This window comes from Fictibacillus sp. 5RED26 (assembly GCF_015903895.1).
In the GTDB taxonomy this organism is placed as follows: domain Bacteria; phylum Bacillota; class Bacilli; order Bacillales; family Fictibacillaceae; genus Fictibacillus; species Fictibacillus phosphorivorans.
The window spans coordinates 1-115,343 of the sequence record NZ_JACZDU010000004.1; the positions used below are offsets into that span (position 1 = coordinate 1).

The following is a 115,343-nucleotide window of genomic DNA, read 5'->3' on the forward strand; positions in this document are numbered from 1 at the left end:
CATAAATCTCTGGAATCGCTCATAAATCTCTGGAATCGCTCATAAATCTCTGGAATCGCTCATGCAGCGAGCATAGATATGCCGCTGCATGAGCACCTTATTTCAATAACGCAAAAAAACTGGCGATACTAGTTCGTTTCCTGTCCTAGTAAGCCAGTTTTTCCACATTTTTTATAGATAAGTGATCGCTTCGTCGTTTTTATAGACTGTATCGATCGTTGCTCCGCCTAGACAAACCTCTCCGTCGTAAAACACGACAGCTTGTCCAGGTGTGATCGCACGTTGCGCTTCATCAAAGACTACATGCAGCGTTTCGTCTTCCATCACATGAACGGTTACACCCATGTCAGGCTGGCGGTACCTGAACTTCGCCGTACACTTAAAAGTAGCAGGTAGCGGCTTGTCAGAAACAAATCCTGCTTTTACAGCTTTTAAGCTGTCAGAGTAAAGTTTTTCATTATGAAAACCTTGTTCAACATACAATATATTGTCTTTTAAATTCTTACCGACAACGAACCAAGGATCTCCGCTACCACCGATTCCAAGGCCATGACGCTGACCGATCGTATGGTACATGAGTCCATCGTGTTTGCCCTTCACTTCACCTTCGAACGTTTGCATATCACCAGGCTTTGCAGGCAGATACTGACTTAAGAATTCTTTGAAGTCTCTTTCGCCAATGAAGCAAATACCCGTAGAGTCCTTTTTCTTTGCGGTAGCAAGTCCAGCTGCCTCCGCAATTTTACGGATTTCAGGCTTCTTCAACTCACCAATCGGAAACAATACCTTACTTAATTGTTCCTGAGAAAGCTGGTTAAGAAAATAAGTTTGGTCCTTATTCTCATCAACGCCTCGAAGCATTTTTACTTCTCCATCTATTTCAGCCACACGTGCGTAATGGCCAGTTGCTACATAATCAGCACCTAAGTTCATGGCATGCTCAAGAAATGCTTTGAATTTGATCTCCTTGTTGCACATCACATCTGGATTAGGTGTTCGTCCAGCTTTATATTCTTCCAAAAAGTACGTGAATACTTTGTCCCAGTATTCTTTTTCAAAATTCACCGCGTAATATGGAATGCCGATCTGGTTGCAGACCGCAATCACATCGTTGTAATCTTCTGTTGCTGTGCATACGCCATTCTCATCGGTATCATCCCAGTTCTTCATAAAGATCCCGATCACATCATAGCCTTGCTCTTTCAGTAAAAGTGCGGCAACGGAAGAATCCACACCGCCGCTCATCCCAATAACTACTCGTGTATCTTGAGGTGCCTTTTTGTTTGATTCTGTTTGCATCGTGTCCACCTCATTTCATTCATATGACAAACATTGTAACTTATTTTGCTAAACGTTTCACGATTTTTGCTGTCTCAAGGGCAGCATATTCAATATCTTCCAATTTATTACCTAGACCGAAGCTAAAACGAACAGATGATTTTGTGCGTTCATCATCTCCAAACATCGCTTTTAGAACGTGTGAAGGTTCGTGTGAGCCAGCCGTACAAGCTGATCCGCTAGAAGCTGCGATGCCAGCAAGATCTAGATTGACTAAAAGCACTTCGGTCTTCACACCTGGAAAACTTACATTTAGAATGTGAGGCAGAAAATGATCAAGACTTCCGTTTTCTATGAAAGATATCTCTTCTTCTGTCCATATTCTTTTCATCGTATCTCTAAACGTCGTGTATTGACTAAAGCGTTCTTCTCTTTCTTTTTCAGCGATCGAAGCCGCTTTTCGTAAGGCAGCGATTCCTGCTACATTCTCCGTTCCAGCACGGCGCTTTCGCTCTTGTTCACCACCGAAGCCTTGTGGGAGAAAAGGAACTCCTTCTTTTACATATAAAAACCCAGATCCTTTTGGACTGTTGATCTTATGTCCAGAAGCACTTAACAGATCGATGTTCAGTTCATTTACATCGATTGATATTAAGCCATAGGCTTGCACTGCATCAGTATGAAACAAGATCTCTTTTTCCTTCAATAGACTTCCGATTTCTTTAATGTCTTGTGTTGTCCCTGTTTCATTGTTACAAAACATGATCGAAACGAGGACCGTATCTTCTCTAAGGGATTTCCTAAGTTCTTCTAGAGAAATTCTTCCGTTATCATCAACAGACAAATATGTGACGTCAAAACCTCTTTTTTCAAGCTCCTGACAAGTATGAAGTACAGCATGATGCTCTACTTCTGTCGTAATAACATGCTTCCCTTTTTTCTCTAGAGCAGAGACTGTACCAAGAATAGCAAGGTTATCACTTTCTGTACCGCCGCTTGTGAAAATGATCTCATTACGTGAAGCACCTATAGAAGTTGCAATCATGGTCCTCGCATCATCAAGAGCTTTACGAGTCTTTCTTCCGTATTGATGGATGCTAGAAGGATTCCCAAAATGTTCGGTTAAAAACGGAATCATCTCTTCTATAACTTCAGGATGAACAGGAGAGGTTGCAGCGTGATCTAAATAAACGTTTTTCATTGCTCATTTCCTTCCTATATATAAAACATGTAAGCGTCCTGTGCGCCCTCATCTTCATAGTTAGCCAAATCTTCAAGTGTTGTAGAATCTAATACATCTTTTACAGCATCTCGGATTTTGATCCAAAGATTTCTTTTTGCGGGCTCTTCATCATCCAATACTTCAACGGGAGAGATAGGTCCTTCAAGTACACGAATGATGTCTCCAGCAGTAATCGTGGATGCTTCTTTTGCCAACATATACCCACCATATGCACCGCGGATACTCTTAACAAGTCCTGCATTTCTAAGCGGAGCAATAAGCTGCTCTAAATAATGTTCAGATAGACTGTATTCTTTTGCGATTAACTTCAATGCAATCGGACCTTCACCTGATCTCTTTGCTAATGCCATCATGATGGTTAATCCGTACCGACCTTTTGTTGATATCTTCATATTGTTCACTCCGTTCTAAAACAAACTTCACTAATTTTTGGCAATATGGAAGGGTCCTACCCACGATTGCTCCTATCGTTACACAAAAAAGGATCGTTCCAAACGAAACGGGTCCTTTTAACATCCAACCAAAAAACAGAACAACAAATTCCATTAGAAGTCGGATATTTGAAACTTTCATTCCTGATTTTTCTGTAAGAGCGAGCATCAGACTATCTCTTGGTCCTGCACCGCAGTCTGATGAAATATATAGCCCGATACCAAAACCTAAGATTAAGATTCCGATGATTAAGAACATCCATTTCCCAAAATCAGTTACAGGATCATGAAAAAAAGGAAGCCATAAATAAAAGTCAATAAACAAACCAACAGACACCATATTTAAAAAGGCACCTGATTGAGGTTTCTTTTTTGTTAATAAGGATGTAGCTAAGATGACGAAGAATCCCATAATGATCGACCATGTTCCGATCGATAGTCCGAACTGTGCAAACAGTCCGATATGAAGAACGTCCCACGGAGCACTTCCGAGGTCTGCCTTAATCATAAGGGCGATTCCAAAGGCCATAATAAATAATCCAATAAAAAATACAGACCACTGAAACAAAAACTTGTTCCATCTTGAATGCTTTTGGTCTTTCACTATGCAAAATCCTTCCCCTATTAAGTTGTCTCATTTCGTTTGATTCCATAAATCTAAAGCTTATTATAGCATGAAATCATTTCAACTTGCATGATGTACTATTGTATAGTATTGTCATATGACGATTAGAACAAGTGTACGGAAGGATGATTGTAATGGACTTGTTTTCTTATAAAGATGAAAGCTCCCATTCTTTAAAAAGACCTCTTGCTAACCGCATGCGCCCAAGAAAAATAACGGAATTTATCGGTCAGGAGCATATCGCTGGAGAAGGTAAGCTATTAAGACGAGCGATCGAAGCCGATCAGCTGACACCGATGATCTTTTTTGGACCTCCAGGAACGGGTAAAACGACTTTAGCAAAAATCATAGCGAATTCTACATCTGCATGGTTCGAACAACTCAATGCTGTTACATCTGGAGTGGCTGATCTTAAAGTCATCATGGGAGCTGCGAGAGAACGTCTATTATTAGAAGAAAAAAAGACGGTGCTCTTTATCGACGAAATCCACCGTTTTAACAAAAGTCAGCAAGACGCCCTCCTTCCATACGTGGAAGACGGATCGGTTATCTTGATTGGCGCAACAACAGAGAGCCCAATGTTTGAGATCAACCCCGCTCTCTTATCAAGGTCTCGGTTGTTTCGCTTTGAACCACTAACAGATGAACATATAGCGAAAGTGATCCGACAAGCTCTTTCTGATAAAGAGAGAGGATATGGCAAGCATCCAATCACCATGGAAAAAGATGCAGTCGATCATATCGTATCTATTTCAAACGGAGATGCAAGAACAGCACTTAATGCGGTGGAACTTGCTGTGTTAACAACCAAACCAGATAAAGACGGCAACATTGTGATCACACTAGAAATTGCTGAAGAATCTATTCAACAAAGAGTCCTTCAATATGATAAAAAAGGAGACAACCATTATGATACAGTCTCCGCTTTCATTAAAAGCATACGCGGATCAGATCCTGACGCAGCTCTGTATTGGCTTGCGAAAATGATTTATGCTGGCGAGGATCCTCGCTTTATTGCTCGAAGACTGCTCGTTCATGCTGCAGAAGACGTCGGTCTTGCTGATCCGAACGCGTTATTAGTTGCCCATGCTGCTAGTTATGCAGCTGATTTTATCGGCATGCCTGAAGCTCGTATTCCACTTGCAGAAGCCACATTATACCTAGCAACTGCTCCTAAAAGTAATAAAGTGATAACAGGAATCGATAAAGCGCTTGATGCAGTGAAAAAAGAAAAAACAGGACTCGTTCCCATCCATCTTCGTGATGCTCATTATAAAGGAGCAAAACAGCTTCAACATGGTGCGGACTATAAATATCCACATAATTTCGAAGACGGATACGTACCTCAAGAATATTTACCGAAACATCTGCAAGGTAAGACTTTCTATGAGCCCACTGAACGTGGTTTTGAAAAGAATATAAAGAAACGTCTCGACTATTTTAATGATCGTAAGAAAAAAGGAAAGTAAATCTATGAGACTTTATAACTTAGCAAACTAGCAAAAGTTCTTCAGAAGTGTGTATAGGATTCTCTCTGATTGGTAAACATGAAAATATCAAATGAATATTTTTGTAGCTAAGGAGAGGATTACCGTGTCAAAAATCAGACAGGACGCCTGGTCAGAAGAAGACGATCTATTGCTTGCCGAAACGGTCTTACGCCATGTCCGTGAAGGAAGCACACAGTTGCATGCTTTTGAAGAGGTTGGAGATAAATTAGAGCGTACGAGTGCAGCAGTTGGTTTCAGATGGAATGCAATCGTAAGAAAAAAATACGAACAAGCATTAAAGATCGCTAAAAAACAAAGAAAAGAACGTCAGCGTGCACTAGCAAGGTCTCAGCAGCAACAGTCGAAACCTGCAGCTAAGCCAGTACAATCGAATAATGCTCCACAGATGCATGATGATGAAACCTATCATCCTGAAGAGTTCTTCAAAACACCTTTTACGTATGAAAGAAACACAACAGCACCAGCTCCAGTAGCTTTGACACCTGCAGTTTCAGAACAACAGAGTTTTGTTCAGCAACCAGAATCAGAGGCAATAGAAGTTACAAGCTTACAAGGGTCACAACAACATTCATCACCGATCGCTTATCGTCAGCCACAAGCTAGTAATGAAAGTAGTCTTACACTTGATGAAGTCATAGATTTCTTAAGTGGGTTAAAGCGAAACGGTACTTCGAGTGGCAAGCTCGTTCAAGAAAACATGGAACTTCGTCTTCAGATGAACGAGTTGATGCAACAGAACAAAGTGATGAAAGATCAGCTTTCTGTTCTTGAGAAAGAGCACCAAACGGTTCAGGAAGATTATCAAGCATTGATTCAGATCATGGATCGCGCAAGGAAAATGGTATTGTTCCAAGACGAAGATACGAATCCGAACGTTACCTTCCGCATGGACAAGAACGGAAATCTAGAAAAACTAGCAAAATAATAATAGATGACTCATAGGGTTAAGCTTTAATCCCTGTGAGTCATTTTTTTGTGTGGATTTTTGCTTTAAAATCGGATAAATTATTTTATCTGCGGAATTATTTTGTTTATACCTGGATATATTTCAAATTACCCTGGAATTATTCGAGATTACCTCGTAATAATTCGTAGTGTTCATTTAAGAAGAACATTTTCTTCGTAACGTCCTACTCAAAAGCACAATTCCTCTCACCCACATTTATAAGTAATAATAAATTTATGAATAGACGAAAAAAAGCCCTGACTTTAGATCAGTCAGGACTCTTCTTCAATAAAATTTATCGGACTCTTTCAATCTTAATATTGTTATCTTCAATGATTTTGTTGATCACGTAACCTGCCATATAAAGTCCTGAAACAGATGGAACAAATGCGTTTGAAGATGGAGGCATCTTCGCTTTTCGAATGCCAGGAGCATTCTCTGGTACAATCTCTTTACGAATTTCTTCGCGGATCTGGATTGGTTTTTCATCTGAGAATACGACCGGAATTCCTTTTGTGATTCCTTCTTTTCTTAGACGCTGGCGAATAACCTTAGCGATCGGGTCATAGCTCGTCTTAGAGATATCAACGATCTGAAGGCGCGTTGGATCTAGTTTGTTCGCAACTCCCATGCTCGAGATGATCGGAATTTTGCGGTTCAAACATTCTTTCATGAGGTGGATCTTATAGGAGATCGTATCAGAAGCATCAACTACAAAATCAAGTCCATATTCAAAGATTTGTTCATACGTTTCTTCCGTATAGAACATCTTAAGAGCAATTACTTCACACTCTGGATTAATAAGCGCGATTCTTTCTTTCATAAGATCCACTTTTGGCTGTCCAACGGTATTTACAAGTGCATGTATTTGACGATTCACGTTCGTGATATCGACATCATCTTTATCGATAAGGATCAAACGTCCAACTCCTGAGCGAGCTAGTGCTTCAGCTGAAAAGGAACCTACTCCCCCGATTCCAAGCACCGCAACAGTTGAGTTTTTTAAGACCTCTATTCCATCTTTTCCAATGGCAAGTTCATTTCTTGAGAACTGATAAAGCATATTTAGCGAAATCTCCTTTCAGACGTGCACATAAAATAAAGAAAATGCATCTTTATCAGCATATCCACTTTTGAAAACAAAATCAATATGCTTACTTGGTTTTTTTCGCACAAAAAAATGAGCCCCAAAAATGCCGTATACCCTTAGTTTTGAACCTGCTCTCGCAGGTGGGTGCCCTGTTTCGCATTTTGTCCGTCCCCTAGCTTTCAGGGCATGGACGCTGTGTGAAAACACAAACTCCCTAATACTTAATGTTGGCTCAAAACTTTCGGGTTGTTAACGGTCACCATAGGACCCATCGCTTAAATTCATACTATCATACGAGTAATTCAAATACAAGACAAAATGTGTCTCTTTTTAAGACGATTCGTATTTTTCTAAATATTCACTTACTTGGTTTCTTGTTTCACTTTAACTGACAGGTGTAGTTCATCAAGCTGTTTTTCATTTACAGCAGATGGTGCATTCGTAAGTAAACATGATGCAGAAGCTGTTTTAGGGAAAGCAATCGTGTCTCTTAAGTTACTTCTACCAGCTAATAACATCACTATACGATCAAGCCCTAGCGCTATTCCACCATGTGGAGGCGTTCCATATTCAAAAGCCTCTAAAAGGAATCCAAACTCCTCACGCGCTGCCTCCTCGGTGAATCCTAATGTTTTAAACATTTTTTCTTGAACATCACGTTGGTAGATACGCTGAGACCCGCCACCTAGCTCATAACCGTTAAGAACTAAGTCGTACGCTTGCGCTCTTACATCAGCAGGATTGGAATCCATTAAGTGAAGATCTTCTATCTTCGGCATCGTGAATGGATGGTGCAGCGCCACAAAACGATCTGCATCCTCATCGTATTCCACAAGAGGGAAATCAACGACCCATAAGAAATTGTGTTTTGATTGATCGATCAGATCTAAATCTTTTGCTAACTTTTGTCTTAACGCTCCTAGGCTGTCTGCTACAACGGACGGCTTATCTGCTACAAACAACAACAGATCTCCCTCTTCTGCTTGTAGTGCGTTCGTTAAGTTAGCTGCATCTTCTTCGTTAAAGAACTTTGAAATAGGTCCTTTTAACCCTTCTGCTTCGACTTTCATCCAAGCAAGGCCTTTCGCTCCATATCGAGCAGTGAATTCAGTCAAACCATCAATATCTTTTCTAGAATAATTTGCTGCCTTGCCTTTAACGTTGATCGCTTTAACTTGACCGCCGTTTTCAACCGCTGCTGCAAATACTTTAAATCCAGAATCCTTAACGATTTCTGATACGTTGATAAGCTCTAGGCCGAAACGAGTATCCGGTTTATCTGAACCATAACGATCCATTGCTTCTTTATAAGTCATTCTTGGGAATGGCTTTGGAATCTCTACACCTTTTACTTTTTTAACGAGCCCTGTCATCATCTCTTCCATCATAGCTAAAAGAGGTTCTTGACCCATGAAAGAAGTTTCGATATCGACTTGTGTAAATTCTGGCTGACGGTCTGCGCGCAGATCTTCGTCTCTGAAACAGCGAACGATCTGATAGTATTTTTCAAAACCTGAAACCATCAAAAGCTGTTTAAATAATTGTGGAGATTGCGGCAATGCATAGAATTCACCAGGGTGCACACGGCTTGGTACTAGATAGTCACGCGCTCCTTCAGGTGTGCTCTTCGTAAGCATCGGCGTTTCCATCTCCATAAATTCATCGTTCTCTAGGAAGTTACGGATATAACGAGTTACTTCATGTCTCATCTTCAACGTTTCCTGCATGATCGGACGGCGAAGATCTAGATAGCGATACTTCAATCGAATGTCTTCTGTAATTTCCATATCTTCGCTGATAGAAAAAGGTGGTGTTTTTGCACTGTTTAAAATCTTAACTTCTTCTCCAGAGATTTCAATCTTACCCGTATTCATAGCTAGGTTTACCGTGCTTGGATCACGCTCAAGTACTTTTCCTGTGATCGTTAAAACATATTCACTTCTTACTTTTTCAGCCGTTTCTAATGCTTCAGATGAAACTTCTGGTGAGAATACGATCTGAACAACTCCAGAACGGTCACGCAGGTCAATAAAGATCAGTCCACCTAAGTCACGTCTTTTTTGTACCCATCCTGTTATTGTTACTTTTTCACCGATATATTGTTCTGTAATCTTTCCGCATTGATGTGTGCGATATTCCATGAGATGTGTCCTCCTTATTTGCCTTGCTTCAAAAATGTGCTCAACTTCTCGATCGCTACTTCTGATTGTTCTCCAGAATCCATATTCTTAACGTTGATGATTCCTTTTGAAAGTTCTTCTTCACCTAAAATAGCTACAAACTTCGCCTTTAATCGGTCAGCTGCTTTAAATTGTGCTTTCATCTTTTTATCTAAATAATCTTTGTCACTCTTTATCCCTGCTTGACGAAGCTGACTTAAGATCGCTACTGATTTTTGTTTCGCTTCATCACCAAGTGCAACAACGTAACAATCTAATTCTTCTTCTGTTTCAAGTGTGACACCTTCTGCTTCAAGTGCTAATAACAAGCGTTCTAAGCTCATCGCAAATCCTATGCTTGGCGTAGCTGGTCCTCCAAGGTCCTCAACAAGACCATTGTATCTGCCGCCCCCACTAAGTGTAGTGATGGCTCCAAACCCTTCAGCCTCACTCATGATCTCGAAAGCAGTATGGTTATAATAATCAAGTCCACGTACGAGTGTTGGATCGATCACATACTCGATGTTCATCGCATCTAAGCTCGTTTTCACTTCTTCAAAATACGTTTTTGATTCTTCGTTTAAGTGTTCAAGAATTGAAGGAGCACTCTTCATGAGCTCATGATCTCGATCTTTTTTACAATCTAAAATTCTTAAAGGATTCTTCAATAAACGATTTTGGCAATCGGAACAGAATTCCTCGATTCTAGGTTCAAAGTGTGCGATCAAAGCTTCTTTATGAGATTTACGGCTCTCAGCATCACCTAACGTATTCAACACAAGTCGGAGCTTATTCAAGCCGAGCTCTTTGTATACCGTCATCGCAAGTGAAATCACCTCTGCATCGATGGCAGGATCGGCGGAACCCATCGCCTCAATACCAAACTGTACAAATTGACGATATCGACCTGCTTGAGGTCTTTCGTATCGAAACATAGGTTGAATGTAAAAGAGTTTTACAGGCTGACCTGGTAATCCAAACAATTTATTTTCAACATAAGAGCGAGTTACAGGCGCTGTTCCTTCTGGTCGAAGAGTTAAGCTGCGGTCACCTCGATCATTGAACGTATACATCTCTTTTTGAACGATATCTGTTGAGTCTCCTACACCGCGTTGAAACAGATCAGTGTGCTCAAAGATCGGCGTTCGAATCTCTTTATAATTGAATCGAGCTGATACTTCTTTTGCTTTTTGTTCGATCAGCTGCCATTTTTCTACTTCTCCTGGGAGTATATCTTTCGTTCCCCTTGGAATGTTAATACTCATTTTCTTTCATCCTCCCGTTTTTTGGTTGTTCGTTAAAGATAAAAGGCTGTTCTCTTCTCAATGTTGCTCTTGTAAGTGTTGATTTCCATTACAGGTGCTCGCTTTCCGCGGGGCAGGCGGTGAGCCACATTCGTAAGTTTCACTTTTAAGTGTCTCACCTGCCCACCTGTCCCGCAGGAGTCTCGCACCTTTCACTACAATCAACGAAGTCAGCGAAGATTAAAATAGAAACAACCCTTTAGAAGATAGCCTTTTATAAAAAAACCAATAAAAAAAATCCCGTCCCTTATGAAATCAGTCATTTCATAAGGGACGGGATTTTCCCGCGGTGCCACCCTGCTTCGAAGCTAAAGAAGCTTCCTCATTATGCAAGTAACGATTGCCCACGTGTAACTCTACTGAGGTCAAAACTTAACCGTTCGAATTAAAACCTATGAAGTGTCTTTCACTTTATCATCAGGGAGAAATACTTTCAGCCATGGTATCTCATCTCTAACCCTGTGGGGTAAAGCTACTTTTCTTCGTCATCAGTTTTCATTTTGGAATTGTAGATTATCATACTTTTAGATGGGGTGTGATGTCAATAGTTTTCGCGTTTTATTTTTTTCTTTAACTGATTGACTTGATATAGATTCATTCCAAATTCTTCAGCGAGCTCCATATCGTTTGCTGATTTTTCGAGAGAAAGAAAATCATGAAAGCTCAGCTGCTTCCATTGAGGGATCCCTTCTATGCCTTTCCGGTTCTGCCTCATAAAAAAACCTCCACCTTTTTTTGATTTAGTCTTTCCATCAAGGCGGAGGTTTCATTCATGTTCAATTTATATTTTAGAGTCCAAGATTAAGGTTACTGGTCCATCATTCGTAAACGAAACATCCATCATCGCACCGAATACACCTGTCTCCACATGTACTCCTAAGCTTTTAAGCTTGTCGTTAAAATAGTCATACATAGTAGTGGCGTGATCAGGTTTAGCGGCGTCCATGAAATTTGGACGTCTTCCCTTTTTTGTATCTCCATATAACGTGAACTGTGAAATAGAAAGGATGCTTCCTTCTGTATCTTTTAATGAAAGATTCATCTTCTCATTTTCATCTTCAAATATACGAAGGTTTACGATCTTTTCGGCTAAATAATCGGCATCTTTCTCTGTATCTTCATGTGTAACACCAACTAAGAGGACAAGCCCTTTGTCAATTCTGCCCTTAACATCAGAATCGACTAAGACCTTCGCCTCTTTAGCACGCTGTAATACTACTTTCATTGCAGAATCACTTCCTTAAATCCTATTGCATCAATCTTCTAACCGCATATATGTCAGGAATTCTTTTAATTCGTTCGACCACTTTTTGAAGATGACTTACGTTGTGGATCGAGATTGACATACTGATGGTTGCCATCTTGTTGCGATCTGACTTGCCGCTTACTGCTGTAATATTCGTTTTCGTTTCTGCAACTGCATGCAGAACCTCATTTAGAAGGCCACGACGATCAAATCCGTTGATCTCAATGTCCACATTATAATTTTTCGGTTGCTCTAGATTCCCTTCCCATTCAACAGGTAAGAGACGTACTTGGGCATCTTCATTGTGTACGTTGACACAATCCTCACGGTGAACAGATACACCACGACCTTTTGTGATATAACCCACAATGTCATCTCCTGGAACTGGATTACAGCATTTAGATAAACGAATCAGCATATTATCGATGCCTTTAACTACGATACCAGAATCTGTTCTTCGTTTTGGTTCAGGTTTTTCAGCAGAATCTCTTATCGCATCAAGCAGTTCTGAATTATCCGGGTCTTGCTCTTTTTTGCGTCGGACTTTATCCGTTAATCGAGTAGCGATCTGTGCTGCCGTAATACCGTTATACCCTACAGCAGCGTACATATCTTCTTCCCCAGCAAAATTATACTTTTGAGCGACATATTGAATGTTATCATTCGTAAAGATGTCTTTCAGATCGTACCCGCGATTCTTTATTTCTTTTTCAACAAGCTCTTTGCCTTTTGCGACATTCTCTTCTCTTCTCTCGCGCTTAAACCATTGACGGATCTTGTTTTTCGCATGAGAACTCTGTGTGATCTTCAGCCAATCCTGACTCGGTCCGTAGGAATGTTTGCTCGTTAAGATCTCGATAATATCTCCCGTTTTCAAACGGTAATCTAACGTGACCATCTTGCCGTTTACTTTTGCACCAATGCATCTGTTACCAATCTCGGTATGAATGCGGTATGCAAAATCAATAGGAACCGATCCTGACGGCAGCTCATAAACATCTCCCTTTGGAGTGAACACGAACACCATATCAGAGAAAAGGTCGACCTTAAGAGATTCCATAAATTCTTCAGCATCCACAACATCGTTTTGCCATTCTAGAATTTCACGGAACCAAGTTAATTTATTTTCAAATGAGCTAACAGGCGCTTTCGTTGCTCCTTCTTTGTATGCCCAGTGTGCTGCAATCCCGTATTCAGCAACGCGATGCATATCAGACGTTCTGATCTGGACCTCGAGCGGATCGCCTTTTGGTCCGATTACCGTCGTATGAAGGGACTGGTACATATTTGCCTTTGGCATGGCGATATAATCTTTAAAACGGCCAGGCATCGGCTTATAGGCTGTATGAATAATACCAAGAGCCGCATAACAGTCTTTAATATTCTGAACGATGATTCGAACAGCTAAAAGGTCATAGATCTCATTGAACTGCTTTCCTTGTTTAGCCATTTTTCGATAGATGCTATAGATATGTTTCGGTCTTCCAGAGATATCTACCTGAATGTTAACTTCTTTAAGCTTACTCTTCATCTCATCCATCACTTGATGAACATACTCTTCCCGTTCAGCACGCTTTTGCTGCATCAAGTTAACGATTCTGTAGTATTGCTGTGGATTTAGGTATCTTAAAGAAACATCTTCAAGCTCCCACTTTATTGTTGAAATCCCAAGGCGATGGGCAAGCGGAGCGAAGATTTCAAGTGTCTCATTCGCTTTTTGTATCTGTTTTTCTTTTGGCATATGCTTTAATGTGCGCATATTGTGAAGACGGTCTGCCAGCTTGATCAAGATACAACGAATATCTTGTGCCATAGCGACGAACATCTTCCGGTGGTTCTCAGCCTGCTGTTCTTCTTTAGACTTGAATTTGATCTTCTTAAGCTTCGTTACACCATCAACAAGCATTGCCACTTCTTCATTGAACTGAGTGGAAATATCTTTGAGTGTTATCGGTGTATCTTCAACTACATCATGAAGAAACCCTGCTGCTACAGTTACAGGATCCATCTGGAGATTCACCAGAATTGCTGCTACTTCAACAGGATGATGAATATAGGGCTCTCCCGATTTACGGAACTGTCCCTCGTGTGCATTTCTTGCGTATTCATAAGCCTTCGTGATGAAGCTTAAGTCGTCTTTTGAAAGATAGCTCTCCGCTTTTTGCAATACTTCCTCAATCGTCATGGAATCACCTTACGTTGTCATTGTATATTGCTTCTATTATCGTTAAATTGAACCTTCATGTAAAGCAAAAAACGAAATTTGTCGAATGATTGAGCAGATTTTGTGACAGGATTGTAAAAAAAACAATTTTTTAGAGGGTAGTTGATTTCCGCTCCAGGTGCTTCGCTTTCCGCGGGGCAGGCGGTGAGCCCCTTGCCGCTTTGCGCCTTTAAGGGTCTCACCTGACCGCTTGTCCCGCAGGAGTCTTGCACCTTCCGCTCCAATCAAAATTTACAATGAAGAAAAGAATTTATAGCAATCCTTCTTTTAGAAAAATCACTAAAAAGAGAGCCCCTTCAAAAGGAACTCTCTCATCATTTTAGTATTGAGTTAAAGTGAAGATATCATAACCTGAAAGTTTTTTACGGCCATCTAGGTAAGTAAGTTCGATCATGAATGCGATTCCTACAACTACTCCGCCAAGCTCTTCTACAAGCTTGATCGTTGCTTCGATCGTTCCACCTGTTGCGAGTAGGTCGTCTGTGATCAAGACTCTTTGTCCTGGTTTGATCGCGTCTTTATGCATCGTTAAAACATCTTTACCATACTCAAGACCGTAATCAACTTTAATTACTTCACGAGGAAGTTTACCTTCTTTACGGACAGGGACGAATCCTAATCCTAACGTGTAAGCGACCGGGCAACCTACGATAAACCCACGTGCTTCAGGTCCGACGATCACGTCTACCTGTTTTTCTTTTGCGTATACAGCAATATCATCCATTGCTTGTTTATATACTGCACCATCAGACATAAGTGAAGTAATATCTTTAAAACGAATGCCTTCGATTGGGAAATTCTCTACTACTGAAATAAACGGCTTATAATCCATGAATCTTTGCCTCCTGAAAATTACAAACTGGCTTTTGGCCGTGTTTGTTCTGTAAACCAGCTTTTTAAAGAATGATAAGAAGAGTAAACGAGCTGATTTTCAATGTCTGCTTGTTCAAACTTTTTCTGATACGTTTCAGAACTTTCTAATTCTCTTTTGCTAGGTTCTTTGTTAATGAAAATAACACCATCGTCTATTGTAACAAAATCCAGCTCAAAAAACACCTTTGACATGAAATCTATTGTTTCTTTCGACCAGCCTTTCCATTTGGCTAGTTCTGCACCATCCCTTTTGACATTAAAGGTTTTTCTTTTGGCAAGAAACCCATAAAACCATTTGAAGTGTTCTCTGGTCGGTAAAGTCGTGAAAAAGTGTTCTGTACTCTGATGGAACACTGCGTAGATTCTTGAAGGTTCACCGATAGTTTCCAGCCATTCTGAAAAGCGCGTGAGAGAAGGAGGAACATCTAAGAAAACTAAATTCTTTTCTTTAAAATAATCCTCCGGTAGAATCAATAACTCGTCTTCACCAATCACTTGGTCAGATAGCGCTTCAAAATCTTTATGCTTTACTGTTTCTTCTTCAAACGCGATAAAACATGTTTTCGAGTACGGCAGTCCGATCAACCGTTTTGCAGCATCTTTCAGACCACGATAATCAAACAGCTGAAAATGATTTACAGAAAGATCTTCAAGAAGAAGCTGAGGTTTTCTATAGCCGTTCCATTCGTTCAGTTGGATCTGACCCACGATTGAAATCAATGAATATGGCGTCATCTCTTCTAACAAGCTACCTTTTTGAAAACCGATGCAATCTAAAACCGAAAGCTCACCATTGCCCACTTGCAGTTTGAGGTGGTTTGATTGACTCCCAATCTTTTTCATCTCACGGATTGGAACTTCTTCAACCATTACGCGAGGCGATGGATTTCCAACACCGAAAGGAGCTAATGTACTTAGAAGCTCAACCGTTTCTAGTGAGATCTCATTTAATCTAGCTGTAAGATCAACCGTTGTAACCGGCAGATAATCTTCTGGTTTTAAACAATCCTTAGCTTGCCGGTTTAGCCTACTTCGTAATTCATCGACATCATGCATAGAAAGGGTCATTCCTGCTGCCATTGGATGTCCACCGAAATGAGGTAGAATGTCTCTAGATCCTGAAAGATTCTCAAACATATCAAACCCTTTGATGCTACGCGCTGATCCTTTTGCTGTTTCCTTTTCAGGGTCTAAACATAGAACGATCGTAGGACGATAAAATTTTTCAACCAATCGTGAAGCAACAATCCCAATAACCCCAGGATTCCAGCCCTCTTTGGCAAGAACTAGCACTTCATTCTCATCAGGAGGATAACTTTCTTCGACCATTGCGATCGCTTCTTTTGTAATCTCGTTTACGATTCCTTGACGTTCCTTGTTTACGGAATCGATCTCTTGTGACAACATGGCTGATTCGTCTCGATCAGTTGAAGTAAACAACTCCACCACCGGCATCGCTGAACCAAGTCTTCCTGCTGCATTCACTCGCGGTCCGATCGCGAATCCTACATCTTCAGCTGTAAGTTCTTTTTCATAAAGACCCGCTACTTTTAGCAGTTCTTGCAATCCGATCTTATCCGTTTTCGAGAGTGCTTCTATCCCAAGTTTTGCGATTACCCTATTTTCATCAACAAGCGGAACAAGGTCCGCTATTGTTCCAATGCATGCATAATCAAGCAAATGTAGCGGTGGCTTACCATGAAGGGCATGTGCTACTTTAAATGCTACACCTACACCTGCGAGTCCAGAAAATGGATAAGTGCAACCTGGTTTCTTAGGATTGATAATGCTATAAGCATCCGGCAATACAGGGGGTGCTTCGTGGTGGTCCGTGATGATAAAGTCTAACCCGATCTCTTTTGCGATATTCGCTTCGTGTACAGCTGAGATTCCCGTATCAACGGTTACAACGAGAGAATAACCATCCTCTTTCGCTTTTCTTAATGCAGGCTCATTCGGACCATAGCCTTCTGTAAAACGGTTCGGAATGTAATAGTCAAACTGTGCACCGAGTTCTTTCAGTGCATAGTACATTACCGTCGTACTACTTACACCATCAGCATCATAATCGCCAAAAATTAAAATCTTTTCATTAGATTCTATAGCTCTATGTATCCGCTCAACGCTCTCTGTCATCCCATCCATCAAGAAAGGATCATGAAATTGATCAGTATCTATTTTTAAAAATGCTTCTGCTTTTTCTATCGTTTCAATTCCTCTGACAACCAATAGATTCGCGATCAGAAGAGGGATATCTAATTCTTGTGACAACCATTTTGCCTTGTCTTCGGATGGTTCTTGAATCTCCCACCTAGTTCTAGGCTCCAACATAAAAATCACCTCTTAACCTATTCATTATACAAAACAGGATAAGAGGTGACAATTTATGAATGATATTTACTTTAAATTTCTGGCTCCGCTTCAACTGGTCGTGTCTTTTTTGATTTCATCTGTCTTGATTTCATAACGTACCACAACTGAGAAGCGATAAAGATGGAAGAATATGCACCGAAAGTAAGACCGATCAACAAGGCGATCGAGAAGTTTCTGATTGAATCAGCTCCAAAGATCAATAGCGCTACTGCTGCGATAATAACCGTTAGAACGGTATTGATCGAACGACCCAACGTTTCAAAAATACTTCTGTTTACGATTTCTGCCAGTTTTTCTTGTGTTCTTACTTTTTCAAGTCTCATGTTCTCTCGAATCCGGTCAAACGTAACGATCGTGTCGTTAATCGAATAACCAACAATCGTTAGAACTGCTGCAATGAATGGAAGGTCTACTTCTATCCTTAAGATACTGAATATTGCAATGATCATAAAAGCATCATGTAATAAAGCAACTACGGATGCAACAGCCATGCTCCATTCAAAACGGAACGCTACATAGATGATGATACCGACTGAAGCGATCAGCACGGCATAAAAAGCGTTCTGTGCTAATTCACGGCCAACCGTTGGCGTAACAGTACTTATACTTGGTGGTTCACCGTATTTTTCTTCAAAGTGAGTGTTGATCTTCAATACTTCCTCTTTTGACAAAGCACCTTTAAAGGAAACATTTGCTTGATCATTATCAGCGCCTGCAAGAACTACTGTAGCATCTTCAAAACCTAGTTCTTCAAACTCTGCTTGAACTTGTTCATTGGTTAAAGTCTCGTTCGCTTGTATATTAACACGTGATCCACGATCAAATTCAATACCAAGCTTCAATCCAGCTGTAAGCAAGAATACAATTCCTATAACCGTAAGGAGAGTCGAGATGATGAAGTAAAGGTTTCTGTTTTTTACAAAGTCGTATTTAAAGCTCACGGATGTCACTCTCCTTTACACCAAACAAACCTGGCTTCTTATCCATTACACGTGACTGTACCCATAAGCCTAGGAAAAGCCTTGAGCCAAACACGGCTGTGATGAAACTTGCCAGTACTGAAATAATTAAAACCAACGCGAATCCTTTTACTGAGCTTGTTCCATATGCGAACAAAACAGCGGCTGCAAGGATTGTCGTAATATTTGCATCAAAAATCGTAGTAAATGAACGACGATTTCCGGCTTTAAACGCACTTAATACAGATTTCCCGCTTCTTAGTTCCTCTTTGATTCGTTCATACGTGATGATGTTAGCGTCAACCGCCATACCCACTCCAAGAATAAGAGCTGCGATACCTGGCAGCGTTAATACCCCGTTCATCAGATAGAAAATAGCTAATATCAACCAAATATAAATGGATAGTGTGATGACAGCAATTATTCCTGGCACACGATAGAAAATCAGCATGAATAAAAAGATTACGGCAATTCCAATAAAGCCAGCAAATACCGTTTCATTTAATGCTTTCTCTCCGAACTTCGCACCAACTGATGTCGAGTACACTTCATCAAGTTTAACGGGTAGAGCACCGGCGTTTAATATTTTCGCTAAACTCTGTGCTTCTTCAACAGAGAACTGACCTGTGATGGTTACATCTTTTTGAGTAAGTTTTTCTCTTACATAAGGTGCAGAAATATACTTTGGCTGTTTTCCAGCAAGTTCTTTCTTCTGTTCTTCTTTAAATGAGTCACCTTTTTCATAATCTAACCAAATAACCATGATGTTTTCACCTTGCGGCTGACGCTGAAGAACTTCTTCTGTAATTTTTGCAAACTTATTAGCGTCTTTTAATTTCAATGAAACAATCGGCTTATTGTTTTGAGACTCAAACGTTTGTTTTGCACCATTTCCTTCTAGATCTGATCCATCTAAAAGCACCTTATCGTCCACATCTCGGAATGTTAACTCAGCTTGTGTAGATAATAGTTCACGTGCTTTGTTCTGATCGGTTACTCCAGCAAGCTGAACACGAATTCTGTTGTCTCCTTCGATTTGAATATCCGGCTCAGAGACACCTAATACGTTGATACGGCTGTTTAATGCTTCAACCGTACTCTTCAATGTTTCCTGTGTAATTTTTTGACCTTTTTTCACAGGTTTTACATCGTAAAGTACTTCAAATCCTCCTTGGAGATCTAGTCCAAGCTTTGTACCTTTTACAATCTTTTCTGTTGTAAGCCCAATGAGTGCTGCGAACATGATAAGCACAACAAAAAAGATGACGATTTTACTCCTTTTTACCACTTCAAGAAACCTCCTTCATGCTGTATCAAAAGACAACACTATGTATAAGTACGAATACTAACCCTTCCCATTATAGCGATTGTTGTTTTTTTCTGTCAATTTGTCCTGTGAATGTTCATAAATAAAACATAATAAACTTAAGTTGTTTTTCGTATCCATTTTTCTTCTGAAAGAAGTTGATTTCGGCTCCATGTTGCACATTTACCATGGAGCGTGCGGTGAGCCTCCGCGAGTACAGCACCTTACAACTTCAAAGCTGCTATTTTAAACAACGATCTTTCAGAAAAACTCCCAAGATAAAACAAGCCTAGGATTAACAAAAAGAACAAGGCTGCCCAAAAGTAAGTTCTACTCTTGGGTCAGCCCCTCTTCTTTATATGAGCGTATCGTTAGCCACGTCATAAAATCATTTAGTGAAAGAGCTAAAATTGTGTCAACCAACGCGTAGAGACGAGGCTCAACTTTCTTTTTCTTTATTTTTGATTGCACACATTCCCATATTTCCTCTTCTGTTACACTTTCATACCCCAAGTAATGAAATTCTTCTTTTTTACTCTGTACCGCTGGCTTCACTTCTCTTTTCCATTCCGAAAAATGTGTATTCTCCATCTATCTCTCTCTCCTTTCGAGATGAAACAAGCTGTCATGACTGTTCAATGTACTTGCATATAGTGATATATAAGATTGTCCAAGAAAGGACAGGTAAAGATGACAAAACAAACACTCGTGCAAGGAACGATCCTGCTCATATTAGCAGGACTTGTAACCAAAATACTCGGTTTCGTTAATCGTATCGTCATGGCTCGTGTCATGGGTCACGAAGGTGTTGGCCTTTATATGATGGCAGTCCCTACCTTCTTATTAGCTGTAACTTTAACAAGACTTGGTCTGCCGATCGCCATATCAAAACTTGTTGCAGAAGCAGACGCAACTGGAGATCGTTCTAAAGTAAGAAAAATATTGATCGTATCTTTAGCCATCACTGGAATTTTGAGCATTGTGATCACAATCGCTTTGTTTATCGCAGCTCCGTTATTAGCTGAATACTTCTTTACAGATGATCGTACGATTTGGCCGTTGCTCGCCATCGCACCCGTAGTTCCTGTCATAGCAGTCTCCTCGGTCTTGAGAGGGTATTTTCAAGGTCTGCAGAACATGAGACCGTCTGCTTATTCACAGGTCATCGAACAAGTGGTCAGAATTGCTCTTGTCGCATTATTGACAGGTTTGTTCCTGCCATATGGTGTAGAATACGCGGCAGCTGGCGCGATGATCTCTGTTATTATCGGTGAGCTAGCTTCACTTCTTTATATGTTTTCCATGTTTAAAGTGAAAAAGAAGATGCGCATCCGAAAAGGTTTTTTCAAGCAGTTGAAGCAAGGTCATGAAACGATGAAAGATCTCCTGAACATTGCACTACCAACTACTGGAAGTCAATTGATCGGTTCTGTTTCCTACTTTTTTGAACCCATTGTTGTGGCAAATAGTTTAGCGATTGCTGGTATCACTACAGCTGTGGCCACCGCACAATATGGAGAACTCGCAGGCTATGTTATCCCACTATTGTTTCTGCCAACGTTCATTACGTATTCGCTTTCTATATCTTTAGTACCTGCCATCAGTGAAGCGAACGCACAAAAAAAATACCATTTGATTGAGCATCGCTTGAATCAAGCACTCAGACTCTCGATGTTATCAGGTGGTATTGCGGCTGTAATTATGTATGTATATGCGGTCCCGATCATGGACTTGATGTATGATTCACCAGCTTCCGCATCATATGTGAAAATCATGACACCTTTTTTCTTTTTCCTTTATTTCCAAGGTCCATTACAAGCTGTGCTTCAAGCGTTAAATCTTGCACGCTCAGCCATGATCAACAGCCTTATTGGTGCTCTTGTAAAATTAACAGCCATATTCGCTCTAGCTACACGCCCTGAGTTCGGAATCATGGGAGCAGCACTCGGAATCGTAATTAGTATAGTAGTGGTTACCTTGCTGCATTTCGCTACAGTAATCAAAGCGATCAGTTATACGATCGTAGTAAAAGATTTTGTCTTATGCTTGCTTTCCATTTTCATTACAGGAGGAGGGGCGGTTTATCTGTATAAGTACATGATGCCTCAATTTTCTCCATTACAAGGTCTGACCATATGTGTATCTTCAACATGCGGAATCTATTTGTTTGTTCTCATATTCTTTAAGCTCCTAGGAAAGGAAGACCTTAAACACATACCGATCATAAAAAGATGGATGTAAAACAGCCTGATCGGCTGTTTTATTTTTTGCTATTTAATTCGTCGACATACAGTGTTCCATCCTCATTAAGTGTACAGAACGAAATATTTTTTATTTCTTTAAACCCTACTTTTTTTAACTCTTGCCTTAACCAAAACGTTGTCTTGTCCAACTTTTCAAGATTATCTTCTAAAATTTTCCCGTCCAAAATAAGAGGCAGAACCATTTGAATCGGTATATTTTCAGAATCAGCCTCTTTTTTAATAATTGAGAGCTTGCCTGTTGTTTCTAAAATTCCAAATTCAACTTCATTCAAGCTTCTAATATTTTTCTCGCGCAATTGTGTTAAAAGGTCATCAAAGTTATATCTCTGTTTCTTCATCTCATGTTCATCCACTTGTCCTTCTTTAATGATTAAAGAAGGTTTACCGTCTACGATTTCTCTCATCCTCCTGCTCTTCAGTGAAACGAGTGCTAATATGAGCTGGATGCTAAGCAATACAAAAATGGATACGAGGGAATTCAGCATGGGAATCGTAGGGTCTTCGATTGAGATAACAGCTAACTCTGCGATCATGATCGAAACAACAAAGTCAATGATCGATAATTGTCCCATCTCGCGCTTACCCATCAGTCTGAAGATCACCATGATTAAAAAATAGATAAAAAGCGTTCTGAAAATAATCGTATACAGTTCCACGATTCCCCTCCTTCCATAATACGTTCTCTGATCATTCCATTAGTTAGTGTGGCACAGATATGAAAAAACATGTTACGCAGGTTTTGCCAAATATAAATCAATGGAAACGAAAGGGAAAATGCTTGCTTGTACTTCTATTTTTTTCGGTGTCTGAATAAAGTATATAGAAAGCTTCTAGGGATAAGGAGGATCAAGGATGGGGATTAAACATATGGCTTCTTCTATGGGACGGGGTTTGATTGCAGTTCTACTAATGATCATGCTCTGCAGTTTAGTACTCTCACTATTGTTGCGGTTTACAGGATTGACTGAAGCGTCGTTGAAATGGGTAACAGTGGGTCTTTCTTTTTTATCATTGTTTATAGGTGGAATGATATCTGGAAAGAAAGGACAGAGTAAAGGTTGGTTGTTAGGTGGCGGTACAAGTCTTTTGTTTTCTTTTATTGTTTTTCTTGTTCAATACTTAGGCTACCAAAGTACGTTCAACTCATCTCAGTATATGTATCATGCTCTTTTTCTTTTATTAGCGATCATCGGTGGAATTATGGGAGTGAACTTAAGCAGTCATAAACAAACATATAAATAAGACCCGTATGAACGGGTCTTTTTGTTATAGTGCTGCTTCTTCTTTTACTTCACGGATCGCATTACGATCGAAAGTTAACTTTGCTCCATCGTTCGAACGGATAACAGCGATGTCATCATCGATACTATCAAGTGTTCCGTGTAATCCACCGATCGTTACAACTTTGTCGCCTTTTTTAAGGTTAGACTGCATCTCACGAACCGCTTTTTGTCTCTTTTGCTGCGGTCTGATCAATAGAAAATAAAAAATCGCAAACATCAAGATAATCGGTAATATTCCTCCAAGGTTTCCCATACTAATTCACCCCTTTCTATAAGTTAAAAATGGATTGTACATTTTAGAAATTCCGCGCGTTCGGTTTATTGAATCCATACATTTCAAAGAATTCATTTCTAAAGTCAAGAAGTCTGTCTTCCATGATCGCTTGTCTTACTTGCTTCATTAAGTTTACCAAAAAATAAAGGTTATGGTAACTTGTTAATCGGAAACCAAATGTTTCGTTCGCTTTTACAAGGTGACGAATATAAGCTCTAGAGTATGTTCGGCATACGTGACAGTCACATTTTTCGTCGATCGGACGGAAATCGCGTGCATACTTCGCATTACGAACCACTAGCCTTCCTTCACTCGTCATACATGTTCCATTTCTAGCGATACGAGTCGGCAATACACAGTCAAACATGTCGATCCCGCGAATCGCCCCATCGATTAGCGAATCAGGAGAGCCTACGCCCATCAGATAACGTGGTTTGTTTTCTGGAAGATGTGGAGTTGTGAAATCTAAGACACGGTTCATCACATCTTTTGGTTCACCTACTGATAGGCCTCCAACTGCATAACCCGGGAAATCGAGCGATACAAGATCTTGCGCACTCTGTTTTCGAAGCTCTTCGTATTCTCCACCTTGCACGATACCAAAAAGGGCTTGATCTAGAGGTCTAGCATGTCCTTTTAAGCATCGTTCAGCCCAACGACTTGTACGTTCTACAGACGCTTTCATGTAATCAAATTCTGCAGGATATGGCGGACACTCATCGAACGCCATCATAATATCAGAACCTAAAGCGTTTTGAATCTCCATTGCTCCTTCAGGGCTTAAGAAAAGCTTTTCACCGCTAAGGTGGTTTCTGAAGTGAACACCCTCTTCTTTAATCTCTCTCAGATCACTTAAAGAAAAGACTTGAAAGCCTCCTGAATCTGTAAGTATCGGACGATCCCAATTCATAAATTTATGAAGTCCACCAGCTTCTTTTACGATATCATGTCCAGGTCGCAACCATAGGTGATACGTATTGCTCAGAATGATCTCTGCTCCAAGTTCTTTTAGTTCTTCTGGACTCATTGTTTTTACTGTTGCTAATGTTCCTACCGGCATGAAGATAGGTGTTTCAAATGTTCCGTGCGGAGTATGAACTTTCCCTAATCTTGCACCTGATTGTTTACACGTTTTTATTAATTCATACGTTACTGCTGGTTTCATCTTAAAATATATCCCCCTTAAAGTATAAGCATCGCGTCACCGAAACTGAAAAAGCGATACTTTTCTTCGACGGCTTCATGATATGCTCTTAAAACGAAATCTTTTGAGGCTAATGCGCTCACCAACATGATTAATGTTGATTTTGGAAGATGGAAATTGGTGATCAATCCATCGATCGCTTTAAACGTATAACCAGGATAGATAAAGATATCTGTCCAACCTGAATCTTCTTTAAACTTGCCGTCAAATTTGTTAGCTACCGTTTCAAGTGTTCGTGTACTCGTCGTTCCAACGGTAATAATTCTTCCACCGGCCTCTTTAACCCCATTTAAAAGTTCAGCTGTTCCTTTTGTTACTTGATAAAATTCTGCATGCATGTCATGTTCTAGAACATTTTCTACACTAACAGGGCGAAACGTACCTAAACCGACGTGAAGAGTAATAAACGTAACATGTACACCCATAGATTTGATCTCTTCGATTAATTCTGTCGTAAAATGCAATCCCGCCGTTGGAGCCGCTGCAGAGCCTTGATGTACAGCGTAGACAGTTTGGTAACGGTCCTTCTCCTCTAACTGTTCCTTAATATAGGGCGGAAGTGGCATCTGACCTAGATCATCTAGAAGTTCGTAAAAAATGCCATCATAGATAAACTTCAGCTGTCTGCCACCATGGTCACTCTCACCCGTACAAACTGCTTTTAATCGGCCATCTCCAAATGAAATTTCCGTTCCAGGTTTTATTCTTTTTGCTGGCTTAACTAGTGTTTCCCAAGTATCGTTGCCTTCTTCTTTTAATAGAAGCACTTCAACTTTTCCTCCTGTTTCCGACTTTTGCCCAAAAAGCCTTGCCGGAAGAACACGCGTGTCATTTAAAACAAGACAGTCTCCTGCTTTCAAATAATTTTTTAAGTCATAAAAATGCTTATGTTCAAGTGTTTCTTGTGATCTATCTAAGACCATCAGTCGTGAGGAAGTGCGGTTCTCAAGCGGCGTTTGCGCAATTAGTTCCTCAGGCAGATGGAAATCAAAATCATTTACGTTCATGTCATGTATTCCTGCTTTCTATTTAGCACTTTTCTAAGTAACCTTTGCTCCATTCTTCATGACAAGTTGATTGGATAGCGAGCAACCGGGAGTGGAAATCAACCACTTCAAGAACAGAGTTGCATAACTTTCTATTTAAATCGACCTATGATCATGAAGATCAAGGAAAGTACAATACTAACGATAATGGACGTCACGATTGGAAAATAGACAGTTGTGTTTCCTTTTTTCCATACCATATCTCCAGGAAGTTTACCTATATACGTCCCTACTAATCCTATAATAATGAGAACGATTCCTGCAACGATTAACAGTTTGTTCAATCTGCGGAAGCCTCCAGTCCAAAATAATGGTAGGCCTGTTCTGTTACCATTCGTCCGCGTGGAGTACGTTGTAAAAAGCCAATCTGAAGAAGATATGGCTCATATACATCTTCAATCGTCATGGATTCTTCACCTATTGTAGCCGAAATGGTTTCTAGACCTACAGGACCGCCTTTATACGTGTGAATGATCCCTAGTAATAATTTATGGTCAATATGGTCTAAACCTAAACGGTCTACTTGCAGAAGCTCCAAGGCTTTTTGGCAGATCGGCAAAGAAATCGTATCCTTGCCTTCAACCTGCACAAAATCCCTCACTCGACGTAACAATCGGTTTGCGATCCTCGGTGTACCTCTTGATCTTCTCGCGATCTCTTCAGCTGATAGATCATCTACTCTTACCCCAAAGACATCACCTGTACGCCTAACGATCTCACCTAACTCATCAGGCTTATAATATTCTAGCCTTGCGAGCACGCCGAAACGATCTCGGAGAGGAGCCGATAAAGAACCCGCTCTTGTAGTCGCACCGATCAATGTGAAAGGAGGCAAGTCTAGTCTCACAGACCTTGCAACCTCTCCTTTCCCGATTACGATATCTAAGCAAAAGTCCTCCATTGCCGAATATAAAATCTCTTCTATGGCACGGGACAATCGATGAATTTCATCGATAAATAATACATCACCTGGTTCTAACGAAGTTAGGATTGCTGCCAAGTCCCCAGGCCGTTCAATAGCTGGTCCGCTTGTTGTCCTCAAGTTAACTTCCATCTCGTTTGCAATGATCGCTCCCAACGTTGTCTTCCCTAAACCAGGAGGTCCGTACAACAGGACATGATCAAGAGGTTCGTTGCGAAGTTTTGCAGCTTTAATAAATATCCGCAAATTGTCCTTTACGGAGACTTGTCCAATATACTCGTCTAATAGTTCAGGGCGCAGGCTTAACTCGATATTTGCTTCATCTTGACGTTCCTCTGAAGAAACAACTCTCTCTTCCATACATCCTCACGTCCTTATGAATTCATTAACTTCTTTAATGCCGCTTTAACATATTCGTTTGCTGACATCTTTTCTTTTTTCAGATCCGGAAGAATTTTTTGGATTTCTTTTCTGCCATATCCTAAGACTGCAAGAGCCTCAAGTGCTTCGTCAAGTTCATCACTCTCTGGTTCCACATCTGCGAATAGTCCATCCGTGAACTCTACATCTGCAAAGATTGAGATCTTACCTTTCAGATCCAAGATCATCTGACGTGCGGTCTTCTTTCCTACACCAGGAAATTTCGTAAGGAACTTTTCATCTTCCTGTTCGATCGCATTGACGACTTGCTCAGGTTGACCGAAGGCAACGATCGCTAACGCTCCCTTTGGACCGATTCCAGACACGTTCAATAGTTTTAAGAACAAGTCGCGTTCTTTTCTATTCTTAAAACCATAAAGTGCCAGTATATCCTCACGAACATATTGATACGTATATACCGTTTTTTGATCGTTCAATTTATAAATAAAAGGATTTGGACATAAAATCTTATATCCGATTCCATTATTGTTGATAACAATATATTCTGCCGTTATGTAATCTACATTTCCAGAAATGCTTTCAATCAAATTCTTCTCTCCCTAACGCTAAACACGAGCGTATGTTTCTATTGCTTATTGTATCATAGGCTCCCCCTTAATTCCTTATAAAAAGTGAATTTGATTTCTTTAAAAGCATCATATGACATACCTTATTTAAAGGCTGTTTACGAAATTCGATGTTGCTTTTTAAATTTCCAAAGTTACCCGCTTTCTACGGTGGACCACTATACATACGCTCCACTTAAGTAATTAAATTCACAGTAAAAAAGAACTGTTCAAAAGTTGATTCAACTTCTGACAGTTCTTTCATACTAGCGGTTGTTTTCGAAAGGACGTTTTATCGCATTTCCAAGGTCACTGCCGGCATTTACGATATCGTTGCTGATTCCGCGAACATCTGATTCAACTTCCGTGTAAGCACGGCCATCTCGCAGATCGTTATCAACGTTCTCAATGCGGTTAACCATATTTTGATCAGCTACAATTTTCACATCACGATTTGGTGCCAATTTAGAAGTGATCTCTCTAACTTTGTTAGTTAGTTCGGCCTTCTTCTTTTTATCCGTGTCTATTCCTACAATGACGTTGTTATCCTCAAGAATAACGTGAGCATCGTCTACACCCCGGATGTCGTTGACATTTTTCGCAATTCGTTCAGCAAGTTTACCATCATAATCTTCATGGTAAGTGGCAGTATGATCATTTACATCTCGATCAGCCATATCAGAAATGAATCCCTTACCACGGTCAAGATCACCACGATTATCTCCCTCATTGGAGTAGTATCCAATCGGTCGAACGTCGTTGTCATTCTTATCCTGAGATTCATTTACACCATTACAGCCTACAAGACCTACAGCTAGGATTGTTACAGTAAGTGATTTCCCTAAAAAGTTCAATGGAAAAACCTCCTTTCACCATTAGCTTGGCAGAAGAAGGCTCTAAATAATCTGTTAAATGTAGGATGATCGTTAACTCATCCTCTTCATTATTTTTTCAACAAATTTTTTCCTGTGGGAAAAATCACGCAATGTAAATCTTGTAACGGCATCAATCATTTCCTTGTCCCCCGTTTTAAGGGCCCTATTCCATTCTCGATAGAGATCCGTGGGAAATACCAGACTTATTACAAACCATCGTTTAGTAAACCATTTTAAGAAATCTTCATTCCCTATCTCTTCCATCTTTTCATACGACCAATGCCAGAACGGTAAGATACGATTGGCGTACTGTAACCAGTCAAATGCTTGAGGAACTGCTGCAAAAAGATCAAAATCAATCAGATACGTATCTTTTTCTTTATGTTTCACAAAATTATGCGGAGCAACATCCCCATGTGTGATCTCTTTTTTCTTGTACGCTTTATTCTCTAGCTTTTCAACAGCTTCATGATCAAAGTGGTTTAAACTCCATTCTCCCCACATGATTATTTCTGAAATTAAAGGACGCATCTGATGATTCCAATTTGCTGATCTTGCATGAAATTTAAAAGCATCAAGTCTGTCACTCCACTTTTTAAATAATGAGTACGAAGTCAGCTTTTCATATAAGGGATCTGGTATATGCTTTGAAAAAGAATGAAAACGACTGATTGCATCTATCCCCGCTTTAACGTCGTCTTTTTTACCAAAATGAAGACCTTCTCCTTTATAGAATGGCATGATCGCCCAAATATATTTCCCGAATTGAACTGTTTTTTTCTGATTTGGAAATACCGTATAAGTACCCATAATTCTTGGCTTTTGTCCATGATACAGTTTTGAAAGCTTTAATTGCTTGTTACAGGTTTCTGATCTGTTAAAACCTTTTAAAACATATTTACCTTGTTTAGTCTTAATCCAGATAACGTTCTCTCGAAAAAAGCCAAAATCGATCACTTCAAGCCCCAGTTCATTCATCTTTTTCAAAAAAAGACGATCCCCTTGGAAATCGTCCCTTACGTCCCTATTCATCTTCTTCCGTTTCTTCCGTAACATTCTCATCTATTTCACGAGATTGTGCTTGTGAATATGGGTTTGGCATACCTTGTTGCATCTGTTGAGGCATCCCAGGCATTCCTGGCATTCCTCCACCCTGCGGCATCATGCCCATCTGACCCATTCCCGGCATTCCGCCGCCTTGTGGCATCATACCCATCTGGCCCATCTGACCCATTCCCGGCATTCCGCCGCCTTGTGGCATCATACCCATCTGACCCATTCCCGGCATTCCTCCGCCTTGTGGCATCATACCCATCTGACCCATTCCCGGCATTCCTCCGCCTTGTGGCATCATACCCATCTGACCCATTCCCGGCATTCCTCCGCCTTGTGGCATCATACCCATCTGACCCATTTGTGGCATTCCTCCGCCTTGTGGCATCATACCCATCTGACCCATTCCCGGCATTCCGCCGCCTTGAGGCATCATACCCATTCCCATTTGACCCATCTGCGGCATTCCGCTAAATCCTTGCGGCATACCCATAGGCATCATGCTCATTGAACCTGGCTGCTGCATACCCATTTGCATATCCTGCATACCTTGTTGTTGCCCACCAGGTGTGTATTCTCCTGAAGGCATCTGGTCCATATCAGAATCAGGATATTCACCAAAAGGCATAGATCCTCCTTGCTGCATGCCACCTCCACCTTGTTGCCCGCTTTGTGGATATCCGCCACCATAGAGTTGAGGCATTCCGCTGAACCCTTGTGGAGGCATCATTCCATATCCCTGTGGCATTTGAGAATAGGTTTGTGGTTTTGGAAACATTGGCGGCATAGAACCATACATGTTCTGCATCATTCCAGATGATTCTTCCATCAAAAATGGATGTTTATTTGGCGCATAGCCATCTTTTCCTGCATAGATCCCATGCTTGCTCGCCACGTTCGGCTGGTTTGCCATATTCGGCATGTTTGCCATGTTTGGTTGATTCGCCATATTTGGCATGTTCGCTATGTTTGGTTGATTTGCCATATTTGGCATGTTCGCTATGTTTGGTTGTTGATTTGGGTACCCCATTGGCACATAATGTCCAAGATTTGACGACTCCACCATCCCTGCAAAGTCCTTGTCATGAATAGGGGCCATGGGCTGCTTCATCGGTGCTTTCATCGGTTGATCTTTTAACATAGGTACATCTTTTTTCATTGGCATATCTTTTTTCATTGGAACATCTTTTTTCATTGGTGCGTCTTTCTTCATTGGTGCATCTTTCTTTTCCATCTTGGTTGGTGCAGGTTTTAATGGCGCCGGCTTCATTGGAGCTGGTTTCTTTTCTTGTTTTATTGGAGCTGGTTTCTTTGGAGCAGGCTTAACCGGTGCCGGCTTCGGAGCCTCTTGTACAGGTGCAACCGGTTTTTCTTTAACCGGTACAATAGGCTGTTCTTTCTTCATACCAGGCATCTTGATCGGGATTTTAATCTTTTCCCCCCGTTCAATTACATCTGTTTTGGAGAAACCCGGATTTGCTTTTCTTAATTCATTCACTGGTACATCGTATTTTTCAGCAATTTTGTCGAGTGTGTCCCCTTTTTGCACAATGTGTATTCTCACGCTGCAAAACTCCCTCCTGCCAAATTTCCTTACAGTATATGAACATTTGGGCATATTGCTACATCGTATTAGAAGTGACATTATTCCTTTATCAATTTATGCCTCATAAATGAAGGTTATGACAGGGGGAGAAACACTACATCATTCGGTTCAATGCTGTGATTGCATATTTTTTTGTTTCTTCATCTACCTTAATTACGTTTTCAAGGTTTCCATCAATAATATTTTCTAGCGACCACAGCAGATGTGGCAGATCAATTCGGTTCATCGTAAGGCAAGGGCATAGATGAGGGTTTAATGAGACGATTTTCTTGTCACTGAACTGTTGAGCTAACCGGTTTACAAGATTCATTTCAGTTCCTACAGCCCAGCTTGTTCCTGGTTCTGCATGTTTGATCGTCTCAATAATAAAATGTGTAGATCCGTTCAAATCACTAGCTCTTACAACTTCATGCGTACATTCTGGATGAACAATAATTTGGAACTCCGAATGGTTCTCTCTGAAGTCGGCAATCTGTTCTACTGTAAACTTTTCATGGACTGAACAATGCCCCTTCCAAAGAATCACTTTGATTTGGTCGATGTTCGTTCCATCATAGATTAATTTGTTTGAAATCGGATCCCAGATCGCCATATCTTCAAGTGGTATCCCTAGATCAAAAGCGGTGTTTCTCCCAAGATGCTGATCAGGGAGAAAAAGTAATCTCTCTTTTTGATCAAAAGCCCAGCTTACCATCTCTTTAGCATTTGAAGAAGTAACTGTAGCACCACCATTTTTTCCACAAAATGCTTTTATCTCCGCTGTTGAGTTCACATAAGTCAATGGCAGAATCGTATCACCAAAGAGCTTTTGAAGTTCGATCCAAGCTCTTTCTGTTTGATGAATATTCGCCATATCCGCCATAGAACAACCAGCTTTCAAATCTGGAAGAATTACAGTTTGGTTGTCAGTGCTCAACATGTCAGCTGTTTCGGCCATAAAATGAACACCACAGAATACGATAAAATCAGCATCTTTGTTCTCTGCTGAAATTTTGGCAAGCTGAAGAGAATCACCTGTAACATCTGCGAATTGAACGATTTCATCTTTTTGATAATGATGGGCTGGGAGGAATAAACGCGTACCTAAACTGCTTTTAATCTCGTGAACCCTAGCTTCCATCTCTTCAACTGACATAGAGCTATATCGATCTGGTAATGTATTTGTTTTAGAAAAAGTTTTTAGTAAACTCATGTTTTACAACTCCTTTAACATTCATGCTAATATCCAGTGCTTTATAAGAGTGAGTTAAGTAACCGAGAGAAATATAATCAACACCTGCTCGACTATATTCCTTGATCTCATCGGGAGCAATTCCACCAGAAGCTTCGGTTATAATACTCGAAGGTACATGCGTAAGTCTTTGTTTGATCTCTTCAGGACTGCAGTTATCAAACATGATTATGTCTGCTCCAGCTAAGACCGCTTCGATCACTTGTTCTTCCGTCTCTGTTTCAACTTCTATCTTCACGGTGTGTCCACACTTTTTACGCGCCGTTTCAACCGCTTCCTTAATAGAAGGAAATCCTGCTAAATGGTTATCCTTTAACATTACCGTATCGTACAGCCCGAACCTGTGGTTGTATCCTCCTCCACATCGAACTGCATACTTCTCAAACATCCTAAGACCCGGTGTCGTTTTTCGTGTATCACAAATACGAGTTCCACCTTCACAATAAGAAACTGCTTTAGCTGTTATCGTCGCTATACCTGAGAGCCGCTGCAAAAGATTCAGGATTACTCTTTCACCAGATAAAACACTTTGTCTTCTACCTGTTATCTCAGCTAACACTGCTCCTGCCTCAAACTGTTCTCCTTCGTTTACGAAAATGCTCGTTTGCACGGTTCTATCTATCAACTCATACCCTATAGACAAGATTTGTCCACCTGCAAATACACCATTTTCTTTGGCTATAATGGTGGCGGTCACTTCTGTATGATCTTCAAAGAGAGACGCTGACAAGTCTCCAGATCCAATATCTTCAATTAAAAATTCCTGCAGCTGTTTTTTCAGCAATAATGGATTCATCATGCCACAAACTCCTTATAATTTTTTTTGAGTCCCACTCTTTTTTCTGGGATGGAAAATCTTTTCGATAATGGCTGCCTCTGCTTTCTTCACGCTTAAGACAACTTGTTACCGTCAACCATGCGATTGTTTGCATATTGAACCTCTTGATAACAGGTAGTGGTTCTTTGATCAGATCAGGTCTCCATGAAGGTAGGTTTAGGGTTTTTGCGGCACTCATCAATTCTTTTTTACTCCTGACGATTCCCGCGTATTTATCCATAAGAAGATGAATCTCGCTTTCTTGCAAGAGACCGTCAATCTGTATTGATTTATGTTCAAGATTTTTCTTTCTCTTAAAAGTCGCAGGCTTCATATCCGTTATCTCTGATGAAAGAATACTGTTTGCCACCTTTTTTGCAAATACAGCTCCTTCAAGGAGAGAATTACTCGCTAATCGATTTGCACCATGTACACCTGTATTCGCACACTCTCCAACCGCATAAAGCCCTCTCAACGAGGTCTTACCGCTTTGATCTGTAACGATTCCACCCATCGTAAAATGAGCACCAGGAGATACTGGAATCAGCCCTTTATCTAAATCGATACCAGCATTCTCGCAAAGCATTGTTACTCCAGGAAATTTACTTCTAAAATCTTTAATCGAAGATATATCTAAGAACACCTTCTCACCGTGTTCATGAATCTCTTGAAACAGTCTCCTCGATACGATATCTCTTGGTGCAAGGTCTTTTAACGGATGCACATCCTTCATAAAAGGAACTCCACTTGAATTGATCAATATTCCACCTTGTCCTCGCACCGCTTCAGTAATCAATCCTGCTGGCACTCTATCTGATAGTAGGGTTGGGTGGAATTGAACAAACTCTAAGTCCGAGAGTTCAACACCTGCCCGGTACGCCATGCATAGAACGCTCCCATCCGATCCGAATGCATTAGAAGTCGTTCCATATATCCCTGCATATCCACCACCTGCCAATATGGTATTTTTCGCTTGAAAGATAGTGGTTTGATTTTCATCATCTTTACAAGATACACCGATACATTTATGATCTTGAATAATTAAGTCCACTGCATATTGGTGAGTGACGATCTTAACGTTTTTACTTACTCTTCGTATTAAGGCTTCAATCACTTTCTTACCTGTCTGATCTCCTCCAGCATGAACGATGCGATTCCGATTATGTCCGCCTTCTTTACCTAAGATAAAAGAACCGTTCTCGTGTCTGTCAAAGTTCACTCCCCACTCTGTAAGAGTACGAACGACACTTTCGCCTTCTTTCACAAGTTGTTTGACCGCCTCTTGATCATTATGATGGCGCCCAGCCTTTAGCGTATCTAAAAAGTGCTCTGCCCAAGAGTCCTCTTCATCTATTGCTGCAGAAATTCCACCTTGAGCTAAAAACGAATTTGATTTTTCTGCAGAAAACTTTGTGATAACTATCACATTCTTATGCGAACTTAAATATTCAGCAGCCATCAAACCAGCGATTCCTCCGCCGATAATTAGAACATCTGCCTCTTTATGTTTCATATACACAAAACACCTCAACTTTACACGTGTCTTGACACCTATATTTACATAGATTTAAACTAGATACAACTATTTTATTAAAACTGAGGTGGAAACCTTGATATATCTTGATTATGCAGCAACTACACCCCTGTCAGAATCGGCAGTGAATGCTTTTGTTCAAACTTCAAAAATGTATTTTCAAAACACAGAAAGTCTTCACGAGGGAGGCCAAGCAGCTCGTGATCTATTAGAACATGCTCGGTGTTCTTTAGCTGAGTTGTTAAATAAAGAAAGTGAAGGGATCTATTTTACAGGCGGGGGTTCTGATGGCAATTTTCTAGCTATTACTTCATTAGCGAATGGAGCAAACTATAAAGGAAAACACATTATCTCTTCAAATGTAGAACACCCCTCTATTGATTATGTGCTTAGATTTTTAGAGGAAAGTGGTTATGAGATAACAAGAATACCCATACAAAAAAATGGGAAGATCTCGATCCATACACTGCTGTCCTCAATTCGTCCAGATACTATTCTCGTCACCATTCAGCATGTGAACAGTGAAACGGGAATCGTTCAGGATATCAAAGAAATCGGTGAACATTTAAAAAATCGAGGTGTTTTGTTTCACAGTGATTGTGTTCAATCCTTCGGAAAATGGGAAAAAAATTTTTTTCATTCTTTGAACATAGATGCTTTTACAATGTCTGCTCACAAGATAAACGGACCAAAGGGAACGGGTGCTGTATATGTATCACCATCTATTCATATAGCTCCTCTTCTTTCAGAAGTCACACATGAACGTGGATTCCGTGCTGGTACTGTTGATCTCCCATCAATCGTCGCATTCGTAACAGCAGCAGAAGAGGCATTCCATTTACAGCAAGATCGCTATCTGCATGCCATTGACATGCGAAAACAACTAAAATCGTCTATACTTAAAGATAGGAATATAATCTTTGAAGACAATGACGACAGCTCTCCATTTATCATTCCAATCCGCGCAAAAGGAATGGAAGGTCAAATCGTGATGCAAGAGCTGGATCGATTAAAAATCGCTGTTTCAACAGGGTCAGCATGCAAGAACGGACAACAAGCACCTTCTAAAACTTTACTGGCCATTGGAAGAACAGAAAGTGAAGCTCATGAATTGGTTAGAATCTCGACCAGTCATCAAACGACTTCTGAAGAAATTGCTTTACTTGGAAAAGCACTTATTGAAATAACAAATACATTCAGATCTGTTAGTGAGGTAATAACAAGATGAGCAACGATAAATTAAAAGGTGAAGACAGACGTTCGCAGCTCATAGCCTGGCTGATGAAAGCTGATAAGCCGCTTAGTGGTTCGATTCTCGCCACTAAAACAAATGTTAGCAGACAGGTTATCGTACAAGACATGTCACTTTTAAAAGCAAGCGGTGAGCCGATCATGGCAACAGCTCAAGGCTATATTTACTTAAAGAACGACTCAAAAAAACAATTCTCTCGTGTGATTGCAGCAAATCATTCTCCAGAAGAAACAACGAGTGAACTAATAACAATTGTGGATTATGGCGTTACAGTTGAAGATGTTACCGTTGAACACCCTGTTTATGGTGATATTAAGGCTTCACTTAAACTCTCCACGCGAAAAGATGTTGAAGATCTGATCCAACGGCTTAAAGATACGAATGCTAGCCTTCTAAGTGAATTAACAGAAGGTATTCACATGCACACTCTATCATCAGACTCAGAGGAGAAGCTCGATAAAGTTTGCGGTGCTTTAAAGGAAAAAGGATTCTTATTATAAGCCAAAAAAATCCCTAGCTGTAACAGCCAGGGATTTCTTTATGCGCCGGTTCCTACTACTTCCACTCGTTCTACCGTTTCCATACGGTTCAATGTGCTTAACAAGTCCTTCATATCTCCTTGAAGCATGTTGGTTTCAATCGTCAATGTAATATGTGCACGTCCTTGTAAGGGAATCGTCTGATTAATCGTTAATACGTTGCATCCTTGGGAAGCAACAACTGTTAACAGACTCGACAGTGCACCCGATCTGTCTTCAAGGTGAATGGATAGTGTTATAATTTTCTCTTTAACCATCGTATGAAACGGAAAGATCCCATCACGGTATTTATAAAATGCACTTCTGCTCAATCCAACTTTTTCTGCAGCTTCTGCGACTGTTTTAACTTTTCCTCGATCTAAGAGAGACTTTGCTTCCAATGCTTTTTGCATAGATTCGGACAACACATCTTCTCTTACCATGTAGTATTGCTGATCATTTTTCATTTAGCTTCCTCCGGTGACTTTCTTACCTTTATTATAATAGGATTTACCTTTCGTGTCTATCTCACACGGACATTTGTATAAAATAAAGACAACCTACAGAATAGGCTGCCTTCTTTTAATCGATAAATTCGAACTCATATTTTAGGATTCTAACAACATCACCATGCTCTGCTCCACGATCACGCAATGCTTGGTCTACACCAAGAGTACGCATTTGTCTTGCAAAACGCTTTGTTGCTTCTTCTCGAGAAAAGTCTGTCATCTTGAACAACTTTTCAATCTTCGGACCATTGATAACAAAAACACCTGCAGGGTCACGAGTAATATAGAAGCCAGCATCTTCTTTTTCGTGCTTATATAGAACCCTTTGTTGTTCTCCACCATCATCATGAATAAGAGGGAACTCAGGTGTTACTTCAAGAGTATCTGCTGTTGTGAAAAGCACTTCTCTAATACCTTGACGAGAAATCGCAGAAATTGGGAATACTTTTACGTCTTCTCCCACTTTTTCTTTGAACGTTTCAAGGTTTTCTTCAGCACCTGGAATGTCCATTTTGTTAGCTAGTACAATTTGAGGACGTTCCATTAAACGCATGTTGTACTGATTAAGCTCATCGTTTATTTTCACGAAATCATCATAAGGATCTCGGCCTTCCATTCCAGACATGTCGATAACATGTAGGATAACACGTGTTCGTTCGATATGTCTTAAGAATTGATGACCGAGTCCAATTCCTTCGTGAGCACCTTCGATCAAACCTGGAAGGTCAGCCATTACAAAGCTTCTTCCATCCTCTACCGCAACAACTCCTAAGTTAGGAGTGATTGTTGTAAAATGGTACTCAGCAATTTTTGGCTTAGCTGCTGAAACGATCGATAAGAAGGTTGATTTCCCTACACTCGGAAATCCTACTAATCCTACGTCAGCTAAGACTTTCAATTCTAATGTTACTTCTCGTTCTTCACCTGGTTCTCCATTCTCAGCAATTTCTGGAGCCGGGTTTGCAGGAGTAGCAAAACGAGTGTTTCCACGGCCGCCTCGACCGCCTTTAGCGATGATCGCTTGCTGCTGATGATGTACGAGGTCAGCAATTGTCTCTCCTGTATTAGCATCTGTCACGACAGTACCTGGGGGAACTTTAACAATCATATCGTTCGCTTTTTTTCCATGCATGCCCTTAGACATACCATGTTCACCTCGAGGGGCTTTAAAATGACGATTGTAACGGAAGTCCATAAGCGTTCGTAAACCTTCTTCAACTTCAAAGATCACGTTTGCTCCTTTTCCTCCGTCACCACCAGCAGGACCACCGTCTGGAACGTATTTTTCACGGCGAAATGCAACCATTCCGTTTCCGCCGTCACCTGCTTTTAAATAAATCTTGACCTGATCGACAAACATTTCATTCTCCTCCTTCCATTAGGAAGTTAACTGAATATCAAAATAACACTTATTTTCCTGATTATAGCTTTCGATGAGTAACATGCTTTTATGTGTTGAAAAAATATTTCTCAATACTTCATACGTATCCTTCTCATCTGTTAGCATCCCTTGAAAGGTATAATAAACTCGAAGAGCTGCAGGATCAAATGTAACAGTAAGTGAGTATTCATCATAACCCGAAATGGAATTATTCAACACATCACATACTTCTTTCGTCGTATGTAACAATTCCTCTTCAAATAAGCTGAAATCCCCGCTTTCACCATTTACTTTTCCATACAATTTCACCGGATGCTTCAACCAGTTATATGTTAATAAGTACTCCGATAAATTCGGGGTTTTCAGGTTAGAGATTCTTGATTCTTCCCGTGATAGTTCAATAACTTCATTCATAATCTCTTTTGCCCGCTCTGTGCGGCCAAGTGATAGGTTTGCTTTAATAAGCTGTAGCTGGTTTAGCCAGTCATGCCTGGCGTGGCGCAAAAGATCGACAGTTGTCCATTTGTTTGACATCATCGCACTCCTAGCCTTTCCTTTTAATAGGGCTATACCTTACACCAACAAATTTAGCGCAGTACTTAATACTCTCACAAAGCAAAGAAAAAACTCTAACCAATCTGGTTAGAGTTTTCATCTCCCTCTTACGCTTCTTGCGCGATTGGGTAAACACTTACCTTTTTGCGGTCACGGCCATAACGTTCGAAACGTACAACTCCGTCTACCTTAGCAAATAGTGTGTCATCTCCGCCTTTACCTACGTTTGTACCAGGATAGATCTTAGTACCACGTTGACGGTAAAGAATTGAACCACCAGAAACGAATTGTCCATCAGCACGCTTAGCGCCTAGACGCTTAGACTGTGAGTCACGACCATTCTTTGTGCTACCTACCCCTTTTTTAGAGGCAAAGTATTGAAGGTTTAATTTAAGCATTCGTTGCACCTCCTTCATGTTCAGTCAATTTTATATACTCGCTGTATCCTTCTTCAATGGAAGCAAGGGATACAACCATGCCTTCCAAAAGCCACTGTGTTTTTTGATGTATAGAATCATTAAGATTACCCGGTACGGTTAACGTTAGAAAACCACCATCTTCATGAGTAGTTACTTCTGGCTCATAGCCGCAAAGCTTTTCTATCGCATTGATCGTACCGAATGACACCGCTGTTGCTGCTGCACAAACCAAATCTTGGCCATGTGGAGCAAAATCAGCATGTCCTTCCATCGTAAACGAAAGTATGTCTTGATCGTTGTTCCTGTATATAGAAACTAGAATCATGAGAATTACCCGTTAATTTTTTCAATCACAACTTTTGTGTATGGTTGACGGTGTCCTTGCTTACGACGATAGTTCTTCTTCGCCTTAAACTTGTAGACAACCACTTTTTCGCCACGGCCATGTTTTTCAACTGTTGCCGTAACTGTAGCACCTTCAACTAAAGGAGCTCCTACTTTCAAGCTATCTCCACCTACCATCAATACATCCTCAAATGTTACTGACGCTCCAGCTTCAACATCTAGTTTTTCAACATAGATTGCTTGACCTACTTCAACTCGAACTTGCTTACCACCAGTTTGAATAATTGCGTACATCAACGTGCACCTCCTCTTATACTCAGACTCGCCATCCCAGGTGTATATAAAATACTTAAAACCTGGTCTGTGCGGTTGGAGCGGGTGCTCCAAACACTAACGAAAAAAGGATACCATGTTTGGCACCCTTATGTCAATGTGAATCTTTTAACATCCTGTTTCTTATTTCATCTATTTTTCCTGATTGTCTGACTGCCATTTCTCTGTTTGACGAACCGATAGATACAAACACTTTAATATCATGCTGTTTCTCTAAATGTTTCAGCTTGTCAGGATTCTTTTTCAGCCATTCAGAAAAGTGTTGTGGCACTTCCATCCATAAAGCCTCGTCATCTTCGTATGCGTATTCTTTCATTATACGATCCATCTCATAATACAACGTTTCCTGGCGCAGGATATACCCATCCATCATATGGCGATCGAACCTTGTAGCAAGAGTCTCAAGTAATGAAGGCCTTTCTTTTTTTCTAGTCATTTCAAACAAGCCCATTTTCGTAAAACCATGCAAAATCATGGTAGCAGAATCATTCTTTAATGCTTCTCGCATAACCTTGTTGATTTGTTCTTTGTCTTCGTTTGACTGCATCGTAATAAAGTCAATGACGATCATGCCGGCAATATTACGCAAACGAAGCTGTTTCATTATTTCTTGTGCAGCTATCTTATTTGTCTCAACAACAGTCTTAGACCGATCTTTTTTTCCAGTGAATTTACCCGTATTCACATCGATCGCCGTTAACGCTTCTGTCACATTAAAATAAAGCGAAGACCCATTCTTTAACCATACTAACGGAGAAAGTGCTTTTTCAATGTCTGTGTCAATTCCTAATTTGCGAAAAAGAGGCTCTTTTTCATTGTACAGTTTAACAGAAAATGGATTTTGAAAGGAAGCCGCATACTCTTTGACATGCTGATACGTTTCATAATCATCAACTATAATTTCTTCTACGTTATGATTTATCCATCTCTCTAAGAGTGGATAAAAAAATGGAGGTTGCACGATTAGATCGGGTGCTTTTTTACCATCTGAGCATTTTTGCACTTCGTTCAATTGTCTTCTAAGACTTTCAAGCTCTTGATTCATTTCGCGCTTAGGAAAATCTTCGCAACCTGTCCGAATGATCAGACCTTCTTGATTATTTATAACAGAATCTCCCCAGTCTTGTAGCATTGCGCGTTGAGATTCTTTTATCTTTTTGGATATTCCAACGTGAGGAGTGAATGGAAAATAAACGAGCAGATGGCCTGTAAACGAAATAAGGGCTGTTAATTTGGCACCTTTATCTCCAGACTCTTCTTTAACGACTTGAACAAGTATCGATTCTCCTTCTTTAATAAGGCTTGAGATGGATACTTTCTTTTGTGCCTCACCAGAAAGTTGTTGATAAGCAGGCAAATCGTCTTTATGAAGAAAGCCGTTCTTGCTCGTTCCAATATCTACAAACACAGCTTGCATACCAGGCAAAACCTTTTGAACTTTTCCTTTATAGATATTTCCTGTTAACGGACTTTTAGTCGGTCTATGGACCGCACATTCTATAAGTTTTTCATTCTCCATTAACGCTGTACGTTTTTCCATTCCTACTGCATTGATTACTACGCGCTGCATCGTTCCATTCACATCTCCCTGTTTTTTGCTCTGTATCCTATTCTAACGAAAAACTTTTCCAATTGCACACTCGGGAGAATGATTATGAAAATAAGCTTCTAAGAGTTGCTTTTCATTGATCGTAATAGGATTGAAATTCTTAATAACAATAGAATGGGAAACACCTTTTACCAAGTGATGAGTGACTTTTGAAAGTGACCATGTTGGGGGTACGATAATCGTACGAGTACCTTTTATGCTTGATTGCTGCATTCTGTTCAGCAAGAACCGTATGAACACATAATGTCTGCTGCGCCATTCAAGAATATGAGCTAAGCCTAGGAAAAGACAGATTACCCAAAGGTTCAAATGCGATGGCTGTAAAGAGAGCTGCCATGCACTGCCTATGACCAACAAAGCACCGGATCCTATTAAAAACTTCTGCTGTGCTTCTTTGAATGGAATCCATTTGGATACTAGAGCAAATAAAACTTTCCCACCATCGAGTGGCCATATCGGAAGAAGGTTAAATAAAAATAAGGTAAGGTTCAAAATAAAAAACCAATAAAAATCATTCGCAGAGATGAGGTTAGTCTGACTTAAGATATATGCGACTCCGGTAAGCCAAATGTGTTGTAATGGACCAAGAACAGCTACCCAAACCTCTTCGTGAATCGGACGTGTGCCATGTTCTTCAACTACGGCTGCACCTCCAAAAGGGAGAAGATCTATTCTTGAAACTCTCCAATTAAAAAGACGGGCACCAGCAAAATGACCCATCTCATGAATTAGAACGACGAAAAACCAGACGATAATCTCCCTAAAATGCCCCGTATAGACCGCACCGAAAATGACGACCCAAAAGGAGGGATTAATCTTTATTTTTCGTATGAATTCTATTATTAATTTAATCAATATCAATCACCTTGCTAGGATCAATGAAACTCTTGTCTTTTTTTATCGCAAAATAAAATTTACCGGACTTCCCATCCTTACTTCCCGATACTTTACCTAATCGAGTACCGCTTTCTACATAATTATATAGCTTAATGGACTTATCAATTTCCTTTAGGTCTCCATACCACGATTCTTGTTCGTCCGAGTGTTGAATGATTACGGTATAACCCAAGTCATCCTTTTTTCCAGCATAAACAATGTAACCACTTTTGGACGTTTCAACATCTTCCTCTTTGCCCGTTTCAATAACGATTCCTTTGCCGTTTGTACTGAACGTCTCATACACCTTACCATCAGCAGGAACAGCAAATACTTCACTGACTTCTTCCGTTTTCTTTTCTTTCTGCAACTTATCTTTCGGAAATAAAGCTAATGGTTTTCCGAACTTATCTTCATACCAATCTTTTGCTGCAGCAAACTGAAACTCATCTTGATATACATGTTTGATAAAGTTTTGCGCCTGAACCGTATGATCATTATTATTCTTAAATGCGATTCCTACAATTAAAAATAAGATAATGGAAAACATAATCTGCATTAACATAGCATGACGGTTGAATAGAGGATGAGATTTCTCCGGTTCGTCCCTGGATGTGATAACCGAGCTACTTTCTTTTGAGCTGCCGTTTTTAGAAATATTACCGTACTTCTTTCGGATTTCATCTGCTCTATTTTTCATAACCGTTCCTCCATTTTTCTCATATATGTACATCCTATGACTTGTCCGTTGGAGATATGAGTAAATGGTTTGTTGATTTGTGCAGCTGAAAATAAAGATTTACATAAGCTCTGTTGTATTCGTAAGTGGTTGATTTCCGTTACAGGTGCTCGCTTTCCGCGGGGCGACCGGTGAGCCCCTTGCCGCTTTGCGCCATTAAGGGTCTCACCTGACCGCTCGTCCCGCAGGAGTCTCGCATCCTCCACTCCAATCAACTTGCAAATGTAGCAAAAAGAAAAAATCCAAAAGCTCCAAAGACAAATTGAATAGTGCAACACCTTACAAGCTTCTCACCGAGCAAACGACAATAAAGACTATACGGTAGGTTTACTAGTAAACAAAGGAAGCACAGTTGCTTTTGACTAAGCGTGAAATGATCAAATCTAAAAAACAAGCATCATGAAAGTCAATAACCGACTTCAAGAACGCCTATGAAATAGCTTTGTAAAATACATCTTTGGTTTGTTGATTGGAGTGCAAGGTGCGAGACTCCTGGGGGATCAGCGGGACAGGTGAGACACCTAAGGACACAAAGTGTCGAGGTGGCTCACCGCACGCCCCCCGGAAAGCGAGCATCCTGGAACGGAAATTAACCACTTTCAAAACCTTTAGAGTAAAGAGCTCAAAAAAAAGCATCAGCGCGAAGCCGATGCTTATTTCATACCTAATAATGTTTTGATCTTTCCAAAGAAACCTTTTTCTTCTTCTAGTGACAGAAGCGGAACAGACTCACCTAAAATTCTTCTCGCAATATTCCTGTATGCGATAGAAGCTTTCGAGTCAGGCTGTAAAGCAACTGGTTCACCTTTGTTTGCAGCTTTTATCACGTTCTCATCGTCGATCACGACTCCAAGAAGCTCGATAGAAAGCACGGAAACGATCTCATCAACATCTAACATATCACCGTTCTTAGCCAGATGATTACGAAGACGATTTACAATCAGTTTAGGCGGTTCCATATCCTCTTGTTCTAACAACCCGATAATGCGATCAGCATCACGCATAGAAGCAGTTTCAGGATTGGTTACTACGATTGATTTATCCGCACCTGCAATGGCATTTTTAAAGCCTTGCTCAATGCCTGCAGGACAATCAATAATGACATAATCGTAATCTTGCTTTAATTCCTGAACGATTGTTTTTACTTGTTCAGGGGTAATGGAAGATTTATCTTTTGTTTGAGCTGCTGGGAGCAGGTACAAACACTCAAAACGCTTATCTTTTATCAATGCTTGTTTAAGTTTGCAGCGTTCTTCTGCTACATCAACAAGATCATAGATGATGCGGTTCTCAAGTCCCATCAATACATCCAAGTTTCTCAACCCGATATCCGTATCTACAAGACATACTTTTTTTCCAGAAAGAGCTAGAGCAGTCCCTAAATTGGCAGAAGTCGTCGTTTTACCGACTCCACCTTTCCCAGACGTTATGACTATTGCTTCTCCCATGCTTCATTCCCCTTTCTATAGCAAACTGTTCAGTTTCGGTCTTAATCGATGAACAGCACTGATTCGATCAATACGAATCTGTTTTTCTTCATTGGATATGTAAGCAAACTCCATCTCATTTCCTAGTTCGGGATAAGAGTCTGGTGCTCTATTAATATGGTGAGCAATCCTAAGTTGAGAAGGCTTCATTACGGATGCTGCAATGATCGCTTCTTCGTTACCTTTCGTGCCGCAGTGAGCGATTCCTTTTAGCGAACCGAGAATATAAATATTCCCTGTCGCCATCACAGTTGCTCCAGGATTTACATCGCCGACCAGAAGCAGGTCTCCTTGTATATCAAGAACCTGACCTGATCTGACGACTTTAGATACGGTCACAACTTGAGCATCTTTTCTCATCTCTTCAGCTTCAGCTTTTGTGATAACATCTGACTCAATATGATCTAGGATAAGATTTTCTTTTTGTTTAAGAACTTCTATTAACTTCTCTTCTTGTTCAGCAGTCAAATAACGGTTCCCTGCTTTTACTTTAACGGAAATTACAGGTCCGCTTAACATTTGGCTGCTTCCGGCGGTTAATTTATCATTAAGCTCCTCGACTAATAGATCGAAGGAACACTTATCATCCAACAATAAAACGAGGCCGTCTTTTGTTCCTTTAATTGTTACGTTGTGCTGGAGTTTTTGTACCATTGCCATTGTTCACCTCAACGTACTAACATTCGACAGCTAGGTCTAAATTCCTCTTTGCAAAAGTTAGTTTTCTTTTAGAGTATCCTTTATTTGGTTCAACTGCTTTACAAACGGATAATAAATGAGTATCGCAAAGAAACCGTTTAAGATGAGGGTAGGCAACAATCTTTTATACAGGAATACATCTAACATCTGAGTACTGATTCCTATAAGACTGTTCAAACCGTATACAAAAAACTCTAATATGGAAACCCCTACTACGGACAGAAGTAAAGTCACGATCAAGTTTCCAAATAAATACCTTGAAAAGATTGATGTAATATAGGCAGTAGCTGCCATAGAGAACAAATAAACACCAATGATGTCTGTATAGAGAAGATCAGTGAGCAAACCAAAAGCAAGTCCGTACAAAAGCCCGTATGTGGTGTTTACATACATGGCAACAAATAAAATTAATACCATTGAAAAACGGGGGACTAGCTGCCAATCCATACTATTATCATGAGGCAAGAAAGCTTGTACTAATGAACTCTCACTAATAAAAGCTAGATAGATAAGAAAAGGAAGAAAGACTTTTTTCATCATTCTTCCTCCTTTTCTCTTAAACTTTCATCCACTGCAGGCATTTCTCGTTCAAGTACCATCACATGATCAATATCATAAAGATCTGCTGAAGGTTTTAAATAAGCAGTTTGTGTCAATCCCACTTCATCTGGTTCAATATCAATTACTTCTCCGATGAGCAGGTTAGGAGGAAAGACATCTCCTAGACCAGAGGTGATCACCTTTTGGCCTTTCTTAATCTTTGCATCTACCGGAATCTTCTTAAACACCAAAGCTTGTTTTTTTGCATCATAACCTTCGATCGTTCCAAAGATGTTCTTCTCACCTTGAACAATAGCAGAGAAACGATTCGTACGATCATTGTCACTGATCAACTGAACGGTTGACTGAAACAAGGAAACATTCGTGACTTTACCAATAAATCCTTGTGGTGAAATGACTGCCATCTTCGGTTTGATACCATCTTTCTCCCCTTTGTTGATGTAGATAAATTGATTCCACTGATCAGGGGAGCGTCCGATCACAGTACCTTCTCTCACTTTAAAATCGGTAAGATCTTCTTCTTTGTCTAATTGCGCTTTAAGTGTTGCGTTTGTTTTTTTAACTTCCTCATACTGTACATAAAGTTTTGCGTACTCATCTAACCTAGCTTTTAACATTTGATTCTCTTTGTAGAGCTGCTTCATTTCAGCTAAATTCTCAAAGAAACCCGCTAGTGTATTAGCGGGTTTATAGAAAATCGTTTGTGTTAGTCCTGCAGAATCTTTTAAAAACTGTTCAGGTAAGGTTAGGCTTTCCCTTTTTTTCATCGAAAAACCAATCAGAGCTACTAGAATGATAATGCTGACTAGCAGAATGATAAGGCGTTTGTTCGAAAAAAATTGTGGCATGAAAATACACCTACTTACTTGGATTTAGATCTAGAAGTTATACCAGCCTTGGATTTAAAGAGGTGCAGGTTTTCAAGCGCACGGCCAGTTCCAACTGCTACACAATCCAACGCGTTCTCAGCCACAATAACAGGCATCTTCGTCTCTTCACTGATTACTTTATCCAAGTTTCGTAATAAAGCACCGCCACCAGTTAAAACAATACCACGATCCATAATGTCAGCAGCAAGTTCTGGTGGTGTTTTTTCAAGAGTTACTTTAACGGCATCCATAATGCTATTAACAGTATCACGCAACGCACTGGAAACTTCTTCCGCCGTAATCGTAATCGTTTTTGGAAGACCTGTCAACAAATCTCTACCACGGATATCCATATCTTCAATTCCATCCGGCGCACCAGCTGAACCGACTTCTAGCTTAAGAGTTTCAGCCGTTCTTTCACCGATCATAAGATTATAAGTCTTCTTAATATAAGCAATGATCGCATCGTCCATCTCATCACCAGCAATACGGATTGACTGGCTTGTAACGATACCACCTAAAGAGATGATCGCAACTTCAGTCGTTCCTCCACCGATATCAACGACCATGCTACCTGTTGGTTCCCATACAGGAAGATCAGCACCGATTGCAGCTGCAAAAGGTTCTTCGATCGTGTAAGCTTCACGAGCTCCCGCTTGTTTAGTCGCATCTTCAACCGCACGCTTTTCCACTGCAGTAATTCCTGATGGTACACATACCATGACATAAGGTTTACGTGCAAAAACAGAACGGTTTTTTTGGGCTTGCTGAATAAAGTATTTCATCATTGTAGCTGTTGTTTCAAAATCAGCAATAACTCCATCTTTCATAGGTCGTACGGCAACAATATTACCAGGAGTACGTCCAATCATATTCTTAGCAGCATTACCTACCGCTTCAATTGAACCTGTGTCAGTACGCAAAGCAACAACGGAAGGTTCACGCACAACAACACCCTTGCCCTTCACGTAAACAAGTGTGTTTGCAGTTCCTAAATCAATTCCTAAATCTCTTGAAAATCCACCAAACATTTATGTAGACTCCTTTCATCAAGCAAAACTCATAAGTTTGATTATACGCTAAAAAAGAAACAAAAGACAATGTTAAACATATCCTTTTTCTTTTAAACTTACGTATCTTTGATCACCTATTATGATGTGATCCAAAACTTCAATTCCTAACATTTTTCCGCATTCTACTAATCTTTTTGTCACTTCAATATCTTCCCTGCTCGGAGCAGGGTCACCACTCGGATGATTATGAAAACAGATGATTGAAGCACTTGAGCGTTTGAAGCCTTCTTTAAATACTTCTCGCGGATGTACGATAGACGTATTTAGACTTCCGATAAAAACCGTTTTTTTATAAAGCACTTGATTTTTTGTATTTAAATATAAACAAACGAAGTGTTCTTGCTGTAAAAAACGCAGCTCGTCCATCAGATACCTAGCTCCATCTTCAGGTGAACGTATCGTGTACCTTTCTTCAAACTGAAGACGGCTGATCCGTTTTCCGATTTCTATGGCAGCCATCAGTTCCACTGCTTTTGCTGATCCTATACCATTGATCTCTTTCAGTTCACCAATTGTTGCTTCTTTAAGATGCCTTAATCCTTCAAATTGCTGAATGATATGATGGGCAAGCTGGATAGCTGACATTTGCTTCGTACCCGTTCTTAAAAGAATAGCTAACAATTCATAGTTAGAGAGCGCTTCAGGACCATCATTTAAAAGTCTTTCTCGCGGCCTCTCCTGTAATGGGTAATCTTTTATCATAAGCGGCTTCGTTACCACTTACGTCCCCCCTATTATTCAGTCTTCGTGACTGACTCGGTGAAAGAAAACCCGAAATCTTTTAGTGATCGAACCACCTTAGAGATCGGTAATCCTACAACATTGAAGTAATCGCCTTCGATTTTCTCAACTAATAGCGATCCTGATCCTTGGATTCCATAACTGCCAGCTTTATCAAAAGGTTCACCAGTGTTTAAGTACCAATCAATTGTATTTTCATCTAAAGTGTAGAAAGTAACACTTGTCTTAACAGAGAAAATCACTTTTTTTGTTTGATCTATTAAACAGACCCCCGTGTAAACTTCATGTGTTTGACCTGAGAGCATCCTTAACATTTCGGCAGCTTCAATTCGATTCTTAGGTTTGCCAAGACGATTATTTTGATAAGATACGATTGTATCTGCACCTAAGATCACACACTCTGGTTTTTGAGTAAAAATGTCTGCAGCTTTCTGTTCAGCAAGTGATTCTACCAATCGACTTGGAGTAAGGGAGTGATCCATTTTTTCTTCAAGTGTACTTGGATACGTTTCAAATGGAAGAAGCGTTAATGACAGAAGTTCATATCTTCGAGGTGAAGCAGAGGCTAATATGAGGCGTTTCATGTAATCACCTTTCATCTAATTCTTTGATGTATAGTTTCGTATAGATTTACAATAGCAAACTTGTAAAAATTAGACAAATCACGCCGAAAAACATACTTCTATTAGTTTTTCGGTTCTTTACTGCATTTTATGAGGGCAAATGATTAAATTCATTGACGAATTCCGACAAAATTCTTAAAAACCTATCAATCAAGATTTTGTTTTACGCTTTCACAATCAATCTTTTTGGAAACTAAAAGAGTATGACTCAACAATCGAGCCATACCTTAAATTCCTTTAGTTTCTTCATTTCTAAGAATGTTACTTTTCTTTTAATGCAAGTTGATCAGAGTGGAGGGTTGCCGACTCCTATGGGACGAGCGGTCGATCCTAAAAGTAGAAGTGGCTTGTTAAGGCCCGACAAGCAAAAGTTGAATGGGCTATGAAGGAGCACTTTGCTCATCACAGACCGTATAACCTTTGTCCTCGAGGGGCTAGCCACTGCAACTAGACAGGTGAGTCCCTTAATGACGCAAAGCGGCGAGGCGCTCACCTGTCTCCTCATGGAAAGCGATCAACCCGGAGCTTAAATCAACTACTTTCAAAGAGCAATGAATAAGCAAACAGGCTATTTATTTTAATTATTTTAATGTTGCAAGCAGCTTCGTATAAGACTGTAAGCTATCCATTACTTTTTGCTGAAAAGCCCAGTTCAGTTCTCCTTTTTTCGAATCCTTTAACGCTAGAAAGGCACCTTCAAGCTGCTTTTCAAAATCTGAAGCTGCTTTCGTTGTACTTTCACTCCACTTGCCCTTCTGCCCTTTTCCATACTCTTTCCACTTGTTAAAATCGTTCAGTGTCCGATCAAGACCTGATCCACTTATGTCTGGCATCTGAGAAAGGGTAAGCGTATTTTGAAGTAGAATCTGACCATTCGTAAAATAGGTTTCATCTAGCTTTGATGGTGTTTTTAATTGATCAAAAGAAAAAGAGAGCGATTTAAAAAGTGGCTTATCCATTTCTTTTTGATAAGCTTCATTAAATTTATCTAATTGATGCTTCTCATTTCCAATGCCTACGATAACAGAATACTTTTCTTCTTCAGCTTTAAAAACAACTGCTGAAAAGCCTTTATCTTCTATGGTTTTAACAGCTCCTTCAGCTCGATCTTTTGATGAGAAGACACCCGCTTGAAGTGCTGAAAAATCTAATTTGATTGGCCTGATTGTTACGGATTTACCAGAGTCAGCTACTTTTTCTGTAGCAACTGTTGATGCTTCTGTCACTTTATCTCCAGCTTCCGTGATATCGGAGGAGAATACCGTTAAGACTAATACTCCTAAAATTGTTCCTGTAACGATAGCTCCTATAATCGCTGCAACAATTTGCTTAGGAAAGCCTTTCCCATTATTCGGAACAAGGAAGCTTGTCCTCTTGTTCAACACATGTCCGTTCTTTCTTTTAAAGAAGTTTTCACGTTTCTTAAGAGAAGTTGCCAGAATCGTATATCCGCCTCTGTTCACTTCCTCGATGGCAGCAGCAACCTCATTATGAGCGGGCTGCTCTTTAACAGATGTTTGATCTTCACTATAGTTCTTTTCTTTACCATTGATCAAGATGGATATCTCTTGTTTCATATCATCCGCTCCTCTCTATCATCTACTAAAACATATGCTATTTTTGTTTTAATAGAACAAGAAAAAGATAGGAACACAAAAAAAATCCAGGCGTGAAACTGCCTAGATTTTTATCCGATATAAGCGGCGACTTTATTTCTTCCTTGTTGTTTTGCACCTGTATACATGGCACGATCTGCGTTTCGTACTAATGTAAGTGCATCTTCTCCTTGATGAGGAGCAGTTGCAACCCCGATACTTGCAGTTATGTAGATCGTATGTCTGCATTGGTCGGTGAGGTCATTATGTATATCAAATCCTTGATCAGAAATTACAGAACGAAGCTGTTCAGCTAATTGGATACCCGCTCTATCCCCTGATTCAGGTAGCAAGATAATAAACTCCTCTCCACCATACCTGGCAACTGTTCCTCGATCACCAATAAACTCTTCTAGTCTTCTAGCTAAGAGGATCAATACTTCATTTCCACTTTGATGACCGTATGTATCATTTACTTTTTTGAAGTGATCAATATCTAATAAGATGATTGAGAACTGCTTCCTAAAATACTCATAATTTTGGTACATTTCGGTAAGAATGCTCTCAAAATATCGATAATTATATAAACCTGTTAAAGGACATTGTTCACTTTTTAACTTTGTGGATTCGTAGTTTCTTGCATTATCGATCGCTACTGCCAAGTAGTTTGCTAAGATTTCAAGGATGATGAGGTGATGCTTCTGAAAAGCGTGTTTTTCTTTAGATGCAAAGGTAATGATACCTACGATTTTTTGATTTCTGATCATAGGCACCGAGAGTACAGACTGTGCTTTTCCTTGAAAGAAAACGTTCGATATCTTACGCCATGGCTTCAATTTGCTATAACGTATACTTTTTCCTGTCGACCATACTCTACCACTAATAGCTTCATGTTTTTTGATAGGTACTGTGGTGAGTATGCCTTCTTCACTTTCATATTGGCGTATGATCTTAAGATTTTCTCCCGCATCCGCATCATATATAAACGCAAAATCAACATTCATAAAACCGATCAGTCTTTCTATAAAAACATCCAATATGTGATTTACCTTTAAATGTTCAGAAAGCTGCTGGCCGATCTCACTCGCTTTTTGAAGAGCATCGTTAATCTGTTGACTAACATGATAGAGATTAATAATGATAGATAATGAAAGAAATGGTAGGCCAACATAAAAGATTCCAGGACGCCCTAGCTGAGAGTATAGAACAAATAGCATGAGGCCAACAGGAATAGCTAGAACCTCCGAAACGAGGTCCCATACAGCATCACGCTCAAAAAAAGCAACGTCTTCTTCGTATAGTACTTTTACGATAAAGTAAAGACCAACATGATTTAAAACCAACCCCGTTAAAACATATGCGACTACAGGAATCAAATTAATAGATTCATCAACTGCAAACGGTCCCACTTCACCTCCAAAGAGATGAAATACCGAGCTCTCACAGATAATTAGCCATGTAAACATAAGGCTGTTCGCCATATATCTATAATACTCTTTTATGACATGAACCTTTAGAGAGATAAACATGGCTAAAACAGATAATAGCGTCATATATAACGCAACAGTCAGCCCATAATAAAGAAATACGGCTAGGTTGATTCCAGACATGAAGGAGATGTTCGTATTCATCACTTTGATCGGGAAACAAGAAACAACGATCGCTAAAAAGCTTATAATACCAAGGTCGATTACATTGATATCAGGCTGGTTACTCGTCATCTGAACAGCCGTCCAAATAGCGAGTGGGAAAAAGAAAATCCATGCCGCTATAAGAATCATACGTTTTTTTCTATTTACCATACGAGTCGCCACCACCTTGTCCCCCTTCCAAATAAGGAATGTTTAAAATACACAACTTTTTTACTAGGACAAATTCATTATCTTTTATTTTATCAAAAGTTCTAAAAATTACAATAAATGTTATTCCAAATTTGTAAATGTTTTTCTAATTTCTGAAATAAAGTAGAGCGATCCAGTAATTATGAGAATATCATCTTCCTCTAATTGGTCTTTTACATGTTGCAATGCCTCTCTCCAAGAAGAGATGCTATATGAATTTTCCAGAGGGCTTTCTGCCAACAATTGTTCCGCAGATGCTGCTCTTGGAAAATCAAAGGATGTAAAACACGCTTCGTACACGACACTTACCAAGTCTTGCATCATCGTTGCATACGCCTTATCTTCCAAAGCCGCAAACAAAAGAAAGATTCGCTTAGATCCATAATGATTGATCAGTGTTTGTTTAAGTGCTGCAACACCTTGTTGGTTATGAGCCCCATCAATTATTATATCGGGTGAATGTGATACTTTTTCAAATCTTCCAGCCCAAATTGCTTCGCGAAGTCCATCCATTAACGTAGAGAGCGAAATATTAAACTTGCCAGACCTTGTTAAATGCTTAACAGCTGCCACTGCTAATCCAGCATTTTTAATTTGGTGCGTTCCCATCATAGAAATCTCAAGTTCTATACCTCTATGAACTTCAGAATCTGTATAGAGAAATCTTTCACCACTATTTGTACTTTCTACGTGTACAACAGAAAAATCACGATCAAGATAATAGTTCTCTGCATTCATTTCCTTCGCTTTACGATCGATCACTTCACGTGCTTCAGATTGATCTGCTGTTGTAATGATAGGTACACCACGCTTGATGATCCCAGCCTTTTGAAAGGCAATCTCTTTTAGCGTTTCACCGAGTATGCCCATATGATCAAAGCCTATGTTTGTAATGAGGCTTAAGATCGGTGTTATTACGTTAGTAGAATCGTAAAGACCCCCAAGCCCTGTTTCATATACAACAATATCAGGCTGTTTATCAGCGAAGTAAAGAAGTGAGATTACGGTGATCACTTCAAACTCGGTAGGACTTCCTAGATTGGTTAAAGAAACTTCTTCAACAAGAGGCTTTACGATTCTTGCATAATGAAGCAGTTCTTCGTCTGCAATAGGTACCCTGTTCAATGATACCCTCTCATTGAAAGAAATGAGATAAGGAGATGTGAACGTACCTACAGAATAACCCGCTTTATTCATGATGCTTCTTATATATTCTACAGTTGACCCCTTACCATTCGTGCCTGCAATATGTATACACGTTATCTTCTTTTCGGGGTTGCCTGTTCGTTCTAAGAGCCATTCCACTCGTTTCATACCGGGTTTTATACCAAATTTCAATAAGCTATGAATCCACTCTAGTGCTTCCTTGTAAGAATTCAAGTTAATTCCGCCTTTCTAACCATAAAGAAGGCGAATCCCTGCTGAAATAAGGATTCGCCTCATATAGATGATGTGTTAGCTTTGAAGTTCTTTAATACGCGCTAATACGTTATCATATTTCTCTTGATAATCCGCTTCTTTTGCACGCTCTTCTTCTATAACCTTTTCAGGTGCTTTCTTCATAAAGCCTTCATTGCTTAATTTTTTCTGTACGCGCTCTACTTCTTTCGCGTATTTCTCAGCTTCTTTTTCAAGTCTCTTAATTTCTTCATCGATATTTAACAACCCTTCAAGTGGAAGGTACATTTCTAAACCTGTTAAAATCGTGCTCATGCTCTTCTCAGGTGCTGAGATCTCATCTGAGATGATAAGTTCGCCTGGGTTACAGAAACGCACTAAATAATGACGATTTGATTCGAGTGCTGAAAGGATCTCTTTATTCTTTGGTTTAATCTGTAGTTCAACTGGCTTACTCGGAGCAACGTTCATTTCAGAACGGATGTTACGAACTGAACGGATCACTTCTGTAATCAGCGCAAATTCTTTTGCTGCTTCAGGGAAATGAAGATCTTCACGCTTTTCTGGCCAAGAAGCAATAGTGATCGATTCACCTTTATGAGGCAAGTGCTGCCAGATTTCTTCTGTAATAAATGGCATGAAAGGATGAAGCAATCTTAGCGTTTGGTCTAACACATGTGCTAGAACAGAACGAGTCGTTTTCTTCGCTTCTTCATCTTCCCCATAGAGTGGAAGTTTTGCCATTTCGATATACCAGTCACAAAGATCATCCCAGATAAAGTTATAAAGCAGGCGTCCCACTTCTCCAAATTCGTATGCATCGATCAAACGTGTGATATCTTCTGCCGTTTCATTCAATCGCGTTAAAATCCATTGATCAGCTAGTGATTTCTTTCCACTTAGATCAATCTCGTCGTATTGCATACCATCCATATTCATCAATGCAAAACGAGATGCGTTCCAGATCTTGTTAGCAAAGTTCCAAGTAGACTCTACTTTTTCCCAATAAAAACGAAGGTCGTTTCCTGGTGAACTTCCTGTTGATAAGAAGAAACGCAAAGCATCAGCGCCATACTTCTCGATCACATCCATCGGGTCAACACCGTTACCGAGTGATTTACTCATCTTTCTTCCTTCGGAGTCACGTACGAGCCCGTGAATCAGCACATCGTTAAACGGCTTTTGTTCCGTAAATTCAATCGATTGGAAGACCATTCTTGAAACCCAGAACGTAATGATATCGTAACCTGTTACGAGTACATTTCCTGGGAAGTAACGCTTGTAATCAGCAGCTTCTTCGTCTGGCCATCCCATCGTTGAGAACGGCCAAAGAGCAGATGAGAACCATGTGTCAAGAACATCTGTATCCTGCTCCCAGTTTTCCGGATCTTTCGGTTCTGTCTTACCTACATAAATTTCCCCTGTTTCTTTATGGAACCATGCAGGGATTCGATGACCCCACCAAAGTTGGCGGGAGATACACCAGTCACGAATGTTTTCTATCCAACGCATATACGTATTCTCGAAGCGATCAGGAACAAAGTTTATTTTATCTTCACCTTTTTGAAGCTTGATCGCTTCGTCTGCTAAAGGCTGCATCTTAACAAACCATTGTGTTGAAAGATATGGTTCAACAACCGCTCCACTTCGCTCAGAGTGTCCAACAGAATGAATATGCTCTTCAATCTTGAACAATACACCTTGCTCTTGAAGATCTTTAACGATCTGCTTTCGACACTCAAATCGGTCGAGTCCTTGGTAAGCACCAGCATTGTCATTCATCTGACCGCCTTCATCCATTACAAGGATACGCTCAAGGTTGTGTCTGTTCCCGATCTCAAAGTCATTTGGATCATGAGCAGGTGTGATTTTTACAGCTCCTGAACCAAATTCCATATCAACATAATCATCTCCAACAATCTCGATCTCACGTCCAACGATTGGGAGGATAGCTTTTTTGCCGATTAGGTGTTGATAACGTTCATCTTTCGGATGAACAGCGATTGCTGTATCACCAAGCATCGTCTCAGGGCGAGTAGTTGCTACTTCGATGTGTCCAGATCCATCAGCTAGTGGATACTTCATATGATAGAACGCACCTTGAACATCTTGGTGGATAACTTCAATATCAGAAAGAGCTGTTTTCGTCTTTGGATCCCAGTTAATGATATATTCACCACGGTAGATCAAGCCTTTTTCATAAAGGGTAACAAAAACTTCTTTAACTGCATCAGACAAACCCTCATCTAATGTAAAGCGTTCACGGGAATAATCTAGGCCGAGCCCTAATTTTGCCCATTGATTACGAATAAACTCTGCATACTCTTCTTTCCATTCCCACGACTTCTCTAAAAACTTTTCACGGCCTAAATCGTATCGAGAAATCCCCTCTTCACGAAGCTTTCCTTCTACTTTTGCTTGGGTTGCAATACCAGCATGATCCATCCCAGGCAGCCATAGAACATCGTATCCTTGCATACGTTTTGTACGTGTTAAGATGTCTTGAAGCGTTGTGTCCCATGCATGCCCGAGGTGTAGTTTCCCTGTAACGTTAGGAGGTGGGATTACGATCGTATACGGCTGTTTACCCTCTTCGCTCTTTGCTTCAAAAAATTTACCTTTCAACCAAAAATCATAACGATTTTCTTCAGTTGCCTTCGGATCATATTTCGTTGGCATCGTCAGTTCTTTCTGTTCGTTCGTCATTCTATTCTCCTCCTTTATTTCTAAAAAAACAAAAAAGCCCTTTCGTCAAAAAGGACGAAAGGACTCCGCGGTACCACCTTTATTTACGGCAAGTCTAAATAAACTTGCTGTACACTCATGAATAACGGATGGACCGTCTTCTCCTACTTCGAGTTTCAGAGAAGATGCTCAAGGGCGACTTCCAACTAACATTCCTTAAGGATTCTTTCAGCAGATGAATCCTCTCTCTAAAAGGTGTTATGTTGTACTATTCCCTGTCTACGCGACAATATAGAATCTGAGTATATTTTATACAACTTATCTGTTTTTAGTCAATAGTATTACCGTAACTTATAAAAGTTATTCTATGCCTTTGATCGCCCTTTGGTGAAAGCCTGTCTTTCACATTAATTATATTGTTGCATAAATTATAAAAAATGGGCGAATGGAGGGCTTCTTTTGTCTAGAAAGTATTTTCGAAAAACACGTTTTCCTGGGTGGTTTGTCACACTCAAACAAACAATCGGACAATTGACTGCGCCACTTATTGTCTTTCAGCTTTTAAGGACGATACTATTTCCATCTGCTGTTGATTTTATCATCCTTTTAACCTTAGTGATCCTCCATGTGTGTTTCGCTTATGATGTACTTTAAAAAAACAAAAAAAGATCACATATAGTCGTTATATGTGATCTCCTTCATCATTTATGTGAATTTTTGTTGGAATAGAATCTGTTTGCTCTAAAGGTGCAGGTGGGGGAGCCATCATAATCGCATCACAGAAATCCCGGATTTTTTTCATGGCTCTTATTCTGCTCTCAAGCCTATGCACCATTTCAATTTGAGAATAATCGTTCCGTTTCATGCAATAAAGATCCACTGCATTAAAAACAGGTTCAGGATAAGATAAATAACTAATTAATAATCCTCTTTCTTCGTTTAGCAAAGGTACGTGTTTTTCATAAAGGTCTAATAATGATTTTCCTTCTTCTGCAGACCATTCCTTTTGATGAGCTGCTCTTCTAAAATAAACGGCTAAGTCTCTGATTGGTGTATCCAGAACGGCCTTTTCAAAATTGAGTAGATGGCCTTCACCTGTTGGGTTAAAGATCAAGTGATTCCTTGAAACCTTACCGTGACAAAGTACGCTCCGGTAGCGTTTTTCTCTTTGACACGTTTCATACCATTCTTTCAATCTTCTTTTCGCTTCTTCTGTCATTCTCATGATCTGATGAAAGTGACTAAGGTATGTTAGTTCAAAGGGAGACATATACGTTTTCTGTTCTGCTTCTTCCGTAAATCTCTCCATTTCATATTGCCGATTTTCCCATCTGTTCATGAGATACTGATACGAATGTTCTACCACTTCATTTGAAAAGTCTTGCTCCTTCAGTGTTAACGCATGAATCTTTCCTAAGTGATCGATAAGAACTTCATCTTTCGCTCTCTCATTTCTTTCATCAGACGCAAACCATGGCATTAAATAATACGTTCTTGATCCTAATTGAACCGTATAATCACCAAACTTTGTAGGATACAGAGGAACGACCTGATGAAAACCTATCTCAGAAAGACGTTGGATCACATGCGTAAACCAGCTTCTTTCATCCTCTGACATCTCTGCTTCTTTCAGTGCAAATGTACCCCTTTTCGTTATGACCTTCTTAACTCTCCCATGCTGCTCTAACTTCTCGGGAAATAGATCATAATGAAAAAGGACGGGCCCGTAATTTAATGTATCTTTTTCCGTTGTCATAGGGCCACCTTCCTTCTTTTTTCATCAAACCATTCGGTTACTGTTTTGACCAATGTTCGATTTTTTTCCCAGCAATCTTCATATCTTTTCAAGCCATCTATCATTCTTTCTAAGGAGCTGTTATCTAATTGATCTAAGCAATCATACAGTTCCCAAGGCATAACGACCTCAGCTAAAAGTAACAACCCATGCTCTTGTTCCAAAGAAAAATGCTTATTCACCTCCGTTAACAGCCGTTTTAAAGAAGAAGGTGAGGTTTGTTCCAGCCACTCTACCATAAACTTACGAAGTGGCAGATACCCCTTTACTGGTAAAGATTCACCACCCTGATAAAATAAGAAGTGAAAGATTTTCTTCCCATTTTTTACGCTTAGCTCTTTATCAAGAACAGGTAATGCATGATTTCTCATTCTATTTTTTATAGCACGAGAAAATTCCAATCTTTGCTTACTCTCTTTTATACTCGTAACCATACATTGAAAGTTAGCTTCTAAATACTTTTGAGCAAGCGTCATACAATGATTCAAATCAAAGACAGGAGGTTCGATTTGTTTCATGAACACCTCTTGATTTTTCACAGACACTGCCGCATTTAGTAATGTGCCGATGAACTGCCCCCAACGTTCAAAATCTTCACATCCATACAATGTTTCTGTATGATCATGAACAGTGAGCCACCTGTTTCCATATTTTATGGCAGGTTCACCCGATTTAGTACGAATCATACGATCTGGCACAGCGCCTGAGCCCTTAGAGGACTCATCGCGCCAACTTATGTGCCATCTCATACTCTCGCTCTCACTCCAATAACGGATACGCTTCTCTCCATAATCAGTCAGGATGATATGAGGTTTCTCTTTCCATCGCATCCCATAAAGTTCATATTCCTTTTCTAAGGCGTTGATCAGCTCCATAATAGCACCTCGACCTAACGTGAACTTACTGGGATATATATGATCTGTCCTTCGGTTACTTCCCCTTGCTGCAGTTGGTTCATACGCATGAGAGTGTTCAATGAAATATCATATCTCTCACAAATGTGTTCTAGTGAATCTCCACGCTGAAGAATGTACATTTTCATTTTAGAAAAACGGTCTTCTTTAGCAGAAAGCATCTTCGTTAAATAAAGAGCGTTCTCGTCTCTAGGCTCTTCACGTTCTTTATGCATTTCCATAGACTCTGCTTCTGACTCATATTCATCGTAACTCGTATCGTAGGATTCATAAGCTGCTTCCTGTTCTTCTGCTCCGTTGTAACTTGCATTCTCGTATTCTTGTTCAGCTTCATAAGATTGTTCACCATACTCGTATGAAGGACGCTGTGAAGCATTCTGCTGATATTGATAATTTCCGTATTGATTGGATTGCTGTTGATAAGCATCATACTGTTGATACGTTTCTTGCTGCTGGTAAGCATCATGTTGTTGATTTGTTTCTTCTTGCTGGTAAGCATCTTCCTGCTGCTGATACCCACCTTGATTTTGGTACGAAGCTTGTTGCTGATATTCTTCCTGCTGCTGATATGGGTTGTATGAATAAGGTCTATTCGCATCTTGTTGGTAAGATTGCTCATATTGAGGATGGTTTGTTTGGGTGCTAGCTTCATCTTCTTGATATGAAGCATCATAGCTCTCATAGTCACCTTCTACGTGATCATAGGCATCTGAGTTATTATTTTCTTCCATCTCCTCTACCTCTCCATAAAGCTGTGAATTCTCTTCATCAGAATCCGCCAGTTCATCCATAGATGCAGCATCATTGTTTCTTGTATCGTTCATCGAGAACGCAATAGCTTTTAACGAATCGAATGTAGCTTCCATCGTCCGATCATCTTGTGCTTCAAAATGCGGTTTAAATTCAAACGGTGTTGTCTTTTCAGCACGAACGTCAGCTTCGTTCTCATCAAACCTAGCTGCAAATTCATTAAGGTGTGAAGATTGTGAAGGTACTCCGCCACTTTGACGTGCTTCAAACTGAAAAGGAGTAAAAATATCTTGTTTTTCTTCTTTTTGTACAGACCTTTCTTCTGCGGCACTCGTTCTAACCGCTTCTTTCGGAAGATCGTATGATTGACTTTCCTGACGCTGTTTCTCATCTTTAATCCCGTAAATACAGATCGATGCCGAAAGTTCAAAGCATGTAGAGTTCGGAAGTTCATATTCAAACGATTCGACTTCCACTTTTACCTCATTAGAATCCTCTACACGATAAGATGGGATGGTAATATCGACTGGAAAACGATGCACAAGATCTGTCATCCCATCTTCTGCAACGTTCAGTTGTGTAAGAGAGCGGTAAGACATACTCTCAGAGAGCGTATTATGATCTGATACTCCCTCAGTCTGTTCTTGTTTCTCTGACCGGTATCTGCCATTTAAAATTAGGGCTCCCTTGATATAAACCTGTCCGGCTTCCTCTGTAATACGAATCTCAGGATCTAGTGACATCGACAAAACTTCAGCTACTTCCTGTCCCTTCTTTAGCCAAACAGACTCCTCAATGGAGAAACGCAGCTTCGATTGACTCATGCCCTTCTCCTCCTTTCAGGTTGCATATAGTTATACAATATAGGTGTATGAGGGAACAGGACGAAATATGATTTTTATTAGGTAACAGCTTTCTTAAAAAACAAAAATAGCGTCCGCTGAAGTTAGCGGACGCTACAAAAAATGACTATTTTAATTGTGAAAAAGCCTTTCTGAACGCTGCAACTGTTTTATCAATATCTTCTTCTGTATGAGCAGTAGATAAGAATAATCCTTCAAATTGTGAAGGAGGCAGCGAGATACCTTCTTGTAGCATCGTTTTGAAGCAAGCGTTAAAGTGATCCAAATTGGATTGCTTAGCAGTGTCGTAGTTAATCACATCTTGATTCGTGAAGAAAAAGCCGATCATGCTGCCTGCACGGTTGATCGTATGTGCCACACCATAATGTTCAGCGGCTTCAGAAATTCCGGAAGCTAGTCGATCTCCTAGTTTTTGGAAATATGTGTAACTTTCTTTCGTAAGTTGAGAAAGGGTAGCATACCCGGCAGCCATCGCAAGAGGATTTCCTGATAACGTTCCTGCTTGATAGATCGGCCCGCTCGGCGCGATTTGTTCCATGATCTCTCGTTTTCCACCATAGGCTCCAACAGGTAGACCCCCACCAATTACTTTACCTAGACATGTTAGGTCTGGTGTTACTCCAAAATAACCTTGTGCACATTCATAATCCACTCGGAAGCCTGTCATTACTTCGTCAAAGATTAATAAAGAGCCGTGTTGTTCAGTTATTTTACGAATGCCTTCTAAAAATCCTTTTTGTGGAGGGACTACACCCATGTTACCTGCGACTGGTTCTACAATCACACAAGCAATATCTTCTCCAAATTGATTAAATGCAACTTGCAAACTCTCAAGGTCATTGTATGGAACAGTGATCGTGTTCTGTGCGATACCTTCTGGAACTCCAGGAGAATCTGGCAGTCCAAGTGTTGCTACACCAGAGCCTGCTTTGATCAATAAGGAGTCACCGTGTCCGTGGTAGCAGCCTTCAAATTTAACGATCTTACTTCGTCCTGTGTATCCTCGCGCTAAACGAAGTGCACTCATCGTAGCTTCTGTACCTGAGTTAACCATACGTACAACTTCGATCGATGGAACACGATCGATTACAAGCTTTGCAAGCTTCGTTTCCATTTCATTCGGAGCACCAAAACTTGTTCCGAGCTCAGCAGTTTGCTTAAGTGCCTCCACTACTTGATCGTCAGCATGTCCAAGAATTAAGGGTCCCCATGACAATACATAATCGATATATTCGTTACCATCGATATCATAAATCTTTGACCCTTTTCCACGTTCCATAAATACAGGATCCATTTTTACAGATTTAAATGCACGTACAGGACTGTTAACGCCTCCAGGCATAACTTTTTTCGCTTCTTGAAAGGCAGCTATCGATTTTTCAAAGCTTCTCATACCAACACCTCTTTCCTTATTTTTCATTCAGCCATCTTGCAGCATCTTTGGCAAAATACGTAATAATTAAGTCTGCTCCTGCTCGTTTCATAGAGATCAGTTTCTCAAGTACGATGCTTTTCTCATCTACCCATCCGTTCATAGCAGCTGCTTTAATCATGGAATATTCTCCACTCACGTTGTAAGCCACTAGTGGAAGAGGGTACCTGTCTTTTAACTCTCTTAGAATATCTAGGTAAGAAAGAGCTGGTTTTACCATTAAGAAGTCAGCGCCTTCAGCGACATCTGATTCTGCCTCTCTGAGAGCTTCAAGTCGGTTCGCCGGATCCATCTGATACGTTTTTCTATCACCGAATTGTGGTGTGCTATGAGCTGCATCACGGAACGGACCATAAAAGGATGATGCATATTTAACTGCGTAAGACATGATCGGTACATCATAGAAACCTGCTTCATCAAGCCCTTGTCTGATCGCAGCAACAAAACCATCCATCATGTTTGAAGGTGCGATGATATCTGCTCCGGCTTTCGCCTGTGAGACAGCTGTTTTTGCAAGAAGCGTCAAGGTTTCATCATTCAATACTTCACCATTCTCAATCACACCGCAGTGTCCATGATCTGTAAATTGGCATAAACATGTGTCTGCTATCACAGTAAGTGATGGGGCAACTTCTTTAATTTGTGAGATTGCTTTCTGTACAATTCCATTATGATCATAAGCTGAGCTTCCGCATTCGTCTTTTTCAGCAGGTACTCCAAAAACGATAATAGACTGAATACCAAGACTTTCAATTTCTTTTACCTCTTCTTGAAGAAGGTCCAATGATAGATGATACACACCTGGCATGGAAGGGACTTCTTTTTTGACGTTCTCTCCTTCAACAAAGAACAATGGATAGATAAAGTCAGAGACATGAAGATGCGTTTCACGCACTAGTGAACGCATGGATGCTGATTTTCTTAAACGGCGATGACGCTGAAAATTCATATTAACTTCCTCCTTGAAAATAAGAGATGGCACAGTTCACCATATCTTCTGCGGTAAATTGTTTGGGCATTAATACTTGATGAAACCCGCATTTTTCTGCAGCACTTTTCGTTGTCGGCCCAACACAGATCACAGGCTTCTTATAGACTTCCTCTGTGTTTAACCCTTTACTTAAGAAGGTTACGGCAGAAGGGCTCATAAAAAACAGGCAATCAGCTTGATACACGAGCGACCAATCTAAATGGTCTTCTGATTCAGTTTTGTAAACAACTAATTCTTCAACAAATGCTGTTTCTTTCAACTCTTCTTTAATAAAAGATGGAGCTAGATTTCCTTTTGGAAATAGAACTCTTTCATGAGCTAAGACGTGGTTTTTTAACGTCTTCACTAAGCTTTCTGCATGATAATGTTCAGGCACAAGAATAGTCGTGATTCCTCTGTCTCTTAATGATTCAGCTGTTTTTTCACCAACTGCTGCAAACTTAACACTATTTAGTGAAACGTTATAATCATGAATCAATTGAAAAAAGTAGTCTACTCCATTTTTGCTCGTAAAAACAATCCATTGAAAAGACGACAGATTTTTCAACGTAGACTGTGAATCATCGTTTCTTACACCATTAATAGATACAATAGGAAAAGAAAGAGGGACGCCAGCGTTCTCTTGAATAAGTGAGATTAATGGCTCTGCCTGCTCTTTCGGCCGTGTAACAAGTATTCGCTTACCTGCTAATGGTCCTATAGAAGTATTCATTACGTATTTAAATCCTTTTTCACTGCATCTAATATTGTTTTCGCACCTAATACCTTTAATTCTTCGGCTAACTCTACACCCACACGGTGCGGGTCCTTGCCTGATTTCATTTCTTTTAACACCGTTTTTCCTTCAGGATCTGCAACAAGACCCGTTAAAGAAACTTCTTGATTCTCATCCATCGTAGCAAATGCCGCGATTGGAACTTGGCAGCCGCCTTCTAACGTGTTCAGGAAAGAGCGTTCTGCTAAAACTGTGTCAAACGTATAAGCATCGTTCAGTGTAGCTAATAATTCTTTTACTTCAAGATCTTCACTTCTGCACTCAATAGCTAATGAGCCTTGTCCTACAGCAGGGAGACACAGGTCAATGTCCAAGTATTCGGTTACAACATCTGTAGACCAACCCATTCTTTCAAGTCCTGCAGCTGCTAGGATGATCGCATCGAACTCACCGGACTTTAATTTGTTAAGACGAGTATCGATATTACCTCGAATAGATTTAATCGTTAGATCTGGACGTCTGTTTAAAACCTGTGCAGCTCTTCTTAGTGAGCTTGTCCCAACTATTGCACCTGCAGGGAGCTCTCTTAACGACGAATACTTTTCAGATATTAGAGCATCTCTCGGATCAACACGTTTAGGAGTACATCCGATCTCGAGCCCCTCAGGAAGTTCAGAAGGCATATCTTTCATGCTGTGAACGGCAATATCAATCTCTTTATCTAACATCGCTTGTTCGATTTCTTTGACGAATAAACCTTTTCCGCCTACTTTTGAGAGCGTAACATCAAGAATGATATCCCCTTTTGTTACGATCTCTTTTACTTCAAATTCAAAAGGCATTCCTGATTTTTTTAATTGATCAATCACCCAATTTGTTTGTGTGATCGCTAATTTACTTCTTCTTGAACCTACTATAATTTTTCTCATGATATGAATCTCCTATTCTTTACTTATACCAAAGGTGAAATTCAGTGAAAGTCGACGCTAAAAAGTAGTTGATCAAAACGACTAGGAAGGCAGCAGCGTTCCAAAGCGCTAACGTTTTACCTTGCACACCTCTTCCAACCTTTTGATAGAGGTAAGTACTGTAAACCAAAAGGACAATAAATGACGAGATGACTTTGGCATCAAGAAGTGTAAAGTCACTTATTTTCCAGAATGCCCATACGACTCCCAATATTAGACTAAGCAAGAGCAGCGGAACTCCGATCGTATTCAATCGAAAAGAAAGTTTCTCTAAGTATGATAGACTCCCAAAACGCTGCAGCCTTTTGCTCCATTTCTTTCGCTTCAACATGCCATGCTGTAGCAGGTACATGAACGAGAATATGAAGGAGAGTGAGAATGCTCCATAAGAGATAAAAGCCATCGTTATATGAATGATTAATAATTCTGAGATCAGCTGCTTCTCAATCACTGCACTAGCCTGTCCTGTTGGGGCAAACAAGTGGATCGAGACGAGCAAGAAACCAAGAATGTTCGTAAAAAACACGAGAAAATCAACACGGAAAAACCTGCTCATGACAACTGAGAACGTCACGAGGATCCATGCATAAAAAAACAGGCCTTCCGAGGGTGTTAATATTGGAAACCGTTGATCTTTCAGCATCCTTAACACAAAAAAGACCGTTTGAAGTACCCAGACAATAGAAAGCAACCAGAAAGCAAATCGGTTCGCTTTCCGGTTGTTTTGAAGAAAATCTATAAAATAGCCTATGATGCTAAGTGCATATAGAACGATAGTAAGATCATATATCCAATTCATTTTTGCTCACACTCCATGAGCTCGAGGGAAACGAGAGCTTAAGTTCTTACTACAGCCGAAGGAACCACTTCATCTGTTAGTGAAGACTTCTCTTCGACGTTTGCAGCAAATGCTGTTTCCAACTGCTTCTGTTTATCCAAATAATCTTCGAGTCCGAAAATTTCGGTAAATAATTGCAACTGTTCTTCAGCTCCTGGTTCACCAGCCATCTCTTTGGCTCTAGTCACAGGATCACGAAGCAATTGATTCACGATACTCTTCGTATGTTTGCTTAAAATTTTTCTTTCCCGATCTGTAAGATCCGGCAGCTTGCGCTCGATGCTTTGCATGGTTTCAGCTTGAATGTTTAATGCCTTTTCTCGTAGTGCAGAAATTAACGGTACTACACCCAGCATTGAAATCCAAGATTGGAAAGCTACAATTTCAGCTTCGATCATAATCTCAATCTTTTCCGCTTCTTTCATTCGTTCAGCCAGATTAGACTCTACGATCCCTTCTAAGTCATCGATATCATACAGAAAAACACTGTCTAAATCATGAAGCTCAGGATCTAGGTCACGAGGTACTGCAATATCTACCATGAACAATGGAAGACCTTTGCGTTTCTTAACTGCTGGTGCAGCCATTTTCTTTGTAATGACAAATTCACTAGCACCCGTGGAAGAAATCACGATATCTGCCTTAATGAGCAAACTTTCAAGATCTTCAAAAGGATGTGCTGTACCATGAAACTTTTTAGCTACCTCTTGTGCCTTTTCAAAAGTTCGGTTAATAACAAGTACTTCATTTCCTCCACTCGCATGCAGATGTTTCGCTGTAAGCTCACCCATCTTACCCGCACCAACGATCAAGATAGTTTTGTTTTGCAAACCACCAAAGATTTTTTTAGCGAGTTCGACAGCTGCATAGCTAACAGATACCGCATTTTCACCGATATCCGTCTCTGAATGACATCTCTTCGCAAATGTGATCGCTTGTTTCATAAGTTTATTAAATATGGTCCCTGTTGCATCAAGTTTTTGCGATTCTAAGAACCCATCCCTTACTTGACCAAGGATTTGTGTTTCACCGATCACCATAGAATCCAAGCCAGCAGCTACACGAAAAAGATGCTCGACAGCTGCTTCTCCGTCTCTGATGCTCAAGAATGGTGAAAGTTCTTCTTTATCAATTGAAAACCAGTCCGCCAAAAAAGATTTGATGTAGTATCTTCCGGTATGAAGCTGATCGGCAACAGCATAGATCTCAGTACGGTTGCACGTTGAAACGATTACACATTCAAGTATACTTTTTTGTTTTCGGAGTGTAGAGATCGCATCCGTTAATTCAGCGGGCTGAAAAGAAACTTTTTCCCGAATTTCTACGGGTGCCGTTTTGTAATTAAGTCCAACCACTAAAATATGCATGCGCTCACCTCCCTTAATTATGTATGTTCTTTACTAATTATAACATGTCCCAAAATACGGAATATCCAATAATGTGAACAGAATTTAAACGTTTATGCTATGATGTATTTATTATCTTTTTGGTGCGTGTATAGCAGTTTTAGGATATCCATAATTACTAAAACTTAGCACCAATATTAAAAATAACAAAAATCGACCAATTTAGCAAAGGTTTACGTTTAAGATGGAGGCATTATGAAACAAAGAAACACATTCAGCGGCATCATTTTACTCGGAATTGGATTATTCTATTTTGCTAATAGAATGAACATTGAACTGCTACAACCGTATCTCACATGGCCAAGTATACTAATCATCATTGGGTTAGCTCTTCTTTTCCAATCTGGATCCGGAAAAGATTCTTCAAGTATGTTCTCAGGTGTATTCTTGACTGGGCTAGGCGTACATTTTCATGCTGCTACAAAAGTTGCGACATGGCCTGAACCACTTCCTGTTATCGTTTTACTAGCAGGTGTATCATTTCTGATTCAGTATCGAAAAACAAAAGAAGGGCTTATCCCCGGGTTATTGTTATCGCTTTTAGCTCTATGGTTGCTCTTCTTTAAGAGTAATACCCCTTCTGTAGAAAATATATTTGTTAAAGCTGAAGATTTTTGGCCGATTATTTTAATGGTCATCGGGGCTTATCTTATGTTCTTTAAAAAGAAATAGAAACACAAAACCCTCTATGTTTAAAAAACATAGAGGGTTTTGTGTTATGGCTGTTTTCGTAACACCGATGCTCGCCTGAAGTAGTTGATTTCCATTCCAGGTTGCTCGCTTTCCGCGGGGCAGGCGGTGAGCCACATTCGTACGCTACACGTTTAAGTGTCTCACCTGCCGGCCTGTCCCGCAGGAGTCTCGCACCTTCCACTCCAATCAACAATCAAAGAAGTAAATAAAAAGATTTAAAAACCTAAAACTATTATCAATTAGCAAAGAGGCGTCATGCTAAAATTTTATAACAGTCATTATTTAGATAAATAAGAATTAAGTACGCCCCACGCTTCATCTTTTCCTTGTCCGGTTTCAGATGAGAAGAGTACGATCTTATCGCTCTTGTCCATGTTTAATGTTTCCTTGACTACTTTTTTATGCTTATCCCATTTCCCTTTTGGGATCTTGTCACTTTTCGTAGCGACTACAATAACAGGAAGCTCATGATATTTTAACCAATCGTACATTAAAACATCATCTTTTGATGGAGCATGTCTAAGGTCAACAAGTTGAACAACTGCTTTTAACTGATCGCGTTCAACGAGATACTGCTCGATCATCTTGCCCCAAGCTTCTCTTTCTGTTTTTGACACTTTAGCAAAACCATAGCCAGGTACATCTACAAAATAAAAACTTTCATTTAGGATATAAAAGTTTAACGTCTGAGTTTTCCCAGGTTTTGAAGACGTACGTGCTAAATTTTTTCTGTGAATCATCTTATTAATAAAAGACGATTTCCCTACATTCGAGCGTCCTGCCAAAGCAATCTCCGGAAGATTGCCTTCCGGATATTGTTTTGGTCCGACTGCCGATATTACGATTTCCGCTGTATTTACTTTCACTTTCTATCACCTGCTAATGCAACTTTTAATACCTCATCTAAATGAGATACGGTTATAAAAGATAATCCCTCTTTAACCGATTGTGGAATATCTTCAATGTCTTTCTCGTTTTCTTTCGGAAGGATGATGGTTTTGATTCCTGCTCGATGCGCACTTAATGATTTTTCTTTCAAACCACCAATAGGCAACACACGTCCTCTGAGCGTAATCTCCCCGGTCATCCCCACATCTTTTCTAACTGGCTTTTTGGTTAGTGCTGATACTAACGCTGTAGCAATGGTTATTCCTGCCGAAGGACCATCCTTTGGTGTTGCTCCTTCAGGAACATGTATATGAATATCTGTTTTTTCATAGAAATCATGGTCGATTCCCAGCTCTTCCACTTTCGTGCGAACGTAGCTTAACGCAGCTTGAGCAGATTCTTTCATAACATCACCTAACTTACCCGTTAAGATCAGTTTGCCCTTACCAGGTGATAGTGCTACCTCGATGGAGAGAGTATCTCCGCCTGCTGTCGTATAAGCTAATCCCGTCGCTGCACCAATTTGGTCTTCAAGTTCTGCTTGACCATATCGGAAACGGGGTTTACCAAGATAATCTTCAAGGTTTTTAGCAGAAAGTACAACCTTTTTCTTTTCAGATGATACAATTTGCTTCGCTGCTTTTCTGCATAATCCTGCAATTTGCCGTTCAAAATTACGCACACCCGCTTCACGTGTATAATTACGAACAAGCTTTAGAATAGAATCATCCTTGAACTGAATCTGGCTTTTCTTTAATCCATGTTCTTTCAACTGTTTTGGAATCAAGTGATTTTTAGAAATATGCAGCTTTTCAACCTCTGTATAACCAGCGATCGAAATAACTTCCATTCTATCTAATAACGGACCTGGAATTGTTGAAAGCGAGTTTGCTGTCGTAACGAACATGACTTTAGATAGATCGTACGGCTCTTCGATATAATGATCGCTGAAGGTACTATTCTGTTCAGGATCCAGCACTTCGAGCATCGCAGAGGAAGGATCTCCTCTAAAATCACTCGACATCTTATCGATCTCATCAAGCAAGAACACAGGATTGATCGTTCCAGCTTTCTTCATACCTTGAATCAATCGGCCTGGCATCGCACCAACATATGTTCTTCGATGCCCTCTAATCTCAGCTTCGTCTCTTACTCCGCCAAGAGAAATCCTTACAAAATTCCTGCCTATTGCACGTGCGATCGACCTTGCTAACGATGTCTTACCAACCCCTGGAGGTCCAACTAAACAAAGGATCGGCCCTTTTAGTGAATTTGTCAGCTTCTGAACAGCAAGATATTCTAAGACTCTATCCTTCACTTTTTCAAGACCATAATGATCTTCATTAAGAACTGTTTCCGCATGTGGAATATCCAGATTATCAATCGTCTCTTGTTTCCAAGGTAGATTAACAAGCCACTCGATATATGTTCTGATAACAGAGCTCTCAGCTGAAGAATTAGGCATCTTTTCATAGCGGTCAAGTTCTTTTTTTGCAAGTTCCATGACCGTCTCAGGCATATCAGAAGATTCGATACGTTCTTTGAGCGTACTCACTTCCCCAACTTTGCCTTCTTTATCACCTAGCTCTTTTTGGATCGCTTTCATCTGTTCACGCAAATAATATTCTTTTTGCGTTTTTTCCATCGCCTTTTTAACGCGTTGACCGATTTTCTTTTCTAGACCTAGCACTTCTTTTTCATTGTTTAAAAGGTCCAGTAAGTGTTCAAGTCTTTCTTTCACATCAAAGATCTCTAGGATTTTTTGCTTTTCTTTGATCTTTAAAGAAAGATGTGAAGAAATAACATCAGCCAAGCGTCCAGGTTCGGTAATATCTTGAACTGAGGCAAGGGTTTCAGGCGTTACTTTTTTCGATAGGTTTATGTATTGTTCGAATTGAGCCAGAACAGCTCTCATAAGAGCTTCCGTTTCGGCTTCTTTCACTTCAATATCATCTGTTAGTTCAACTTCTACTTCTACATGGGTCTTCTCGTCCGTGAACGAAGTAATTTCTCCGCGTTTAATACCTTCGACAAGTACTCTGATCGTGCCATTAGGCAGTTTGAGCATCTGATTTACTTTTGACAACGTTCCTACATGATAAATTTCCTCTTGTGCTGGATCTTCAATAGAAACTTCTTTTTGAGTAGATAGAAAGATCATCTGATCATCAAGCATCACTTTTTCAAGCGCTTGAATAGATTTTTCTCTTCCTACATCTAAATGAAGTACCATTGTTGGATAGACCAACAATCCGCGAAGAGGGAGGAGCGGAAGAACTCGTTTTTCCCCCATTAAAAACACCTCCGAAAACTGCTATGTAATCATTAATTATATGCTTAGTCTTTGTACAATTCTACCGATAATGCTTAACTTTGTCTAATGTAAGCTTCGGATTGTTAGAAAACTCCTATTAAAACGTTCTCCTAGCCTGATAGAAATTTTTTATCATCCTATTTTCCGAACAAAAAGAAACTCCCTACTTCTCCTTATACAGAAGAAGGAGGGGAGTTTAAGGCAGCAGACGCAGGAATAGATTGCTCTTCACCGTCATCTAAAAATGCGTGTTGAAATACTTCTGAAAGTTTTTTTACTGGAATGATCTCTACGTCTTCAATCGTATCGAAAATCTTTTGGTTATTCTCAAACGGGATAAGAACACGTTTTGCACCTGCATCTTTCGCAGCTAGTATCTTTGCCATCACTCCACCGACTGGTTTCACTTTACCATGTATGCTGATCTCACCTGTCATTGCGATTTCGTGATCTATTTTAATGTTGTGAATAGCTGAGTAGATGGAAGATGCAATCGCTATACCTGCTGATGGACCGTCTACCGGGCCACCGCCTGGAAAGTTCACGTGGATATCATACATGGATGCATCTACTCCCATGTAACGAAGTACTGTAATAACGTTCTCCACTGAACCTTTTGCCATACTTTTTCTTCGAATAGACTTCGATTGATTACCGATACTCTCTTCTTCTGCTATTCCTGTTATCGTAATGGAACCTTGTTTCTTTGCAGGAAGTACGGTTGTTTCAATCTCAAGCAACGCTCCGCTTGTTGGACCGTATACAGCAAGACCATTCACTAAGCCAATCTTTGGTTTGACTCCAATTTTCCTTTCTGGTCTTGGAGCCATTCTACTTGAGTGAGTTACCCACTCTACATCGCTCTTTGTAATGTTTTTCCGTTGTTCGGTGATCGCTAACCCTGCTGCAATTTGAATCATATTAACTGCTTCTCGACCGTTTCTAGCATATTGGGCCATGTATGATAATGATTCATCATCAATCCCTAACTGAATCTTATCAGCTGCTCTTTTAGCGATCTGCTCAATTTCAGCTGGCTGCAATTCTCTAAAGAACACTTCTAGACACCTAGAACGAATTGCAGGAGGTATTTCTTCCGGCATACGAGTAGTAGCACCAATCATTCGGAAATCTGCAGGCAGACCATTTTGGAAGATATCATGAATATGATGAGGTATGTTCGCATTCTCTTCCGAATAATAAGCACTTTCTAAAAAAACCTTACGATCCTCTAGAACTTTGAGTAACTTGTTCATTTGTATAGGATGAAGTTCACCGATCTCATCTATAAAAAGAACACCGCCATGCGCATTCGTAACAGCCCCTTGCTTCGGCTGAGGAATTCCCGCCTGTCCCATAGCTCCAGCACCTTGGTAGATCGGATCATGCACAGAGCCAATCAATGGATCCGCAATGCCTCGCTCGTCAAAACGAGCAGTCGTAGCATCCAATTCTACGAAAACTGCTGTAGAACGAAAAGGAGATGACTGATTTCGCTTTGCTTCTTCTAATACTAATCGTGCTGCTGCTGTCTTCCCCACTCCTGGAGGGCCGTAAACGATAACATGCTGAGGATTCGGTCCACATAAAGCAGCTTTCAACGCTTTTATTCCATCTTCTTGTCCGATGATATCTTCAAACTTTCCAGGTCGAACACGTTCAGACAGAGGTTCTGATAGGGAGATCGAACGCATTCTTCTAAGCTGCTCCATCTCTTTTCTTGATTCTTTATCCACACTTACTTTTTGAGAACGCTGGTTACGCAGCAAGTTCCAAAAATATAGCCCAATAACAATCCCAAAGAATAATTGAATAAGTAATGCTATGCCAGTCCAGTTCATTGTTTTTCCTCCCGGTACCTATGTAGTGATAATCATAGTATCTCCGAGGAGGTGGTGAACTAAACGGTCAACCTTTTAAAAAGACAATTTTCACATAGGTCACAATATGTAATGAAGATCTGTTTACATTATTGAACATGACAAATCAGAAATTCTGATTTTAATCCTATTGGATATCACCGCTTCATTTACTTTTATTGCTGTTTGACCCAAAGGGTGTCCATTTTGACCCATAGATCTATGAATTTGACCCATAGATTATGGTTTGACTCATAGACCTCTCTTTTTGACCCATAGAAGTCTTCGTTTGACTCATAGGTGTCTAGTTACGACCCATAGAGATCATACTTTGACTCATAGGGATCGGCTCACTCGCAATCAGGCTATAAAATGAAATAGGGCTTACCCTCCAAAGATCAGGTGAAGTGCTTTTTGGGGTCAGCCCTATCTTTTTAATAACTTAACTTCATCAATACGCTCTTAATCTCTTCATCATTCATAATCAGTTCGGAATTTTTCTCCGTAATTTTAGCCAGTGCGACCACATCATAAAAGAACTCAATAAAAACTTTAATAAATGGCCGCGGTTTCGCCTTCAACGCTTGCCAGCTTTATCTTTCCATCCCTGCAAAGATGACTTCCGTATCATCGACGACCACTAAACGAAAGCGCCTAGCGAGTGATGTTCTTGTGCAGGAATCAACGATGTGCGCATGAGAAAGCGCGGACTCCAATGCATCCACTCCCTGCTTTTCCTTTTCCCGCAGAATCAGTATGATCTCTTAAATATCGTCTTGCCAGCCAGATACGCGAATGGATTTGAATTTATTTAATAACACTACTTTTGTACTTTTTTTAGTCATACTGTTCCCCCCAAAATGATACGAACATTTTACCGAACAACTATCACAGGTCTAGTTTTTAATTTCCCAAACAAAAAAGACCAGCATAAGCTGGTCTCAAAATTAAGCACTCTCTTTTGGAGTCTCTTTTGATTGTTCAATAACCGTACCGTCTTCTAACTCAAGAGTTGGTGGTACTTTATCAGAGATCGTTTCTTTCGTCACGATACACTTAACAACATCTTCACGAGAAGGCAACTCAAACATTACGTCAAGCATAACTCCTTCAATGATCGAACGAAGTCCACGCGCACCTGTTTTACGTTCAATGGCTTGAGCAGAAATTTCTCGAAGAGCTTCATCGGTAAATTCTAGCTCGACACCGTCAATATCCAGTAACTTTTGATATTGTTTTACAAGTGCGTTTTTAGGTTTTGTTAAGATTTCAATCAACGCTTCCTCATCAAGAGGGTTTAAGTTTGAAATAACCGGTAAACGACCGATAAATTCAGGAATTAAACCAAAGCGAAGTAAATCTTCAGGAAGAACTTTAGACAAGTATTCTCCCGCTTTTAAATCAGCTTGTTTCGTTTCAGAACTGAATCCGATCACTTTCTTACCAAGTCGGCGTTTGATGATTTGTTCGATACCATCAAAGGCTCCACCACAAATGAACAGAATGTTTGTAGTGTCAATTTGGATGAACTCTTGGTGAGGATGTTTTCTTCCTCCTTGTGGCGGTACACTAGCTACTGTACCTTCAAGGATTTTAAGAAGAGCCTGCTGAACGCCTTCACCAGAAACATCTCTTGTGATAGAAGGATTTTCAGATTTACGTGCAATCTTATCGATTTCATCAATATAGATGATTCCCTTTTCTGCTTTTTCTACATCGTAGTCAGCAGACTGGATTAATTTGAGTAGAATGTTCTCTACATCCTCACCAACATATCCAGCTTCTGTTAAAGATGTAGCATCGGCAATAGCAAAAGGTACGTTTAAGATACGAGCCAACGTTTGAGCAAGTAGTGTCTTACCACTTCCTGTTGGTCCGATCATTGCGATATTACTTTTCGCCAATTCTACTTCATCTGATTTTTGAGTTGAATTGATACGTTTGTAATGATTGTAAACGGCTACAGAAAGAGATTTCTTAGCCTGACCTTGACCGATTACGTACTCGTCAAGAATTTTACGAATTTCTACTGGTTTTGGTACTTCTTTTAATTCTACATCCTCTTCTGTACCTAATTCTTCTTCTACGATTTCTGTACAGAGTTCGATACATTCATCACAAATATATACACCTGGTCCAGCAACCAGTTTTCTTACTTGATCTTGTGTTTTACCACAGAAAGAACATTTTAATTGCCCTTTTTCATCATTAAACTTAAACAATGATATCACCCCTAAAACGAGAATATGGATGAAACGCTTGACTAAAATTCAGATATGCTCTGAAGGAAAGTCTGATTATCTTTTCTACTACTTAAGCATTCCGTTGATTATAATGGATTGTATCACACTTCCATATTAAAACGGAAATAATAACGCTTAATAAATATGTATGGTAACGCTCTATATAAGTATGAACAATACCGTAAGATTTAAAACCTATTTTTCAAATAGGATGTGTATTTTAATAGAAATTTAATATGTATGGCAAAACAAGGCACGATACATAAGGATCGCGCCTTGCTTAAGTTTTATGAACTTATTTAATTAATGATTAAACAGTCTTGCTGTTTTCCAAAAGGAAATCAATTGCTTTACGTACTTTCAAGTCAGCTGCTACTGCATCATTTCCACCTTGCATAGCAAGCATTTGCTTAATTTGTTCTACTTCCATTTGGTACATTTCAGCCATCTTGCTAAGTTCAGCATCGATTTCTTCTTCAGAAACTTCGATGTTTTCAGCTTCAACGATCGCTTCAAGTACTAGGTTAGTACGAACACGCTTCCCAGCATCTTCTTTCATTTGCTCACGAAGTGCTTCTTCGCTTGTACCAGAGAACTGGTAGTAAAGCTCAAGGTTCATACCCTGCATTTGAAGACGTTGGCCAAATTCTTGAACCATACGGTCAAGCTCTGTGTTTACCATTGCTTCAGGGATATCGATTTCTGCATTCTCAGAAGCTTTTTCGATAACTGTTTCACGAGTTTTGTTTTCAGCTTCTTGCTTTTTGCTCTCTTCAAGCTTTGTGCGAAGTTCTTTTTTAAGATCTTCTAGAGTTTCAGCATCGCCTTCAGCTTCTTTAGCGAACTCGTCATTAAGCTCTGGAAGTTGTTTAGCTTTGATATCGTGGATATTTACTTTGAAAACAGCAGGCTTACCAGCTAGTTCTTCAGCATGGTATTCTTCAGGGAAGTTTACGTTAACTTCTTTTTCAGCACCAGCTTTTTCACCAACTAATTGCTCTTCAAAACCTGGGATGAAAGATCCAGATCCGATTTCAAGAGAATAGTTTTCAGCTTTTCCACCTTCGAAAGCTTCGCCATCAACGAATCCTTCGAAATCGATGTTTACAGTGTCGCCATTCTCAACTGTTCCATCTTCTTTAACAACAAGTTCAGCTTGTTGTTCTTGTAAAGAAGTAAGTTCGTTTTGAACATCCTCATCTGTAACTTCAGTTTCAGTCTTTTCAACTTCAAGACCTTTGTAATCACCAAGTTTAACTTCTGGTTTTACGATTACTTTAGCTGTGAAAACAAGGTTGCTTCCTTGTTCCATTTTTTCGATGTCAACTTCTGGACGATCGACTGGCTCGATACCAGCTTCTTGTACAGCGTCTCCGTATGCTTTTGGCAATAGGATATCTAGAGCGTCTTGGTAAAGAGACTCTACTCCAAAACGTTGTTCAAAAAGTCTACGTGGCATTTTCCCTTTACGGAATCCTGGTACGTTAACTTGCTTTACAACTTTTTTGAACGCTTGATCAAGCGCTGTATCTACTTCAGTTGCCTCAACTTCTACCGTTAAGACACCTTGATTACCTTCTAACTTTTCCCATTTAGCAGTCATTAAATGTTCCCTCCAACATCGGTATTTCCATAACTATCATATAGATTACAACCATTCCATTATAGCATAGACGTTCTGTATTTCAACAAGTTACATCACTTTCTCATTAAGTCTGCATATAAAATCTTTCCAATTCGACGAGAACCTTTACTGCTCTTTGTAATTCTTCATCTTCTTGATCCGTTTCTTCTTCCATCCCACATAGAATATTCGCTGCCATAACAGCAGCCTCAAACCAAAGTACCTTATTCTCTGGAGTTGGTGAGAAAGGATATAATGCGAGTGAATAATCCTTCCAAACGGCAAGCGCGATCTCGAGCAGTGATGGATTCTCTTGTTCGAGTTCGTCTTTAATCAAAGATTTTACTTCCTTATAAAAGAAATGATCATTTAAATCAGTGAGCTTCGCGATGTCAACTTCAGTGAATTGTCCATATTTCTCTATCCTTACGATTTTGTCTACTTGATTTTCTTTAAGATATTGCAGAATTAAGCTTTTAACAGCCGGATGCTTTTTTTCATCTATTAAAAATGACTCAAACATCGGTACGATCATGTCAGGACCAAGCCGCTTCAACTGTTGTACAGCCATCCACTGCGAGTCTGCCTGATCGCTTGCAAGCATCTCTTTCAATACTTGAAAGTCAGGATTAGCTGGAGGTGCTGTTGGAAGTTCAGGATCTTTCTTTACTTCAGGAACACCTTCCTGCTCAATTACTTTACGACTGAACTGTAGAAGCTGATAAAACGTTTCAGCTTTGTCTGCAGGAATCTTCTGCTCTTCAAGAACTGCTTCGATCACTGAAACAACGGTTATGTATTCTGATAACTGAACTAATATGCTTAAGTAGATTTGAAGTACATCATAATATTCGCCGATCCCTTCTTTAAGCATACGATCACATCTCTGTTTTGCTTCATGTAATCGACCTAATTCAACCAAACTTAAAACAAGCCCAAGATTACCTTGTGCATGCATTGGGTCTGCATAAAGCAATTGTTCAAAACAGGATAAAGATTCATCGTATTTTTTACTTTTTAAAGAATCCATTCCTTTTTCTAAAAGACGTCCATTTAAGTTAGGAAACCGAACGATATTGTTTTTGTTGTTCTTTTCGTTAGTCATCACAACTCTCCGCTTCCATTAATATTTGACTAAAGAATAGCAGTTTCGCGAGGTGAACTCAAGATAACTAAGAAGTTACAAACCTGAATTCCACTTTAACACGCAGTGAGAAAATGCTAAACTTCTTCATTAACGGCTTTTATCGTACCCTTTGTTGCTTTTGTAAGTAGTTTGTTAAGCATAACCAAACCAAAAGGCTTACTCAAAAGATATCTCTTCTAAGCAAGCCTCTTTATTAACTAATTCTTTTCAAGTTCACCTTATCGGCCATCCCTTTATATAATGACCATTTAACCGGGTCTACATTACCGCCACTGATGATGAGCCCAACTTTTTGATCGAGAGCAAGACGGCTGTGAAACATAACTGCCGCCAAACTAGCCGCGCCTGCACCCTCTACGACCACCTTTTCACGTTCAAGCATAAACATCATCGCATATGCAATTTGCTCTTCCGTCACGGTGACCATTTCGTCAACATATTTTGAGATCACAGGAACAGTAATATCTCCAGGCTTAACAACCGCGATTCCATCCGCGATCGATGTACAGCGAGTTAACGTTTTTCTAGAAGCGCCTGTGAAGGCTTGATATACCGCACTGGCATTCGCCGATTGCACGCCAACTACTCGCACATCTGGTCTGATTGACTTTACGGCGAGAGCGATTCCAGCCAATAGCCCTCCGCCTCCTACTGGTACAACAATCGTTTTTAGTTCTGGTTTTTGTTGCAGCATCTCTAGAGCTACGGTACTTTGTCCAGCGATCACATCGTAATCATCAAAAGGGTGAACAAAGACTCCTCCGTTGTTCTCTTCTTCCCTTTTTGCTGCTTCATATGCCGCCTGATAATTATCACCTTCTAAAACGATATCTGCTCCATACGATTTTACGGCGTCTATCTTGGAAAGCGGTGCATTTTCAGGCATGAAGATCTTAGAGTTTATTCCACGCAGTGAACAGGAAAGCGCCAATCCTTGTGCATGGTTGCCAGCTGATGCTGCGATCACACCCCTCGCGCAGTCTAGTTCGTTTAGGGTTGAAACTTTGTAATAAGCTCCTCTTAATTTAAATGAACCCGTTTTCTGAAGGTTCTCTAGCTTCATATACACGTTTCCACCGGTCCATTTGTTAAGCGTTGTGGATTGTTTGAGCGGAGTACGGTGGGCGATTTTTGAGACTTCCTCCAATGCGTGAAATAAACGTTCCGCTGTGATTGTTAAATCCCCATTGTCAGTTCACAATCCTTTCATCTTCATATTTTTTTATGAATGCTTCCTGTTGAAGAGTTACAGATATTTCGTCCCATCCGTTGAGAAGCATCTTTTTCCAGTACGGATCAAATTCAAAGCGGAATACCTCTCCCGTTTCGTTTTCTACCTGTTGTTGCTCAAGGTCTACTCTCAACGTTCGTACAAGGTTTCCATCTCTTTCGCTCTGTAAGTTTCGAATCTCTGCTTTCGAGAGTCGAATCGGTAAGATACCATTTTTCACACAATTGTTAAAGAAGATATCAGCAAAGCTTTCAGCGATAATCACTTGAAATCCATAATCTTTTAAGGCCCAAGGTGCATGTTCTCTAGAGGAACCACAACCAAAATTTTTACCGGTAACTAATATGGATGCTTCTTTTGTTTCGGGTGAGTTAAGTTCAAAGTCTTCGTTTTCTTGTCCATTAGAATGATATCTCCAATCAAAGAACAAAAACTCTCCATAACCTGCTTTATCAATTTTTTTCAAAAATTGCTTTGGAATGATCTGATCTGTATCCACATGATCTCTGTCTAATACTGCAGCACTGCCTAGATGCGTTTTAAACCCCGGCATATCGATCTACCTCCTGTTCTTTTTTAGGAAGTATGGAACGAACATCGGTGAATTTCCCATTTAAAGCTGCAGCTGCAGCCATGATTGGACTGACAAGGTGTGTCCTCGCACCCTTTCCTTGCCTCCCAGCAAAATTACGATTTGAGGTAGATGCACATCTTTCTCCTTCTGGAACAACGTCATCATTCATACCTAAACACATCGAACATCCCGACTCACGCCATTCGAATCCAGCATCTATAAAAATCTGATGAAGCCCAAGGTTCTCCGCTTCTTTTTTTACTGCTTGTGATCCAGGAACTACGATCGCCCGGACTTCGGGGTGTACATTCCTACCTTCAACAACTTTAGAAGCTTGAAGTAGGTCACTAAGTCTTGAATTTGTACAAGATCCAATAAACACGTGTTGCACAGGTATATGCTCTATTTTTTCATTTCCTTTGAAGCCCATGTAATGGAGTGCATTTCGTAACGATTGCTTCTCTTCTATAGAAGAAGAATTTTCCTCTACAGGAATCACTCCGCTGATCGGCAAGCACATCGATGGAGTCGTTCCCCACGTGACCATTGGTTCGATCTCTGAAGCATCAATCTCAATCGTTTGATCAAATCTAGCATTCTCATCACTTGCAAGCTGTCTCCATCTTTTACAACTTTCCAGAAAGTCTTGATTCTTTGGAGCATAGCGCTTACCTGAAATATATGAAAAGGTAACTTCATCAGGAGAAACGATCGATGCTTTTGCTCCAGCTTCAATAGACATATTACAAAGAGTCATTCGTTCTTCCATCGAAAATTTCCTAACGGTGCTACCAGAAAACTCAATGATATAACCTGTACCGACATTCGTTCCATATTTCGCTATGAACCATAAGATGACGTCTTTGGCTGTAACACCAAAACCTAACTCTCCTTCAATCTTAACGTTCATCTGTTTTGGTTTGTTCTGCCACAACGTTTGTGTAGCAAGAACATGTTCAACTTCGCTCGTGCCAATTCCGAAAGAGAGCGCTCCGAATGCACCGTGTGTTGATGTATGACTATCTCCACATACAATTGTTTTCCCAGGCAGCGTCAGACCCAGATCTGGCCCTATAACATGAACAATCCCTTGTAATTCAGAGTTCAATCCCTCAAGTTGAATACCGAATTCCGCACAGTTTTTTTCAAGAGTTTGCACTTGCAAGCGTGATGTTTCGTCTTTTATATTGAATCGATCGACCGTCGGGATATTATGATCCATCGTCGCAAAGCAAAGCTCCGGCTTTCTGACAGTTCTATTTTTTTCTCTTAAACCCGCAAATGCCTGAGGTGATGTCACTTCATGAATGAGGTGCAGATCAATGTAGAGCAGGTCTGGTTTATTTTCCTCTTCTACGACAATATGGCTATCCCAAAGTTTATCTATTATTGTTTTACTCACAGAAATCTACCTCCCTACACATAAACCTCTAGAAGAGTTGCACTCGTTGAATCTTCCAACATTCTAAAATGTATTTGATTGACCATTTCTTTTGTCGTTACTAGCGTTCCGCTTTCTCCAAAGATATCTTGTGTTCGATACCCTGCCTGCAGCGTTTCGAAGACAGCAAGTTCAACAGCCTCCGCTTCTTTCTCAAGTTGGAACGAATGACGAAGCATCATCGCAACACTAAGGATCATACCGATCGGATTTGCTTTCCCGCTTCCTGCGATATCAGGTGCTGATCCATGTATAGGCTCATATAGTCCAGGACCGTTCTCACTAAGAGAAGCAGAAGGCATCATTCCTAACGAACCTGTAAGAACAGAGGCTTCATCAGACAGAATATCCCCGAACATATTTTCAGTAACGACCACATCAAAGCTCGTAGGATTACTAATCATCCGCATGGCAGCATAATCTACCAGCAAGTGTTCTGTTTCGATGTTTGGATACTTTTTAGCTACATCCTCCACGACTTCTCTCCACAACTTGCTCGTTTCAAGAACGTTCGCTTTATCAACAGATGTTACTTTTCTTCTGCGAGAAGAAGCTAACTCATAAGCCTTTTCAACGATTCTCGTTATTTCCTCTCGCGTATAGGACAATGTATCTACCGCACATTTCTCATTCCGTTCTTTCGGCTCTGAAAAATAAATCCCACCGGTCAGTTCGCGAACAAATACAAAGTCAGCACCTTTTACCTTATTCGATTTAAGAGGTGATAGATGTTCAAGACCAGGATAAACGTGAACAGGTCTTACGTTTGCATACACGTTCATCGCTTTTCGTAAAGCGAGTAACCCTTGTTCTGGCCGAACACTCCCTTGATCCCATTTTGGACCACCAACCGCTCCGAGCAGAACAGCATCGCTGTCATGGCAAGCTTTTAGTGTGGTATCAGGGAGAGGATTACCTTCCTGGTCAATAGCAGCACCTCCAAATACTTGTTCAATCGTCTCAAATTCATGACCAAACCGCGTCGCTACACCATCTAAAACTTGCAAAGCACCCTTGATCACTTCCGGACCGATCCCGTCTCCTGGCAAAACTGCTATTCTCTTTTTCATCTAACATCCCTCCTAAATTTAGATACTCATCGCTTCATAACTTTTCTTTTCATCTTGAAGCTGAAGCTTATTATAGGCGTGAACATAAGCTTTAGCTGAAGCTTCTAAAACATCTTGCGCCGTTCCGCTTCCGTTTATCTCATGACCATCACTGACGATCTGAACAAATACTTGAGCAAGAGCGTCACGCCCTGCTCCTACTGATTGAATTCTATAATCATTCAGCTTGATTGAAGAAGGAAGCATTTTTCCAAGTGTATTGTAGATCGCTTCGACACTACCTGAACCTGTTGCAGCATCTTGAATCAGTTTTCCGTCTGGAGTCAACAGTCTTAACGTTGCAGTAGGAATCTGATTCGTACCATAGTTTACTTGAATATCTTTTAATTGATATAACGGCACTTCAGGTTGTATTTTATGATCGATGAGTAGAGCGAAAATATCTTCTTCTGTCATCTCTTTTTTCTTGTCAGCAAGTTGTTTAAAATCTTCAAATAGAACCTTAACCTTGTTCTCATCTGGATGAAAACCTAATTTATGCAAATAATCTTTAAACGCGTGACGCCCTGAGTGTTTTCCGAGTACGAGTTGATTGGAAGGAACACCAACAAGCTCAGGTGTGATGATCTCATATGTTGATTTTTCTTTTAACACACCATCTTGATGGATTCCTGACTCGTGAGCAAAAGCATTCTTTCCAACTACAGCCTTATTCGGTGGGACAGCAATTCCCGTCAGCCTGCTTACAAGCTGACTCGTACGGCTGATCTCATTTAACTTAAGGTCAGTTCTTGCCTGATAAAAGTCTTCACGGATCGCTAATGCTACTGCAATCTCTTCTAATGAAGCGTTTCCTGCTCTTTCACCAATCCCATTAATCGTGCATTCCACTTGATTCGCACCATACTCGATCGCCGATAAAGAATTGGCAACAGCCATTCCTAAATCATCGTGGCAGTGAGCAGATAAAATAGCTTTCTCTATGTTCGGAACATTATTTAATAGATAACGAAAGATCTTTCCGTATTCCTCCGGATTCGTAAATCCTACTGTATCCGGTATGTTAATCACCGTTGCACCAGCATCGATCACTTTCTCAACAATACGCGATAAAAATACAAGATCTGACCGACATGCATCTTCTGCTGACCATTGCACGACAGGGAACTTTTGCCGTGCATATTTGACTGCACCAACCGCCGTCTCAACGACTTGGTCAGGTGTTTTCTTTAACTTGTATGTCATATGAATGGGCGATGTTGCCAGAAAAACGTGCAACCTTGGTTCAGCTGAATCTTTTAGAGCTTCCCATGCATAATCAATATCTGAGGTGTTCGATCTTGCCAAAGCAGTAACCGTTGAATTCTTTACAATAGAAGCTACTTTTTTTACGGCATCTAGATCGCCTTTGGATGCAGCAGGAAAGCCTGCTTCCATAACATCCACACCTAGCAGTTCTAGTCTTTTGGCGATCTCAATTTTTTCAGCCGTGTTTAGATTGACCCCTGCTGTTTGTTCTCCATCACGCAAAGTCGTGTCAAAGATCTCAATTTTTCGCACTAGCAACGGCCTCCTTTTTTTGTTTTGATTTTACGAACGGCATCATTGCTCGAAGTTCCCTCCCTACTTTTTCAATAGGATGGTTCTTCTCTTGATTGTTCACAACATGGAACACAGGTCGATTCGCTTGATTCTCTAAGATCCAACCCTTAGCAAACTCTCCGGATTGAACATCTTTCAGAACGGATTTCATTGATTCTTTTACTCTTTCATCAATGACACGTGGTCCTGATTGAAAATCTCCCCACTGAGCAGTATCTGAGATTGAATATCTCATCCCCTCTAGACCACCTTCGTACATGAGGTCAACGATCAACTTCAATTCGTGTAAGCATTCAAAATAGGCAACCTCTGGCTGATATCCAGCTTCTGTTAGTGTTTCAAATCCTGCTTTGACCAGTGAAGATAACCCACCACACAACACGGCCTGTTCACCAAAAAGGTCTGTTTCCGTTTCTTCTTGGAATGTCGTTTCGAGCACTCCAGCTCTAGCAGAACCAATTCCTTTAGCATAACTAAGTGCAGTTTCACGGGCAGTGCCTGTAGCATCTTGATATACCGCGAAAAGCGCTGGAACTCCTTCACCTGATTCAAATGTACGTCTAACAAGATGACCAGGACCTTTAGGAGCAACTAAAAATACATCCACATCTTGAGGTGGTACCACTTGGTGATAGTGAACGTTGAACCCGTGAGCAAAAACGAGTGCATTGCCCGGAGACAGTTCAGGTAAAATTTCATTTTTGTAAACTTCAGGTTGCCTTTCATCTGGTAATAGAACCATTACGACTTCCGCTAGCCTAGCCGCTTCCCGAACAGGATATACCTCAAATCCATCTTTAACTGCTTCGTCAAATGAACGACCCTCCCGCACACCAACTACAACATCATAGCCGCTATCCTTTAGGTTCAATGCATGAGCATGCCCTTGAGAACCATAACCTACTACCGCTACCTTCTTATTCTTTAATACATCGTTAGAAAGATCGTTTTCGTAATATACTTTTGCCATTATCATCATTCTCCTTTACATAATAGAATAGGGGTGAAGCTCAAGTACTTTCTTTTGTGTTCCGCGAGGTATAGCTGTAACACCGGTCCTTGAAATCTCTTTGATTCCATATGGACGCAGCAGTTCGATCAACGCATCTATCTTTTCTCCATCCCCCGTAACTTCAAGCGTTACGTTTTCGAGTGATACATCAAGGACGGTTGCTCGAAACGGCTCGATCAGCATTTTGATCTCGCTGCGCGTATCAGGTGTTGTTAGAACTTTGATGAGCGCAAGTTCTCTAGAAACGAGCGCCATGTTTGTCAGATCACGAACTTTTAGAATATTAATCTGCTTATGAAGCTGTTTAACAAGTTGTTCAGCTTTACGATCATCTTCTACCCAAACCGTTAATGTTACTTTTGAAACGGCTGGATCTTCTGTATGTCCAACCGTAATGTTCTCTATGTTGAACTGGCGTTTTGTCAGCAATCCGGTCAAACGATTCAATACACCACTTTCGTTTAGAACCGTTGCTGAAATGATACGTCTCATCCTCTCACTCCAATCATTTCATGTAGTCCTTTTCCTGGAGCGATCATCGGATATACATTCTCATCAGCAGTAACAACACAATCGAGAACAAATGGTTTTTTGGACGCAAGAGCGAACGTCAAAGCTTCTCTTACATCCTTTTCTGTTTCAGCACGTTTGCCATCAATTCCGTAAGCAGATGCTAGCTTGATAAAGTCAGGTTGAATATCAAGCAAAGAGTGAGAGAATCTTTTTTCATAAAAAATTTCTTGCCACTGTCTTACCATTCCGAGAGATTTATTGTTCACAATAACTACGATGACAGGAAGTTCCCAATCTTGAAGAACTCCAAGTTCTTGAAGCGTCATCTGAAAACCACCATCTCCAACAACTGCTATTACCGGGAGCTCCGGCTTTCCAACTTTTGCTCCAATCGCTGCAGGAAATCCGAATCCCATCGTTCCAAGTCCTCCAGACGTTATCCATCTGTTCGATTCTAAAAATGTATAATATTGAGCTGCCCACATCTGGTGCTGTCCTACATCAGTAGCTACGATGGCTTCTCCTTTCGTAACTTCATGAAGAACCTGCATTAACTTTTGTGGTTTCAATTCTGATTCATCTGTCTTATACGTAAGAGGAAATTCAGTCTTGTGCTTAGTGAGTTGAATTACCCACTCGTTATAATCTCCTTTATCGACTCTCGTCTGGTTTAATGCTGAAAGTGTTTCTTTCGCACACCCCACAATGGGAATTTCAGTTGGAACATTTTTTCCGATTTCAGCTGGATCAATATCGATATGAGCAACCACTGCTTTTTTAGCAAAATGATCCAAGTTTCCAGTTAACCTGTCATCAAACCTAGCCCCAACACCAATTAATAGATCGCAGTCATAAAGTGCCATGTTGCTCGCGTATGTTCCATGCATTCCTGCCATCCCTAAGCAAAGCGGGTGTTCAGCTGGAAATCCACCTAGGCCTAAAAGGGTCTGAGCAACCGGTATCTGGTGATATTCCGCGAACGCGACCAACTCTTTTTCAGCACCTGCTGCCAGTACCCCCGCACCTGTTAAGAGGACAGGTCTTTTCGCTTGCAACAAGGCTTCATTCAATCTTTTCACTTGAAGAATATTGGGTTTTAATGTTGGTTGGTAACCCGGAAGATGAATACCAGCAACCTCTTTAACTTCAGCTGTTTTAACCGCAACATCTTTCGGTACATCGATTAAAACAGGTCCTTTTCTTCCAGTGTTGGCTATATGAAAAGCCTCTTTCATAATTCTCGGTAGATCTTCTGCCCGCTGAACTTGATAGTTATGTTTTGTGATCGGCATTGTGATCCCGACGATGTCCGCTTCTTGAAAAGCATCCGTACCGATCACAGTCGTCGCTACCTGCCCCGTGAAGATAACAAGAGGAATAGAATCGATCATCGCATCCGCTATACCTGTAACAAGGTTTGTAGCACCTGGCCCTGACGTTGCTAACACAACGCCTGGCTTCCCCGTTACTCTTGCATAGCCTTGCGCGGCATGAATAGCTCCTTGTTCATGCCTCGTTAGAACATGTTTCATCTCTGATTTGTAGAGGGCATCATAGATTGGAAGTACAGCACCTCCCGGATAACCAAACAGAACTTCAACTTTCTCATCCTGCAACCCTTGAATAAATAGTTCAGCACCAGAGACTAATGAAGTTTCGACTGATTTTTTTTCAGCCACCCAACTGGCCTTCATTTTCATTCCTCCTTTAACTTCGAACCTTTACTTGGTAAAAGATGTTTCGGGAATCAGTTGTTGCTCTTGGAAAATAACCAAAAGGGCAACAACGTCTAAAAAAAAAAATAAAAAAACTTCTCCACCCAAATGGACAGGTTAATCCTATCCAAAGGGGTGAAAAAGTTTTCTTTTCCACGGTACCACCCTTATTCACAGTTCATGCTCATATACGCAAGAACTGCCTCAAGACGAAATAATCGTCATTTGATAACAAGCGATAAATAATGGTCTTATCGCTTGGCCCTTCCTACTAAAAAACGTTCAAAAGGACACTCAGGAGGGATGTCCTGGTATTAGGGATAACCGGTTCACAGCAACCACCGGTTCTCTGAGTACCCCACATCTACCATTGTTCTCCGTCATCGTTTTATTGTTTTAAATTTTTAAGATTCCTCCAGTATTAGCTGATGTTACGAGCGCCGCATAGCGTGCGAGGTAGCCTTTTTTGATCTTCGGCTCTGGTTTCACCCAACCTTCTTTTCGTTCTTTTAAGTCTTCTTCCGTTAATAAAACGTGAATCGTTCTATTTACTAGATCAATTAAGATTGGATCACCATTATTCACGAACGCGATAGGTCCGCCTTGTGCCGCTTCTGGCGAGATGTGACCGATAGAGATTCCCCGAGACGCTCCAGAAAATCTGCCATCCGTGATCAGTGCTACTTTCGTACTCAATCCCCTTCCAGCAATAGCTGATGTGGGAGAGAGCATCTCCGGCATACCTGGTCCACCCTTCGGTCCTTCGTATCGAATGACAACGACATGCCCTTCTCTTACTTCACCATTATTAATGCCTTCGATCGCTTCTTCTTGGGATTCATAGACGATCGCCTCGCCTTGAAATGTTTTTATTGAAGGATCAACAGCTCCCACTTTGATCACACAGCCATCTGGTGCAATATTTCCATAAAGTATAGATAAACCGCCTACTGGCGAGTAAGCATTACCTTTCCTACGAATAACATCATCATCCATAATTTCCGCATGCCGGACTCGGTGCTCTAACGTTTCTCCACTTATCGTTAACCGATCGTTATGGATGGCACCTTCCATTCTACAGAGTTCATTGATGATCGCACTGACACCGCCTGCTCTGTGAACATCTTGCATGGAATAATCCGATGCAGGACTGATCTTTGATAAATATGGAATTCGCTCTGCGATCTCGTTGATTGATGATAAGTCATAATCAATCTCAGCTTCATTTGCGATAGCAAGCATATGAAGAACGGTATTCGTTGAGCCACCCATCGCCATGTCTAATGCAAATGCGTCATCAATTGCTTCTTTCGTTATAATATCTCTTGGTTTTATATTGTTTTTCACAAGATCCATAAGTGACGTTGCAGCCTCTTTGATCAGTTCTCTTCTTTCGTCTGAGGTAGCTACGATCGTTCCGTTACCCGGCAGTGTAATACCTAGCATCTCCATAATGGAATTCATGCTGTTGGCTGTAAACATACCTGAGCATGATCCACAAGTCGGGCAAGCACTCGTTTCGAGTTCTAAAAGTTCTTCCCTCGTCATCTTTCCAGCTAAATGAGAACCTACTCCTTCAAATACCGAGGCAAGGGATAGGGATTTTCCTGCCATAGACTTTCCGGCTTCCATTGGACCACCTGAAACAAATACTGCCGGAACATTCGTCCTTACAGCTGCCATTAACATACCAGGCGTGATCTTGTCACAGTTAGGTATGTAGAACACACCGTCGAACCAATGGGCGTTGATAACCGTTTCTGCTGCGTCTGCGATGACCTCTCTGCTTGGAAGTGAATACCTCATACCGATATGCCCCATCGCAATTCCATCGTCTACGCCGATCGTATTAAATTCGAACGGAATTCCACCAGCTTCTCTAATGGCTTCTTTTACCCATTCACCTACTTTGTTTAGATGCATATGCCCCGGAATAATATCAACATAGGAATTACAAACACCGATAAAAGGTTTATCCATATCCTCTGGTGCAACTCCCGCTGCGTGGAGAAGACTTCTGTGCGGGGCTCTATCGATTCCTTGCTTGATCATATTACTGCGCATATCTGTAACACTCCTATACTTCTTTTATCCAGCTTGAACAGCTTGGTTCGGATACACCTTAACTCCTTCTTCAACTACTTTTTCTCTGAAGGATTTTAAAAGTTTGTTCGTATGTTCACCTGGTGCTCCGTTTCCGATTACTCTTCCATCAACTTTTACTACCGCAATAACTTCAGCTGCAGTTCCAGTTAGAAATACTTCATCTGCCACATAAACATCATGTCTCGTGAATGGCTCTTCAACCATGTTGTAACCTTGTGCTCGTGCGATCTCAACAATCGCGTTTCGAGTGATTCCTTCTAAAGCTCCTAAGTATCCTGGCGGCGTCTTGATCGTATTTCCTTTGATAATGAACACATTATCAGCAGAACCTTCCGCCACGTACCCTTGATCGTTCAGCATCAATGCTTCACTAACTCCAGCAAGACTAGCCTCGATCTTAACTAAGATATTGTTTAGGTAGTTTAGCGATTTAACTTTAGGACTTAACACATCCGGACGGTTCCTTCTGCTTGCCACCGTTATGATTTCTAAACCTGTTTCATAAAGTTTTTTAGGAAATAGTGCAAGCTGTTCTGCAATGACAATGACTCCCGGTTGGCCGCATGTAAAAGGGTCCAACCCTAAGTTTCCTTTTCCTCGTGAGATAACTAGTCGAATATAAGCATCACGATATTTGTTTTTCTGGAGCGTTTGAACGATGATGTCTGTTAGTTCTTCTTTAGTGTGTGGAATTGTCAGCATAATGGATTGAGCTGATTCGTATAAACGCTGAAGATGTTCGTCTAGCCGATATACATTTCCGTTATAGACTCGAATACCTTCAAACACCCCATCTCCATATAAAAATCCATGATCGTAAACTGAGACTTTGGCGTCTTCCTTTAATACGTGCTCACCATTAACATAAACCCATTGCTCCTGCATCGTGATCCTCCTTTACGTGTCAATTTGAATTATTTGAATTTTTTAAAAATAATTTAATAATTGTTGACAATATTACGCCCATCTTATTAAAGAATCAACACCGAATTTTCGATATTTCACCGAATTCTGACTTTTCAGTTATTTTGTACACGCTTTCATTCCCATGCCCATAAGGTTTTGAAGCTTTAACGCGTTGCATTGTAAACATTTTTAAAGCGCTTTCATCAAAAATAAAAAAACACGCTTGATATCCTTTAATAGAGGACATCAAGCGTGTCGAAAAGTTGTAATTATGTAAGTATTATGGCGTCCCAGGAGAGATTCGAACTCCCGACCGTACGCTTAGAAGGCGTATGCTCTATCCGGCTGAGCTACTGGGACATATGTATTGGAGCCCCTTTCGCATAGTAATGGCGCTTTCCGCAATTACCATGCGCTGCGGGCACACAGTGATTTGTTCCACCCGTCGACTGTGGATACAAATATATTTTTATCATGCATTTTAATTGTAAGATCTGTTAACTTCAGATGTAACTTTTCATGGACCATTTGAACGTGAGAAAAACAAATGGAGCGGGTGATGAGAATCGAACTCACGACCAGAGCTTGGAAGGCTCTTGTTTTACCACTAAACTACACCCGCAGACAATTTAGACCTTGTCGCGACGACATAACTAAATATACATGATATCTAAATTATAGTCAACCCATTTTCTCAATTTTTTTATTTTCTAACTGTTTTTTTTTCAAATGTTCTACTTAACTGATCGATACGTATACCATTGAGTGAATAAAAACTTACCGATATCCTATTATCTTCAATCTCCAACAACGCATATGTCTTTTCAAAAGAACCTCTAGGCAGCCTGATACTCCCAGGATTAATAAAGATCATTCCCTCACGTTCAAAGGCTTCAGCTACGTGTGAATGCCCAAAACAAGCAATTGCTGCACCTGTTTCCTCTGCCCTGTATGCTAGTGAAAGAAAAGACACTTTTACATCGTATAAATGACCATGTGTTATATATATACAAGTATCTCCCAACAGCTCAATGGCTTCGTTAGGAAAATCATCGCCTAAATAATCCATATTACCTTTAACCGTTACAAATCCAGACATTTCTTTAGATGATGTCGAAAGCTCTGAATCACCGCAATGGATCATAAGATCTACTTCATTTTGATAGCGGCTCTTTAATGTTTCTAACTCATCTGTTAACCCGTGACTATCACTAACGATTAAGGCTTTTCCCATAAGAGATCCTCCTCATTGATCAGTTTTTTTAGTTTTTCCAAAGCTATTGCTCTATGACTAATTTTATTTTTTTCTTCTTTTGCTAACTCTGCCATCGAACGATTTAATTGAGGAAGAAAGAAAATCGGATCATACCCGAAACCTTCCGTTCCCTTCTTTTCTCTTAAAATCTGACCTTTACACTCCCCTTTTACAACTAGCGTTTCTTTTTGAGGTCTCGCAAAAGCCAAAGCACATACAAACTGAGCGTTTCTATCGTTATCTTCAACATTCTGAAGTTCTTCTAAGACTTTGTTCATGTTCTCTTCATCACTTTTATGTATACCTGCATACCTAGCTGAATAAACGCCAGGTCGTCCTTCTAAAGCATGGATCTCTAATCCTGAGTCATCCGCGATAACAGGAATATTCATCTGTTTAGAGATGGTTTCAGCTTTTAAAATAGCGTTCTCTTCAAAAGTGACTCCAGTTTCTTCAACGTCAGGACTTCCTTCAATATCGTTTAAAGTGAGGATCTCAACCCCAAAACTTCCTAACATCGATTGAAATTCTTTTGCTTTACCTTTATTTTTTGTTGCAACTAAAATTTTCATTAGGTACGCCTCCGTTTTGTAAAAAGTTTTTCTATAGGATTGTGATATTACTGTCATTTGGTGAAGCGTCTTCAACTATAAAATGTACGCCTCCCATTTGGAATGGAATGCGAGGGACATAAAGCGGAATCAAATACTTTAAAAGTACAAAGGTTGTCCAAAGCTCTTCTCATTTCGCTTGCAAAAGATTGTTACTTTTGCATGTTCATTCTCATCGTCGACAAAGTTGATTGGAGTGTAAGGTTTGAGACTCCTGCGGGACGAGCGGTCAGGTGAGACCCTTAAAGGCGCAAAGCGGCAAGGGGCTCACCGATCGCCCCGCGGAAAGCGAGACACCTGAAACGGAAATCAACTACTTTCAAAACAACAGAGCAATAAAAAAAGAGACGAATATTCGCCTCTTTACTGTATCACAACCTATTTAATTTTAAAATTCACCTGTATTCACTTCTTTAGGTCTTGAAACCGGGGCTGTAAGTTCTTTACCTTTTTCATTGAATATCTTAGACTTCCCATCAACTTTAATCGCCACTTTCTTCACTTCAGATAGCTCTGTAAGCGAAAGAACAATTGAATTTAACACTTCATCTGCAATCATGCTTTCTTCTTTGTTATCCAGCAAAGCTCCATTGAAGTTTAATGTAACAACACCATCTTTGACGACAGGTGTACTTAACAGTTTCACATCTGTTCTAAAGTCTGTTAAAAGGCTGCTTTCTGCAGATGGACCATCAATTAGATGTTCGATTGTTGCTGTTACTTTATCTGTCCCCTCTTTTGCAACTCGACGCGTTACTGGTACATAATACGTTTGATCCTGTGTCTGTGCCAAGAAATAGAGAGTTACGAGTTCACTATTCGTGATATCTGCCACACTGCCATTTTCGAGATTTATCCCGTCAACACGACTCACACCGTCACCAACTGGTGTATTATTAACAGGCATTGAATTTTGGTTCTTTCCTGCGATTTGTATTTTAACTTTTTTTATGTTGTCAAACTGAGTAAGTGTAAATGTAATAGCTTGCAAGATCTTCATTTCATCCGCTGCATTATACTCTGTAAATTCCTTTGAAAAATTTGCCGTAGCTGTCCCCTTTTTGATATTTACCGATAACACTTCTGTATCAGCTGGCAGAACAGCTTGAAAACCGTTAGGGAGCAGATTGCTTACAGGTCCGTCTTTTACAAGATACTGCAATACTTGTTTAGCCGTTTCATCGTTCTTTGGAAGAGCCAGTACCTGTGGGACAACCATCCCGTTGCTGTCGAATAAAAACAGTTGCCGCTTATTCGTTTGCTCTGCACTAGCCGCTTTGTCTTTCTTATCCAGCGACTGACCTTCTTTCACGTAATTCACTTTAGGGGGATCAAGCTCATTTCCTGCTTTCTCTCCCCATAGTCCGCAACCTGATACCAGCAATGAAGCTGATAATATGATAAGCGGTGCTCCTGACTTCATCATTTTGCGCATACTTTCCCTCCTCAAGTGGTTTGTACTATTATGTATACGAGCTATCCTCTCCCATTAGACCACTTGTACAAAAAATAAAAGAGACTGGCTTTAATTAAAAGAAAAGAGCAGAACCCAAAAAGGATCCTACTCTTTCAATTCAATATTCTAATTATGAGGTTACCTAATTTTCATGCTCTTTGAAAACTACAACTTCATACATTCTACTTTTTCAATCTTACGGTCTAGCCAATGGTTGGCGATCTGCAGGAAATGATCGCTCTCTGCTGTCGCTAAAAATCGGTGCATCGGTTTAGCATCTTCTGTATTTAAAAGCCCACTATGGTCTAAGATGACAGAAACTTCACGCGCAGTTTCTGCACCTGAACAGATCAACGTGATATGTTCACCCATCACTTGCTGAATGATTGGTCTTAACAACGGGTAATGAGTGCATCCCAGAATTAACGTATCGATGGAAAGATCCTTAAGTGGATATAGTGTTTCTGAAACTGCACTTAATGTCTCTTCACCAGATAACTTACCTTGTTCAACAAGCGGAACGAACAACGGGCATGCTAAACTTTCTACGATTACATCGTTACGAATCTGTGTTAGCGCCTGTTTATAAGCACCACTATTGACCGTCCCGACTGTCCCTATTACACCGACATGATTATTTTTCGTCGCTTTTAAAGCGGAACGGGCACCAGGATGGATAACTCCTAAGACAGGAATGTCTAACTTTCTCTTCGCTTCTTCTAAAACTGCTGCAGTAGCTGTATTACAGGCGATAACGAGCATCTTAATCTCCTGTTCTAAAAGAAAGTCAATCATTTCCCACGTATAAGCCCTAACTTCTTCAAATGGTCTCGGGCCATACGGACACCTTTTCGTGTCTCCTAAGTAGATAATCTCTTCTTTTGGTAGCTGTTTCATGATCTCTCTTGCTACCGTTAAACCTCCCACTCCTGAATCAATGACTCCAATGGGTCTATTCAAAAAACATCGCCTCATCTCTATATACATACTGGCGTTAAATCACTGTTTTCTATTCTGCTAATATTTTTATGAAATTGCAAGACCATTCGTTAATGGAATGTTTTAAAAGCGAGCAACCTGGAGCGGAAATCAACCACTCTCGTGTCCAACCCTATTCACTCAAACATCTATAGAAAAAGACTATGGAAATTTCCCCATAGTCTTTTTTCCACTTTAGAAATTTTCTTCTGCAAACTTCACAACGTCTTCCATTGTTTCCATTTGTAGAATTTCATCCATGTGTGCACTGATCTTTTCTTTAGACAGACCAAGAATCTGACTACGAGCAGGAAGTACAGATGTAGCACTCATTGAGAATTCATCCAGACCAAGCCCAAGAAGAATTGGAATTGCGATCGGATCGCCTGCCATCTCTCCACACATACCAGCCCATTTACCTTCTTTATGTGCTGCATCGATAACCATTTTTACTAATCTTAAGATTGCTGGATTGTACGGCTGATACAAGTAAGAAACTTGTTCGTTCATACGATCTGCAGCCATCGTATATTGAATCAAATCGTTAGTGCCGATGCTGAAGAAATCAACTTCTTTAGCAAAAGTATCTGCCATTACGGCTGTTGATGGAATTTCCACCATGATACCTACTTCAATGGATTCTGAAACTTCAATTCCCTCAGAAACGAGCTTTTCTTTTTCTTCTAATAAGATTCCTTTAGCAGCACGGAATTCTCCAAGTGTTGCAATCATCGGGAACATGATCTTCAAGTTCCCATATTGGCTTGCACGAAGAAGTGCTCTAAGTTGCGTACGGAAAATGTCTTGCTCTTCTAAGCAAAGGCGAATCGCTCGGAATCCTAAGAAAGGATTTAACTCTTTCGGAAGATTTAAATAAGGAAGTTCCTTATCTCCACCAATATCGAGTGTACGGATGACTACTGGTTTACCTTCCATCTTTTGAAGCACTTCACTATATGCCTTGAACTGCTCTTCTTCAGTAGGAAGTTGATCACGGCCCATGTAAAGGAACTCTGTACGGTATAAACCAACGCCTTCTGCACCGTTCTCTAGAACACCTTTTACATCAGCTGGTGTTCCAATATTAGCCGCAAGCTCAACTTGAACAGAATCGCTTGAGAATGTTTTTTCATTCACTAGCTTTGCCCATTCCGCTTTTTGCTTTTGATATTGTTTTTGTTTTTCTTCATACGTAGCGATTTCATCTTCAGTAGGATTCACGATTACATGTCCATCCAGACCGTCGATGATTACCATTACGCCGTTCTCAACGTTCTCTGTAATTGTTTTCGTTCCTACTACTGCAGGAATTTCCATTGAACGAGACATGATTGCTGAGTGAGAAGTTCTCCCTCCAATGTCAGTTGCAAAACCTTTAACAAAATTACGGTTTAATTGAGCCGTGTCAGAAGGAGTTAAATCTTCTGCTAAGATGACAACCTCTTCTGTGATACTTGCAGGTGTAGTAAACGTCACATTTAACAAGTGTGCTAAAACTCGTTTTGAAACGTCACGAATATCTGCCGCACGCTCTTTCATGTATTCGTTATCCATGGATTCAAACATATTGATGAACATGGATGAAACATCGTCCATTGCTGCTTCAGCGTTAACTTTTTCATTTTCAATCTTTTGTTTTACAGCATCAACTAGTTCTGGATCGCTCAAAACAAGAAGATGGGCAGCAAAAATCGCTGCCTTATCTTCGCCTAACTCTTTGTTCGCTTTTTCTTTTATAACAGAAAGTTCCTCTTTGGAAACGTTAAGCGCTGCTTCAAAACGATCGATTTCACTCGCTGAATCTGAAATCGATTTTCTTTCGATCGTTAATTCAGGGTTTTGAAGAACAAACGCTTTTGCGATTGCGATGCCGGCTGATGCTGCAATACCTGAAATTTTTTCAGACATTACTCACCAAGCCCTTCCTTTTTCATTACATTTTCTAATGCAGCGATTGCTTCATCTGCATCTGAACCTTCTGCTTTGATCACGATTGAAGATCCTTGTTGGATCCCTAGGCTCATTACACCCATGATTGATTTTAAGTTAACGCTCTTTCCGTTGTAGTCAAGTGTAATATCTGAGCTGAACTGACCTGCTTGGTTAACTAAAGTTGTTGCTGGACGTGCGTGAATTCCTGATTCGCTAGTTACTTTGAATGTTTTTTCTGCCATGATAATTACCCCTTTATTTTTTGAATGTAATAATATTTTCTTCCTCTATAGCCACAGTTCCTGTTTTTTCGACGGAAACTGTTTCATCCGATAGATTCGTGAATACAATCGGTGTGATTACGGATGGTGCATTTTCCTTAACAAAGTTCAGGTCAACCTTTAAAATCTTTTGACCGATCTTAACTCTGTCGCCTTCAGAAACAAAGCTCTCGAAACCTTCACCTTTCAATTTCACTGTATCGATACCAAAGTGGATGAGAATTTCTTTGCCTGAATCTGACTCAATACCGATGGCATGTTTCGTCGGGAAGATATTCATTATCTTACCATTAACAGGTGAAACCACCAAGCCTTCTGCTGGTTCGATCGCAAATCCATCACCCATCATTTTTCCTGAGAAAACTTGGTCAGGAACTTCGGTGATCGGAAGTATTTTCCCTTTAATCGGAGAAACAAAACGATCATCATCTGTAGAAATCGATGAAGTTGGTGTAGCACCAGGATTGTTTGTTTCAACAACTTTTCCTTGTTCAGGCGTTTTCTCTGAATTCTTCGGTTTAGCTACAGTCTTACCACTGATAATATCTTGAATTTCACTCTTAATCGTATCTGAACGAGTTCCAAAGATCGCTTGAATGTTATTACCCATTTCAAGAACGCCGGAAGCTCCGAGTTTTTTCAATCGATCCTTGTCCACTTCCTTAGGATCATTTACAGAAACTCTTAATCGAGTGATACAAGCGTCAAGGTTAGAGATATTGGACTCTCCGCCTAATCCCTCTAAAATATTCGCTGCTAGTGAATCTTTATTGGACGGTCCAACATTCGTTTCAACTTCGTCATCCACGATTTCTCGTCCTGGTGTCTTAAGGTTCCATTTACGGATCGCAAAACGGAAACCAAAGTAATAGATCACTGCAAATACGAGACCTACAGGAATTACTAGCCACCAGTCTGTACGGTTAGGAAGTACTCCGAACAGTAAGTAGTCGATTACACCACCAGAGAAAGTCATACCTATTTTAACATTTAACAAGTGCATAACCATAAAAGAAAGCCCTGCGAAAATAGCATGAATTCCAAATAATACTGGAGCAACAAATAAGAAAGTAAACTCAAGTGGTTCCGTGATTCCTGTTAAGAAAGAAGTCAACGCAGCAGAACCCATGATACCCGCAACTATTTTCTTTTGTTCAGGTCGTGCTTCGTGATACATAGCTAATGCTGCAGCCGGAAGGCCGAACATCATGAACGGGAACTTACCAGTCATAAAAGTACCTGCTGTTAATTCAACGTTATCTTTTAGTTGTGCAAAGAAGATCGCTTGGTCACCACGAACAAGTCCTTCTGCTGCAGATTTATAAGAGCCGAACTCAAACCAGAACGGCGAGTAGAAAATATGATGTAGTCCAAAAGGAATCAATGAACGTTCGATCACACCAAAGATAAATGCTGCGACCGTCAAGTTCGAATTGATCATGCTTTCAGAGAACGTATTAAGTCCATGCTGTACAGGTGGCCAGATGAACGTCATAACAATACCCAGTGCTAAAGCAGAAACTGCAGTAACAATCGGAACGAAACGTTTTCCAGCAAAGAATCCTAGGTATTGAGGAAGTTCGATGTTATAGAACCTCTTATAAAGATAGGAGGCTAAGATACCGACGATGATACCTCCAAACACTCCCGTCTGAAGTGTTGGAATCCCAAGTACGTTCGCAAAAGAAGGATCTTTTCCGATCATATCAGGAGTTACCCCTTCAATAACGCTCATGGTTACGTTCATGATCAAGTAACCAATAATTGCTGCTAATCCTGCTACACCTTCACCGCCTGCAAGACCGACGGCAACACCAACGGCAAACAGTAACGATAGATTAGCAAAAACAATGTCTCCCGATTTCTCCATTACGTCTGCAACAAGCTGGAACCATGCTGCATCTAATGCAGGTATTCTTTCAATCAACGCTGGGTTTTTAAACGCATTACCAAAGGCAAGCAAGAGACCTGCAGCTGGCAAAATCGCAACCGGCAGCATAAGCGCTTTACCTACGCGTTGAAGAACACCAAATAATTTTTTCCACATAGGAAGTCCTCCTTTTTATTATGATAACCCTTCCATTTACTTTCGCATCAAACAAAAAAAGACATAAATAAGAAACATGAGTAAATCCCTAATCAGAATTAATATATCCTAATTAAGCATCTGCTACACTTTTGTTTCTTACTTATGCCTGATCGAATCAGTAACACGTAAAAACGAGTTGTTCTATATTCATTTATCATTTGTCTTCATTGTCATAACGCGAAAGCCTTTGCAAATGCATTGTCAAATATACTGCTTCTGCATGGGGCACGGGTTTTTGTAAGGTATTTTGCATAACCTTAATCAACTTCCACGCCAAATTGTAGCATAAAGGATATTCTTCTTTCAACACTTTTGCTAACTTTTCTTGCTCTTCCATGATATCACCCATAGAGACCCGTTCTATCGCATGCCTTAGATGACGAACAAGACGTAAATAATTGATGCTTTTCGTATCGATCGTAAGGTCTAATGAATGTTGGATCATCTGCATCAAAGTGTTGATGAGCTCTGAGTGTTTCTTTATATCAGTTACACTTTTATTCGTAATAGCACTGTGAATATGAAGTGCAACAAAACCGATCTCCCCTTCAGGAAGATGAATCCCTAACGATTTATTGATGATTTCGATCGCTTCTTCAGCGACAGTATACTCTTTCGGATACAGTGTTTGTGTTTCAGTTAAAAATGGGTTTTTAATATCCATACTCTGTTCTAATCGTTTGATCGCGAATGTAATATGGTCGGTTAATGCAACATGTATATGTTCGTTTAACTCATACTCAAAACGAGTTCGTATGTGAACGATTACGTCATTGATCACTTCCACGATCTTCTCATCTATCGAATTTAATAACGTTTTATATTGTTCTTGTTCGTTTTCATCTTTTAATACAAATAACTTGTCCACTTGCTTAGGAAGAATTTCTTCACCTGGTTTCTTGCCAAAGCCAATTCCTTTGCCAATAACAATTCTTTCTTCATCGAAGGAATCAATGGCAATAACCACATTATTATTAAGAACTTTTTTTACTTGCAGGCTTTTGTTCATGAATTTTTTCACCTTTTTCATTTAGGTCCATAAACCACTAACATCATAACTTTCATCATAGCGGAAAACTGTTAGAAAAATCAATTACACTTTTTACCTGCTGCATAATCAAACTGAAAACGGCTTTCACAATGAAAGCCGCTTTCTGACTAAATCTCGAGTTCTCCAAGCCTCAATAACTCTACAACGGCTTGAGAGCGTCCTTTAACCCCAAGCTTTTGCATGGTATTCGAAATATGGTTACGAACTGTTTTCTCACTAATGAATAATTGTTCCGCAATTTCTTTTGTGGTCTTATCTTGAACTAGTAGTTCGAAAACTTCTCTCTCTCTTTTTGTAAGTAGAGGCTTCGGTCGGTAGTGTTTATCTTTCAATGAATTCACCCCTCCTTGCTAGGGTTTAGGAACCGCCAACGAATATTGGAAGTATTTAGTCAACATATAGTATGTAAAGAATCAGATGGGAGTGACTTGGTTCATTTAAAAAGTATGAAGAATATTACGGATAAACCATAAAAAAAAGCCCATTTTCATACATGGGCTTCTTTAGAAAAATTATTTAGTTGGTTTTTCAGCTCTTCATTCCACTTTACGGGACGTCCATTTCTTCTAGAAATCTGTACGATAGCACCTCTCCCTGTAAATACAGGAATCTTCTTCTCATTTATGCCTAAGTAATGGATGTCTATTGAAGATGAACCTACTTCATTTATTTTCACATACACTTTTAATTTTTCATCGTACATGATCTGGGCCAAATAGTCACATTGAAGGTCTGCCACAACTGGAATCTCTTCTGAATCTGGAGCACCCCAGTCAGTCATCAAACCCAGTTCTTTAAACATCGCGATTCGTGATTCTTCCATATAAGTAAAGATATTCGTATTGTTCACGTGGCCAAATCCGTCAATCTCACCAAAACGTACTTGCAATTCGTGATAAAAAGAAAAGCCCTTCTGCCAATCATCCATATTTGATATGTAATCTTGCCTAGCCAATTTCTTTTCCGCCTTTCCATACAGATATTTAATGAATCGCTATTCAGTTATTTGTTTTTAAAAAAAGCTTCTCCCTGATGAGAGAAGCTCTGTATGATACTTTAACGATCACTGCCAAAGAAGTTCTTGAAAGCTTGGAAGCTTGTATCACGGTTAAGTGCAGCGATTGATGTTGTCAAAGGAATTCCTTTAGGACAAGACTGCACACAGTTTTGAGAGTTACCGCACTCTGCAAGACCTCCGTCATCCATGATCGCGTTCAAGCGCTCTTCTTTATTCATCTCACCAGTTGGGTGAGCATTAAATAAACGAACTTGAGATAAAGGCGCCGGTCCGATAAAGTCCGAGTTCGTATTTACGTTCGGACATGCTTCTAAACAAACACCGCAAGTCATACATTTTGAAAGTTCATATGCCCACTGACGCTTAGTCTCAGGCATACGAGGTCCTGGTCCAAGGTCGTACGTGCCATCGATTGGAATCCAAGCTTTAACTCGTTTAAGTGCATCAAACATTCTACTTCTATCGATCGCCAAATCACGGACAACCGGAAATGTTTTCATTGGTTCAAGACGAATCGGCTGTTCTAACTGATCAACAAGAGCCGTACAAGATTGTCTAGGCTTTCCGTTGATTACCATTGAACATGCACCACAAACTTCTTCTAAACAACCCATCTCCCAAGTAACGGGAGTCGTAGCTTCCCCTTTAGCGTTAACAGGGTTTCTACGAATTTCCATAAGAGCAGATATTACGTTCATGTTTGGACGATGAGGAATCTCAAACTCTTCTAAATATGGGGCAGTTTCTGGGTTATCCTGTCTTGAGATGACGAATTTCACCATTTTTGTGCTCATTCTTACACCCCTGCCTTCTTCTTAGAATAGTCACGTTTACGTGGCTGGATTAGCGAAACATCTACTTCTTCATACTCGAATTCTGGTCCGTTCGTTGTTGGATTGAATTTCGCTTTTGTTGTTTTTAACCATTGCTCATCATTACGTTCAGGGAAGTCCGGTTTATAATGGGCTCCACGACTTTCATCACGGTTAAGAGCACCGAGTGTAATAACACGAGCTAGCTGAAGCATGTGCCATAGCTGACGTGTAAATGATGCACCTTGATTGCTCCACTTGGAAGTATCGTTAATATTGATGTTTTTATAACGCTGCATCAATTCTTGAATCTTTTCATCTGTTTGTTTTAACTTATCGTTGTACCTTACAACCGTTACGTTGTCTGTCATCCATTCTCCAAGCTCTTTATGGATCACATAAGCGTTCTCAGTTCCATCCATAGATAGAATATTGTTGTATACTTCTTGGTCTTTTTTCACTTGGTTATCAAATACAGTAGAAGGTACATCCTCAACTGTTTTTTCTAATCCTCTAATGTATCGAACAGCCGACGGACCAGCTTCCATGCCGCCAAAAATAGCTGAAAGCAGCGAGTTAGCTCCTAATCTATTAGCACCATGATACTGATATTCACACTCACCAGCTGCAAAAAGGCCTGGAATGTTCGTCATCTGATCATAATCAACCCACATGCCACCCATTGAATAGTGAACAGCAGGGAAGATTTTCATAGGAACCTTACGTGGGTCATCTCCCATGAACTTTTCGTAGATCTCAATGATTCCACCAAGTTTGATATCAAGCTCTTTAGGATCTTTGTGTGAAAGATCAAGATATACCATGTTCTCACCATTGATTCCTAGCTTCAGATCAACACACACATGGAAGATTTCACGTGTAGCGATGTCACGAGGAACAAGGTTACCGTATGCTGGATACTTCTCTTCTAGGAAGTACCAAGGCTTTCCGTCTTTATAAGTCCAAACACGTCCACCTTCACCACGTGCAGATTCACTCATTAAACGAAGCTTGTCATCACCAGGTATGGCCGTCGGGTGAATTTGAATGAACTCACCATTCGCATAATAAACACCTTGCTGATAAAGAGCTGATGCTGCTCCACCTGTGTTAATAACAGAGTTAGTCGACTTACCGAAAATGATTCCAGGTCCGCCAGTCGCCATAATAACTGCATCTGCAGGAAAACTTACGATCTCCATCGTTTTCAAATTTTGTGCGGTGATTCCTCTACATTGTCCTTCGTCATCAATAATGGCAGATAAGAATTCCCATCCTTCATATTTCGTTACTAGACCTGCGACCTCATGACGACGAACTTGCTCATCAAGTGCATACAATAACTGCTGACCCGTTGTAGCACCAGCAAATGCAGTACGATGGTGCTGTGTTCCTCCGAAACGACGGAAGTCAAGTAATCCTTCAGGCGTTCTGTTAAACATTACACCCATACGGTCCATTAAATGAATGATTCCTGGCGCTGCGTCACACATTGCTTTAACTGGAGGTTGGTTTGCTAAGAAGTCTCCACCGTATACAGAGTCATCAAAATGCTCCCACGGTGAATCTCCTTCACCTTTTGTATTTACAGCACCGTTTATACCACCTTGAGCACAAACAGAATGCGAACGTTTTACTGGAACAACTGAAAAGAGGTCAACGTTCACACCAGCTTCAGCTGCTTTGATCGTAGCCATTAAACCGGCGAGACCTCCGCCAACAACAATTATTTTCTGATTACTCAATTTGTCTCACCCCTTTTAAATGAATGCAAAGATTGTTCTTACGCTAACAATAGCAAGTGCAACAAATACACCCATTGTTACGTATGTTGAAATTTTCTGTGAACGAGGCGAAACTGTAAGGCCCCAGCTGACAAAGAACGACCATAATCCGTTAGCAAAATGGAATACTGCTGATAAAACACCAACAAGATAGAAGACAACCATGAATGGAGAGCTTAAGATGTCTGCCATCATATCAAAGTTTACTTCTTGTCCCAACGCAGCCTGTACACGTGTTTCCCATACATGCCAAGCGATAAAGACTAATGTGATAACGCCTGTTACACGCTGAACGAGGAACATCATATTGCGGAAATAGCCATAGCGGGTAACGTTGTTTTTTGCTTGGAACGTAATGTAAAGCCCATACACGGCATGAAACAAAATAGGTAAGTAGATGACAAACGTTTCTAGGAAAATACGAAAAGGTAAACTTTCCATAAAATGCGCCGCTTTGTTAAATGCTTCAGCATCCCTCGTTGCAAAATGGTTTACAACTAGATGCTGTACGAGAAAAATCCCGATCGGAATTACTCCTAATAATGAATGAATCCTTCTGTTAATAAAATCTCTACTGCCAGCCATTCTCTTGCCCCCTTCAAATTTAGCCTCTCTCTGGCTGCTAATCTTTGTTCCTCTCCACATGTAAGCGTTTTAAGTTTCCTCTTTTAGAGGATGAGTGTTAAACAATTAGCTTAATTAACTAGCAACATGTCCATTTTACTCCCATCGTTTGACACCGTCAAGAAAACGCTAACAACTAAATACGTAAATTTTCTTGATACATCAACGCTTTTGGAGGTTTAAGATTTTCGACAAATACCGATAGTTGCTATAGAGTTTAAACCGCTTTCCCGTTATAATAAAAATTAGAAAGAAGGGATGCAGAATGTTTAAACAAAAGACAAAGGATGATAACACCCCTGTAGAACAGCTTTCTGTTTCAGCTTTTGGGTATGAGATCCTTCGAAGCGATTTGTTGCCTGAACTTCTTGGCAAACAAGAACGAAATATTCTCTATTGGGCAGGAAGACACTTGGCTAGAAAATATCCTTTACATACGATGGAAGAAGTTCACGCTTTTTTTGTTGAAGCAGGTTGGGGCACTCTTGAAATGATCGAAGCTTCGAAAACTGAGATGAATTTCTCTTTAAACTCTCAACTGATCTTGCAGCGAATGGAAAACTTCAATCATCAAACGTTCAGCCTAGAAGCAGGCTTCCTCGCTGAACAAGTTCAGCTGCAAAAAAAATGCACAACAGAAGCTTTAGAATCTACAAAACGAAACAAAGTTTTTATTACTGTTCAATGGGACAAAAAAGATATGATTGAATAACAAAAGCCGGCGTATTGCCGGCTTTTTTTCAATGTTTGGTCTTATGTGTTCTGAACGGGAACACGAGCATCTAGCTCAAACACATCATGCAGCGTTTCTATCGACTTAATCATATCTTCTTGTTTCACGACGGTTGATACTTTAATCTCAGAAGTGCTTACCATTTTTATCATAATATCTTCGTCTGAGAGAGCTTTAAACATTTTAGCGGCAACGCCAGGATTTGAGATCATGCCTGAGCCAACGATTGACACTTTTGCAAGACCTTGTTCATAACTGATCGATTCGAATCCTAATTTCCCTTGATGCGCAGCAAGTACTTCTTGTGTAGCAGATAATGAGTTTGATTCAATCGAGAACGAAATATTCGTTTTTTCTTCATTTAGGACATTCTGAATGATGATGTCTACATTGATGCCGTTCGATGCCAAAATAGTAAACAGTTCCGCTAACGCGTGTATTTCATTGGGAACTGAAGAGACCGTAATTTTTGTTATGTTTCCTTCAAACGCAAGACCTCTAACCATTAAATTTTGTTCCATAGACACTTCCTCCTCAACTAATGTTCCACGTTCTTCACTCATGCTAGATCTTACTTCTAATGTAATACTATAGTTTTTAGCAAACTCAACCGCTCTCGGATGTAAAACGCCAGCACCAAGGTTCGCCATCTCTAACATCTCATCATAAGAGATCGAAGGTAGTTTTCTAGCTGAATCCACTACACGCGGATCCGTCGTATATACACCCGTCACATCGGTATAGATGTCACATCGATCGGCTTTTAAAGCTGCCGCTAGCGCAACGGCTGTTGTATCAGATCCACCTCTGCCAAGCGTTGCAATATCCTTTGTTTCAGGAATCAGCCCTTGAAAACCTGCGACAACCACGATATGGCCATCTTTTAATAGAGAAGACACGCGCTCTGAATCGATGTCTAGTATTCTTGCATTTGAAAAGGCATCTTCGGTTTGAATACCCGCTTGCCATCCTGTTAATGATTGAGCTTTATATCCTTCTTGATGCAGAGCCATCGTCAATAGGGCGATCGTAATCTGTTCACCCGTCGTAAGTAGCATATCCATTTCCCGTTTAGAAGGGTTCTGACTGATATCTGTAGCAAGCTTTACGAGTTCATCCGTTGTTTTGCCCATCGCTGAAACCACAACCACGACTTCATTTCCTGCATCTACTTCATGGATGATTCGTTTTGCAACATTTTGTATTCGCTCAACTGAGCCTACACTAGTTCCACCAAATTTTTGAACGATTCTCCCCATATACTCCAATCCCTTCTTGTTGTAAGATTCTATCTCTATTATTAGAAGACTTTGTTGACGGTGCACGTATACCTTCTTTTTTTGAAAGTAAATACAAAAAAGCAACAATAAGGAAAAACCCTATTGTTGCTATAATCCGTAGCAAGCCAAGTTTGTTCCCCCTCGTGAGATAGTCCTCCACACAAACCCTGGGGGGACTTGTGTGACAGCTCTGTATTTCTTCAATACAGGTCCAGCATAAAAGGCTAGAAGTCCTTTTACACTTCGGCAAGAATCCCCTTTCCACCATCATCACTAGAGCTTCTTCTCTTCAGATGGGTTACTATTGGTTCCTGCTCCTCTACCATCACTTCATACGAAGCATGGCATATTTATAAAGTTGGATTTATTTTAACAAAGTTACTCAATAGCTGCAACTACTCATTTGATAAAAATGCTTTTTCAATAAGCTCGGCTACTGGTTTAGGCACACCTGCTGCTTGAATCTCATCAACAGAAGCTTCTTTTAACTTTTTTAACGATCCAAAGTGGCGAAGCAGCATCTTTTTGCGTTTGTCACCGATTCCAGCGATGCTGTCTAATGTTGATTCGAACATGCTTTTAGAGCGAACTTTTCGATGGAAGGAGATCGCGAACCTGTGAACTTCATCTTGAATTCGTTGCAGAAGATAGAATTCCTGACTGTTTCTAGGCAAGTGTATCATTTCAGGAGGATCCCCAATCCAAAGCTGTGAGGTTCTATGCTTTTCATCTTTTGATAGACCTGCTACTGGAATAAATAAGTTAAGCTCGTTCTCTAATACATCTTGAGCCGCAGATATTTGCCCTTTTCCGCCATCGATCAGAATAAGACTAGGAAGCTCTCCTTCTTCTCTCAATAGTCTTGTATATCTTCTGCGAACAACTTCCTTCATGGAAGCATAATCATCTGGACCTTCCACAGATTTGATCTTATATTTTCGATAATCCTTTTTGTACGGTTTTCCGTCAACAAAAACAACCATGGCAGAAACAGGGTCTGTTCCATGAATATTCGAGTTATCGAACGCTTCAATACGATAAGGTGCAGCAATCCCAATTCTCTCACCAAGGTTCTCAACGGCTTTAATCGTTCTCGCCTCATCTTGCTCGATCAGGGCAAATTTCTCGTGAAGAGCTAAAGACGCGTTTTTAGTAGCTAACTCCACAAGCTCTTTCTTTTGTCCTTTTTTTGGTTGCAACACTTTCACTTGAAGAAGTTCCGATACAAGATCTGCATCCACTTCTTGTGGAAGGAGAATCTCTTTAGGCAGAAGGTGATTTTTTTGCAGATAGAACTGACCGATAAAGGTTAGCAAGTCTTCATTCGCTTCTCCATAAAAAGGGAAGACCGAAATATCTCTAGCAATCACTTTTCCTTGTCTAATGAAAAAGACTTGTACACACATCCATCCTTTATCGAAATGATAACCAAAAACGTCTCGATCGACTAAATCTGCTGTCATCATCTTTTGCTTCTCCATAACAGCTTCAATGTGCTGTATCTGGTCTCGAAGCTCTTTTGCGCGTTCAAAGTTTAATGCTTCAGAGGCTTCGAGCATCTTTTCTGACAACTCATTTTTAACATCCTGATAGCCGCCATTAAGAAATTTCACGATGCCATCTACCATCTGTTTATTTTCTTGTTCTGTAACATCATATACGCAAGGACCTAGACATTGACCGATATGATAATACAAACACACTCTTTTAGGCATCGTATCACATTTACGAAGTGGAAAAATACGGTCTAAAAGCTTTTTCGTTTCTTGGGCAGCATAAGCATTCACAAACGGACCAAAATATTTTCCGCCATCTTTTTTTATCTTCCGTATATATAGAAGTCTTGGTTGTTTTTCAGCAGTGATTTTTAAGTATGGATAGCTCTTATCATCTTTTAGCATAACGTTATAACGAGGGTCATGCTTTTTAATTAAATTCATCTCTAGAACTAATGCTTCCATCTCAGTAGAAGTCACAATGTATTCAAAATCTCTGATCTCACTAACAAGTCTTTGCGTTTTACCATCATGTGTCCCCGAGAAATAAGATTTCACACGATTCTTCAACACTTTCGCCTTACCAACATAAATAACTTTCCCAAACTCATTCTTCATAAGATAGCAGCCAGGTTGATCTGGTAGCAACATTAATTTTTGTTTTACAGAAATAGAGGTCAATTTCTTCCCCCCTTCACTCATAGCAGTCTTTTCTATTATCATATCATGTATCATCGTGTTCATAATACTATCGTGATTTCAATACCACATATTTTCATTTATCGACAATATTTCCTAGAAAATATTGAACAGTTTGTAAAATGCACAAAAAAAAGCCCGAGCAACGGGCTTTTTTGGATAAACCTTATTTATGTTTGTTCAATAGTTCAACTAATGCTTCTTTCGGTTGGAAACCGACAACTTGATCTACCACTTGACCGTCTTTGAATACAAGTAGGGTTGGAATACTCATAACACCGAATTTTCCAGCTGTTTCTTGGTTTTCATCAACATCAAGCTTAACTACTTTTACTTCTTCCATTTCTTGATCTACTTCTTCAAGAACAGGAGCGATCATTTTACAAGGTCCGCACCATGGTGCCCAAAAGTCAGCAAGTACTAAACCTTCGTTCGTTTCTGTATTAAATGTTTGATCTGATGCATTAACAATAGCCATTTATTTGGCCCTCCTTTTAAATAACAAAGTGTAAACAAAGTATATCCCACAAATGTAACAGTTGCTAATAGTTTGCTCAACTTTATGGTACCCAAGTTTTTTATTCGACAAACGTTAGATTGTAGCACTCTTTTCTAGATGTCTCTGACAGTTGAATAATTCACAAGTCCAAGCGTTTTCTGCTTTTAGGTTAAAAATAGAAAAAGACGTATTGTTAAGTCCGTACCAGCGATCAGTATCGTCTTGCAGAAGCTCTTTGAAGATCCTTACAAGTAATGCTCCATGAGTTATGACCAGAACTTTCTCGCCCTTATGCTTTTGAACAATATCGCTTAGGGCTGCTTTCCATCTAGTATCGGCATCTTCATTTGATTCTCTACCTAGATCAAGTTCCATCCAATTTTCTCCCCAGCGTTCGACTCGTTCGCTCTCAGTGGTTCCTTCTGTCTCACCGAATGAGATCTCGCGAAGTCTATCATCAGCCAACACGTTTAGACCGGTTATTCCGCTGATAGCCTCAGCAGTTTTATATGCTCTGAGTAATGGACTGGCATATATAGCATCCCATTTTTCATCCACAAACCGTTCCGCTAAACGTTCAGCTTGATACTTCCCGTTGTCATTAAGCGGGATATCCTTACAGCCTTGAGCTCTTCTTTCAATGTTCCAATCCGTTTCACCGTGACGAATGAATGCAATCGTAGTCATCATACACCTTCCCCGTTCTCAAATTGAAAAAACGTCCAGAAAAACGGACGTTTTCATTCATTTACATTCTATTATACTAACACTTTTTTAAACTCTTCCGTTAATAAAGGAACGACTTCAAACAGGTCACCAACGATTCCATAGTCTGCTACCGAGAAGATGCTAGCTTCGGGATCTTTGTTGATCGCAACGATTACTTTAGAGTTGGACATCCCAGCTAGATGCTGAATAGCTCCCGAAATTCCACAAGCGATATACAGATCAGGCGTTACAACTTTACCGGTTTGACCGATCTGTAATGAATAATCACAATAATCAGCATCACACGCACCACGAGAGGCTCCTACAGCTGCTCCAAGTACATCTGCAAGTTCTTGAAGAGGTTTGAAGCCATCTTCAGATTTCACACCGCGACCGCCGGCAACGATGATCTTTGCTTCTGCTAGATCTACGCCTGTAGATGCTTTACGAACTACTTCTTTAACAATCGTTCTTAAGTCTTTGATGTCAACAGATACAGATGTTACATCACCAGAGCGAGATTCATCTTTCTCTAATGGTGCGATGTTATTCGGACGAATCGTAACGAATACTAGACCATCTGAGATTAATTTCTTTTCAAAGGCTTTTCCTGAATATACAGGGCGAGTAAACACCGTGTTCTCACCAGCTTGTTCAAGTCCTGTAACATCTGAAATCACTCCAGATTCGAGACGAGCTGCAAGTCTCGGAGAAAGGTCTTTTCCTAACGATGTGTGTCCGAACACGATTGCTTCAGGGCTTTCATCATCGATAATCTGCTTTAACGTTTGGAAATAACCATCTGGAGTATAGTTCGCTAGCTTCTCATGTTCCGCTGTGAGTACACGATCAGCTCCATAGTGAATTAATTCTGCTGCTAACGACTGAACAGAGTCACCACATAATACTGCGAACACTTCTCCGCCGCCAGAAATTTCTTTTGCTGCTGCAATTGCTTCAAATGAAACATTACGTAACGCACCGTCACGGGATTCTGCAAGTACTAATACTTTTTTTGCCATGATGACTCCTCCTTATATTACCTTCGCTTCATTTCTTAACAGAGATACAAGTTCTTTTACTTGGTCTGGAGTTTCACCTGATAGGATTTTTCCAGCTTCCTTTTTTGGTGGAAGATATACTTCTACCGTTTTTGTTTTCGCTTCTACGTCGTCTTCATCAATATCAAGATCATCTAACTCCAACGTTTCAAGAGGCTTCTTCTTTGCTTTCATGATCCCTGGTAACGAAGGATATCGTGGCTCATTCAATCCTTGTTGTGCAGTCACCAATAATGGAAGAGATGTCTCAATCTTCTCAAGATCTCCTTCAACATCGCGTTCGATGTTTACAGTCGAACCGTTCACTTCAATCTTTGTGATGGTTGTTACGTGTGGAATATCTAATAATTCTGCAAGACGCGGTCCAACTTGACCAGTCCCGTTATCAATCGCAACGTTTCCGCCTAGAATAATGTCGTATTCTTTATCTTTAAAGTAAGCTGCCAAAACCGACGAAGTCGTGAATTGATCTTGGCTGTCCAAGTCTTCGTTCGAAATAAGAACCGCTTGATCTGCTCCCATAGCTAGTGCAGTACGAAGCTCTTTTTCAGAATCTTCGTCTCCAACCGTTACAACCGTAACCGTACCGCCGTGAGCATCTTTTAATGTAATCGCTTCTTCAATCGCATATTCGTCATATGGATTAATAATGAATTCTGCACTGTCTTCAGAAATCTTGTTGTTTGAAACAGAAATTTTTTCCTCTGTATCAAAAGTACGTTTTAAAATTACATAAATGTTCATGGTTACCCTCCTAGTTATCGGTCCTGAAATTCAGGCTTTCTTTTTTCAATAAATGCCGAGATTCCTTCTTGTCCGTCAAAGCTTTTAAAAGCTTTCCCAAACAGTTCTCTTTCTTTCTCTGCACCTTTTTCATAGAGTCCATGTCTCGCATAATGCAACAACTCTAAAGTGTACTTAATAGAAACAGCACTCTTCATAGAAAATTCTTCAGCCATTTTGTAAGCCTTTTCAAAAAGCTCTTCTGTAGGATAAGAACTGTTTGCTAAACCAAATGTGACAGCATCTACTCCGGAGATCGGCTTACTTGAAAGAAGCATCTCGCAAGCTTTAGGTACACCTACAAGCTGTGGCAGTCTTTGAGTTCCAGCAAATCCCGGAACTAGCCCTAGTGTTAGCTCAGGAAGACCAAGTTTCGCATCTTCAGCCACAAGCCTTACGTGGCAGCTCATCGCAAGTTCTAGTCCACCACCAAGCGCAGCTCCATGAATCGCTGCAATTACTGGTTTTGAAAATTGTTCGATTCGGCTAAAAACATCTTGTCCTTTTTTCCCAAGCTCCGCAAAACCTTTTTCATCAGGAACTTCTGTAAACTCTTTGATGTCTGCTCCAGCGGAAAAGAAGCGTCCTTCTCCTAAAATAACAACTGCTTTAACAGAGTTATCATTTTCGATCTGATCTAAAGCTTTATCGATTTCTTCAATAACTCCTGTTGATAAAGCATTAGCTGGCGCACGATTAAGTTTGATCGTTGCCACTTTATTTTGTTTTTCAATTTGTAAGAATTCCAACTTTGCATTCCCTCCTTTTTTGAATATCAATCATCTGGATGTACAGAGCGAACGGAAAGACCGTTTACAAGCATCTGATGAACCGGGCCAGCAAGAGCAGGAAGATCATATCGATGATCGTTCATTACCCAGTTTGTTGCTGTTTCGTCAATTGTTCCGAAGATCATCTGACGAGCCAATCTGTAATCCATGTTTTTAACAAAAACGCCTTCCTGCATACCATCCTTCAAGATCGAGTCGATTAAATCTAAGTACCTCTTTAATACTTCTCCGATCTTCGCACGAAGCTGCCTGTTTGTCTGCCTTAGTTCTAGCTGTGTTACGATTGATAGTTCAAAATCAGCAGTCAATTGCTTAAAATGCATCTCAACAAGAATTCTAAGCTTCTCAATCGCTGAATCATTACTTTTCAGCTCGTTTTCTGTTTTTTCGATAAAGGTCCCCATCTTCTCATTAAAAACAGAAACAAGCAGATCTTCTTTATTTTTAAAATATAGATAGATGGTGCCGTCAGCGACACCTGCTTCTTTCGCTATCTTTGAAACTTGGGATTGATGATAGCCGTGTTCTGCGATCACATTTACAGCTGCATCAATGATTTTTTCGTATTTTGGACCTTTACGCTTCATTTCTATCGCCTCTTTTTGTATTACACAATCATCTTTTCAAAAATGAATGATTGTTCATTCATAATTGTAAAACAAATCTTTCTTTTCTGTCAATTTCATTATGTCATTTTTTATATACATTTTACAAGTCTAACTTAAATCTTACGTATTTCATTCCTTGTTTGGTGACACTTTTGCATAGAAAAAGCCGCCAGATGGCAGCTTTCACGAACTTTGCTTTGCTTTTTCACGTTCTTCTTCCAAAAGAACTCTTCTTAAGATCTTACCAACCATCGTCTTTGGCAGCTCTTGTCTAAACTCATAGAGCCTAGGCACTTTAAAGGATGCAAGATGTTCTCGGCAGAATTTATTTAACTCTTCTTCCGTACATTCTGCTCCTTCCTTTAACACAACAAAAGCTTTAACTGTTTCTCCTCTGTATGCATCAGGCACACCGACTACTACAGCTTCTTTTACTTTTTCGTGTTCATATAAAACTTCTTCTACTTCACGAGGATAAATATTAAATCCTCCTGCGATGATCAAGTCTTTTTTCCGATCCACGATATAAAAGTAACCTTTTTCATCCATATAACCCATATCTCCCGTAATCAACCAATCTTCTCTGAATACAGATGCGGTTTCTTCAGGTTGGTTCCAGTACCCTTTCATTACTTGAGGTCCTCTTACAGCTAACTCTCCAATCTCACCCGGCTCCGCCCATTCGCCTGTTTCAGCTGAGATGATTGCTGCTTCTGTGTTCGGCCAAGGCAATCCTATACTCCCTCTTACCTGATCGCCATAAATGAGGTTCGCATGTGTAACGGGTGAAGCCTCCGTAAGTCCATACCCTTCAACTAATGAACCTGAGATGACTTCCTGGAATTTTTGTTGCACTTCAAGCGGAAGAGCAGCCGATCCGCTTATACATGCTTGTATGGAGGAAAGATCGTATTTCTTCAGATCTGGATGGTTCAGAAGTGCGATGTACATAGTCGGAGCGCCAGGAAATAGTGTTGGTCGTTCCTTATGAATCGTCTTCAAAACTTGCACTGGATCAAACCTCGGCAGAATGATCATCTCTGCTCTCGTGATGATGCCAAGATTCATAACACAGGTCATCCCGTAAACATGGAAGAAAGGCAGAGCGCCGAGTATCTTTTCTTTACCTTCCCTATTTTTATACATCCATGTATTGCACTGCAACGCATTCGTGACTAGATTTTTGTGAGTCAGCATCACACCTTTTGCTGGCCCTGTAGTACCTCCAGTATATTGCAGCAGTGCGAGATCCTCATCAGGATCAACCTCTACTTGTGGCTTTACTGGTTGAGAGCGTTTCTGCAGATCTCGAAACGAATGAACTTCATGATTGTACGTAATATCAACGACTACTGTTGGATTCTGCCTCTTTTGAATAAATGGATAGATCAAATTTTTAGGGAAAGGCAGATAATCCTTCACAGATGTCATGATAATGTGTTCAATGTTCGTATCCCCACGAACGGCTGAAATCCTGCCAAACAAAAGATCTAATCCTACAATGACTTTTGCCCCGCTGTCCGATAATTGATGGCGTAGCTCCCTCTCTGTGTAAAGAGGATTCGTCTGCACAACAATTCCCCCTATAAAAAGGGTGCCATAATAGGCGATGACTGCCTGCGGGCAGTTAGGCAGCATGATGGCAACACGATCACCTTTTTTTACACCAAGCGTTGTTAGAGCATGCGCAAAGCGTAAACTGCATTCATGAAGCTCACCGAATGTTAATGTCTTTCCTAAAAAGTGTACAGCAGTTTTATCTGTTTTTTCTTCTGCTGCTGATTCTAAATACGCGAATAAAGGTTTGCTGTCGTAATCAAGATGTCCCGGAATCTCACTAGGGTAACTGTTGAGCCACCGTCTTTCCACTTGCATCTCCTCCTTTAATTCACGCCTTCCTTCAAAATTTCTATATCTTTATTCCTATTATATTGAAAACGTATACAATTTTATATACTTTTTTAAAAATTATAAATAATTCAATAATACGGTTCTAAAAATAGTTTTTGAGCATATTCAATGATGCTCTCGATTGTAATTGATTTCCGCTCCAGGTTGCTCGCTTTCCGCGGGGCAGGCGGTGAGCCACATTCGTACGTTTCACGTATAAGTGTCTCACCTGCCCACCTGTCCCGCAGGAGTCGGCAACCTTGCGCTCCAATCAACCTGCACAGAAGAAATCAGAAACAATAAAAGTAACATCTTTTAAGTAATACTAAGTAAAACAATCATTAAAGATTAATAACAATTACAGAACAGTCTTAAGGAAAACAAAAAACCAGTTCTCCGAATCGAGAACTGGTTTTGAGACTTACGCAAAGAAGAATAAGTAGATAAGTCCTGCCGCAATGAATACTCCGCTTAACACAAACAACACTTTAAATAACGTTTCCATATCTTTTCCCTTCAGCTA

The 115,343-nt window shown here is 40.2% G+C and carries 106 protein-coding genes, 2 tRNA genes, 1 other RNA gene, 1 pseudogene, 1 riboswitch and 4 other annotated features (1 of these 115 running past the window's edge); of the genes and pseudogenes, 9 read left to right on the forward strand and 101 right to left on the reverse strand.

From position 1 onward, the window contains the following. Nucleotides 1–171: 171 nt before the first annotated feature. From mnmA to IHV10_RS14930, 4 genes are read right to left on the reverse strand one after another with little or no spacing between them, the layout of a single operon-like run. Nucleotides 172–1,299, reverse strand: coding sequence for a tRNA 2-thiouridine(34) synthase MnmA (gene mnmA, locus IHV10_RS14915; RefSeq protein ID WP_197131225.1), 1,128 nt, complete (start codon nucleotides 1,297–1,299; stop codon nucleotides 172–174). 40 nt (nucleotides 1,300–1,339) lie between these two features. Then, complete coding sequence (locus IHV10_RS14920) at nucleotides 1,340–2,479, reverse strand: cysteine desulfurase family protein (protein WP_197131228.1); 1,140 nt, start codon at nucleotides 2,477–2,479, stop codon at nucleotides 1,340–1,342. A gap of 14 nt (nucleotides 2,480–2,493) precedes the next feature. Continuing rightward, on the reverse strand, nucleotides 2,494–2,913 hold the full coding sequence (gene cymR / locus IHV10_RS14925; RefSeq protein WP_144698865.1) for a cysteine metabolism transcriptional regulator CymR: 420 nt from the start codon (nucleotides 2,911–2,913) through the stop codon (nucleotides 2,494–2,496). Beyond that, the gene (locus IHV10_RS14930; protein ID WP_328084053.1) at nucleotides 2,846–3,556 is read right to left on the reverse strand and encodes a YczE/YyaS/YitT family protein; all 711 of its coding nucleotides are present in this window, start codon (nucleotides 3,554–3,556) and stop codon (nucleotides 2,846–2,848) included. Before IHV10_RS14930 ends, cymR begins: the two co-directional genes overlap by 68 nt. Before the next feature lie 155 nt (nucleotides 3,557–3,711). Here IHV10_RS14930 and IHV10_RS14935 point away from each other — a divergent pair, with 155 nt between their 5' ends. Both IHV10_RS14935 and IHV10_RS23020 read left to right on the forward strand, forming a co-directional pair. Then, on the forward strand, nucleotides 3,712–5,046 hold the full coding sequence (locus tag IHV10_RS14935) for an AAA family ATPase (protein WP_197131230.1): 1,335 nt from the start codon (nucleotides 3,712–3,714) through the stop codon (nucleotides 5,044–5,046). 124 nt (nucleotides 5,047–5,170) lie between these two features. Continuing rightward, a complete protein-coding gene (locus IHV10_RS23020; RefSeq protein WP_197131232.1) occupies nucleotides 5,171–6,013 on the forward strand; it encodes an RsfA family transcriptional regulator in 843 nt (280 codons plus the stop codon). A 316-nt stretch (nucleotides 6,014–6,329) separates the two neighbouring features. Here the strand turns inward: IHV10_RS23020 and IHV10_RS14945 are convergent, their stop codons facing one another. From IHV10_RS14945 to IHV10_RS14995, 12 genes and pseudogenes are all read right to left on the reverse strand, one after another. Beyond that, entirely contained in the window at nucleotides 6,330–7,097 is a 768-nt protein-coding gene (locus tag IHV10_RS14945) for a tRNA threonylcarbamoyladenosine dehydratase (RefSeq protein WP_197131234.1), read from the reverse strand. A 117-nt stretch (nucleotides 7,098–7,214) separates the two neighbouring features. Further along, nucleotides 7,215–7,395, reverse strand: a non-coding RNA gene (ssrS, locus tag IHV10_RS14950) — 6S RNA. Between the two features lie 91 nt (nucleotides 7,396–7,486). Beyond that, nucleotides 7,487–9,265: an aspartate--tRNA ligase gene (aspS, locus tag IHV10_RS14955; RefSeq protein ID WP_197131236.1), complete on the reverse strand. Its 1,779-nt coding sequence runs from the start codon at nucleotides 9,263–9,265 to the stop codon at nucleotides 7,487–7,489. Between the two features lie 14 nt (nucleotides 9,266–9,279). After that, nucleotides 9,280–10,548: a histidine--tRNA ligase gene (gene hisS / locus IHV10_RS14960; protein WP_197131238.1), complete on the reverse strand. Its 1,269-nt coding sequence runs from the start codon at nucleotides 10,546–10,548 to the stop codon at nucleotides 9,280–9,282. Nucleotides 10,549–10,580: 32 nt separating this feature from the next. Next, a complete protein-coding gene (locus tag IHV10_RS22965; RefSeq protein ID WP_255520105.1) occupies nucleotides 10,581–10,706 on the reverse strand; it encodes a hypothetical protein in 126 nt (41 codons plus the stop codon). Nucleotides 10,707–10,853: 147 nt separating this feature from the next. Next, nucleotides 10,854–11,085: a binding site (T-box leader), on the reverse strand. A 43-nt stretch (nucleotides 11,086–11,128) separates the two neighbouring features. Beyond that, nucleotides 11,129–11,302, reverse strand: coding sequence for a hypothetical protein (locus IHV10_RS14965; RefSeq protein ID WP_197131240.1), 174 nt, complete (start codon nucleotides 11,300–11,302; stop codon nucleotides 11,129–11,131). Between the two features lie 66 nt (nucleotides 11,303–11,368). Continuing rightward, on the reverse strand, nucleotides 11,369–11,812 hold the full coding sequence (gene dtd, locus IHV10_RS14970; protein ID WP_197131242.1) for a D-aminoacyl-tRNA deacylase: 444 nt from the start codon (nucleotides 11,810–11,812) through the stop codon (nucleotides 11,369–11,371). Between the two features lie 22 nt (nucleotides 11,813–11,834). After that, nucleotides 11,835–14,018, reverse strand: coding sequence for a RelA/SpoT family protein (locus IHV10_RS14975; RefSeq protein ID WP_197131245.1), 2,184 nt, complete (start codon nucleotides 14,016–14,018; stop codon nucleotides 11,835–11,837). Between the two features lie 358 nt (nucleotides 14,019–14,376). Further along, nucleotides 14,377–14,889, reverse strand: coding sequence for an adenine phosphoribosyltransferase (locus tag IHV10_RS14980; RefSeq protein WP_066239566.1), 513 nt, complete (start codon nucleotides 14,887–14,889; stop codon nucleotides 14,377–14,379). Nucleotides 14,890–14,909: 20 nt separating this feature from the next. Next, nucleotides 14,910–17,261 (reverse strand): single-stranded-DNA-specific exonuclease RecJ, encoded by a 2,352-nt coding sequence (gene recJ, locus IHV10_RS14985; protein ID WP_197131248.1) that lies wholly within the window; start codon nucleotides 17,259–17,261, stop codon nucleotides 14,910–14,912. Nucleotides 17,262–17,332: 71 nt separating this feature from the next. Continuing rightward, nucleotides 17,333–19,550, reverse strand: a pseudogene (secDF, locus tag IHV10_RS14990) (protein translocase subunit SecDF). Nucleotides 19,551–19,898: 348 nt separating this feature from the next. Next, complete coding sequence (locus tag IHV10_RS14995) at nucleotides 19,899–20,159, reverse strand: post-transcriptional regulator (protein ID WP_197131251.1); 261 nt, start codon at nucleotides 20,157–20,159, stop codon at nucleotides 19,899–19,901. A 99-nt stretch (nucleotides 20,160–20,258) separates the two neighbouring features. On the opposite strand from IHV10_RS14995, the gene spoVB reads away from it, so the two are divergent. Next, nucleotides 20,259–21,809, forward strand: a complete 1,551-nt coding sequence (gene spoVB, locus IHV10_RS15000; RefSeq protein ID WP_197131255.1) for a stage V sporulation protein B — start codon at nucleotides 20,259–20,261, stop codon at nucleotides 21,807–21,809. Between the two features lie 19 nt (nucleotides 21,810–21,828). On the opposite strand, the gene IHV10_RS15005 is transcribed toward spoVB, so the two are convergent. After that, a complete protein-coding gene (locus IHV10_RS15005; RefSeq protein ID WP_197131257.1) occupies nucleotides 21,829–22,488 on the reverse strand; it encodes a DUF421 domain-containing protein in 660 nt (219 codons plus the stop codon). Nucleotides 22,489–22,684: 196 nt separating this feature from the next. On the opposite strand from IHV10_RS15005, the gene IHV10_RS15010 reads away from it, so the two are divergent. Then, a complete protein-coding gene (locus IHV10_RS15010) occupies nucleotides 22,685–23,074 on the forward strand; it encodes a TIGR04086 family membrane protein (protein ID WP_231618360.1) in 390 nt (129 codons plus the stop codon). 24 nt (nucleotides 23,075–23,098) lie between these two features. Here the strand turns inward: IHV10_RS15010 and yajC are convergent, their stop codons facing one another. From yajC to nadB, 12 genes are all read right to left on the reverse strand, one after another. Then, nucleotides 23,099–23,368, reverse strand: a complete 270-nt coding sequence (yajC, locus tag IHV10_RS15015) for a preprotein translocase subunit YajC (protein WP_197131260.1) — start codon at nucleotides 23,366–23,368, stop codon at nucleotides 23,099–23,101. A 43-nt stretch (nucleotides 23,369–23,411) separates the two neighbouring features. Further along, nucleotides 23,412–24,554: a tRNA guanosine(34) transglycosylase Tgt gene (tgt, locus tag IHV10_RS15020; protein WP_197131262.1), complete on the reverse strand. Its 1,143-nt coding sequence runs from the start codon at nucleotides 24,552–24,554 to the stop codon at nucleotides 23,412–23,414. A gap of 17 nt (nucleotides 24,555–24,571) precedes the next feature. Beyond that, on the reverse strand, nucleotides 24,572–25,600 hold the full coding sequence (gene queA / locus IHV10_RS15025) for a tRNA preQ1(34) S-adenosylmethionine ribosyltransferase-isomerase QueA (protein ID WP_197131265.1): 1,029 nt from the start codon (nucleotides 25,598–25,600) through the stop codon (nucleotides 24,572–24,574). Between the two features lie 131 nt (nucleotides 25,601–25,731). After that, nucleotides 25,732–25,923, reverse strand: coding sequence for a DUF2905 domain-containing protein (locus tag IHV10_RS15030; protein ID WP_197131267.1), 192 nt, complete (start codon nucleotides 25,921–25,923; stop codon nucleotides 25,732–25,734). Continuing rightward, nucleotides 25,920–26,921 (reverse strand): Holliday junction branch migration DNA helicase RuvB, encoded by a 1,002-nt coding sequence (gene ruvB / locus IHV10_RS15035; protein WP_197131269.1) that lies wholly within the window; start codon nucleotides 26,919–26,921, stop codon nucleotides 25,920–25,922. Before ruvB ends, IHV10_RS15030 begins: the two co-directional genes overlap by 4 nt. A 14-nt stretch (nucleotides 26,922–26,935) precedes the next feature. Beyond that, nucleotides 26,936–27,529, reverse strand: a complete 594-nt coding sequence (ruvA, locus tag IHV10_RS15040) for a Holliday junction branch migration protein RuvA (RefSeq protein ID WP_191751829.1) — start codon at nucleotides 27,527–27,529, stop codon at nucleotides 26,936–26,938. Nucleotides 27,530–27,813: 284 nt separating this feature from the next. Continuing rightward, nucleotides 27,814–28,401: a YhcN/YlaJ family sporulation lipoprotein gene (locus tag IHV10_RS15045; RefSeq protein WP_197131271.1), complete on the reverse strand. Its 588-nt coding sequence runs from the start codon at nucleotides 28,399–28,401 to the stop codon at nucleotides 27,814–27,816. A gap of 72 nt (nucleotides 28,402–28,473) precedes the next feature. After that, nucleotides 28,474–29,409: a phosphotransferase gene (locus IHV10_RS15050; protein ID WP_197131273.1), complete on the reverse strand. Its 936-nt coding sequence runs from the start codon at nucleotides 29,407–29,409 to the stop codon at nucleotides 28,474–28,476. A 37-nt stretch (nucleotides 29,410–29,446) separates the two neighbouring features. Beyond that, entirely contained in the window at nucleotides 29,447–31,039 is a 1,593-nt protein-coding gene (locus IHV10_RS15055) for a LysM peptidoglycan-binding domain-containing protein (protein ID WP_197131275.1), read from the reverse strand. A gap of 136 nt (nucleotides 31,040–31,175) precedes the next feature. Beyond that, the gene (gene nadA, locus IHV10_RS15060) at nucleotides 31,176–32,273 is read right to left on the reverse strand and encodes a quinolinate synthase NadA (RefSeq protein WP_197131277.1); all 1,098 of its coding nucleotides are present in this window, start codon (nucleotides 32,271–32,273) and stop codon (nucleotides 31,176–31,178) included. Next, nucleotides 32,248–33,108 carry a carboxylating nicotinate-nucleotide diphosphorylase gene (gene nadC, locus IHV10_RS15065; protein WP_197132106.1) on the reverse strand — a complete coding sequence of 287 codons (861 nt, stop codon included), beginning with the start codon at nucleotides 33,106–33,108 and terminating at the stop codon, nucleotides 32,248–32,250. The genes nadA and nadC overlap by 26 nt, the downstream gene beginning before the upstream one ends. Continuing rightward, nucleotides 33,062–34,642, reverse strand: a complete 1,581-nt coding sequence (gene nadB / locus IHV10_RS15070; RefSeq protein ID WP_197131279.1) for an L-aspartate oxidase — start codon at nucleotides 34,640–34,642, stop codon at nucleotides 33,062–33,064. The genes nadC and nadB overlap by 47 nt, the downstream gene beginning before the upstream one ends. Nucleotides 34,643–34,739: 97 nt before the next feature. Here nadB and IHV10_RS15075 point away from each other — a divergent pair, with 97 nt between their 5' ends. Further along, nucleotides 34,740–35,891 (forward strand): IscS subfamily cysteine desulfurase, encoded by a 1,152-nt coding sequence (locus tag IHV10_RS15075; protein WP_197131281.1) that lies wholly within the window; start codon nucleotides 34,740–34,742, stop codon nucleotides 35,889–35,891. Then, nucleotides 35,888–36,415, forward strand: coding sequence for a transcription repressor NadR (locus IHV10_RS15080; RefSeq protein ID WP_197131284.1), 528 nt, complete (start codon nucleotides 35,888–35,890; stop codon nucleotides 36,413–36,415). The genes IHV10_RS15075 and IHV10_RS15080 overlap by 4 nt, the downstream gene beginning before the upstream one ends. Before the next feature lie 38 nt (nucleotides 36,416–36,453). Here IHV10_RS15080 and IHV10_RS15085 read toward each other — a convergent pair whose 3' ends face one another. The 20 genes from IHV10_RS15085 to IHV10_RS15180 all read right to left on the reverse strand — a co-directional run bounded on the left by IHV10_RS15085 (nucleotide 36,454) and on the right by IHV10_RS15180 (nucleotide 56,792). After that, nucleotides 36,454–36,900 (reverse strand): ACT domain-containing protein, encoded by a 447-nt coding sequence (locus IHV10_RS15085; protein WP_137788756.1) that lies wholly within the window; start codon nucleotides 36,898–36,900, stop codon nucleotides 36,454–36,456. 115 nt (nucleotides 36,901–37,015) lie between these two features. Next, nucleotides 37,016–38,302: a GTPase ObgE gene (obgE, locus tag IHV10_RS15090; protein WP_197131287.1), complete on the reverse strand. Its 1,287-nt coding sequence runs from the start codon at nucleotides 38,300–38,302 to the stop codon at nucleotides 37,016–37,018. An 18-nt stretch (nucleotides 38,303–38,320) separates the two neighbouring features. Then, a complete protein-coding gene (locus IHV10_RS15095) occupies nucleotides 38,321–38,857 on the reverse strand; it encodes a Spo0B domain-containing protein (protein WP_197131290.1) in 537 nt (178 codons plus the stop codon). Nucleotides 38,858–38,985: 128 nt separating this feature from the next. Beyond that, nucleotides 38,986–39,276 (reverse strand): 50S ribosomal protein L27, encoded by a 291-nt coding sequence (gene rpmA / locus IHV10_RS15100; RefSeq protein WP_066239506.1) that lies wholly within the window; start codon nucleotides 39,274–39,276, stop codon nucleotides 38,986–38,988. After that, nucleotides 39,269–39,622: a ribosomal-processing cysteine protease Prp gene (locus IHV10_RS15105; RefSeq protein WP_197131293.1), complete on the reverse strand. Its 354-nt coding sequence runs from the start codon at nucleotides 39,620–39,622 to the stop codon at nucleotides 39,269–39,271. Before IHV10_RS15105 ends, rpmA begins: the two co-directional genes overlap by 8 nt. 5 nt (nucleotides 39,623–39,627) lie before the next feature. Continuing rightward, a complete protein-coding gene (gene rplU, locus IHV10_RS15110; protein ID WP_197131296.1) occupies nucleotides 39,628–39,936 on the reverse strand; it encodes a 50S ribosomal protein L21 in 309 nt (102 codons plus the stop codon). Nucleotides 39,937–39,950: 14 nt separating this feature from the next. Next, nucleotides 39,951–40,023, reverse strand: a sequence feature (ribosomal protein L21 leader region). Nucleotides 40,024–40,069: 46 nt separating this feature from the next. Then, nucleotides 40,070–41,557 (reverse strand): Rne/Rng family ribonuclease, encoded by a 1,488-nt coding sequence (locus tag IHV10_RS15115; protein ID WP_197131299.1) that lies wholly within the window; start codon nucleotides 41,555–41,557, stop codon nucleotides 40,070–40,072. A gap of 30 nt (nucleotides 41,558–41,587) precedes the next feature. Continuing rightward, nucleotides 41,588–42,439, reverse strand: coding sequence for a site-2 protease family protein (locus IHV10_RS15120; RefSeq protein WP_197131302.1), 852 nt, complete (start codon nucleotides 42,437–42,439; stop codon nucleotides 41,588–41,590). After that, nucleotides 42,432–43,160, reverse strand: coding sequence for a M23 family metallopeptidase (locus tag IHV10_RS15125; RefSeq protein ID WP_197131305.1), 729 nt, complete (start codon nucleotides 43,158–43,160; stop codon nucleotides 42,432–42,434). Before IHV10_RS15125 ends, IHV10_RS15120 begins: the two co-directional genes overlap by 8 nt. Nucleotides 43,161–43,852: 692 nt before the next feature. Further along, entirely contained in the window at nucleotides 43,853–44,647 is a 795-nt protein-coding gene (minD, locus tag IHV10_RS15130) for a septum site-determining protein MinD (RefSeq protein ID WP_197131308.1), read from the reverse strand. A 15-nt stretch (nucleotides 44,648–44,662) separates the two neighbouring features. Further along, nucleotides 44,663–45,340 (reverse strand): septum site-determining protein MinC, encoded by a 678-nt coding sequence (minC, locus tag IHV10_RS15135; RefSeq protein ID WP_197131311.1) that lies wholly within the window; start codon nucleotides 45,338–45,340, stop codon nucleotides 44,663–44,665. 63 nt (nucleotides 45,341–45,403) lie between these two features. After that, nucleotides 45,404–45,922: a rod shape-determining protein MreD gene (mreD, locus tag IHV10_RS15140; RefSeq protein ID WP_197131315.1), complete on the reverse strand. Its 519-nt coding sequence runs from the start codon at nucleotides 45,920–45,922 to the stop codon at nucleotides 45,404–45,406. After that, entirely contained in the window at nucleotides 45,922–46,794 is an 873-nt protein-coding gene (gene mreC / locus IHV10_RS15145; protein WP_197131317.1) for a rod shape-determining protein MreC, read from the reverse strand. Before mreC ends, mreD begins: the two co-directional genes overlap by 1 nt. Nucleotides 46,795–46,808: 14 nt before the next feature. Continuing rightward, on the reverse strand, nucleotides 46,809–47,846 hold the full coding sequence (locus tag IHV10_RS15150) for a rod shape-determining protein (RefSeq protein ID WP_137788747.1): 1,038 nt from the start codon (nucleotides 47,844–47,846) through the stop codon (nucleotides 46,809–46,811). Nucleotides 47,847–47,918: 72 nt separating this feature from the next. Next, nucleotides 47,919–48,590: a RadC family protein gene (radC, locus tag IHV10_RS15155; RefSeq protein ID WP_197132108.1), complete on the reverse strand. Its 672-nt coding sequence runs from the start codon at nucleotides 48,588–48,590 to the stop codon at nucleotides 47,919–47,921. 32 nt (nucleotides 48,591–48,622) lie between these two features. Next, on the reverse strand, nucleotides 48,623–49,213 hold the full coding sequence (locus IHV10_RS15160; RefSeq protein WP_197131319.1) for a Maf family protein: 591 nt from the start codon (nucleotides 49,211–49,213) through the stop codon (nucleotides 48,623–48,625). A gap of 620 nt (nucleotides 49,214–49,833) precedes the next feature. Further along, complete coding sequence (locus IHV10_RS15165; protein WP_197131321.1) at nucleotides 49,834–50,829, reverse strand: hypothetical protein; 996 nt, start codon at nucleotides 50,827–50,829, stop codon at nucleotides 49,834–49,836. Nucleotides 50,830–50,939: 110 nt separating this feature from the next. After that, nucleotides 50,940–52,661, reverse strand: a complete 1,722-nt coding sequence (locus IHV10_RS22825) for a GGDEF domain-containing protein (protein ID WP_197131323.1) — start codon at nucleotides 52,659–52,661, stop codon at nucleotides 50,940–50,942. 108 nt (nucleotides 52,662–52,769) lie between these two features. Next, nucleotides 52,770–54,068 (reverse strand): bifunctional folylpolyglutamate synthase/dihydrofolate synthase, encoded by a 1,299-nt coding sequence (locus tag IHV10_RS15175; protein WP_231619583.1) that lies wholly within the window; start codon nucleotides 54,066–54,068, stop codon nucleotides 52,770–52,772. 75 nt (nucleotides 54,069–54,143) lie between these two features. Further along, on the reverse strand, nucleotides 54,144–56,792 hold the full coding sequence (locus IHV10_RS15180) for a valine--tRNA ligase (RefSeq protein ID WP_197131333.1): 2,649 nt from the start codon (nucleotides 56,790–56,792) through the stop codon (nucleotides 54,144–54,146). Between the two features lie 47 nt (nucleotides 56,793–56,839). Beyond that, nucleotides 56,840–57,062: a binding site (T-box leader), on the reverse strand. A 168-nt stretch (nucleotides 57,063–57,230) separates the two neighbouring features. Between IHV10_RS15180 and IHV10_RS15185 the strand changes: the two genes are divergently transcribed. After that, nucleotides 57,231–57,425 (forward strand): hypothetical protein, encoded by a 195-nt coding sequence (locus IHV10_RS15185; RefSeq protein ID WP_066396554.1) that lies wholly within the window; start codon nucleotides 57,231–57,233, stop codon nucleotides 57,423–57,425. 28 nt (nucleotides 57,426–57,453) lie between these two features. On the opposite strand, the gene ysxE is transcribed toward IHV10_RS15185, so the two are convergent. From ysxE to hemA, 9 genes are all read right to left on the reverse strand, one after another. Beyond that, on the reverse strand, nucleotides 57,454–58,527 hold the full coding sequence (gene ysxE / locus IHV10_RS15190; RefSeq protein WP_197131335.1) for a spore coat protein YsxE: 1,074 nt from the start codon (nucleotides 58,525–58,527) through the stop codon (nucleotides 57,454–57,456). Further along, entirely contained in the window at nucleotides 58,524–59,441 is a 918-nt protein-coding gene (locus IHV10_RS15195) for a hypothetical protein (RefSeq protein WP_197131337.1), read from the reverse strand. The genes ysxE and IHV10_RS15195 overlap by 4 nt, the downstream gene beginning before the upstream one ends. Before the next feature lie 14 nt (nucleotides 59,442–59,455). Continuing rightward, entirely contained in the window at nucleotides 59,456–61,054 is a 1,599-nt protein-coding gene (locus tag IHV10_RS15200) for a LysM peptidoglycan-binding domain-containing protein (RefSeq protein WP_197131352.1), read from the reverse strand. 145 nt (nucleotides 61,055–61,199) lie between these two features. Further along, entirely contained in the window at nucleotides 61,200–62,486 is a 1,287-nt protein-coding gene (gene hemL, locus IHV10_RS15205; protein WP_197131354.1) for a glutamate-1-semialdehyde 2,1-aminomutase, read from the reverse strand. 16 nt (nucleotides 62,487–62,502) lie between these two features. Next, nucleotides 62,503–63,474, reverse strand: coding sequence for a porphobilinogen synthase (hemB, locus tag IHV10_RS15210; RefSeq protein ID WP_197131356.1), 972 nt, complete (start codon nucleotides 63,472–63,474; stop codon nucleotides 62,503–62,505). Between the two features lies 1 nt (nucleotide 63,475). Then, nucleotides 63,476–64,228, reverse strand: coding sequence for a uroporphyrinogen-III synthase (locus tag IHV10_RS15215; protein ID WP_197131358.1), 753 nt, complete (start codon nucleotides 64,226–64,228; stop codon nucleotides 63,476–63,478). Beyond that, on the reverse strand, nucleotides 64,228–65,160 hold the full coding sequence (hemC, locus tag IHV10_RS15220; protein ID WP_197131360.1) for a hydroxymethylbilane synthase: 933 nt from the start codon (nucleotides 65,158–65,160) through the stop codon (nucleotides 64,228–64,230). The genes IHV10_RS15215 and hemC overlap by 1 nt, the downstream gene beginning before the upstream one ends. Before the next feature lie 19 nt (nucleotides 65,161–65,179). Continuing rightward, a complete protein-coding gene (locus tag IHV10_RS15225) occupies nucleotides 65,180–65,998 on the reverse strand; it encodes a cytochrome C assembly family protein (protein ID WP_197131374.1) in 819 nt (272 codons plus the stop codon). 38 nt (nucleotides 65,999–66,036) lie between these two features. Further along, entirely contained in the window at nucleotides 66,037–67,404 is a 1,368-nt protein-coding gene (gene hemA, locus IHV10_RS15230) for a glutamyl-tRNA reductase (RefSeq protein WP_197131377.1), read from the reverse strand. A 234-nt stretch (nucleotides 67,405–67,638) separates the two neighbouring features. Between hemA and IHV10_RS15235 the strand changes: the two genes are divergently transcribed. Next, entirely contained in the window at nucleotides 67,639–68,115 is a 477-nt protein-coding gene (locus tag IHV10_RS15235) for a LiaI-LiaF-like domain-containing protein (protein ID WP_197131380.1), read from the forward strand. A gap of 299 nt (nucleotides 68,116–68,414) precedes the next feature. On the opposite strand, the gene yihA is transcribed toward IHV10_RS15235, so the two are convergent. The 33 genes from yihA to IHV10_RS15395 form a co-directional block, all read right to left on the reverse strand. Beyond that, the gene (yihA, locus tag IHV10_RS15240) at nucleotides 68,415–69,002 is read right to left on the reverse strand and encodes a ribosome biogenesis GTP-binding protein YihA/YsxC (protein WP_197131383.1); all 588 of its coding nucleotides are present in this window, start codon (nucleotides 69,000–69,002) and stop codon (nucleotides 68,415–68,417) included. Beyond that, nucleotides 68,999–71,317: an endopeptidase La gene (gene lon / locus IHV10_RS15245; protein ID WP_197131386.1), complete on the reverse strand. Its 2,319-nt coding sequence runs from the start codon at nucleotides 71,315–71,317 to the stop codon at nucleotides 68,999–69,001. Before lon ends, yihA begins: the two co-directional genes overlap by 4 nt. Before the next feature lie 194 nt (nucleotides 71,318–71,511). Beyond that, the gene (gene lonB, locus IHV10_RS15250; protein WP_197131389.1) at nucleotides 71,512–73,179 is read right to left on the reverse strand and encodes an ATP-dependent protease LonB; all 1,668 of its coding nucleotides are present in this window, start codon (nucleotides 73,177–73,179) and stop codon (nucleotides 71,512–71,514) included. 452 nt (nucleotides 73,180–73,631) lie between these two features. After that, complete coding sequence (locus IHV10_RS15255) at nucleotides 73,632–73,778, reverse strand: hypothetical protein (RefSeq protein ID WP_197131392.1); 147 nt, start codon at nucleotides 73,776–73,778, stop codon at nucleotides 73,632–73,634. 12 nt (nucleotides 73,779–73,790) lie between these two features. Further along, complete coding sequence (locus IHV10_RS22970; RefSeq protein WP_255552015.1) at nucleotides 73,791–73,913, reverse strand: hypothetical protein; 123 nt, start codon at nucleotides 73,911–73,913, stop codon at nucleotides 73,791–73,793. A 231-nt stretch (nucleotides 73,914–74,144) separates the two neighbouring features. Beyond that, complete coding sequence (clpX, locus tag IHV10_RS15260; RefSeq protein ID WP_191751861.1) at nucleotides 74,145–75,419, reverse strand: ATP-dependent protease ATP-binding subunit ClpX; 1,275 nt, start codon at nucleotides 75,417–75,419, stop codon at nucleotides 74,145–74,147. A 331-nt stretch (nucleotides 75,420–75,750) separates the two neighbouring features. Beyond that, nucleotides 75,751–77,043: a trigger factor gene (gene tig, locus IHV10_RS15265; protein ID WP_197131395.1), complete on the reverse strand. Its 1,293-nt coding sequence runs from the start codon at nucleotides 77,041–77,043 to the stop codon at nucleotides 75,751–75,753. A 106-nt stretch (nucleotides 77,044–77,149) separates the two neighbouring features. Beyond that, on the reverse strand, nucleotides 77,150–78,169 hold the full coding sequence (locus IHV10_RS15270; RefSeq protein WP_197131397.1) for a tetratricopeptide repeat protein: 1,020 nt from the start codon (nucleotides 78,167–78,169) through the stop codon (nucleotides 77,150–77,152). Between the two features lie 235 nt (nucleotides 78,170–78,404). Continuing rightward, nucleotides 78,405–79,358 carry a threonine ammonia-lyase gene (ilvA, locus tag IHV10_RS15275; protein ID WP_197131401.1) on the reverse strand — a complete coding sequence of 318 codons (954 nt, stop codon included), beginning with the start codon at nucleotides 79,356–79,358 and terminating at the stop codon, nucleotides 78,405–78,407. A 43-nt stretch (nucleotides 79,359–79,401) separates the two neighbouring features. Further along, the gene (gene leuD / locus IHV10_RS15280; RefSeq protein WP_197131404.1) at nucleotides 79,402–79,995 is read right to left on the reverse strand and encodes a 3-isopropylmalate dehydratase small subunit; all 594 of its coding nucleotides are present in this window, start codon (nucleotides 79,993–79,995) and stop codon (nucleotides 79,402–79,404) included. Further along, nucleotides 79,982–81,418, reverse strand: coding sequence for a 3-isopropylmalate dehydratase large subunit (gene leuC, locus IHV10_RS15285; protein WP_197131407.1), 1,437 nt, complete (start codon nucleotides 81,416–81,418; stop codon nucleotides 79,982–79,984). Before leuC ends, leuD begins: the two co-directional genes overlap by 14 nt. A 14-nt stretch (nucleotides 81,419–81,432) precedes the next feature. Beyond that, nucleotides 81,433–82,527: a 3-isopropylmalate dehydrogenase gene (gene leuB, locus IHV10_RS15290; RefSeq protein ID WP_197131410.1), complete on the reverse strand. Its 1,095-nt coding sequence runs from the start codon at nucleotides 82,525–82,527 to the stop codon at nucleotides 81,433–81,435. An 18-nt stretch (nucleotides 82,528–82,545) separates the two neighbouring features. Beyond that, a complete protein-coding gene (locus tag IHV10_RS15295) occupies nucleotides 82,546–84,087 on the reverse strand; it encodes a 2-isopropylmalate synthase (protein WP_197131413.1) in 1,542 nt (513 codons plus the stop codon). Further along, on the reverse strand, nucleotides 84,074–85,099 hold the full coding sequence (gene ilvC / locus IHV10_RS15300) for a ketol-acid reductoisomerase (protein WP_197131416.1): 1,026 nt from the start codon (nucleotides 85,097–85,099) through the stop codon (nucleotides 84,074–84,076). The genes IHV10_RS15295 and ilvC overlap by 14 nt, the downstream gene beginning before the upstream one ends. Nucleotides 85,100–85,114: 15 nt before the next feature. Then, on the reverse strand, nucleotides 85,115–85,633 hold the full coding sequence (gene ilvN, locus IHV10_RS15305; RefSeq protein ID WP_066396617.1) for an acetolactate synthase small subunit: 519 nt from the start codon (nucleotides 85,631–85,633) through the stop codon (nucleotides 85,115–85,117). Further along, on the reverse strand, nucleotides 85,630–87,348 hold the full coding sequence (ilvB, locus tag IHV10_RS15310; protein WP_197131420.1) for an acetolactate synthase large subunit: 1,719 nt from the start codon (nucleotides 87,346–87,348) through the stop codon (nucleotides 85,630–85,632). Before ilvB ends, ilvN begins: the two co-directional genes overlap by 4 nt. Before the next feature lie 149 nt (nucleotides 87,349–87,497). Continuing rightward, nucleotides 87,498–87,762: a binding site (T-box leader), on the reverse strand. 3 nt (nucleotides 87,763–87,765) lie between these two features. Beyond that, nucleotides 87,766–89,433 carry a dihydroxy-acid dehydratase gene (gene ilvD, locus IHV10_RS15315; RefSeq protein ID WP_197131423.1) on the reverse strand — a complete coding sequence of 556 codons (1,668 nt, stop codon included), beginning with the start codon at nucleotides 89,431–89,433 and terminating at the stop codon, nucleotides 87,766–87,768. Nucleotides 89,434–89,457: 24 nt separating this feature from the next. Further along, complete coding sequence (gene ilvE, locus IHV10_RS15320) at nucleotides 89,458–90,360, reverse strand: branched-chain-amino-acid transaminase (protein ID WP_153237714.1); 903 nt, start codon at nucleotides 90,358–90,360, stop codon at nucleotides 89,458–89,460. A 304-nt stretch (nucleotides 90,361–90,664) separates the two neighbouring features. Continuing rightward, nucleotides 90,665–90,741: transfer RNA gene (locus IHV10_RS15325), tRNA-Arg, on the reverse strand. A 188-nt stretch (nucleotides 90,742–90,929) separates the two neighbouring features. After that, a tRNA-Gly gene (locus IHV10_RS15330) sits at nucleotides 90,930–91,003 on the reverse strand. A gap of 81 nt (nucleotides 91,004–91,084) precedes the next feature. Beyond that, nucleotides 91,085–91,615, reverse strand: a complete 531-nt coding sequence (locus IHV10_RS15335) for a metallophosphoesterase family protein (RefSeq protein WP_197131426.1) — start codon at nucleotides 91,613–91,615, stop codon at nucleotides 91,085–91,087. Beyond that, entirely contained in the window at nucleotides 91,600–92,208 is a 609-nt protein-coding gene (locus IHV10_RS15340) for an XTP/dITP diphosphatase (protein ID WP_231619584.1), read from the reverse strand. Before IHV10_RS15340 ends, IHV10_RS15335 begins: the two co-directional genes overlap by 16 nt. A 427-nt stretch (nucleotides 92,209–92,635) precedes the next feature. Then, on the reverse strand, nucleotides 92,636–93,673 hold the full coding sequence (locus tag IHV10_RS15345; protein WP_137790655.1) for a GerMN domain-containing protein: 1,038 nt from the start codon (nucleotides 93,671–93,673) through the stop codon (nucleotides 92,636–92,638). A 195-nt stretch (nucleotides 93,674–93,868) separates the two neighbouring features. After that, entirely contained in the window at nucleotides 93,869–94,663 is a 795-nt protein-coding gene (gene racE, locus IHV10_RS15350) for a glutamate racemase (RefSeq protein WP_305069382.1), read from the reverse strand. A 213-nt stretch (nucleotides 94,664–94,876) separates the two neighbouring features. After that, the gene (ptsP, locus tag IHV10_RS15355) at nucleotides 94,877–96,589 is read right to left on the reverse strand and encodes a phosphoenolpyruvate--protein phosphotransferase (RefSeq protein ID WP_197131435.1); all 1,713 of its coding nucleotides are present in this window, start codon (nucleotides 96,587–96,589) and stop codon (nucleotides 94,877–94,879) included. After that, a complete protein-coding gene (locus IHV10_RS15360) occupies nucleotides 96,589–96,855 on the reverse strand; it encodes a phosphocarrier protein HPr (protein WP_066396644.1) in 267 nt (88 codons plus the stop codon). The genes ptsP and IHV10_RS15360 overlap by 1 nt, the downstream gene beginning before the upstream one ends. A 13-nt stretch (nucleotides 96,856–96,868) precedes the next feature. Further along, on the reverse strand, nucleotides 96,869–98,941 hold the full coding sequence (ptsG, locus tag IHV10_RS15365; RefSeq protein WP_197131438.1) for a glucose-specific PTS transporter subunit IIBC: 2,073 nt from the start codon (nucleotides 98,939–98,941) through the stop codon (nucleotides 96,869–96,871). Between the two features lie 196 nt (nucleotides 98,942–99,137). After that, a complete protein-coding gene (gene glcT, locus IHV10_RS15370; RefSeq protein ID WP_197131451.1) occupies nucleotides 99,138–99,992 on the reverse strand; it encodes a glucose PTS transporter transcription antiterminator GlcT in 855 nt (284 codons plus the stop codon). 149 nt (nucleotides 99,993–100,141) lie between these two features. Next, nucleotides 100,142–100,366, reverse strand: coding sequence for a helix-turn-helix domain-containing protein (locus tag IHV10_RS15375; RefSeq protein ID WP_066243534.1), 225 nt, complete (start codon nucleotides 100,364–100,366; stop codon nucleotides 100,142–100,144). A 155-nt stretch (nucleotides 100,367–100,521) separates the two neighbouring features. Beyond that, nucleotides 100,522–100,989 (reverse strand): acyl-CoA thioesterase, encoded by a 468-nt coding sequence (locus IHV10_RS15380; protein ID WP_197131454.1) that lies wholly within the window; start codon nucleotides 100,987–100,989, stop codon nucleotides 100,522–100,524. Nucleotides 100,990–101,090: 101 nt separating this feature from the next. Continuing rightward, complete coding sequence (gene sdhB / locus IHV10_RS15385; RefSeq protein ID WP_144698733.1) at nucleotides 101,091–101,846, reverse strand: succinate dehydrogenase iron-sulfur subunit; 756 nt, start codon at nucleotides 101,844–101,846, stop codon at nucleotides 101,091–101,093. Between the two features lie 2 nt (nucleotides 101,847–101,848). Next, nucleotides 101,849–103,609: a succinate dehydrogenase flavoprotein subunit gene (gene sdhA, locus IHV10_RS15390; RefSeq protein ID WP_066396656.1), complete on the reverse strand. Its 1,761-nt coding sequence runs from the start codon at nucleotides 103,607–103,609 to the stop codon at nucleotides 101,849–101,851. Nucleotides 103,610–103,624: 15 nt separating this feature from the next. After that, nucleotides 103,625–104,233 (reverse strand): succinate dehydrogenase cytochrome b558 subunit, encoded by a 609-nt coding sequence (locus tag IHV10_RS15395; protein WP_197131456.1) that lies wholly within the window; start codon nucleotides 104,231–104,233, stop codon nucleotides 103,625–103,627. Between the two features lie 304 nt (nucleotides 104,234–104,537). Between IHV10_RS15395 and IHV10_RS15400 the strand changes: the two genes are divergently transcribed. Continuing rightward, nucleotides 104,538–104,984: a YslB family protein gene (locus tag IHV10_RS15400; RefSeq protein ID WP_197131458.1), complete on the forward strand. Its 447-nt coding sequence runs from the start codon at nucleotides 104,538–104,540 to the stop codon at nucleotides 104,982–104,984. A gap of 41 nt (nucleotides 104,985–105,025) precedes the next feature. Here the strand turns inward: IHV10_RS15400 and IHV10_RS15405 are convergent, their stop codons facing one another. The 10 genes from IHV10_RS15405 to IHV10_RS15450 all read right to left on the reverse strand — a co-directional run. Further along, nucleotides 105,026–106,264, reverse strand: coding sequence for an aspartate kinase (locus IHV10_RS15405; protein ID WP_197132112.1), 1,239 nt, complete (start codon nucleotides 106,262–106,264; stop codon nucleotides 105,026–105,028). Between the two features lie 162 nt (nucleotides 106,265–106,426). Next, nucleotides 106,427–106,615, reverse strand: a riboswitch (Lysine riboswitch). Nucleotides 106,616–106,680: 65 nt separating this feature from the next. Beyond that, nucleotides 106,681–108,432: an excinuclease ABC subunit UvrC gene (gene uvrC / locus IHV10_RS15410; RefSeq protein WP_231618375.1), complete on the reverse strand. Its 1,752-nt coding sequence runs from the start codon at nucleotides 108,430–108,432 to the stop codon at nucleotides 106,681–106,683. A 214-nt stretch (nucleotides 108,433–108,646) separates the two neighbouring features. Further along, nucleotides 108,647–108,958, reverse strand: coding sequence for a thioredoxin (gene trxA, locus IHV10_RS15415; RefSeq protein WP_137788705.1), 312 nt, complete (start codon nucleotides 108,956–108,958; stop codon nucleotides 108,647–108,649). Nucleotides 108,959–109,072: 114 nt separating this feature from the next. Further along, on the reverse strand, nucleotides 109,073–109,669 hold the full coding sequence (locus IHV10_RS15420; protein ID WP_231618364.1) for a histidine phosphatase family protein: 597 nt from the start codon (nucleotides 109,667–109,669) through the stop codon (nucleotides 109,073–109,075). A gap of 68 nt (nucleotides 109,670–109,737) precedes the next feature. Further along, complete coding sequence (locus IHV10_RS15425) at nucleotides 109,738–110,709, reverse strand: electron transfer flavoprotein subunit alpha/FixB family protein (RefSeq protein WP_197131460.1); 972 nt, start codon at nucleotides 110,707–110,709, stop codon at nucleotides 109,738–109,740. 12 nt (nucleotides 110,710–110,721) lie between these two features. After that, entirely contained in the window at nucleotides 110,722–111,492 is a 771-nt protein-coding gene (locus IHV10_RS15430; RefSeq protein ID WP_197131463.1) for an electron transfer flavoprotein subunit beta/FixA family protein, read from the reverse strand. A gap of 14 nt (nucleotides 111,493–111,506) precedes the next feature. Then, nucleotides 111,507–112,280: an enoyl-CoA hydratase gene (locus IHV10_RS15435; protein ID WP_197131465.1), complete on the reverse strand. Its 774-nt coding sequence runs from the start codon at nucleotides 112,278–112,280 to the stop codon at nucleotides 111,507–111,509. Nucleotides 112,281–112,306: 26 nt separating this feature from the next. Next, entirely contained in the window at nucleotides 112,307–112,909 is a 603-nt protein-coding gene (locus IHV10_RS15440) for a TetR/AcrR family transcriptional regulator (protein ID WP_197131467.1), read from the reverse strand. Between the two features lie 204 nt (nucleotides 112,910–113,113). Continuing rightward, the gene (locus IHV10_RS15445; RefSeq protein ID WP_197131469.1) at nucleotides 113,114–114,805 is read right to left on the reverse strand and encodes a long-chain-fatty-acid--CoA ligase; all 1,692 of its coding nucleotides are present in this window, start codon (nucleotides 114,803–114,805) and stop codon (nucleotides 113,114–113,116) included. A gap of 535 nt (nucleotides 114,806–115,340) precedes the next feature. Beyond that, a protein-coding gene (locus IHV10_RS15450; protein ID WP_197131471.1) for a DUF350 domain-containing protein crosses the window boundary here: on the reverse strand, nucleotides 115,341–115,343 show its final stretch. Its footprint extends 402 nt past the window's final position; only the last 3 of its 405 coding nucleotides appear in the window; its start codon lies beyond the right edge, outside the window — the gene reads right to left on this strand; its stop codon occupies nucleotides 115,341–115,343.

Bases quoted from the DNA above. Each gene is read 5' to 3' on its own strand.
- hemL (WP_197131354.1), bottom strand. From the start codon at position 62,486: ATGAGAAGCTTTGAAAAATCGATAGCTGCCTTTCAAGAAGCGAAAAAA.
- IHV10_RS14935 (WP_197131230.1), top strand. From the start codon at position 3,712: ATGGACTTGTTTTCTTATAAAGATGAAAGCTCCCATTCTTTAAAAAGA.
- queA (WP_197131265.1), bottom strand. From the start codon at position 25,600: ATGAACGTAAATGATTTTGATTTCCATCTGCCTGAGGAACTAATTGCG.
- IHV10_RS15160 (WP_197131319.1), bottom strand. From the start codon at position 49,213: ATGAAACGCCTCATATTAGCCTCTGCTTCACCTCGAAGATATGAACTT.
- IHV10_RS14995 (WP_197131251.1), bottom strand. From the start codon at position 20,159: ATGGAGAATACACATTTTTCGGAATGGAAAAGAGAAGTGAAGCCAGCG.
- IHV10_RS15105 (WP_197131293.1), bottom strand. From the start codon at position 39,622: ATGATTCTAGTTTCTATATACAGGAACAACGATCAAGACATACTTTCG.
- IHV10_RS15215 (WP_197131358.1), bottom strand. From the start codon at position 64,228: ATGAATACTTCTATAGGACCATTAGCAGGTAAGCGAATACTTGTTACA.
- IHV10_RS15225 (WP_197131374.1), bottom strand. From the start codon at position 65,998: ATGAATTGGATATATGATCTTACTATCGTTCTATATGCACTTAGCATC.
- tig (WP_197131395.1), bottom strand. From the start codon at position 77,043: ATGACTGCTAAATGGGAAAAGTTAGAAGGTAATCAAGGTGTCTTAACG.
- IHV10_RS14920 (WP_197131228.1), bottom strand. From the start codon at position 2,479: ATGAAAAACGTTTATTTAGATCACGCTGCAACCTCTCCTGTTCATCCT.
- IHV10_RS15400 (WP_197131458.1), top strand. From the start codon at position 104,538: ATGTTTAAACAAAAGACAAAGGATGATAACACCCCTGTAGAACAGCTT.
- aspS (WP_197131236.1), bottom strand. From the start codon at position 9,265: ATGGAATATCGCACACATCAATGCGGAAAGATTACAGAACAATATATC.
- IHV10_RS15180 (WP_197131333.1), bottom strand. From the start codon at position 56,792: ATGACGAACGAACAGAAAGAACTGACGATGCCAACGAAATATGATCCG.
- IHV10_RS15335 (WP_197131426.1), bottom strand. From the start codon at position 91,615: ATGGGAAAAGCCTTAATCGTTAGTGATAGTCACGGGTTAACAGATGAG.
- yajC (WP_197131260.1), bottom strand. From the start codon at position 23,368: ATGGGAAACCTTGGAGGAATATTACCGATTATCTTGATGTTTGCGATT.
- ilvC (WP_197131416.1), bottom strand. From the start codon at position 85,099: ATGGCAAAAGTATATTACGAAAACGATCTTTCTAACGATGTATTAAAG.
- hisS (WP_197131238.1), bottom strand. From the start codon at position 10,548: ATGAGTATTAACATTCCAAGGGGAACGAAAGATATACTCCCAGGAGAA.
- ysxE (WP_197131335.1), bottom strand. From the start codon at position 58,527: ATGACAACGGAAAAAGATACATTAAATTACGGGCCCGTCCTTTTTCAT.
- ilvE (WP_153237714.1), bottom strand. From the start codon at position 90,360: ATGCAGGAGCAATGGGTTTATGTTAATGGTGAGCACGTATTAAAGGAA.
- IHV10_RS14945 (WP_197131234.1), bottom strand. From the start codon at position 7,097: ATGCTTTATCAGTTCTCAAGAAATGAACTTGCCATTGGAAAAGATGGA.
- lon (WP_197131386.1), bottom strand. From the start codon at position 71,317: ATGGGGGAAAAACGAGTTCTTCCGCTCCTCCCTCTTCGCGGATTGTTG.
- leuD (WP_197131404.1), bottom strand. From the start codon at position 79,995: ATGCCGGGGTTTAAAACGCATCTAGGCAGTGCTGCAGTATTAGACAGA.
- glcT (WP_197131451.1), bottom strand. From the start codon at position 99,992: ATGAACAAAAGCCTGCAAGTAAAAAAAGTTCTTAATAATAATGTGGTT.
- IHV10_RS14975 (WP_197131245.1), bottom strand. From the start codon at position 14,018: ATGACGATTGAGGAAGTATTGCAAAAAGCGGAGAGCTATCTTTCAAAA.
- obgE (WP_197131287.1), bottom strand. From the start codon at position 38,302: ATGTTTGTCGATCAGGTCAAGATTTATTTAAAAGCAGGTGACGGCGGA.
- tgt (WP_197131262.1), bottom strand. From the start codon at position 24,554: ATGAAACCAGCAGTAACGTATGAATTAATAAAAACGTGTAAACAATCA.
- IHV10_RS15425 (WP_197131460.1), bottom strand. From the start codon at position 110,709: ATGGCAAAAAAAGTATTAGTACTTGCAGAATCCCGTGACGGTGCGTTA.
- IHV10_RS15195 (WP_197131337.1), bottom strand. From the start codon at position 59,441: ATGGAGCTGATCAACGCCTTAGAAAAGGAATATGAACTTTATGGGATG.
- hemC (WP_197131360.1), bottom strand. From the start codon at position 65,160: ATGAGAAAAATTATAGTAGGTTCAAGAAGAAGTAAATTAGCGATCACA.
- IHV10_RS15010 (WP_231618360.1), top strand. From the start codon at position 22,685: ATGGGGATTAAACATATGGCTTCTTCTATGGGACGGGGTTTGATTGCA.
- minC (WP_197131311.1), bottom strand. From the start codon at position 45,340: ATGGTACAAAAACTCCAGCACAACGTAACAATTAAAGGAACAAAAGAC.
- nadA (WP_197131277.1), bottom strand. From the start codon at position 32,273: ATGAGTTTACTAAAAACTTTTTCTAAAACAAATACATTACCAGATCGA.
- hemA (WP_197131377.1), bottom strand. From the start codon at position 67,404: ATGCATATTTTAGTGGTTGGACTTAATTACAAAACGGCACCCGTAGAA.
- spoVB (WP_197131255.1), top strand. From the start codon at position 20,259: ATGACAAAACAAACACTCGTGCAAGGAACGATCCTGCTCATATTAGCA.
- IHV10_RS15440 (WP_197131467.1), bottom strand. From the start codon at position 112,909: ATGAAGCGTAAAGGTCCAAAATACGAAAAAATCATTGATGCAGCTGTA.
- IHV10_RS15430 (WP_197131463.1), bottom strand. From the start codon at position 111,492: ATGAACATTTATGTAATTTTAAAACGTACTTTTGATACAGAGGAAAAA.
- radC (WP_197132108.1), bottom strand. From the start codon at position 48,590: ATGATAAAAGATTACCCATTACAGGAGAGGCCGCGAGAAAGACTTTTA.
- mreC (WP_197131317.1), bottom strand. From the start codon at position 46,794: ATGCCACAATTTTTTTCGAACAAACGCCTTATCATTCTGCTAGTCAGC.
- IHV10_RS15345 (WP_137790655.1), bottom strand. From the start codon at position 93,673: ATGATGAAGTCAGGAGCACCGCTTATCATATTATCAGCTTCATTGCTG.
- uvrC (WP_231618375.1), bottom strand. From the start codon at position 108,432: ATGTTGCTACCAGATCAACCTGGCTGCTATCTTATGAAGAATGAGTTT.
- ilvB (WP_197131420.1), bottom strand. From the start codon at position 87,348: ATGAAGGCCAGTTGGGTGGCTGAAAAAAAATCAGTCGAAACTTCATTA.
- ptsG (WP_197131438.1), bottom strand. From the start codon at position 98,941: ATGTGGAAAAAATTATTTGGTGTTCTTCAACGCGTAGGTAAAGCGCTT.
- IHV10_RS15445 (WP_197131469.1), bottom strand. From the start codon at position 114,805: ATGCAAGTGGAAAGACGGTGGCTCAACAGTTACCCTAGTGAGATTCCG.
- mreD (WP_197131315.1), bottom strand. From the start codon at position 45,922: ATGAAAAAAGTCTTTCTTCCTTTTCTTATCTATCTAGCTTTTATTAGT.
- ptsP (WP_197131435.1), bottom strand. From the start codon at position 96,589: ATGTCTGAAAAAATTTCAGGTATTGCAGCATCAGCCGGCATCGCAATC.
- IHV10_RS15405 (WP_197132112.1), bottom strand. From the start codon at position 106,264: ATGGGGAGAATCGTTCAAAAATTTGGTGGAACTAGTGTAGGCTCAGTT.
- leuB (WP_197131410.1), bottom strand. From the start codon at position 82,527: ATGAAAAAGAGAATAGCAGTTTTGCCAGGAGACGGGATCGGTCCGGAA.
- IHV10_RS15165 (WP_197131321.1), bottom strand. From the start codon at position 50,829: ATGAAACAAGAGATATCCATCTTGATCAATGGTAAAGAAAAGAACTAT.
- rplU (WP_197131296.1), bottom strand. From the start codon at position 39,936: ATGTACGCAATTATTCAAACTGGTGGTAAGCAAGTTCGAGTTGAAGTA.
- IHV10_RS15095 (WP_197131290.1), bottom strand. From the start codon at position 38,857: ATGTCAAACAAATGGACAACTGTCGATCTTTTGCGCCACGCCAGGCAT.
- IHV10_RS15080 (WP_197131284.1), top strand. From the start codon at position 35,888: ATGAGCAACGATAAATTAAAAGGTGAAGACAGACGTTCGCAGCTCATA.
- IHV10_RS15235 (WP_197131380.1), top strand. From the start codon at position 67,639: ATGAAACAAAGAAACACATTCAGCGGCATCATTTTACTCGGAATTGGA.
- recJ (WP_197131248.1), bottom strand. From the start codon at position 17,261: ATGTTGGAGCCTAGAACTAGGTGGGAGATTCAAGAACCATCCGAAGAC.
- IHV10_RS15150 (WP_137788747.1), bottom strand. From the start codon at position 47,846: ATGTTTGGTGGATTTTCAAGAGATTTAGGAATTGATTTAGGAACTGCA.
- trxA (WP_137788705.1), bottom strand. From the start codon at position 108,958: ATGGCTATTGTTAATGCATCAGATCAAACATTTAATACAGAAACGAAC.
- ilvD (WP_197131423.1), bottom strand. From the start codon at position 89,433: ATGCGCAGTAATATGATCAAGCAAGGAATCGATAGAGCCCCGCACAGA.
- IHV10_RS15340 (WP_231619584.1), bottom strand. From the start codon at position 92,208: ATGAAAATTTTAGTTGCAACAAAAAATAAAGGTAAAGCAAAAGAATTT.
- IHV10_RS15360 (WP_066396644.1), bottom strand. From the start codon at position 96,855: ATGGCAGAAAAAACATTCAAAGTAACTAGCGAATCAGGAATTCACGCA.
- nadB (WP_197131279.1), bottom strand. From the start codon at position 34,642: ATGAAACATAAAGAGGCAGATGTTCTAATTATCGGCGGAGGAATCGCT.
- IHV10_RS14980 (WP_066239566.1), bottom strand. From the start codon at position 14,889: ATGGATTATAAGCCGTTTATTTCAGTAGTAGAGAATTTCCCAATCGAA.
- IHV10_RS15270 (WP_197131397.1), bottom strand. From the start codon at position 78,169: ATGACTAACGAAAAGAACAACAAAAACAATATCGTTCGGTTTCCTAAC.
- IHV10_RS15125 (WP_197131305.1), bottom strand. From the start codon at position 43,160: ATGAAAAATAGAGCAGATGAAATCCGAAAGAAGTACGGTAATATTTCT.
- IHV10_RS15200 (WP_197131352.1), bottom strand. From the start codon at position 61,054: ATGAGTCAATCGAAGCTGCGTTTCTCCATTGAGGAGTCTGTTTGGCTA.
- IHV10_RS15420 (WP_231618364.1), bottom strand. From the start codon at position 109,669: ATGATGACTACGATTGCATTCATTCGTCACGGTGAAACGGATTGGAAC.
- ilvN (WP_066396617.1), bottom strand. From the start codon at position 85,633: ATGAGACGTATCATTTCAGCAACGGTTCTAAACGAAAGTGGTGTATTG.
- mnmA (WP_197131225.1), bottom strand. From the start codon at position 1,299: ATGCAAACAGAATCAAACAAAAAGGCACCTCAAGATACACGAGTAGTT.
- sdhB (WP_144698733.1), bottom strand. From the start codon at position 101,846: ATGAGCACAAAAATGGTGAAATTCGTCATCTCAAGACAGGATAACCCA.
- rpmA (WP_066239506.1), bottom strand. From the start codon at position 39,276: ATGCTTAAATTAAACCTTCAATACTTTGCCTCTAAAAAAGGGGTAGGT.
- nadC (WP_197132106.1), bottom strand. From the start codon at position 33,108: ATGAATCCATTATTGCTGAAAAAACAGCTGCAGGAATTTTTAATTGAA.
- minD (WP_197131308.1), bottom strand. From the start codon at position 44,647: ATGGGAGAAGCAATAGTCATAACGTCTGGGAAAGGTGGAGTCGGTAAA.
- lonB (WP_197131389.1), bottom strand. From the start codon at position 73,179: ATGAACTGGACTGGCATAGCATTACTTATTCAATTATTCTTTGGGATT.
- cymR (WP_144698865.1), bottom strand. From the start codon at position 2,913: ATGAAGATATCAACAAAAGGTCGGTACGGATTAACCATCATGATGGCA.
- IHV10_RS15085 (WP_137788756.1), bottom strand. From the start codon at position 36,900: ATGAAAAATGATCAGCAATACTACATGGTAAGAGAAGATGTGTTGTCC.
- dtd (WP_197131242.1), bottom strand. From the start codon at position 11,812: ATGAAAGTAGTATTACAGCGTGCTAAAGAGGCGAAGGTCTTAGTCGAT.
- ruvB (WP_197131269.1), bottom strand. From the start codon at position 26,921: ATGGAAGAGAGAGTTGTTTCTTCAGAGGAACGTCAAGATGAAGCAAAT.
- IHV10_RS14965 (WP_197131240.1), bottom strand. From the start codon at position 11,302: ATGAGGCAGAACCGGAAAGGCATAGAAGGGATCCCTCAATGGAAGCAG.
- hemB (WP_197131356.1), bottom strand. From the start codon at position 63,474: ATGAATTTTCAGCGTCATCGCCGTTTAAGAAAATCAGCATCCATGCGT.
- IHV10_RS15395 (WP_197131456.1), bottom strand. From the start codon at position 104,233: ATGGCTGGCAGTAGAGATTTTATTAACAGAAGGATTCATTCATTATTA.